We start from the raw sequence: 109,026 nt of genomic DNA, 5'->3' as shown, positions 1-109,026 counted from the left end.
CAAAATCCTGATCGAAGGTCACCTGATAGCGTTGCTGGCGCAGCAGCTTGTTCAGGCTGCGCGAGACATGCAGTTCGTCGGGAAACAGCACGGTACGCGGATCCGGCGACCACCAGAGAATCGGCTGGCCTTCCGAGAACCAGGGAAAACAACCGTGGCGATAAGCCTGAATCAGACGATCGGCGGACAGATCGCCGCCCGCAGCCAGCAATCCGTTGGGATCGCGCATGGCTTTTTCCAGCGGCGGGAACGTCAGGGTGTTGCGTTGTAACCAAGTCAGCATGGCATCCGGGCTTACAGAAGGGGAGGGCAGTGGTGGGCAGGTGCGCCCACCGTGAAGTTTGCCGTCAAACGGTCGGAATGTCGTCGAGGTATTTTTCTGCGTCCAGCGCGGCCATGCAACCGGCCCCGGCCGAAGTGACGGCCTGGCGATAAACGTGATCCGCCACATCACCGGCGGCGAACACGCCGGGGATCTCGGTGGCCGTGGCATCGCCCTCGCTGCCGCCCCTGACCCGCAGATAGCCGTCGCGTATGTTCAGTTGACCGATGAACAGGTCGGTGTTGGGCTTGTGACCGATGGCGATGAACACGCCGGCCAGCGGCAGCTCAGTAGTTTCACCGGTATGGCTGTCGCGAAGGCGGGCGCCGGTCACGCCGCTGGCATCGCCCAGGACTTCGTCGAGATTTTGATTCCAGTGCAGGCGAATATTGCCGTTGGCGGCTTTTTCGAAGAGTTTGTCCTGAAGGATTTTCTCCGAGCGCAACTTGTCGCGTCGGTGAATCAGGTGAACTTCCTTGGCGATGTTGGACAAGTACAGCGCTTCTTCAACGGCGGTATTGCCGCCACCGACGACAGCGACCACCTGATTGCGATAGAAGAAACCGTCGCACGTCGCGCAGGCGGACACCCCTTTACCCGCAAAAGTCTCTTCCGATGGCAGGCCCAGGTATTGCGCCGAGGCACCGGTGGCGATAATCAGTGCATCGCAGGTGTAAGTGCCGCCGTCGCCGGTAAGTTCGAACGGGCGTTGTTGCAACTTGGCCGTATGGATGTGGTCGTAAACGATCTCTGTGTCAAAGCGCTCGGCGTGTTTTTGCATGCGTTCCATCAGTACCGGGCCGGTCAGGCCTTCGACGTCGCCGGGCCAGTTATCGACTTCGACGGTGGTGGTGAGCTGGCCACCTGCCTGTATCCCGGTGATGACCACCGGTTTGAGGTTGGCGCGGGCGGCATAAACGGCCGCGCTGTAACCGGCTGGGCCGGAACCCAGAATGATCAGGCGGCAATGCTTGGATTCGCTCATAAAACACCTCATAAGCCTTTGTCACAAAAGAGAATGCGTGCTCAAATTGAATCGCAGGTACGCGCCGTTGGCTATGCTGATCCATGGCCTGCCAGCATGGCATCGTACGAACAAACCCGTACAATGCGTGCCGGTCACTTGAATATTCAGTGCGCACCGTGTTTATAAAAACCGGAGTGCAGTGTTAAAAGTAGTCCCAGTTGCGCCTGTTAACTTTTTTACCTGCCTGGATTGGGCAGTTTTTTATAGTCATTCAACAGATGGACGCGCCAAAGGCGCAGGAAAAGAAGCGTTTTGAAGAAATCCACCGCAGCACCTAAACCAGCCGTCGTTCCGCTTTGGCGCCAGCATTTGCACTACCGACTCAAGGAAGGTGCATTGATCGCCATCGGCGGCTTGTGCCTGTTCCTGATGATGGCCTTGTTGACTTACGGCAAGGACGATCCGGGCTGGAGCCATAACAGCAAGATCGACGATGTTCAGAACTTCGGCGGCCCGGTCGGCTCCTACAGCGCCGACATCCTGTTCATGGTGCTGGGTTACTTCGCTTATATCTTCCCGTTGTTGCTGGCGATCAAGGCGTGGCAGATCTTCCGTCAACGCCACGAGCCGTGGCAGTGGAGCGGCTGGCTGTTCTCCTGGCGCCTGATCGGTCTGGTGTTCCTGGTGCTGTCGGGCGCTGCGCTCGCGCACATCCATTTCCACGCCGCGACCGGTCTGCCGGCCGGTGCGGGCGGTGCGCTGGGTGAAAGCCTTGGCGACCTGGCCAGGAACGCGCTGAACATTCAGGGCAGCACGTTGCTGTTCATCGCCCTGTTCCTGTTCGGCCTGACGGTGTTCACCGACCTGTCGTGGTTCAAGGTGATGGACGTCACCGGCAAGATCACCCTCGACCTGTTCGAACTGTTCCAGGGCGCGGCCAATCGCTGGTGGGCCGCCCGTGTCGAACGCAAGCAACTGGTGGCACAGTTGCGTGAAGTCGACGATCGCGTGCATGACGTGGTCGCGCCGACCGTTACCGACAAGCGCGAGCAGGCCAAGGTCAAGGAACGCCTGATCGAGCGCGAGCAGGCCCTGAGCAAGCACATGTCGGACCGCGAGAAGCAGGTGCCGCCCGTGATTGCCCCTGCGCCGCCGAAACCCGCCGCGCCGAGCAAACGCGTGGAAAAAGAGAAACAGGCGCCGCTGTTCGTCGACAGTGCCGTCGAAGGCACCTTGCCGCCGATCTCGATTCTCGATCCCGCAGAAAAGAAACAACTCAATTACTCGCCTGAGTCCCTGGCCGCCGTCGGCCATTTGCTGGAAATCAAGCTCAAGGAATTCGGTGTCGAAGTCTCGGTGGATTCGATTCACCCGGGGCCGGTGATTACCCGTTACGAAATCCAGCCTGCGGCCGGGGTCAAGGTCAGCCGTATCGCCAACCTGGCGAAAGACCTCGCCCGTTCCCTGGCCGTGACCAGCGTGCGGGTGGTGGAAGTGATTCCGGGCAAGACCACCGTCGGTATCGAGATTCCGAACGAAGACCGGCAGATTGTGCGCTTCTCCGAAGTGCTGTCGACCCCTGAGTACGACAACTTCAAATCCCCGGTGACCCTGGCCCTGGGCCACGACATCGGCGGCAAGCCGGTCATCACCGACCTGGCGAAAATGCCGCACCTACTGGTGGCCGGTACGACCGGTTCCGGTAAATCGGTGGGTGTGAACGCGATGATCCTGTCGATCCTGTTCAAGTCCGGCCCGGAAGACGCCAAGCTGATCATGATCGACCCGAAAATGCTCGAGCTGTCGATCTACGAAGGCATTCCGCACCTGCTGTGCCCGGTCGTGACCGACATGAAGGACGCGGCCAACGCCCTGCGCTGGAGCGTGGCGGAGATGGAGCGTCGCTACAAACTGATGGCGAAGATGGGCGTGCGCAACCTGTCGGGCTTCAACGCCAAGGTCAAGGAAGCCCAGGACGCCGGAACGCCGCTGACCGATCCTTTGTACAAGCGCGAAAGCATTCACGACGAAGCGCCGCTGCTGACCAAACTGCCGACCATCGTTGTGGTCGTCGACGAGTTTGCCGACATGATGATGATCGTCGGCAAGAAGGTTGAAGAGCTCATTGCCCGTATCGCCCAGAAGGCCCGTGCGGCCGGTATCCACTTGATCCTCGCGACCCAGCGTCCGTCGGTTGACGTGATCACCGGTCTGATCAAGGCGAACATCCCGACGCGCATGGCGTTCCAGGTGTCGAGCAAAATCGACTCGCGAACCATCATCGACCAGGGCGGCGCCGAGCAACTGTTGGGCCACGGTGACATGCTCTACATGCCGCCAGGCACCAGTCTGCCGATTCGGGTTCACGGTGCGTTCGTGTCCGATGACGAGGTTCACCGGGTGGTTGAAGCCTGGAAACTGCGCGGTGCGCCGGAATACAACGACGAGATCCTGGCGGGTGTCGAAGAGGCCGGCAGCGGCTTTGAGAATGGCGGTGGCGGCGGTGATGACGATGCCGAAACCGATGCGCTGTACGACGAAGCGGTGCAGTTCGTGCTGGAAAGCCGTCGCGCGTCGATCTCCGCGGTTCAGCGCAAGCTGAAAATCGGCTACAACCGCGCCGCACGCATGATCGAAGCCATGGAAATGGCCGGGGTCGTGACATCCATGAACACCAACGGCTCGCGTGAAGTCCTGGCCCCTGGCCCGGTACGCGACTGATTTGATTTGAAAGGATGGCGCGGTAACGCGCCGCCCGAACTCCCACGAATGTTATGAGGACTCCCATGCGTCTTATCCGCATGCTGTTGCTGCCGGTTCTGGCTTTGACCACGCTCTCGGCCCACGCCGACGACAAGGACGTGACGCGTCTGACCCAACTGCTGGAAAAATCCCAGACCCTGACCGCGCGTTTCTCGCAGCTGACCCTCGATGGCAGCGGCACGCAATTGCAGGAAACGGCCGGTGAAATGTCTCTGCAGCGCCCGGGCCTGTTTTACTGGCATACCGATGCGCCCGCCGAGCAGGTCGTGGTTTCCGACGGCAAGAAGGTGACGCTGTGGGATCCGGACCTGGAGCAGGCCACCATCAAGACCCTCGACCTGCGCCTGAGCCAGACGCCGGCGTTGCTGCTGTCCGGTGATGTGTCCAAGATCAGCGAGAGCTTCGCCATCAGCGCCAAGGAAGCCGGCGGCGTGATCGACTTCACCTTGAAGCCGAAAACCAAGGACACCCTGTTCGACAGCCTGCGCCTGTCGTTCCGCAATGGCCTGGTCAATGACATGCAACTGATCGACAGCGTCGGTCAGCGCACCAACATCCTGTTTACCGGCGTGAAGGCCAACGAGCCGATCCCTGCGTCGAAATTCAAGTTCGACATTCCTAAAGGTGCGGACGTCATTCAAGAGTAAAACGCAGAGCCTGCGGGGTCAGCCTTTGTGGCGAGGGGATTTATCCCCGTTGGGCCGCGAAGCGGCCCCAGATCTGCCAGTGCGGTGTATCAGGAATACTGCATGCAATGATTTCGCGACTGCTGCGCAGCCGAACGGGGATAAATCCCCTCGCCACAGGTTTCCGGCAGGCTTGAGAGCGTTGTACTTAACCGAGGTTTTAAACGTACGTGATGGACCTGTTTCGCAGCGCCCCGATCTCCCAGCCCTTGGCCGCCCGTTTGCGCGCGGCCAATCTGGATGAGTACGTCGGTCAGGAACACGTGCTCGCTCGCGGCAAGCCATTGCGCGAAGCGCTCGAGCAGGGTGCCCTGCACTCGATGATTTTCTGGGGGCCGCCGGGCGTGGGTAAAACCACGCTGGCGCGGCTGCTCGCGGAAGTCTCGGATGCGCACTTCGAAACGGTCTCGGCAGTCCTGGCTGGTGTGAAGGAAATCCGCCAGGCGGTGGAAATCGCCAAGCAGCAAGCCGGACAGTATGGCAAGCGCACCATCCTGTTCGTCGATGAAGTGCATCGTTTCAACAAGTCGCAGCAGGATGCGTTTCTGCCGTACGTTGAAGACGGCACGCTGATTTTCATCGGCGCGACCACGGAAAACCCCTCATTCGAGCTCAACAATGCGTTGCTCTCCCGAGCCCGTGTCTATGTGCTCAAAAGCCTCGACGAAGCAGCCCTGCGCAAGCTGGTGCACCGCGCGCTGACCGAAGAGCGTGGCCTGGGCAAACGGCAACTGACCCTCAGCGATGAAGGTTTCCAGATGCTGTTGTCTGCCGCCGATGGTGATGGCCGGCGCCTGCTCAATCTGTTGGAAAACGCCTCGGATCTCGCCGAAGACAACAGTGAAATCGGCGTCGATCTGCTGCAAAGCCTGCTCGGCGACACCCGTCGGCGGTTCGACAAGGGCGGCGAAGCGTTCTACGACCAGATTTCCGCGCTGCATAAATCGGTACGCGGCTCCAATCCCGATGGCGCGTTGTACTGGTTCGCGCGGATGATCGACGGCGGTTGCGATCCGCTGTACCTCGCCCGGCGCGTGGTGCGCATGGCCAGCGAAGACATCGGCAATGCCGACCCCCGCGCCCTGAGCCTGTGCCTGGCGGCGTGGGAAGTGCAGGAGCGCCTCGGCAGTCCGGAAGGCGAACTGGCGGTGGCCCAGGCCATCACTTACCTGGCTTGTGCGCCGAAAAGCAACGCGGTGTACATGGGCTTCAAGGCGGCCATGCGCAGCGCCACCGAACATGGCTCGCTCGAAGTGCCGTTGCACCTGCGCAACGCGCCGACCAAGCTGATGAAGCAACTCGGTTACGGCGATGAATATCGATATGCCCACGATGAACCGGACGCCTACGCCGCCGGCGAAGATTACTTCCCCGAAGAGCTTGAACCACAACCGTTCTATCAGCCGGTGCCCCGTGGCCTGGAGCTGAAGATCGGCGAAAAGCTCAATCACCTTGCGCAACTGGACCGTCTCAGCCCCCGGCAAAGGAGAAAATAGTGCTTCCATTGATCGTTGCGGTTTCCGTCGGCGGTGTCGCCGGCACACTGTTGCGCTTTGCCGCCGGTAATTGGGTCAACGCTAATTGGCCGCGGCACTTCTATACCGCGACGCTGGCCGTTAATATCGTCGGCTGTTTGCTGATCGGCGTTCTATACGGTCTGTTTTTGATTCGCCCGGAAGTGCCTTTCGAAGTGCGCGCCGGGCTGATTGTCGGTTTCCTCGGGGGGCTGACGACTTTTTCATCCTTTTCACTGGATACGGTGCGCCTGCTGGAAAGCGGGCAAGTGCCACTGGCGCTGGGCTATGCTGCCATCAGCGTATTCGGCGGGCTGCTCGCCACCTGGGCTGGCCTGTCCTTGACCAAACTTTGATAACGAGAGACCGACATGCTCGATTCCAAACTGTTACGTAGCAACCTTCAGGACGTAGCGGACCGCCTGGCTTCCCGTGGCTATACGCTGGATGTTGCGCGCATCGAAGCGCTGGAAGAACAGCGCAAGACCGTCCAGACCCGCACCGAAGCACTGCAGGCTGAACGTAATGCGCGCTCCAAATCCATCGGTCAGGCCAAGCAGCGCGGCGAAGACATCGCGCCGTTGATGGCGGACGTCGAGCGCATGGCGAATGAATTGAGCGCCGGTAAAGTCGAGCTGGACGGGATCCAGACCGAACTGGATTCGATCCTGCTCGGCATTCCTAACCTGCCGCACGAGTCCGTGCCGATCGGTGATGACGAAGACGGCAACGTCGAAGTGCGCCGCTGGGGCACCCCGACCGCATTCGATTTCCCGGTCCTGGACCACGTCGCCCTGGGCGAGAAGTTCGGCTGGCTGGACTTTGAAACCGCCGCCAAGCTGTCCGGCGCGCGTTTCGCCTTGCTGCGTGGCCCGATCGCCCGTCTGCACCGCGCCCTGGCGCAGTTCATGATCAACCTGCACACCAGCGAACACGGTTACGAAGAGGCTTACACGCCTTATCTGGTCCAGGCGCCGGCGCTGCAAGGCACTGGCCAGTTGCCGAAATTCGAAGAAGACCTGTTCAAGATCACCCGCGAAGGCGAAGCCGATCTGTACCTGATCCCGACCGCTGAAGTGTCGCTGACCAACATCGTCGCCGGCGAGATCGTCGATTCGAAGCTGCTGCCGATCAAGTTTGTCGCCCACACCCCGTGCTTCCGTAGCGAAGCCGGCGCATCGGGTCGCGATACCCGCGGCATGATTCGTCAGCACCAGTTCGACAAGGTCGAGATGGTCCAGATCGTCGAGCCTTCGACATCGATGGAAGCGCTGGAAGGCCTGACTGCCAACGCCGAGAAAGTCCTGCAACTGCTGGAGCTGCCTTATCGCACCCTGGCACTGTGCACCGGCGACATGGGCTTCAGTGCGGTCAAGACCTACGACCTGGAAGTGTGGATTCCGAGCCAGGACAAATACCGCGAGATTTCGTCGTGCTCCAACTGCGGCGATTTCCAGGCCCGTCGTATGCAAGCGCGTTTCCGCAACCCGGAAACCGGCAAGCCTGAACTGGTTCACACCCTGAACGGTTCCGGTCTGGCAGTCGGTCGTACGCTGGTGGCGGTGCTGGAAAACTACCAGCAGGCCGACGGCTCGATCCGTGTGCCTGAAGTGCTGAAACCGTACATGGGTGGCCTCGAGGTCATCGGCTAAATGGACTATCTGCCGCTGTTTCACAACCTTCGCGGCAGTCGTGTGTTGGTCGTCGGCGGGGGGGAGATTGCCTTGCGCAAATCCCGCCTGCTGGCCGATGCCGGTGCGCTGCTGCGGGTGGTCGCACCTGAAATCGAACCGCAACTGCGTGAACTGGTGACCGGCAGCGGTGGCGAGTGCTTGCTGCGCGGTTACGTCGAGGCGGATCTGGACGGTTGCGGGCTGATCATTGCCGCCACCGATGACGAACCGCTGAACGCGCAAGTCTCTGCCGATGCTCACCGGCGCTGCGTGCCGGTCAACGTGGTGGATGCGCCGGCCTTGTGCAGCGTGATTTTTCCGGCGATTGTCGACCGGTCGCCGCTGATTGTTGCCATCTCCAGCGGCGGCGATGCGCCGGTACTGGCGCGGCTGATCCGGGCGAAAATCGAAACCTGGATTCCTTCCACCTACGGGCAATTGGCCGGTCTGGCCGCGCGTTTCCGCAACCAGGTCAAAGGCCTGCTTCCGGATGTGCAGCAGCGTCGGGCGTTCTGGGAAGATGTGTTTCAGGGCCCGATCGCCGATCGGCAACTGGCCGGGCAGGGCGCTGAAGCCGAGCGTTTGCTGCTGGCGAAAATCGCTGGCGAGCCGCCGACAAAAACCGGTGAGGTGTATCTGGTCGGTGCAGGGCCGGGTGATCCCGACCTGCTGACCTTCCGCGCCTTGCGCCTGATGCAGCAAGCCGATGTGGTGCTGTATGACCGTTTGGTGGCGCCGGCGATTCTCGATTTGTGCCGTCGCGATGCCGAGCGGGTGTACGTCGGCAAGCGTCGCGCCGATCACGCGGTGCCTCAGGATCAGATCAACCAGCAATTGGTGGACCTGGCCAAGCAGGGCAAGCGCGTCGTGCGGTTGAAGGGCGGGGATCCGTTTATTTTCGGGCGCGGCGGTGAAGAGATCGAAGAGCTGGCGGCCCATGGCATCCCGTTCCAGGTCGTGCCGGGAATCACGGCGGCCAGCGGTTGCGCGGCGTATGCCGGGATTCCGCTGACCCACCGCGATTACGCGCAGTCGGTGCGGTTCGTCACCGGCCACTTGAAGGACGGCTCCACCGATTTGCCATGGGCCGATCTGGTCGCACCGGCGCAAACCCTGGTGTTTTACATGGGGCTGGTGGGCTTGCCGATCATCTGCGAGCAGTTGATCAAGCATGGTCGCGGGGCGGATACCCCGGCGGCGTTGATCCAGCAGGGCACCACGGTCAATCAGCGGGTGTTTACCGGCACCCTGGCCGATCTTCCACGGCTGGTGGCGGAGCATGAAGTGCATGCACCGACGCTGGTGATTGTTGGGGAAGTGGTGCAGCTGCGCGAGAAACTGGCGTGGTTTGAAGGGGCTCAGGCGCAGGTCTGAACACCGGGTCGGTCGCATCGCCAGCAGGCTAGCTCCCACAGGGGATTTGTGAGCGACACAGATCCAGTGTGGGAGCTAGCCTGCTAGCGATTAGGGGCCTCTAAAATTGCACAAACCTCAGGCCTTGCGCCAAACCCCTTTCCCGCTCAACCGTGCCCGATCATGGGCCGCGCTGAAATCCTGCTCCGGCCCTTTCGGCACGATACCCGTCGGGTTGATGGTCTTGTGGCTGCCGTAGTAGTGGTTCTTGATGTGGGTAAAATCCACCGTCTCGGCAATCCCCGGCCACTGATAAATCTCGCGCAGCCAATTCGACAGGTTCGGGTAATCGGCAATCCGCCGCAGGTTGCACTTGAAATGTCCGTAGTACACCGCATCAAAGCGAATCAGCGTGGTGAACAGCCGAATGTCCGCTTCGGTCAGGTATTCGCCTACCAGATAACGATTAGCGCCTAACAACGCTTCCAGCCGATCCAGCTCGGCAAACACCTCAGCGAACGCTTCTTCATAAGCCTTTTGCGATGTGGCAAACCCGGCGCGGTACACACCGTTGTTCACCGCCGGATAAATCCGTTCGTTCAGTGCATCGATCTCGCCCCGTAGCGGCGCCGGGTAAAAGTCCAGGTCATTGCCGGTCAACTCATCGAACGCGCCATTGAACATGCGGATAATCTCCGCCGACTCGTTGTTGACGATGCGATTCTGCTGTTTGTCCCAGAGCACCGGCACGGTGACGCGCCCGGTATAGTCGGCGGTATCGGCGGTGTAACGTTGGTGCATGAAGTCGAGGTGATCGAGCTTGTCGCCAGTCGAGCCAAAATGCTGGTCGAAGGTCCAGCCGTTTTCCAGCATCAGCCAGCTGACCACGGACACGTCGATCAGGCTTTCGAGGCCTTTGAGTTTGCGCAGGATCAACGTGCGATGGGCCCACGGACAGGCGAGGGACACGTACAAGTGATAACGACCCGCTTCTGCCGCAAAGCCACCGACACCGGTCGGGCCGGGTTTGCCGTCGGCGGTCAGCCAGTTGCGCCGCTGCGCCTGTTCACGCTGGAATGCGCCGTCCTTGCTGCTTTCGTACCACTGGTCACGCCAGCGACCTTCAACTAACAAACCCATGTTCAAGACTCCTCAACCGATAAGCGTTGGAGAGGAGTCTATTCGGATAGGTTCGATAAAAAAGCGCAAAGGTTGGAGGGTTATGATCGGTTAAATCGATCTGTCCCGAGCGTCCCAATACTGCTGGGCGGTTTCGAAGGCTTGCTCGCGCGTCTGGCCGAGGCCGCGCAAGGCGAGGGCCATGGTCGCGATCAGCGCCATTTGCGGGTAGCTGTCGACCACGTCGCCACGCCATACGGCTTTCAAATGTCCGCGGTCGAGCGAGGCGGGTTTGACGTGGCGCTGGCTCGACAGCTGTGGCCATTCTTCATCCCAGCTCTCGCCGCCGGTGGTGCCATACAAGTGGCTGTCGGCGTCAGGGTTGATCTCGATCTCGCCGCCATCGCCCTTGACCACGATCGCCGTGTCGCCGAGCAAGCCGCTGGCATCACGGTGCACCGCCTGATAGCCGGGGTGGAAAATGCTTTGCAGGCCACATCGAGCGCGCAACGGATTGAGAATGCGCGCCAGGGAATGGATCGGCGAACGCAGGCCGAGGGTGTTGCGCAGGTCGATCATGCGTTGCAGTTGCGGTGCCCAATCCACCAGCGGCATGAATGCGAGGCCGCCGTTGTCGAGGGCCGATCCGACCTGCTGCCAGTTGCGGCACAGCGGGATGTTCAACTCGTCCAGCAATTGCTCGCTGTACAGCCGCCCGGCGGTGTGCGCGCCACCGCCGTGCATGAAAATCCGCACGCCGTTCTGCGCCAGGCACTTGGCCGCCAGCAGATACCACGGCAGATGACGCTTCTTGCCGGCGTAGGTCGGCCAGTCCAGATCGACATTCAATGCCGGTGCCTGCAAACGATCACGCAAGGCTTCGGTGAACCCGGCCATTTCCTCGGCACTTTCTTCCTTGTGCCGCAACAGCATCAGAAATGCACCGAGCTGAGTGTCTTCGACCTTGTCGTCGAGCACCATGCCCATGGCTTCGCGTGCTTCCTCTCGGGTCAGGTCGCGGGCGCCGCGCTTGCCTTTGCCGAGGATCCGCACGAACTGGGCGAAGGGGTGTTCGGCGGGCGTTTCGAGGGTCAGCGCTGGGTAGTCGGTCATAAGCAATTCGTCGGTTTGGGCAGGCCCGCCAGTTTCGCGGCGAGTTTGGCAGGGGTGCCTTTGAACAGTCGGTTCAGGTGCAGGCTGTTGCCTTTTTCCGGGCCGAGCTTCAACGCGGTGTATTTGATCAGCGGGCGCGTCGCCGGGGACAGCTGGAATTCGGCGTAGAAGCTGCGCAGCAGTTCGAGGATTTCCCAATGGTCAGGGCTCAACTCGATGTCTTCGGCGGCGGCGAGGGCACGGGCTACTTCAGCGGACCAGTCGCTCAATTCAACCAGGAATCCATCCTTGTCCAGCTCGATGGCGCGGGCGCCGACGGTCAGTGAATTCATAGCCAACTGTTGACCTTGTCGTAGTGAATCGACAGTTCGACGAAAGCTGGATAGTCGATGGCCTTGGCGGTGTCAGGAATGTCCAGCGCGCGCGCCCGGGCATCTTCGGCCAGCACGAACAGCGTCGGGTGGCGAGCGTTCAGCGCGTCGCAGGGTACGGTGCCCGGCTGCAACGCGTACACCGCGTCGCCGGTCAGCAGCAGCGCATCGTTTGCACCGATCACGCGCAGGCAACTGGTCAGGCGATCGTCGCCGAACGGGGAATGAGACAACACATGCAAAGTCGACATCAGAGGGTGATCACCTGGTCGTAACGGTCAATGAGGGCGGTGATGTCGTGGGTGCTCAGCACCTGGGCTTCTTCGAGAGCCAGACCGGTCGGGTCCAGACCGCGTTCAGCGGCGCTGTCGCCACAGACGAAGAGGTCTTCGACGCCGAACATTGGCAACGCCTGCAGGTTGGCGCTCAGGTCTTTCTGTTGCAGGGCCCTGGCGTCCTGTTTCGCGGCGAGCTGGAACACGCCGTCATCGAGAAACAGCAGGCCGATCGGCAGGTCGAACGCGCCGCCGGCCAGCACGATGTCCAGCGCTTCCCGCGCGCTCGGCCCGGACCACGGTGCCTGACGACTGATGATCAGCAGGGATTTAGGCATGTCACGCACCTCCGAAGCAGATCAGGCGGTCGGCATCCTGCACCGCGTCATGCAACTGGCCGAGCCCGGACAACTCCCACGGCGCGCCGACGGCAATGGCCTCGCGCTGATAGCGCCCGGCTTCTTCTTCGTTCAACACGCCACGGCGCAGGGCGGCGGCGATGCAGACCACGCCGTCCAGCTGGTGCTCGGTGACGAAGGCGCGCCATTGCTTGGGCAAATCCAGCTCATCCTGCGGCGTGACCACGCTGCTGGAAGCGTTGTACACACCGTCCTGATAGAAAAACAGCCGGACAATTTCATGCCCACCGGCCAGCGCAGCCTGGGCGAACAGCAAGGCGCGGCGCGAGGAGGGCGCATGGGCGGCGGAAAACAGCGCGATGGCGAACTTCATGACGGACTCGATCAGCAAAACTGCGGCCATGATAAAGCTTTATCGCGGGTGCGGCTAAATCGATGTTGTCTATGCGGGCCTCGTCGCGGGCAAGCCCGCGATGAGGCCCGAACAGTCGATACAGGGTCAACGCGGCATATACCCCAACTGCCAGCGCCGCGGAACCTTCAACGACAGCGCCCCCAGCGCACCCGCCAGCAATCCGCTGACAAACAGCGCCTGGAGCCCGAGATGCTGTTCCAGCACGGCACCGAGCACTGCGCCGGCAAACATGCCGGTCCAGGGGATCAGTTGCACCCGCCATCCGTTGCGCCGCTCGCCGAGCATCCAGCGTCCCAGGCCGCGGCCGAAGCGCGACAAGGCGCCGGTGACATAGGTCAGCCCCACCGGCAGACCGTTCACTTCTTCGACGGCCGCATTGAGCATGCCCATGGCGATGATCGCTGCCAGCAGCGCCGGCAGTTGTTCGTCATAGGGCCAGGCCGCGGCCGCACACAACAGCATGGCGATGCACAGCAATAACGGCAGCGCCCGACGCCCGCCCACACGACTGACCACAATGCCCAAGGCATTACCGAGGATGAACGTCCCCACGAGCAGCAGCAGGCGCAACGTCAGGCCCATGTCGCCGTCGCTGATCGCCACGGCCAGGCGAGTGGTGTTGCCGCTCATGAAGGAGACGAAGTCGCCGCTGGCCATGAAGCCGATGGCGTCGGTCATGCCGGCGAGTACGGAGAGTGCGGCGACCAGCGACAGGCCGATACGCCCGCGCCATTTCTGGGTGTGCAGGTGCCCCGGACTGGCGCGGGTTGTGGAGGACGAAGGCAGCATCGGTGGCGGGATCCTTGATCGGTGACGGTTACGGATTCAATCCATATAACTCGCAATAGTCCCGCCAGTCCATCCCTGCCATTTCCGCTACTTCCTTGTGCACTTCCATGCGTTGGGCCTGATAATCCTCGGCCGTCGCGGCCGTCAGTTGCAGCGTCAGCTCCCAGGCGAACAAGCCCAGGCGCTCGGCCTCGGCTTCGAACGCTTCATGCAAGCGTTCGTCGCGAAATTGCGCCGCTGTTTCACCCTTGGCCTGGGCCAGCAGCGGGTTGAGGTTGTCGAGTTCGTGGCGCAGCTCGGGGCGCTCATCGAGAAACTTCCTCAGCGCCTGCTCGTGTTGCTGTTCGGTTGCCGCCATGGTCGCTCCTTGAGAATGGGTTACGAAGACTGCTTCTTGCTGGCCTTGGCCGCAGCGGCCAGGCATTCGAGGGCCCACTGCTCCGGGTAGGTCATCTGGATCGGCGTGGTTTCGCCCTTCACGGTGCGTTCGCCATCGAGGATGTAACGGATCCGCTTGTCGGTGACGCCGATTCGCTTGGCGATCCAGGAAGGCGTCTGACCGATCTGGCTGATCAGCTTGTCGGCGTATTCAGCGGTCGGTTTGTAAAACTCGGCGTTGGGTGTCATGGACGTTCCAGAAAAAATAGGCCCGGAAATAGGGGCGATACGGCGTTTGGCGCGACAGGGTGCGCGAATCGTTGCGCGGTGTCGCGGTATAAATGAAGTAAAGCAGAACGATACGCCTGCCCACGGTGATACAGTCCGCTTTTTCTTGATGAGCACATGCAATGCGAATTCTGATGGTGGCGCTGGCCGCAACGTTGCTGGCGGGATGTGCCGGTTCGGCAATGAACGAAGCCCGCACCGGAGCCCCGTACAAAACCCTGACGTCGGACAAGCCGGAAAAGGTCGTTGCCCAGTGCGTGCAGTTTTCCTGGCAGGACGAAGCGGTGTTCGGCGTCGATGCGGGCGCGTACCTGCAGCCGGGCAAGAAGGGCGGGTCGACTGTTTACACGCGTTCGGCGGAATCCTTTGTGGACATCACCGCGGATGCCTCGGGTACGACGTTGAGTTATTACGCCCGGCATGACGATTTTGTCGCCAAGCGCCGGTTGGCGGCACTGGCGACTTGCCTCTGATTTACTGAACACCGCAATACCCTTTGTAGGAGCCAGCAAACCGGCTCCTACAGGTTAGGCGTTGTTAATCAGGCGCTTCTGAAAGAAGAACCGCTTGTGCCCCGGCGGGTAATCAGCGATCTGGCCCAACTCGCTATACCCGAGCTTCTTGTAAAACTCCGGCGCCTGAAAATCGAAGGTGTCCAGCCAGATCCCCACGCACTCCTTCTCCCGCGCCAGGTCTTCGGCCATCTGCATCAGCCTGGAGCCTATGCCTTGTCCCCGGCCCTGTTCTGGCACCGAGAGCAATTCGATAAACAACCACTGATAGAAAAACCGGCCATACAGTCCGCCCAGGGTTTCACCCTGGTCATCGCGAACCATCAAGGCCAGCGGTTGCGCCTTGCCGTCACCCGCTTGCGCGACGTTGTAGGCGCGCAACGGTGCAAGGATCGCCTCGCGATCTTCCAGTGTCGGGTTTTGCAACAGTTCGATGCTTAATGTCATTGGCTACATCCTTATGGCAGTGAGGCACGAGCGTATCCGGGTCGCGACGTTTGTTCTATCCCCCCGACGAACAGAGGAACCGTCGCCAGCGCGCAGATGTCTAGCCTTTACAGCGTCATTCCAGAACGCAACCGATGAGGGCCACCTGCCTTGAACATTTTTGAAGCCTTGCGCGAAAGCCATGACCGCCAACGCACCTACGCCGATGCACTGATCAAGACCAGCGGCGACACCCCGGAACGCGTCGAAGCGTACAAACAGCTCAAGTCCGAACTCCAGGCCCATGAAACCGCTGAAGAGCGGCATTTCTATATGCCGTTGATGGAATTCGACAACGGTGTCGACCTCAGCCGCCATGCGATTTCCGAACACCACGAGATGGACGAAATGATGGAAGAGCTCGACGAGACCGAGATGTCGAGCCCTGCCTGGCTGGCGACCGCGAAGAAACTCTCCGAGAAGGTCCATCACCACTTGAAAGAGGAAGAGCAGAAGTTCTTCCAGATGGCCGGCAAGTTGCTCGACGACAAGCAGAAGGAAACGCTCGCCGGGCAATATGAGAGGGAATACAAGGCTCAACTGTCATGAAGGTCTTTTCGTCTAAGATGGGCGTCTTCTGACGATTTAAGGACGCCTTGTCATGCCGAACACAGCCGAACGGGTCAACATCATCGAGTCCCAGGTGCTGTCCCACGACTGGTATTTGCTGAAGAAAATCACCTTTGATTACCAGCGCAACAATGGCGAATGGCAGCGCCAGACCCGCGAGGTCTACGACCGTGGCAATGGCGCGGCGATTCTGCTGTTCAACCGAGAGAAAAAAACCGTCGTACTGACCCGGCAGTTCCGCTTGCCGGTGTTCGTCAACGGTCACGACGGTTTGCTGATCGAAGTGGCGGCGGGGTTGCTTGAAGGTGCCGCGCCGGATTCGCGCATACGCGATGAAGCGGAAGAGGAAACCGGATACCGCGTGCACCATGTGCAGAAGGTCTTTGAGGCCTACATGAGCCCGGGCTCGGTGACTGAAAAACTGCACTTCTTCATCGCCGAATACGACGCTTCATCGAAAGTCGGCGAGGGTGGCGGGCTGGAGGAAGAGACCGAAGAGCTGGAAGTGCTGGAGTGGTCGTTCGAGGCGGCGCTCGAGGCGTTTTATCGTGGCGAAATCTGCGATGCGAAGACCATCATGCTGTTGCAGCATGCGGCGATGAAAAACATCTTCTCGGCGTGAGTCATCCTCCCTGTGGCGAGCTCGCTGGCGCCGGGCTGCGAAGCGGCCCCAAAATCTTCAGTCTTATCCAGGATTTTGCCAGTGCTGCGCACTGGAGCGGGAGCAAGCTCCCTCGCCACAAAGGAGCGGGCGTTAATTCGAAAATAAATCGCCCATCCTGTTGGCGCCCGACCACTCGCATCCCTCCAGCGTCAGCAACAATTCCTTCGCCTCAAGCCCACCCGCAAACCCCGTCAGTTTCCCCGAGGCGCCAATCACCCGATGACACGGCGCAACAATCGAGATCGGGTTCTTGCCATTCGCCGCACCCACCGCGCGAACCGCGCTCGGGTTGCCGATCTGCTCGGCAATCTGGCTATAGCTGCGCGTTTCGCCGAAGGGAATGGTCAACAGCGCTTGCCACACCTTCTTTTGAAAATCAGTCCCGGTGAAATCCAGTTCCAGGTCGAAGCGATTTCGTGTGCCGGCAAAGTATTCCGTCAACTGCTGCCGGGCGCGAACCAGGATCGGGTTGTCCGGAGCTTCGCTGAGCGGGCCAAGCCGCACACGGTTCGGTTTGTCGTTTTCCCAGAGGATGGCCGCGAGTCTTGCACCGTTCGCGACCAGCTTCAATTCGCCGACCGGAGAGGCCAGGGTGGTGAAGGTAAACGTCATGCCGACGAACTCCAAAACGGGTGAACAGGGGACAAGCATACTGCCTCGTTGGGGAGGCGCAATACGCAATCCCAGCCATACTGCGTACTGCTCTTGACACGTTTTCTCTGTTTTTTACCGACCCTAAAAACAAAAAGAGACCGACTCATGAAGTTCGAACCTTTTGCCAAATCGCTCATCGCGACCTCCTTGGCGCTCAGTTGCCTGATGGCCCACGCGGCCTCCGTCGCGCCTGTCGCCGCCGAAAACGGCATGGTGGTCACCGCCCAGCACCTGGCCAGCCACGTGGGTGTGGATGTGCTCAAGAACGGTGGCAACGCCGTCGATGCCGCGGTCGCGGTCGGGTATGCGCTGGCGGTGGTGTATCCCGCGGCGGGGAACCTGGGTGGCGGCGGTTTCATGACCATTCAACTGGCGGACGGGCGCAAGACCTTCCTCGACTTCCGCGAAAAAGCCCCGCTGGCCGCCACTGCCGATATGTACCTCGACAAAGAGGGCAATGTCGTGCCGGATCTCAGCACCCGTGGCCACCTCGCCGTAGGCGTGCCGGGCACGGTATCCGGCATGGAGCTGGCGCTGAGCAAGTACGGCACCAAACCGCGCAAGGAAGTGATCGCCCCGGCCATCAAGCTCGCTGAAGACGGTTTCACACTGGAGCAGGGCGATGTCGATTTGCTGGAGTACGCCACCGACGTGTTCAAGAAGGACATCAAGGATTCCGGCTCGATCTTCCTGAGCAACGGCGAGCCGATGCAAGTCGGGCAGAAACTCGTTCAAAAAGACCTGGGCAAGACCCTGCGGGAAATCTCCGAGAAGGGGGCCGACGGCTTCTACAAGGGGTGGGTGGCTGACGCGATCGTCACTTCCAGCCAGGCCAACAAGGGCATCATCACCCAAGCCGATCTCGACAAATACAAGACCCGCGAACTGGCGCCCATCGAGTGTGATTACCGTGGCTACCACGTGGTCTCGGCACCGCCGCCAAGCTCCGGCGGCGTAGTGATCTGCGAGATCATGAACATCCTCGACGGTTACCCGATGAAGGACCTGGGCTACCACTCGGCGCAGGGCATGCACTACCAGATCGAAGCCATGCGCCACGCGTATGTCGACCGCAACAGCTACCTCGGCGACCCGGATTTCGTGAAAAACCCGATCGCCCATTTGCTGGATAAAAACTACGCGACCAAAATCCGTGCCGCCATCAATCCGCAAAAGGCCGGTGTGTCCCGCGAGCTCAAACCCGGCGTCGCGCCCCATGAAGGCAGCAACACCACCCATTATTCGATCGTCGACAAATGGGGCAACGCGGTCTCGGTGACCTACACCTTGAACGACTGGTTCGGCGCTGGCGTCATGGCCAGCAAGACCGGGGTCATCCTCAACGATGAAATGGACGACTTCACCTCGAAAATCGGCGTGCCGAACATGTACGGCCTGGTGCAGGGCGAGGCCAACGCCATCGCGCCGGGCAAGGCGCCGCTGTCGTCCATGAGCCCGACCATTGTCACCAAGGATGGCAAAGTCGTAATGGTGGTCGGCACGCCGGGTGGCAGCCGCATTATCACCGCGACCTTGCTGACCATCCTCAACGTGATCGACTACGGCATGAACATCCAGGAAGCGGTGGATGCGCCGCGTTTCCATCAGCAGTGGTTGCCGGAAGAGACCAACCTGGAAACCTTCACCACCAGCCCGGACACCGTGAAGCTGCTTGAAAGCTGGGGACATAAGTTCGCCGGGCCGCAGGATGCCAACCATATCGCGGCGATTCTGGTCGGAGCGCCGTCGCTGGACGGTAAACCGGTGGGCAAGAACCGCTTCTACGGGGCGAACGATCCGCGTCGCAACACCGGGTTGTCGCTGGGTTACTAAGGGTTGTGTTCGCAGGGGGGCGGATTTACTTTCTGTCCCCTGACTTACCGACAGATCAAGGAAGGAATCATGTCCACTGCACTGTTAATCATCGACGTCCAGCAGGCGCTCTGTGCTGGCGAGTACAAATGCTTCGAGATTGCGCGTGTCATCGACACCATCAACGGTCTCAGCACCCGCGCCCGACAGACCGGGATTCCGGTGGTGCTGATCCAGCATGAGGAAGCGGGCAGCCCACTGGCGCATAACGCCAAAGGCTGGCAACTGGCCGAGGGGCTGGACGTCTCGCCCAAGGATTGGCGTGTACGCAAGACCACGCCGGATTCGTTCTACCAGACCAACCTGCAAAAATTGCTGCCGAAGGAGGATTTCGAACGTCTGATCATCTGCGGTTTGCAAACCGATTATTGCGTCAACGCCACCGTGCGTCAGGCGCTGAAACTGGGGTACGACGTGGTGCTGGCGGCTGACGCTCACTCCACGGTAGACAATGGAAACCTCGCCGCCGAAGACATCATCGCCGAGCACAACAAGGACCTGGCGCATTTGACCGGCTCGGTGACGCGGATCGACGCGACGCCCGCGGCGGCCATCACGTTCTAGCGCCAGTGCCAGAACCGTTTTTTCACAGGAACCTGGCTTGCCGGCGATGGCGCATCCAAGGGCACCATCGCCGGCAACTCACCCACTTGCAACCGCTGCACCAACGCCTGAAAGCGTTCCGATGCCACCCAGTCGGGATCGGCGTCATCCACCAGCAGCATGATCCCCAGGTAATGTTCCAGGTGCAGCGTGATGACCTGCCCCTCGGCCTCCAGATCCCAATAACGCTGGTCCAGCCCGCTGGCCTGTACAACCCACGTTCCGTCGAGTGCTTGCCTCAATTCATCGGCGATCCGATCGAACAGCGCCCGGTCAGATGTATCGGACAGGTAGATCGTTGGCGCGGGTTTGGTCATGTCGGACTCCGGAAAGTCCCCTGACTTTACGTCAGCCACACACCTTGTGGCGAGGGCGATGCTGTTCACTTAAGCGCGGGCCCGGATCTATGTGAACGGAATTATGCGGCGTGAAGCTTGCCCTTCACTCCAAAGGGACGTGCAGCGCCCGGAAACGGAACTACACTCAAGAACCGTTCTCGGTTACGGCGTGATTGGCAATGACCTTGCCTGGATGAAGGCGAGCCCGTCGTGGATGCTCTTGCCTAAACCCGAAGCCCTCCGGTTCGGCACCGGTGAACAGGATCACGACAGATACCTGACGGTTTACAGCGTCATCGTCACGCCGTTTATCGACATTGCCCGACACACCACTGTTGTCTCATGGAGACCCTTCCCATGGATGTCCAGGTTCATCGCGCCGACGCCACTCACCTCGACAACGTTGCCAGCCTGTTCGACGCCTATCGAGGTTTCTACGGCCAACCCTCAAACCTGACGCAATCGCGTGACTTTATCGCCGAGCGCATCGCCCGGGATGAGTCGGTGATCTTCTTCGCCCAGGACGCCACCGGCGAAGCACTGGGTTTCGTCCAGTTGTTCCCGACGTTTTCCTCCATCGACGCGCATCGCACCTGGCTGCTCGGCGACCTGTTCACCGCACCCGCGGCCCGAGGCCGCGGGGTCGGGACGCAACTGATGAACACCGCGCGGACCTTCGCGTTGCTCACCGGCGCGAAAGGCATGACGCTGGAAACGGCCACGGACAATCACGGCGCACAACGCTTGTATGAATCATTGGGCTACGTGTGCGAAACGGGTTACTACACCTATTGCCTCGATTTGAAGCAAGGCTGATGCCTCACCGTTCCGGGAGATTCCAGCGTTCACGCAAGTGTTCGTATTGCGCCTCGGGCATTTGCACCAGCAGGGGCGACTGGCGAGGATCGAGCCAGTCGAACAAACGGGAAATGTCCGCCTGATCCATGGCCGTGCAGCCCGCCGTCGGTGAGGTCGGGCTGCGCCAGATGTGGAAGAAAATGCACGAGCCCGAGGCGGGGGACGCCGGTGTGTTGTGCTCGATGACAATGCCTTTGCGATAGCCTTCCTCGCTGCGCATGCGTTCGGCGCTGTTCCAGTCCTTTGCGATCTTCGAGCCGTCGACCAGTTCGTTGTAGCGTGCGGAGTGGCTGTCGTCGACGCATTCGATGGCCGGCGTCAAGGCGAGGTAAGGCAGTTTCGTTTCGGTCGTGTTGTCGTAGCCAAATGCCGTACCGAGCTTGAATACCCCGGCCGGCGCTTTGCCGTCACCTTCACGTTTGACCGGCCCGTCGCCTGGCTCATCGCTGCTCAAGCCCTTGCCCCAGGCCATGCCGTTTTTGCCGACCACGACCGCAAACGCATTACCCGATTTTCGAAAGGTTTTGCCGTCCCGTTCGTAGCGTTGGGCGGTGCCCTGGATGTCATCCCAGTTTTTGCTGGTGACCACAATCAGCTGATGGCTGGCGTCGAGCGCTTCGCTGGCGCTGAGCGGTGTAATCGGGAAATCCATGACCTCGTTCGGCGCTCCGGCGCCGGTGTAAGTGAAGTGCCACCACTCCTTCGAGTACCCGGAAAATCCTTCTTTTTCCATCGCACGGCTTAGCCGCTGACGATTGTCCTTCGCGGTCGCGTTGATGGTCGGGTTGGCGGTATGCGTCCGCTCATCGAAGCAGTCGAAGCCGGTGCCCATGTCGAGCGCGCCGTCGTGCCAGCGCTGGGCATAGGGCGCTGTGCAATCGACCTGCGTCGCCGAGGATGACCAGGTTGCGGCGGGCATCGCTGTCGGGCCGGTGAGTGTCAGGTCGACGGTGGAGCCGCGGGAGTGGTTCGACACCCGTGCCACATACCCCAGGCGCCAGAAATCCTGCTTGTCCACGCGTGGGTAGAACTCGGCCTTGCGTGGGTCGCCAGGAACGGAAGCGAAGCGGCCCATATCGGCAACTGCACGACTGGGCCGATAACAGTCGAACACCTTCAAGCCATAGCCTTGCACCTGCAATGACGCCTGCACCCGTGCCAGCGCTTTAGCCGCATCCAGCGTCAACAGACACTCGGCGGCGGCGTACCCGTCGAGTGGATGACCGGTGAAGTTGTGGGCGCTGGCGTAGCGGATGTCCTGCTCGATGGTGGGGGCGATCGTGCGCAGATAGACCATGTGTTCGGGCCGTGGCTCGGCGCTGGTCATGGCGGGAATGACGATAGTCAGGAGCAGCAGAGATTGCAGCCAGGATCGTGCGGTTTTGTAAGAGGAACCCATGCAATTTCTCCTGGGTAGGGCTGCACACTGCCGACCGACATCAGGCCGGTTGCTGCGCCTGATCGCCAAATACGGGCCTGAAGAAACTGCGCTCATAACTGAGGATGCATTTTGTCTCTTCGGCGAACTTGAACGCCGCGATGCACTCGGGATCTTTCATCGAGTCCTGGCGATAACGCTCATACGCGGCAAGGCTTGGAAAGCTGAACATCGCCATGGCGATATTGTTCGCGCCTTCGGACGGCAGGAAATAGCCGTGATGCTGGCCGCCGAATTTTTCAACGAGGGGAATCCACAACTTTCCATAGTGTTCGAACGCTGCGATCTGGTAGGGATCGAGTACATATTTCAGATAACAAGTGATCATGTCTTTGCTCTCTTGGGCTGGAAGATCAAGCGATTTTAAAGTGCGTCGTCCGACGCGATTTGCTGCACGTGCGCCACCACCAGGGGAATCTCCTCAGGGCTATCACGCTTGAGCCATTCGGCGGGGGGCGAGCCCACCACGTTCAGGAAGGTTCTGGAAAACGACGCTTGCGAACTGTACCCGACCGATGCAGCGATGACTTTGATTTGTACACCGTCGCGCAGCAAGTCCTGGGCGACTTTCATTCGCCACGCGGTGACGTAGCCCATCGGTGAGACCTCCATGATCCGGGTGAAGTACGCCGAGAATTTCGAGCGGGACATGTGAGCCAGCGCTGCCAGTTTTTCCACGGTCCAGGCGGCTTCGGGCTCTTGCTGAATGCGATTGAACACTGCGCCAAGGCGCCCGTCCTGCAAGGCATAGAGCAGGCCGCTGGAAATCTTTTGCTCGACGACGGAGCGGCGTACCAGCAGTACGAAGATGTATTCGAGCAACAGGTTGAGTGCCTTGGTTCTGCCGGGTGCCTGATCCTGGAATTCGCCGATCAGCGAGCCGATCACCGGGGCAATGTTTTCCAGGCCGCTGATGGGAAATACCAGCGTTTCCTTGAGGCCAAGGGGGAAGGGCTGGAGCGTGTTGCGTCCGAACTGGAAAGAGGCGCAGACCAGCTCGGCGCCCCGTGCTGAACTGGAACGCAACCGGTAACGGCAACTGCTCGGGCAAAACAGCACGCTGGGCTCGGCAATCGATATCTTCGGCAGGCCGGGCTGAATCATGTCGATACCGCCCTGGCTGATGACATGGATGAACGCCATGCCCGGTGGTTTGTCGAGCACGAGCGTGCCGTCGACCCGGCCGGAGAAGAACAGCCGGCCCTGGAGATGGGTGCGCTCGAAGAACTCGGAGAGGATATCCATGATAGGGACGACCGGGTAAAGACTCTGCACGTCCTGGCAAAAGCGAAGCTGTGCGCGGCAATAGGATGAAGTTCTCGCCGATGGTAGACAACGGCCCTCAGGGGCGCCATGGCGATATCGTTATTTCTGATTGTCGACTGGAGTCTACTGCCATGAGCAACCCCTCACCTCACATCGCCTCCCCGTACGCAGACCCGCTGGAACCGGCCTTGCCGGATCCCGGCATGAAACTGGACCTGAGCCGCGCCGCGCTGGTGGTGATCGATCCGCAAATCGACTTTCTCAGCCCCGAGGGGGTCAGCTGGTCCGTGTTTGGCAAAAGCATTGTCGAGCACGATACCGTCAAGCACATTGGCCAGCTGTTTGCTGCAGCAAAGAGTGCCGGCATCACGGTCGCGGTTTCCCCGCATTACTACTATCCGTGTGACCACGACTGGCATTTTGGCGGGCCGCTCGAGAAGGTCATGCACAGCATCTGCATGTTTGATCGCAAGGGGCCGTTGAGCCTCGACGGTTTCGAAAACTCCGGCGCCGACTTCATGCCCGAGTACAAACCCTACATTCTTGATGGCAAAACCCTTATCGCTTCACCGCACAAGGTGTACGGCCCGGAAACCAACGACCTGGCGCTGCAATTGCGCAAACATGGCGTTTCGCAGATCATTCTGGCCGGCATGGCGGCGAACCTCTGCGTCGAGTCGCACCTTCGTGAACTGCTGGAACTCGGTTTCGAAGTGGCGGTGGTTCGGGACGCGACGGCCGGCCCGACAACCCCTGAAGGCGATGGTTATCTGGCGGCGTTGATCAACTATCGCTACATCGCCAATGCCTTGTGGAGCACGGCGCAGACGCTTGAGTTTCTTGGTCGCGGGAACCCATGAGGTAGACCGTGCGATCGGGCATGAAATAACAGAGGCGGCTCATTCGAGCCGCCTCTGTTGCGTGACTACCCGCGTACGGGCAATTTCCAGCCTGGCCGGATGAAGTGACAGGTGTAGCCGTCGGGCAGGCGTTCGAGGTAGTCCTGGTGTTCCGGTTCGGCTTCCCAGAATGGTCCGGCCGGGGTGATTTCGGTGACCACTTTGCCAGGCCAGAGGCCAGACGCTTCGACGTCAGCCACGGTGTCTTCGGCAATCTCCCTCTGCTTGTCGCTGAGGTAGAAGAGGGCAGAGCGATAGCTGGCGCCGACATCGTTGCCTTGGCGATTCGGGGTCGTCGGGTCATGGATCTGGAAGAAAAACTCGAGGATCTGGCGGTAACTGATCTGCTGCGGGTCGAACACAATCTCGATCGCTTCCGCGTGGTTTCCGTGGTTGCGATAGGTCGCATTCGGCACATCGCCTCCTGAGTAACCCACTCGTGTGGACAGCACGCCGGGGTAGCGCCGCAGCAGATCCTGCATGCCCCAGAAGCAGCCGCCGGCCAGAATGGCGGTTTCGGTTTGCGTCGTCATAGACGGTCATTCCCCTCAAAGTGTTGACACGCTACTGATTGCCGATCGGGCTGTTGAACTGGCCGGAGTAGCTGCCGTCCATCAGCGAGGATGCCACCCGATCCGATCCTATACCACTGCGGGAGTATGCCAGACGAACAGCACCGACGTGATCAGCGCCATCCGACGCCAGGGCTCGTGTCGCTGCAGCCCAGGCACCGGGGGGCAGCACCCTTGTTGCAAGACCCATACAACCCCGAAAAAGTTTTCATGACATTCTCCACAATCCCTCAGCCATGGAGCCATTGAACACGCCCCGTCATCTGATGCTGGACGGCACAACGCCTGGGGTCTTGGCTGGTTACGTTTGCGATTGGCACGGGCGCGCTTTGGCGCGCACGGGTGTCGAGGGATTTCCTGACACAGAGAAGACGAACTGAAGAAGTATAAGGCTGTGGTGGCGATTGTTCAGAACCGGTGACCACCGGTGCGGATACCGCACTTGGCAGACCTTAAAACCGAGCGCAAACAGCGCAGGCGCAATGAAAATCCGCCTGACCCAATTTCAAAAACCACGACCCTCCATACCTCTACGCGACAACCCTTATCCCTCTACGAAAATTACTTTCGCCTCGTTTGAAAATCGCTCTTCGAAATGTTTTATGAGTTTCACAACCCATTCGACGTGACCCTTTCGAGGAGTACCGCATGACCCTGTCCTTCGGCTATTGGCTGCTGGTGTATGCCGCCATCGCCATCATTGCCCTGATCGTTCTGATCGCCCGTTACCGGCTTAATCCCTTCATCGTCATCACCCTGGTGTCCATCGGCCTCGCGCTGCTGGCCGGCATGCCGCCGTCCGGGGTGGTCGGTGCCTACGAGGCCGGCGTCGGCAAGACCCTGGGGCATATCGCGCTGGTGGTGGCGCTGGGCACGATGCTCGGCAAGATGATGGCCGAGTCCGGCGGTGCCGAGCAGGTGGCGCGCACCTTGATCGACCGTTTCGGCGAGAAGAACGCGCACTGGGCGATGGTCTGCATCGCGTTCCTGGTCGGGCTGCCGTTGTTCTTCGAGGTCGGTTTTGTGTTGCTGGTGCCGATCGCCTTTACCGTGGCGCGCCGCGTCGGGGTGTCGATCCTGATGGTCGGGTTGCCGATGGTCGCGGGTCTCTCGGTGGTGCATGCCCTGGTGCCGCCGCACCCGGCGGCGATGCTGGCGGTGCAGGTGTATGGGGCGTCGGTCGGGCAGACTTTGATGTATGCGATTCTGATCGGCATTCCGACCGCGATCATCGCCGGTCCGCTGTACGCGAGGTTCATCGTGCCGCGCATTCAATTGCCGGCGGAAAACCCGCTGGAGCGGCAGTTCCTCGAACGCGAACCACGCGACAGCCTGCCGGGTTTCGGCATCACCATGGCGACCATTCTGCTGCCGGTGGTGCTGATGCTGATCGGCGGCTGGGCCAACCTGATTTCCACGCCGGGCAGCGGCTTCAACCAGTTTCTGCTGTTCATCGGCAACTCGGTGATCGCCTTGTTGCTGGCAACCTTGCTGAGCTTCTGGACCCTCGGCATCGCCCAGGGCTTCAACCGCGAATCGATCCTCAAGTTCACCAACGAATGCCTGGCGCCGACCGCCAGCATCACCCTGCTGGTCGGCGCTGGCGGCGGGTTGAACCGGATTCTGGTGGACGCCGGGGTGACCGATCAGATCGTCAGCCTGGCCCATGAATTTCACTTGTCGCCGCTGCTGATGGGCTGGCTGTTCGCCGCGCTGATGCGCATTGCCACTGGCTCTGCCACCGTGGCCATGACCACCGCGTCGGGCATCGTCGCGCCGGTGGCCATTGGGCTGGGCTATCCGCATCCGGAGTTGCTGGTGCTGGCGACGGGCGCGGGGTCGGTGATCTTTTCCCACGTCAACGACGGCGGCTTCTGGTTGATCAAGGAATACTTCAACATGAGCGTCGCCCAGACCTTCAAGACCTGGACCGTGCTGGAGACCATCATTTCCGTGGTCGCCTTTGCGTTGACCGTAGGTCTTTCCTATCTGATCTAGCTCGAACCCTCCGATCGCTCTCCAGTTTCAACGCTCATGGTCACCCATTGGGCGCGTCATCGTGCGCGCCGGTGTTGGGTATCAGCGGCGGATTGCGGTCGGGCAAAACTTAAAAACCATAAAAAAATCACCCTGGAGCATCGTATGTTCAAGCGAGCAATCCCCACCGCACTCTTGTTGGCCACCGGTTCGATCTGCGCACAGGCAGCGGACTCTGGCGCGCACGGTTTTCTGGAAGACAGCAAAGCCAGCCTCTCGATGCGCACGCTGTATTTCAACAGTGATAACCGCGATGGTGCGGCGGATCCCTCGAAAACCGAGGAGGCTGCGCAGGGTTTTGTGCTGCGCTACGAGTCCGGGTTTACCCAAGGCACGGTCGGTTTCGGGCTCGATGCTCAGGCGCTGCTGGGGGTGACATTGGACAGTGGTGCCGGGCGCCACGTCGGTAGCGGCATGATCCCGACGGAGGGCGACGGTGCAGCCGAAAGCTGGAGCAGCTTCGGTCCCACGGCGAAGATGCGTATTGCGAAGACGGAGTTCCGCTACGGCACGTTGTTGCCGAAACTGCCGATCCTGCTGTCGAACGATGCCCGCGTCTTGCCGCAATCGTTCACCGGCGCCCAGATCACGTCGAATGATATCGATGGGCTGATGCTGACCAGTGGTGTGCTTGAACATGCGGTCGGTCGTGCTTCGACGGACCGGACCGGTTTGTCCGTACCGGGCGCCACACAGGACAGCAACAAGTTTTACTTCGCCGGGGGTGATTACTTCATCACCAAGGATCTGAAAGCACAGTATTACTTCGCGCAGATGGAAGACTTCTATAACCAGAATTTCTTCGGTCTGACCCATGTACTGCCGATCGACAGCAAGAGTTCGTTCACCACTGACCTGCGTTACTTTCGCACCACGTCGACCGGGGCCAACAGTTCCGCCGCTGGCCGCGCACAAGGCTACCGCGCTTCCGGTTACACCGAGGACAACAATGGTGAAATCGACAACAACACCTGGGTTGCGATGATCACTTATATGAACGGTGGGCACTCGGTGTCGCTGGGCCATCAGCAGGTGGGTGATGGCAGTAACTTCGTCCAGCCCAACCAGGGCAGCCTGGTTGATAAAGGGGCGGGTGGCGGCAGTGTTTATCTGCCGACGGACCGCATGATCCAGAGTTTTACCCGTGCGGGTGAGCAAACGAACTTTGGTCAGTACACCTATGACTTCGCGCCTTTGGGCGTGCCGGGCCTGAAAGCGTCGATCGTGTATTTGAAGGGGACTGATATCAAGGTTCGCAACGCCGGTGATCAGTCAGAGTGGGAACGCGATATGACCCTGGATTATGTGTTGCAGTCGGGGTCGCTCAAGGGGCTTGGGTTCAGTGTGCGCAATGGCAAGTCGAACACTGATGCGGGGCGTAATGTTGACCAGAATCGCTTTATCATCAACTACACCTTGTCGCTGTTGTAAGCGCCGGGCGAATAAGAAACCCGATCTTGTTTGCGATGCCTTTTAACCGGGGTTTAGCGTTCGAGTATTGGGTGAATATCCGTTTCTGCGGTAACGGCCGCCTTACAGCGAGTCATTTGGAAAAGCCCCACGTAATGGCCTCTCGAGGGGCCAGCACCTGGCTCTTCATGTGTGCGCATTCCCCCCTGTGGGAGCTAGCAGGCTAGCTCCCACAGGGGATTGATGTCCGGCATTGCATCGGGTTACGCCGCCGGTGATTCGGCCGGACCCAACCAGGTCGGCGCGGCTAATTGCCGTCGGCAACCTTGCGTTCTATCTCGTCGATTTTGCGCTGCAGTTCCTCGGCGTCCTGCTCTTTGGTTCGGGTGGAAGAGGGCGTGATGGCTTGATCGACACCTCCGGCTTCACCGTTTCTGTCCTGCACATCCCGCTCGACCACATTCACCGGTTTGCCCGACGAATCGATGGGCGGAGCGTTTGACGTCGTTTGCGATTCGAGTGCGTTATCACGGTCATCACTGTTCATGTCGCGTACCTCCGTTTGCCTTCACATTGGATGCGACGGTTACCCACGAGTTCGAGATTTTTTGCCCACGATAGTCGCCCCCTCACCTCTGGTCGGGCGTGATGAACCTGTGTCGCACCCGATCGCTCCATTCAGAAACGACCGTGGAAACAGCCGCCATGAATTCATTCAGAAACCTGCTGACGAGAACCCAGGAGCAAAAACTTCGGGCCCTGGATGCCTGGCACCGTACGCTCGAAAACTGCTCGCTGCGCATGGACTGCCCGGATGCCTACCATGAGGAACTGCTGCGGCAGGCGGATGAAATGGATCGCCAGGGCATCATCGATTGGGAGGAGTGGCGAGACTTGCGCACGAAGGGCGACGAGGCTTATCTGCGTGCGGTCGCGGGGGAGGATTACCACGGTCGATGAAGCGTAGACCGGCTGAAAAAAAAACGGGATTGGAGCGTGTGCCCCAATCCCGTTTCTTCCATTATTTACCGGTCGACAACGGTGGGGTTCGAGGCGGGATTTTGCGCTTCGATCCGCTCGATTCAAACGCCGAGGCAACACGCAGCAGCGCCGAATCGTCATAGGCACGACCGGCAAAGGTCAGCCCGACCGGCATGCCGATATCCGGCATGATGCCCATCGGCACAGTGACCGTTGGAACACCGAGGTGACGGATGGCGAGGTTGCCGTTGGCGACCCAGACACCATTGCTCCACGCGATGTCGGCGGAGGCCGGATCGACATCGGCATTCGCTGGCGCAACGTCAGCCACCGTCGGGAACAGCACCGCATCGAGGCCCAGCCGGTCCATCCAGTCTTCAAGGTCGATGCGACGGGTCTGTTCAAGTCCGCGCAGCCCATCGGGAACGGTAGTGATCTGGTCCCACGGCGTGATGCCGCGCTCGGCCATCCGCACGTACTCGTCCATGCCCGCGACGAGGTCGCCTTCGCGGTTGGGCAGGGTGCCCGGGTCGTGGGGGAAAATCAGCGGCCCGTCGACGTCGACCAGGCGGTTCAGTTTCGGATCGCCGTTGGCCTGCAGGAAATCATCGAACGCCCAGGCCGTCAGGTCCCACAACTCATGATGCAGGAACTCTTTCGACACCAGGCCCCGGGTGAACACTGTCGGCGCGCCCGGACGATCACCCTCGCAATTGGAGACCAGCGGAAAATCGACTTCGATCACTTCGGCGCCCGCGGCTTCGAGTGCCTTGCGTGCCTCTTCCCAGAGAGCAATCACTGAAGGCCGGGTGTTGATGCGTTGCCCCGTCGGCCCACCGATCCCCGGCGCCTCGCTGGTGCCGGCGTCGGGATCGGCGTTGATGAACATGCGCGGAACACCCAGGCGCTTGCCGGCGAGGGCATCGGGCTTCGCCGCCAGTTCGGCATAGGAAGCAGGGCGCACCGAGGTGACACTCGGAATCGGCACCCAGGGCTGCATCCGCCACAGGTCGCCGCGGGTATCGGGGTCTTCCGCCACCACCACGTCGAGCACTTCGAGCAGGTCAGCCATGGTTCTGGCGAACGGCACGACCACGTCCATCGTCGGCGTCAGCGGCCAGTTGCCGCGCACCGAAATCACCCCGCGGGACGGCGTATAGGCGCACAGCCCATTGTTCGAGGCCGGGCCGCGACCGCTCGACCAGGTTTCTTCTGCCAGGCCAAATGCCGCGAAACTGGCGGCGGTGGCAGTGCCTGCGCCGTTGGACGAACCGGAGGCAAAAGGCGCGGTGAGGTAGTCGGCGTTGTACGGACTTTCCGCACGGCCATAAACGCCGCGCTGCATGCCGCCGTTCGCCATCGGTGGCATGTTGGTCTTGCCCAGGCAGATCGCCCCGGCGGCGCGAAGCCGTTCGATGGTGAACGCATCGCGATAGGCAATCAGGTTGGCGAAGGCGGGACTGCCAGAGGCGGCGGTCAGCCCTTTGACCAGGTAACTGTCCTTGGCCGTATAGGGAATGCCATCGAGTGGCCCCAGCGTTTTGCCCTGCGCTCGCCGGCTATCGGAAGCCTGCGCTTCCTTGAGCGCCTCGGGATTGCGCACCACCACCGCGTTGAGGGCGGTGGGCGTGTCGGCGCTGTCGTAGGCGTCGATTCTGGCGAGATAGGCCTGGACCAGTTCCACTGCAGTGGTCTGGCCGGATTCGAGCGCCGCGCGCAGTTCGGCAATGGAAACCTCGGTGACCTCGATCATGCTGTTACCGCCGTTTTGATAGGGAAGAAGTGAATGCGCGGCATGGTATGTCCAATGAAGGGGTTGTTGCCAGTGCCGGGGCGTTTTATGGCCGCGGGATCCCACCCTGCACTGAGGGCTTTTTCGGCCCTTGAGTTTTCATCGGCTTTCAGACTCAAATGATCATTTTGCGGACGGTGATGATATGGAACATCGGTGTGAAGTAGCCGTGGTCGGGCTGGGTGCGATGGGCGCTGCGACGGCCTATCAATTGGCCAAGTCCGGCGTCAGGGTGATCGGTGTCGACCGATACCATCCGCCCCACACCCAGGGCTCCAGCCACGGTGATACGCGTATCACCCGACTGTCGGTCGGGGAAGGCGCGGCTTATCTGCCTGTCGTCCGTAACTCCCACCGGATCTGGCGCGAACTCGAAGCACTGTCCGGCGAGTCGCTGTTCGAGCAGTGTGGCGTGCTGGTCATGACCTCCAGCCCCGACTATGACGCCAATGATGCGAGCGACTTCACCCACCGCACCTTTCAACTGGCGAAAACCTACGGCATCGAGCATGAGGTGTTGTCCGCCGAACAGATTCGCCAACGATTCCCGCAGTTCTCCCCGGTGCTGGACAGCGCCGTCGGCTACTTCGAACCGAGTGGCGGTTTTGTCCGGCCGGAACGCTGCATCGCCGTGCAACTGCGGCTCGCCGAGGAACACGGCGCGACGCTGCTGAAGGGTGAAACCGTCACAGGCATCACTTCGCACGAGCAGGGCGTCACCCTCACCACCGACCAGCGAACGATCCATGCCGACAAAGTCGTGGTCAGTGCTGGCATGTGGTCCCGGGACTTGTTGGGTCAACCGTTCGACCGGTTGTTGCGGGTGTGTCGGCAGAAACTGTTCTGGTTCGAGCTGGAAGAGAACGCCCGGTTTGCGCAGGTCTCGCCGACGTTCATCTTCACCCACGGGCGAGGGCAGTCCTACTACGGCTTTCCGCCGTTACCCGGCGAGAGCAGCCTGAAAGTCGCGACGGAACAGTACAGCGAGGAATCTTCCCCGGACTCCCTGGACCGCACCGTCAGCGCCGCCGAAGCGTGCGACATGTTCGAGACGCAGGTGCGCGGCAGGATCGCCGGTGTGACCTCGCGGGTGGTCAAGTCAGCGGTGTGCGCCTATACCGTCACGCCGGATTCGCACTTCATCATCGACGAGCATCCGACCTTGAAAAACACCCTGGTGGTCTCGGCCTGTTCAGGGCATGGCTTCAAACATTCTGCGGCGTTGGGCGAGGCGGTGGCGCAGTGGTGTGTGCGTGGCTCCAGCGACCTGGATCTGTCGGCGTTTTCGTTGAAGCGGTTTGAGGGGCAATCCTGATTCAGTATTAAGCCAAACCGATGAGCCCGTTGTTTTCCCCCCTTCCTTTGCAATGCCGCGTGTCGGGGTCATGCTGTTCATGTTGCTCGCGTTGGGCTGCGTAGCGGCCCCAAAATCTGACAACCAACGCCGGTTTTTGTGAGTGCTGCGCACTCAAGCGGGAGCAAGCTCCCTCGCTACAGGTTTCTTCTGACCCCGGACGGTGAACGACAGCTTCATACGGAAAATCAAAGCCCCCGGCCGTTACGCCGGGCGATAATGCGGCTACATCTGATACCAATTGGCCACTACCTCCGGTAAAGTGTGCGCCGCTCGAGAGATGGATCCCGGGCGTTTTTCCATGGAGTTACTCAGTGAATTACCTCAGCAAAGTGGTTGCCGTTTCCCTGCTCGGTCTGGTTCTGGCAGGTTGCACCGGCGCGCCGATGAAAACCCAGCAATACGATGCCAGCCAATACACCGTCGTTGGCCACAGCGAAGCGAGCGCCACCGGCCTTATGCTGTTCGGTGTCATCCCGATCCGCCAGAACAACCGTTTCGTTCGCGCACAAGACGCGGCGATCAAGGCCAAGGGCGGCGACGCACTGATCAACACCCAGGTGCAGGAAAACTGGTTCTGGGCCTGGGTCCTGACCGGTTACACCACCAAGGTGTCCGGTGATGTGGTCAAGCTGAAAAACGTTCAGTAAGCTTTCACCAGCACAGCCTGCCGCAATGGCAGGCCGCGCTTGTCGCTACGGTTAAACCAGGTTGATCACGACGTCGATGTTGCCACGGGTCGCCTTCGAATACGGGCAGGTCTGGTGCGCGGCATCCACCAGCGAACGTGCGACAACAGGATCGAGGCCCGGAAGGCTCACGTTGAGACGCGCTTGAAGGAAAAAGGCATTTTCGGTCTTGCCCAGGTCCACTTCGGTATCGACCGCGACGTCAGTCGGCAACGTCACTTTCAATGCAACCGCCGCTTTACCCATGGCGCCGATGAAGCAGGCGGACCAGCCTGCGGCCAGCAGTTGTTCAGGATTGGTGCCACTGCCTGAAGAGCCAGGGGCGGAAAGCTTGATATCCAGACGTCCATCGTCACTTCGCGACTCGCCGTTACGGCCTCCGGTCGTGTGGGTCTTGCCGGTGTAAAGCACGGTGTCGATTTGATTGATCATGGCGGGTTCCTGCTGAGGTTTTTGGGCTCTTCTACATTGCTGTTCACCGGAAAACGTCTGAGTTTCCGATGTGGCCCACTTTTTCATCCTCATGTAGTGCGGATGTGTCCTGATCCGGCACTTGTGTAACGCTGTGTAGGATCGCCGCGAAAAAATACAGATCGATACAAATGCGGGAGCGAGCAAGCTCGTCCCCCACAGGTAAAAGCCTTCACACCTGCTTGTTCAACGCCGCCTCCGTCGCCGCAATTTCCGCCTGACGCTTGACGATCAGATCGCCCGTCGGCGGGCCCTGAAAGCGCCGAGCCTCAAAACCGAACCAGACAATGGCCGTCAGCACCAGGAATCCGATGGTGATGTACAGCGCCCAGTCGTTCGGTGGCTGGATGCCGATGACGAAGATCACCACCATCGACAGGATCGAGAGGATGGCGAACAGTGAATACAACCCGCGTCCCATGTTCCACGGCCCCATGGTCGGCCACTTCGCGGTCCCGTAAGTGAACAGGCCCAGCACGATGGGGATGATGAAAGAGAAGAACAGGAAGATCACCGTGCACGAGACCACGATGGTGTAGACCGGCGTTGCCCCGATCGAGATCACCGACGAGCCCCAGTCGAACAACACCGCCAGGGTAGCGCCGGTCCAGATGGCGGCCACCGGGCTGCGATATTTCGGCGAGACCGAGGCCAGTGCTTTCGAGCAGGGCAGGCCGCCGTCCCGGGAGAAGGCGAAGATCATGCGTGACACCGAGGTCACGGTGGCCAGACCGCAGAGAAACTGCGAGATGAAAATCGCCACGTAAAGCGCCAGTTTGATGGTCGGGCTCACCTGGGCATTCATGGCCCAGAAGAACACGTTCCAGCCCTGTTTCGCCGCTTCGTCCATGCTTGGCAGCATCAGGACGAATGAGCTGAGCATCACCCAACCGAACAGCAACGACCAGACCACCGACATGACCATGCCGCGCGGCACCGACATGGCCGCGTTGTGGGTCTCTTCGGAGGTATGCGCCGACGCGTCATAACCGGTGATGGTGTAGATCGGCAACAGCAGGCCGAGCATGAACACCCAACCGTTCGAAACCTGTGGCCAGACGCTGCCGCCGGCTTCGCCGGAATAGTTGCCGAAGGTCCACAAACGGGCGAATTCATAGCTCGGTGCGGAGATCAGGCAGACGAGGGTCAAGGCAAGCGCCGTGGCAAAAATCAGGTAGCCCGAGAAGTCGGTGAGCTTCGCGGTCAGGCCGATTCCCAAGTGGTTACACAGGGCCTGGATACCGGTCAGGATCGCCAGGAAAATCACCCTGACCGTGGTGGTGTCTTCCATGCCGAGGGCCGGTCCGAAGGCACCGAAAAAGAAGTAGTAGGTGCCGACGTTGATGGCGCCCAGCACGGTGATCAGTCCCAACAGATTGAACCAGGCCGTCAGCCAGCCGGTAAAGCGGTTACCCAGGATCGAGCCCCAGTGATAGAGCCCGCCAGCGGTGGGGTAGGCCGAGGAAATCTGCGCCATGGCCAGGGCAAAAACCCCTGAGATCAGGCACCCGATGGGCCAGCCGATGCCAATCGACGCCCCCCCTGCACCCGACGTGCCCTGGGCCAGTGAGTTGATGCCGCCGGAGAGGATGCAGATGATCGAAAAGGAAATGGCGAAGTTGGAGAAAACACCCATTCGTCGCGAGAGTTGCTGGGCGTAGCCCATGCTGTGCAGCACCTTGATGTCATCGTCGTGCGCGTCGGTGCCAGGCTGGCTTGCTGGGTTCATGCTGTGTACCCCATCAGGTTTTGATTCAATCCACTGGCGTGTGCGCAATGGACTGGCCTTCAACACCTTGTCGTACTGCTCCTTTTCCAACCGATACCACTGACTGCTCCGGATCTAGAGACGGCCGTGAAAAGCCGCATCGAAAATGTGGGCCACGCCGTCCTTGGTCAATGGCAGCGGGTTGCCGCCGGCCGAGGGGTCGACAATTGCCATGTCCGCGATCAGGTCGGCCTGCCGGTCGTCCACGCCCAGTTCAAACAGCGTATGCGGCACGCCGATGTCCTTGCGCAGCTTGAGGACGAAGGCCAGAAAGCTGTCGAAGCCGGGGGAGGGCAGGCGCAGATACGCTGCGAGGCGGGTGATGCGCTCTTCGATGGCCGGGCGATTGAATTGCAGGACATAGGGCATGAACGTGGCGTTGGTCATGCCGTGATGGGTGTCGTACAACGCACCCACCGGATGCGAAAGTGCGTGCATGCCGCCCAGGCCTTTCTGGAATGCGGTGGCGCCCATTGCTGCGGCAGCGAGCATTTGCGCCCGCGCCTCAAGGTCCGAGGGGGTGTGCACGGCGCGCACCAGGGCATTGGCCACCAGGCGCATGCCTTCCACCGCGATGCCGTCGGCCATCGGATGAAAACCGGGGGCACAGTACGATTCCAGGCAATGGGCAAACGCATCCATGCCGGTGCCGGCGGTGACTTTTGCCGGCATGCCGACGGTGAGCGCCGGGTCGCTGATGACCACCCGCGGCATCATTTTGGGGTGGAAGATGATGCGTTTGGTGTGCGTGCTTTCGTCGATGATCACCGCCGCGCGGCCGACCTCGGAACCGGTGCCCGCCGTGGTCGGCACCGCAATGACCGGGGCGATACTGCTTTCGTCGGCGCGGGTCCAGTAGTCGCCGATGTCTTCGAAATCCCACACCGGTCGGGTCTGCCCGCTCATGAAGGCAATGAGTTTGCCCATGTCCAGGCCGCTGCCACCGCCGAAGGCGACCACGCCGTCGTGCTTGCCGGCGCGCCAGGCATCGAGCCCGCCGGCGAGGTTGGCCTCGATGGGGTTGGGCTTGAGGTCACAAAACAGCGCGACGCCCAGGCCGGCAGCGCGCATGGATTCCAACGCTGCCGTGGTGATCGGCGCGCGCGCCAGGCCACTGTCGGTGACCAGCAGCGGTCGCTCGATACCCTGGCTGCGACAGACCTCGGCCAGCTCGGCGATGCGGCCGACACCGAAGCGAATGCTGGTGGGGTAGTTCCAGTTTCCAGTCAGGTTCATGGCCTACACCTCGTGGCGCAGATGAAAGGATTTGGCGCGGGTCAGGTGCTCGTAGCCCAGGCGCGAGAGGGTGACGCCGCGTCCACTGTTCTTGACCCCGGTCCAGGCCAGCGCGGGGTCGAGGTAATCGCAACGGTTCATGAACACGGTGCCGGTGGCGATCTCGTTGCCGAGGCGTTCGGCGGCGGCGAGGTCCCGGGTCCACAGGGATGCGCTGAGGCCGAACGCGCTGTCGTTCATCAGGGCGATGGCTTGGTCGTCACCAGCTACCGGCATGATGCCGACCACCGGGCCAAAGCTTTCGTCGCGCATGACTGACATTTGATGAGTGACATCGACCAATACCTGCGGCGCCAGGTAGGCGCTGCCCGGCGCATCGGCGGGGAAAGTCTTTGGATCGATCAGCGCTCTGGCGCCTTGCGTGAGCGCGTCGGCGATTTGTCCGCGAACAAAGTCGGCGGCGCCCGGTGTCACCATAGGGCCCAGCGTCGTGGCCTCGTCCAGTGGATTGCCCAATACATAGTGGCCAGTCAGTTCGATGAAGCGTTCGACAAATGCCGGATAGATTGTTTGATCGACGTAGATGCGCTCGATGGCGCAGCAGCTTTGCCCGGAATTGAAGAAGCTGCCATCCACCAGATTCTCCACCGCGTGCTCAAGGTTGGCATCGGCGCGAACGTAGGCCGGGTCTTTGCCGCCGAGCTCCAGGCCCACGCCGATGAAACGCCCAGCGGCAGCGGCTTCCATGGCTTTGCCGGCCTCGACCGAACCGGTGAAGTTAACCTGGTGCACGCGGCCGGAAGCGATGATCGCGGACGTCTGCTGATGGTCGAGCAACACGTTGTGGAATAGCCCGTCGGGTAGCTTGGCGCGACGCATGGCTTCGGCGAAACGTTCGCCGACCAGCAGCGTTTGCGTGGCGTGTTTGAGGATCACACTGTTGCCGGCCATCAGCGCCGGGATGATCGTATTCACCGCCGTCAGGTACGGATAATTCCAAGGCGCAACGACCAGCACCGTGCCCAACGGTTCGCGTTTGATAAAGCGCCGAAAACCCGCGACAGGATCGGGTTCCACAGGTGCCAACGCTTCAGGCGCTATCGCGATCATGTGGCGGGCGCGTTCGGCGAAACCGCGCAGTTCTCCCGCGCCAAAGCGCACCGGGCGACCCATCTGCCAGGCCAGTTCCGGCACGATGTCCGCCTGCATCGACAGCATCGCGTCCACGGCGGCGCTGCACAAGGCAGCACGTTCGCTCAGCGATCGGTGCTGCCATAGAACCTGGGCGGTGGCGGCCGCCGACAGGACCTGCTCGATCTGCGCCGTAGAGGCACAATCGCGCTCGACAAAAACCCGGCCATCGACCGGTGAGACAAGCTGAACCTTGGCCGTCATGATGTGCTCAATAGCGCTCGAAGCCGCGCTGCAGTTCCCAGTCGGTGATACGCCGGTCGTACTCTTTTTGCTCCCACTCGGCGGTGTGCACGTAGTGTTCGATCACTTCATCGCCGAACGCCTCGCGCAACATGTTCGAGCCCTTGAGTGCGGAGCACGCGTCGCGCAGGGTTTTCGAGACTTCCGGCAGATCCTCGTCGAGGTAGGCATCGCCCTCGAACGGCGCCGCGAGTTCGAGCTTCTCATCGACACCGGCCAGGCCCGCCGCGATCAGCGCAGCGAAGGCCAGGTAAGGGTTGAGGTCCGCGCCGCCGATGCGGCATTCGATGCGGATGGATTTGCTGGCTTCGGCGCACAAACGAAAGCCGGCGGTGCGATTGTCCCGGCTCCACACTGCCCGCGTCGGTGCGAAGGTGCCGGCCTGGAAGCGCTTGTATGAATTGATGTACGGCGCGAGAAAACAGGTGATGTCGTTGGCGTACTTGAGCTGCCCGGCGACCCAGGCGCGCATCAGTTTCGACATGCCGAACTCGGCTTTCGCGTCGAAAAACAGCGGCTTTTTGGCGTTCTTGTCCCACAGCGAATTATGGATATGGCTGCTGGAGCCGGCGGCGTCATAGCGCCACTTGGCCATGAACGTGATCGCCTTGCCTTGCAACTGCGCGATCTCTTTGCAGGCGTGCTTGATGATGACGTGATGATCGGCCATGGTCATGGCATCGGCGTAACGGATGTTGATTTCTTCCTGGCCGGGTCCCCATTCGCCCTTGGAGTTTTCCACGGGAATGCCCGACGCCTGCAAATGTTTGCGAATCGCCCGCAGCACCGGCTCCTCGCGGGTGGTCTGCAGGATGTTGTAGTCCTCGATGTAATGGCCGGCGGTTTTCGGTTTGTGATAATTGCGCTTGTGGATCGCCTCGTAGCTCTCATCGAACAGATAGAACTCGAGTTCCGACGCGAACATGCCGGTGTAGCCGCGTTCGCGCAGGCGCTCGACCTGTTTTTTCAGAATCGCCCGCGGGCTGTGGGGCAAGTCTTTTCGATGGTGATGATCGAGCACATCGCACAGCACCAGCGCCGTGCATTCCAGCCAGGGCACGCGGCGCAGCGTGGACATGTCGGGCTTGAGGACGAAGTCGCCATAGCCTTTGCTCCAGCTGGCCGCGGCGTAACCGGGGACCGGTTCCATGTCGATGTCATCGGCCAGCAGGTAGTTGCAACAGTGGGTTTCTTCGTGACCACTGTCGATGAAAAACTCGACCTGGAAGCGCTTGCCGACCAGGCGTCCCTGCATGTCAACCATGCAGACCAGTACGGTATCGATTTCACCAGCGGCAGCAGCGCGCTTGAGCGCATCAAAACTGAGAAGGGGCTCGGTCATCACGTCAATCCTGCGTGAAAGGGTTGGGCCTGTCTGAGATAGCTGTTGCAGACGCTCTCCAGAAAAACCAAAACCCTGCAGAATCGAGCATCGTGAGCAATGAGCTGATCCAAGCTTAGCCTACTGTTGAAAACTGCAAGTCCACATGACCCCAAGCCCGCTGAATCAAAGGCGTGTAGCCAATCCGGCGCAAACGATCCGGCACGCCCCTGGCACCGTCTTGACCGATTGCGGGATCAGTGCCGGACCCGCGCACCCCGTCGACGCTTGAGTGACCAGTGCCCGTCAGGCTGCTGCAATCGGGTAAGGTAGGCGCGAAAATGCACCGGCTGCGCCGATTGACCTCACTGGAACCGAACATGATGAAAGCCGTAAGCCTCACCTTCGTCCTTGCACTGACGGCAGGGGCATTTTGCACACCGGTGGCAGCGGCGGGGGATGTTGAAGCCGGGGCGAAACTGTTCACGCGGATCTGCGGTGGCTGCCATCAAGTGGGCGAGTCGGCCCGGGGCGGTTTCGGCCCGCCACTCAACGGCATCTTCGGCCGCCCTTCGGGAAGCTCGGCGGACTACCAGTACTCCGACGCGATGAAATCCGCCGGCATTGTCTGGACCCGCGAGACACTGACGGCTTACCTCGAAGCGCCGAAGAAAGTGGTGCCGGGCACCCGGATGATTTTCTGGGGGCTCAGCGATCCAGAGAAGATCGAGGATGTGCTGGCGTACTTGCAGACGTTTCAGCCGCAGTAGCCCATCAATCCGTCACGCACAAATCCCCGGTGGCGCGGATCAGTGCCTGGCCATGCAGGCCATCCTTGATCAGCGCGGATCGCTCCTTGGCCAGCCAATGGGCACAGTTCGGGTCTTTGCGATAAGGCGCGAAATCGGCGTAGTGCTGCAACAGGCGGTTTTGCAGCTCATCCAGCCGTGGGCGGATTTGATGGGCAAGGTCCGGCCGTGGCGTGTCCGGCGCCTTGCCCGACGCTTGCCATTGCGCGAGCAGTCCGTATTGCACCAGCTTGTTGGCTTCGATCTGTGCGGCGATCAACTCCGCGACCTCGTCCGGGTCGAGATTACGGGTAACGGCCTGCTTCCTGGCGTTGGCGATGACCTGCGCTTCCCGGACGCTGTCCTGGATCGGTTTGTGGCTGTCCCATTTGGTCAATGCCACCAGGTCAGCGATGTTCAGGCGTTCGTTCATCGTCACCAGCAGCGGCTGCAGACTGTCGGGCGCCGGGGATGGCGTGGCGGCGTGTGCACCGCAAGCGAGTAAACCGGACAGGGCGCAGGTCAGCAGCAGCGGCAGGCGTGGGAAACACAACATGGGCAAACCTCATTGGGTACGGGACTCGCAATCAGGTGCTATTTATCACAAGTGAGACAGCGACATTAAGCAGGGGCTGATTTTTGTGCATGAAAAAGCCCGGCGGGTCAGGCCGGGCTTTTTGTCGGGTACTGCGGCAAGGCTATTCATTCATGCAGCGCGGCTTTCGATCAGACGGTCGGAACCACCTTCGGCCACGCGGTTTTCGATCAGACGATCGGAGCCACCTTCGGCCACGCGGTTTTCGATCAGACGGTCGGAGCCACCTTCGGCGACGCGGTTTTCGATCAGGCGGTCGGAGCCACCTTCGGCGACGCGGTTTTCGATAAGGCGGTCGGAGCCACCTTCGGCGACGCGGTTTTCGATCAGACGATCCGAACCACCCTCAGCCACACGGCTTTCAATCAGACGATCCGAACCGCCTTCAGCGACAACCGGGTGAGCAGAAGAAGCGGCGAAAGCGTTAACTGCAAAAACCGAGAAAGCGATGCTGAGGAAGAGTTGGCGTTTCATGATGGTGTGCTCCGGGGTGTAGTTGTTGGGTATGGAGCTGATGTTACGCCGCGGATTTTTTATGAGAACTTCATTGAGTTGATGGTGACTATCGACGTCGGCAATGGTCCTCGGACTTCCATTGCGCCAGCCTGTCGTCGGTTGCAGCGCTGGGGCAGAACCTGCGGGGTATGCTGGATCTCTTGAACGATCGACGGTCTCCAGGAAATCAGACCGTGGCAAGGCGTTTCCTGAGAGGTTCCAGGCTCTGATCGAGAGGGTAAACCGATGCACGACTATTACGATTTGGGCACTTACAGCCGCCCCGTAACGACCCGTTCACCACAGGCTCAGCTCTGGTTCGACCGGGGATTGTTATGGTGCTACGGCTACAACCACGACGAATCCATCCGCTGTTTCCGCAAGGCGATCGAACATGACCACGATTGCGCGATGGCCTACTGGGGCATCGCCTATGCTTCCGGCCCCAATTACAACAAACGCTGGGATGCGTTTATCGAACAGGAATTGAAAGACGCCGTCACCCAGGCCCGGCTGGCGACGCGTGCCGCGCTTGCGCATGGCGAGGGTGCAAAACCGGTGGAACAGGCGCTGATCCGGGCGCTGGAGCAACGCTATCAGGCTGACGAGGCCGCCAGCGTTGAACAACTTTTCGACTGGAACGATGCCTACGCGGCGTCGATGCGCGATGTCTATAAAGCCTTTCCCGACGATCCGGATGTGGCGGCGCTGTTTGCCGAAGCCTTGATCGACCGCACACCCTGGCTGCTGTGGGATCTGAAAACCGGCGAGCCTGCGCCGGGTGCCGACACCCTGGAAGCGCTGGCCGTGCTGGAGCAGGCGATGCGGCGGGTAGCGGACAAAGCCGGATGGCGAGTGGATATCTGCGCGAAGGTGATTATGCTTCAGGAAACCTTGCAGCGATGTGAGGCGGTCAGCCTGTTGCCAGGCTTCATGAAATCGGTAATCCGATGACTTCAGCCCAGGGCCTGGGTACGACGATGGTAGTGAGGTGCTCCGGCCTACAACAAGAGCAAGACGGAGAAGACTCATGGCCGCAATCGACACCACCACGGGCAACTTGCCCAACCACGGGATCACCAGGGAGGAGCGCAAAGTCATCTTCGCCTCGTCCCTGGGCACTGTGTTCGAATGGTACGACTTCTACCTTTACGGTTCCCTCGCGGCGATCATCGCCAAGCACTTTTTCGCCGGCGTCAACGAGACCACGTCCTTCATCTTCGCGCTGCTCGCGTTCGCGGCGGGGTTTGCCGTGCGGCCATTCGGCGCGATTGTGTTCGGCCGACTGGGCGACATGATCGGGCGCAAGCACACCTTCCTGATCACCATTGTCATCATGGGTGTCTCCACTGCCATCGTCGGTTTTCTGCCGGGCTACGCGACCATCGGCGTGGCGGCACCGATCATCCTGATTACCCTGCGCCTGCTGCAAGGCCTGGCCCTGGGCGGTGAATACGGCGGGGCGGCGACCTACGTGGCCGAGCATGCGCCGAAGGGGCGGCGCGGTTATTTCACCTCGTGGATACAAACCACCGCGACCCTCGGTCTGTTCCTGTCGCTGCTGGTGATCCTCGCCTGCCGCACGATTCTCGGCACTGAAGCCTTCGAGGCCTGGGGCTGGCGGATTCCGTTCCTGCTGTCGATCCTGTTGCTGATCGTCTCGGTGTACATCCGCCTGCAACTCAGTGAGTCCCCGGTGTTCTTGAAGATGAAGGCTGAGGGCAAGGCGTCCAAGGCGCCGCTGACTGAATCCTTCGCTCGCTGGGAAAACCTGAAGATTGTGATCATGGCTTTGCTCGGCGGTACGGCTGGCCAGGCCGTCGTCTGGTACACCGGGCAGTTCTACGCGCTGTTCTTCCTGCTGCAGACCCTGAAGATCGACGCGCAGACCGCCAACTTGCTGATTGCCGGCTCCCTGCTGATCGGCACGCCGTTTTTCGTGATATTCGGCAGCCTGTCCGACCGCATCGGTCGCAAGGGCATCATCATGGCGGGCTGCATCCTGGCGGCGGTGACCTACTTCCCGATCTTCCACGCGTTGACCCAGTACGGTAACCCTGACGTGTTCATCGCCCAGGATAAGAATCCGGTCACGGTGGTCGCTGATCCGGACCAGTGCTCGTTCCAGTTCGACCCGGTGGGTAAAGCCAGATTCACCAGTTCCTGCGACCTCGCCAAAACGGTGCTGGCGAAGCGGGCCATTCCCTATAAAAACGTGAAGGCTGAGCCGGGCGCAGTCGCGCAGGTTCGTATCGGCGACAAAGTGATCCCGAGCTTCGAAGGCACCGGCATGCCGGCCGCCGACTTCAAGACCCGCAACGACGCCTTCACCGCCACCCTCGGCACTGCCCTCAAGGACGCCGGTTACCCCGAGAAGGCTGACCCGGCCAAGACCAATTACCCGATGGTGTTGTTACTGCTGACTATCCTGGTGATCTACGTGACCATGGTCTACGGTCCGATCGCTGCGTGGCTGGTGGAACTGTTCCCGGCGCGCATCCGTTACACCTCGATGTCGCTGCCGTACCACATCGGCAACGGTTGGTTCGGCGGCTTCCTGCCGACGGTGGCATTTGCCATGGTCGCGGCCACGGGGGATATCTACTACGGGTTGTGGTACCCGATTGTCATTGCGGTGTTGACTGCAATACTCGGTACGTTCTTCCTGCCGGAAACCAAGGATCGGGAAATTCATCACACCTAGGGCTGGCGTTCGCCCTCTCTCGCGGGGGAGAGGGCGAGGTTGTCATGGCTGATGCTGGCTGACCCAATGCTGGCCGACCGCACCATCCTCGCCCTGCACCGGATCGCGCTCGGGAAACGGCAGCGTGTTGATGCTTGCCTGTTGCTCGGCACTCGGTGCCTCGCGGCAAATATCGGCGTGCTGCCCGGGCGGGTAGGCACCGACTACCAGAAAATCGTCGCTTGAACCCAGGTTGCAGTGGCCCGTGCCCGCTGGCAGCAGCACCACATCACCCGCACTGACTTCCAGTACATGACCGTCCGGACCGCCCAGCATCAAACGCGCATGACCGCTGGCGATGCCAAGCACTTCATGGCCTTCGGTGTGATAGTGGTGAAAGTCGTAGACCCCGTAACGCCATTGCGGTGGCCAGCCATTGGCCTTGAACGTTTTCTCGAACAGCGCCGCCGGATCGTTGCCCTGGACGGCAATGGCCTTGGGGTAAATGAGTACCGGCAGGCGCGGATTGTTGGGCACCCAGTCGTTGGCTTCGAGCAACAGGGGTTGCGCGGGGGCGGGAAGGGAATGCGAACGGGCCATTGGAATCTCCGGAGCGGTTGACGCTGATTCCGGTGTGACCAGTGCCCCGGTGGCGAATTCGGCTCGGCAGACGAACAGTATCTGAAGGTTCGCACTTCTCCGAGAAAGAATGTGTGGGCACCAGCCCGAATCAACCGGACGACAGTAGGTCATCGGCGGTGAACACCCATGTCATGCTCGCTAAAAATCCGCTGTGGGAGCTGGCTTGCCAGCGATGGAGGTTCACAGCGCGTTCATTCAGCACGCGTTATCGTTAACGTCGCAGCGCGCCGGGCCCATCCTGGTCGGCATCAAGATCGGGCTGGCGCGATACGCGAGAGGCGTGTTGCGGCTTCACCTCAATGAAGGACATTCATTTATTTTGAGCAAGAAAAAGCCCGGCTGATCAGGCCGGGCTTTTTGTCGAGTTCTGCGTTAAGGCTATTCATTCATACAGCGCGGCTTTCGATCAGGCGGTCGGAACCACCTTCGGCAACGCGGTTTTCGATCAGGCGGTCGGAACCACCTTCGGCAACGCGGTTTTCGATCAGACGGTCGGAACCACCTTCGGCGACGCGGTTTTCGATCAGACGGTCGGAACCACCTTCGGCGACGCGGTTTTCGATCAGGCGGTCGGAGCCACCTTCGGCGACGCGGTTTTCGATCAGGCGGTCGGAACCACCTTCGGCGACGCGGTTTTCGATCAGACGGTCGGAACCACCTTCGGCGACGCGGTTTTCGATCAGACGATCCGAACCACCCTCAGCCACACGGCTTTCAATCAGACGATCCGAGCCGCCTTCAGCGACAACCGAATGAGCAGAAGAAGCGGCGAAAGCGTTAACTGCAAAAACCGAGAAAGCGATGCTGAGAAGGATTTGGCGTTTCATGAGTGTGTGCTCCGGGGTGTAGTTGTTTGGTATGGAGGCGATGTTACGCCGCAGAATTTTTAAGAGAACTTCATTGAATTAATGGTGACCATTGACGAAACCAATAGATGGACGAGGCCCATGTCGTACGAGTGATGGCACCTGGCTACGCGTTGCTTGATTGGATCCACAGTGGCACCCTCAGCGCCCGTTGCACCAAGGAGCCAGGTGATCAAGGAATGAGTGGATACGTACCCAACCCCCCGAAAAACTTCCGCTACGACGAAGCCAAACCCGTCGACATCCACGCCAAGCGCTGGGCCGAGTATGAGAAATACGGCAAGGCACCGGCGGCGGCGAAGGAAAAAGTCAGAGTTGCGTTGCGCATTGGCGTGTTCTTTGACGGAACGCTGAACAATGCGGGTAACTCCGCGTCAGGATTATTGTGCGGCGCCCATCACCCGATTCGCCCGGAAGACGTCGATGCGAGCTGCAAGCCGTATATGGCGGATCCGGAGGGGAGTTATGGGAATGATGTGAGTAATGTTTTCAGACTGTATGAACTGTACCCAGCCAACAAAGATGTGAAGGGGGAAGGCACGCCTACACTGGCGTTGCGAAGTCTGTACATCGACGGCATCGGTACGGAAAGCGGGAGCAAAGACAGCTTTGGTAATGCCGCCACCGGACGGGGTGAAACGGGTGTCGCGAGTAAGGTCCAAAACGCATTTTCTCGGCTGAAAGTCCTGATCAAACAAGTCGTCGATCAAAACCCCTGCGGTGAAATCACTTCGCTAACCTTCGATACGTTTGGTTTCAGTCGAGGAGCTGCGGCGGCCAGGCATTTTGCAAATGAGGTCGTGCGCTGCCAGCAGGGGCCACTGGAGGAGGTGTTGCGTAGCAGTCCCAATGGTTTTAGCGCCAGCTTTACAGGTCAGTACAACAGCGAAATTCTGATGGGCTTCATCGGTCTGTTTGATACTGTTCCTTCTGTCGCGGGATTCACCAATCTTGGGAATATCCAGAGTCCAGTCGCTCCTGGAATCAAGCTTTACCTGGACCGCAAATACTTTACCGATGTCGTTCAAATTACCGCCCGTGACGAACGCCGTGCCAATTTTGCGTTGAGCACAGTGATTCCTGCGCATACTGAAATCCCGGTACCAGGGGTGCACTCCGATATTGGCGGTGGTTACCGTGAGGAAGTGGAGGAGTGCGTGCTGGTCAGCCCTATGCAGGCACTCACGGTCCCCAATGGTACCGATGTCAAAACTACATCCATCTACCGGGATGCAATACAGAAAAAAGCAAAAATGGTCGCCGACGGTTGGCCTGAGACGATGCTGGATGTGATCACTCCAAAGCCAACATTGGCACATGACAATGAGCAGCGGAGGTTAGGACCAAAGGAACTACGGGTGTATGCAGGAGTGCAACTCAAGCGCGCAGTCAGCGGCAAACTATCGTTGGTGTATTTACGCTTGATGTACAAATTGGCTAAAGAGAACGGCGTTCAGTTTGAAGCGCTTGATGAGAACGATCCCGCGTACAGTTTACCTTCTGAGCTTCAACCAATTTGCGCCAAGATCCTCGCCGGGAATTACCAACTTGATCCCGGTGAAGAAAAGCTATTGAAACTCAAATACATTCATACTTCTGCCAATTGGAATAATCCTATTGGCGCTAGCCGCGAACGCGGCGTGACTGTTCGTTACACCAATGCACCCACTGACGATGGCATTCGGGTGCGACATCCTCATGTATCTGACTCTAACTGGAGAACGTTTTAATGCGCTCGATCCTAATATTACTGGGCGCGTTTTTTGTAGCCGGATGTCAGGCAGCCGACCCACTTTCCAGCGAAAACGACCCTAAAGATCAATGGTGGAGCCTCAGCTTCGTTGAGCCCGCCTACATGAAGGTATGGGTGGAAGACTCTGCCGTAGAAGACATCAACGGCAAGCGGTTTAATCGAACGGGTGGAGGCACAGCAGGTAGCCATGACTCCGAGGACGGTACCGAAGCAGCTCGTGGCTGGAGTAAATATATAAGCAGCGGCATCCGTGGCGTAGTTGGAGCAGATCTACCGAAACGCATCTTTGTCCGATGGCAGTCGGTTGTCGAGTCGAAGACCTATCGTGGGTGGGTCGATATACCCGAAGAAGCACGGCAGATCATGCACGCCTCGGTCAATGAGCGATGCCCGGCGACGCCCGACGAGCCAGCCAACTACATAACCATGGTTTACCTCGGACTTGCCCCCGGCGGCATCGTACAGGTGTGGGTGACTGATAAATGCTTGAAGTCAGTCAAGGTTGCTCGTGCCCAAGCAGAAATAGAACCCTTGGGACCCCACCTCGGAAAATCCGGTGGCAACTATTACCCGTTGTCCGACGAGTCCAAACGCTACGTCGAACAATTCGGCATCCCCTACGGCAGCTGGTAATCATCACCGCACAAAAAAAAACGGGCGCCTATCAAGGCGCCCGTTTTCATTCCCGCATTACGCCGTCATGCTTCACTGATCTGACTGACACTCGTCACCTGCCCATTCCAGATCATCTCGTAATGCGCCGCCTGAACAACCGATAAAACCGGCTTCGGCGTCATCAATGCCCAGCAATGACTGCCGTGCATTCGCACTGAGTTGTAACGAAGCCCGGGACAACCCGCCACTTTGACCAACTTCCCCAAATGCCGGGAATGCGTGTAATCGTCCGGATCATAAACAGGGTCGGTCATCGCAATGGACGTCGCATCCTTCATCCCTGCATCCACAAAAGAGCAGGACAACCCCCGGAAAACGAACCGCTCATAGTTCAGGCCCGGCACGTTCGACCAGTACAGACTCTGGTGATGCTTCACTTCGGCCAATGCCGTTTCCAGTGTGTCCGCCAGGTACAGCACCCCGAAACGGCCATCGCTGAACCGCGAACCCGCGGGGTTGACGTGGGTGAATGGTGCTGTGGCGTAAGAGCAGCCTGGAATACCGAACGGGATTTCACTGCGGCGAATCAGCTCAAGGCGACCCACTTCATTTTTCAACCTGGGGTTGGTGAGTTCCTGTATCTGATACAGCACCTCGAACTCGTCGGCGTCGGCGACATCATCAAACAACGCCACCGGCGGGAACTTGGAATTGACCAGTCGATAGGCCTGCAATGGCTCACCGGCAAGTTCTGCCAGTTCGCTCAGCCTCACCATTGCGCACCACGCAGCACGTCGATGCGCCGAAAGGTTTCATACAGCGAAATCATATCGCCCTGAGCCATGATCTCGAGCGGCGAGCGACCGTTGAAGAATTCGTTATCGTTGGCCATCGACGGGAAGCCGTAGACGTTCTCCGGGTTATCGAACACCAGGCGCAAGGCGGCGTGGATGTTGAGCACAAAACTGATGCGTTGCATCTGGTCCGCGTCCAGCGCCACGGCCCAGTCGGGATCGAGCTGCCGTGCGCGGGTGTAGGTGCTGCGGGAAATGCGCAGGATACGGCAGGCCTGATCGCTGGACGCTCCCCACTTTTCGAGGATGCCGACAGCGGCCCGCAGGCCCGTTACACACTGGCGCTTGCTGAAGGCTTGTTGCTGGAGGGCAACGGCCATATCCAATACCTCTTTTTGAATCCATGGATTCAAAGTTAGGTAAAAAGCGTCTATAGAGCAAGTTCATCGCGACCAGTGGAGGCTGCTATCGTTATAAACCTAGCGACCGTACGAATGAGAGGAGGCGCAACATGGACCGTTTTACCGGCGGTTGCCTGTGCGGCAACGTTCGAATTGAAGCGTCGGGACGCCCTTACCGGGTTGGCCTGTGCCACTGTCTCGACTGCCGCAAGCACCATGGCGCGCTGTTTCACGCTTGCGCGATATTCCCGCAGGACGCGGTGACGATCACCGGTGAAACTCGCGACTACGCCGGGCGGTGTTTCTGTCCGCGCTGCGGCTCTTCGGTTTTCGCCCGCAGCGACGACGAAATCGAAGTGAGCCTGGGATCCCTGGATGCTCCCGACCAACTGACGCCCACTTACGAAAGCTGGATCACCCGTCGCGAGTCCTGGTTGCCGTCGTTTCCGCTCACGAGAAAATACGCGCGCGACCGTGAGGGCACGGGGCGTTTTGAGGAGTAGGGCGCGACGAAAGGCGCGAGGGCGTCATGCCTTTCGTCCGGAACGCTCAGCCAGCAAGCCCGCGTTCCACCAGTGTCACGACGTCAACGATTGCAGCTTCTTCAGAATCTCGACGCTTGGATCTGCATGCTTGGCTGCACTGGATTTTTCGCTGTCAGATCCGTCCGTCACGATGCCCGCAAGAATTTCAGCCAGGTTGTGAAAGTGCCCGGTCTTTTTCTCGGCAGGGTCCGTGCCACCGCTCTGATTCAATGCCGCTTCCAGCGACAAATGCTGGGAGAGCCACTCAGGGGTGGCTTTTTCTTCAGGACTCATGTTGTCCATAAATGCCAGCGCCGCTGTGGCTCGACCGAAAGGATCATTGATGAACGGATCTTTCCAGTTTTTTTGCTGATCCGCCGGGCCGCTGTAATAACCGGTGGCGAGCCGGGCTTGCTGGCGCATCAAGGCTTGCGCCGAGGCTTGTTCCTGTGCGGTGAATTTCCCGCCCTGATTGGTGGCGACGGCGTTCAGCGAACGTCGGTCCAGATCGCCCATCAACGCATTACGGTCTTCATCGCTGCCGGTGTAGGGTTTGCCGCTGGCGGTCATCAGTGCGTATTTTTCGTCCATGCGCTTGCGGGCATCAGCGGCCACTTCGGCAAAGGTCTTGTCCTTGGAACTGGAGATCGCACCAGGCTTGGAGGCGCCCAGGACAAGTGCATCGGCGTTCATCCCCGAACGCACCGGGAAGAACGGCGCGTTGCCCGCGATCGAGTTGCTGTACTCGGTAGAGGTGCTGGACAGACTCACTGAATCATCGTTCTGCGGCTTGGCCTGATCATCTTGCGTGACGCGTTTTTGCGCATCGGCCGCAGCCTTTGCATCGACGGCAGAGGTGTAGGCAGACATCGCCGCATTCGTTGAAGTTGAAGCAATGATCATTGTTCTTCCTTGACGAGGAGGCCCAGGCGGCCGCGTTGAGATGCTCAATGGGGGACAAGGTACGCTGAAAGTGTGAATCTGGCATTTCCATGTATCAGCAATGCAACAAATGGCCAATCAACGGGCCTGCTGCGGCTCGCTGCTCGCGAGGGTCCGATCCACCAGGCGGATGCGGTCGCGTCCGCCACGCTTGGATTCATACAGCGCGGTATCGCCTTGCTCGATCAATGCCGCCAGACTCGTTGGCGACTGGTCAAACAGGTTGGCACCGATGCTCAAGGTGACCCGTTCAGGCGTGGCGAATGTCTGTGAGGCCGTGTGGTGAAACTGCTCACGCAGTGCGTTGCCCAGCCCCACGATCTGTTCGCTTGATGTGTTATTCAACAGAATGACGAACTCGTCACCCCCCAACCGCGCGGCCAGCGCGCCTTCTGGCAGCACCGAACGAATCATCTCGCTCAGCGCGATGAGCAACTGGTCGCCGGCGGTATGGCCGTAGAGGTCGTTGACCAGTTTGAAGTTATCGATATCGATCAGCAGCAGGGCGCCCGGTCGAGTGCTCGAGACGTCGTCCAGCAGACGCGACGCCCGTGCCTCGAGGGCACGGCGGTTGTACAGGGCGGTCAACGGATCACGCGCGGCCAGTCGGGCGATCCGTTTCTCCCGGCGATAGCGCTCGGTGCCGGTCATCGAGAGCGCGATCAACATGATCGCCATCGCACCCTCGACCAAAGAAATCTGGATGATCTCGCCACGAAAGGCCGCCAGGTCGATCAGCGTGCCCGGAACGACAACCGATATCGCCTTGATGAAGTAGAACAGCCCGTGAGTCAGCAGCACATAACGCAGCTGCACCGCCCCCACGCTCAACGACTTGCCGTGGGGGCGCAGGAGGAAGCTGGCCCTGAGCGTGGGCAGGGCGACCAGCAGCGAGTTGGCCACCAGCATGATCTTCGACCACGACGGTTCGTCGGGCAGCAACAGCATGGCAAGCCAGGCGACAAAGATCAGGTACCAGGCGCGAGAAAGACGCACCTGCGTGAAGCGCGCCACGCCGAGCAGGAAAAGCCAGTGGGCCGTCACCAACAGGCCGTTGGCGAACCAGATGCCGATCAGCAAAAGCCCGCTGCCGCGCAGCAACGCAAGTGTCGAGCCCACGGTGATCGTCGCAAACCCCGCACTCCAGAACAGCAGCGAGGGCTCACGAATGCTGCGCCACTCCACCGCCAGATACAGCGCGGCCGCCGCTGCCAGGGCGATCGAGAGGGTCAACATCGTTGGAGGGTCGAGCGCCATAGCCTGACGGGTTTGCCTGATTTGCGGTTAAGGGCTGTGATTGTAGCGTTCGAGACTCTTTTTCGCAGTGGCTCGTTATCTGGATATCGCACTGTCGATCCCGCAGTTCCCCGTTCGACTATGGGGCAGGGAATGCATTGCACGGTCACTGCGCCTGTCGGCGTTCCCTGTACACAAACGTTCACGAAGACGAACCGGGAGAAGACCCATGCGCACACTCACCGTTGCCGCGCTCATCAGTCTCGCAGCCGTTCGAGTTGCTGCTGGGGCGTCGCACCTATGACATCTTCGCGGCGGCTGGCAGCCGGGTTGGTGGACGAACTTCGGCTGATGATTTTTCCCGTCGTGCCGGGGCGTGGCAAGCGCCTGTTTGACGACACTGCAGTGGCATCGGCCTTCACATTGGTGCATTCGAGCACCACGCCGACGGGGGTACTGATCACCCGATACCTGCGCAGCGGCGAGGTGTGCACCGGAACGTTCGAAGACGTTGAGTAGCAACAGGCGCCAGTATTGGCCGCCTTCATTTGCCTGGCTGACTGCTTGGCTAGAATGAAATGTCAGCCCATTGTTGGAGAAGCAAAATGACCAGTAAAAACACCATTTGTCTCTGGTACGACGGCGACGCACTGGACGCCGCGACCTTCTACGCCAAGACGTTCCCGGACAGCGCGGTGGGCACAGTCCTTCGCGCACCCGGCGACTACCCGGCGGGCAAGCAGGGCGATGTCCTGACCGTCGAATTCACGGTGATGGGCATCCCGTGCCTGGGGCTGAACGGCGGGTCGGGGGTCAAGCACAACGAGGCGTTCTCGTTCCAGGTGGCGACCGATGACCAGGCCGAAACGGACCGCTTGTGGAACGCGATTGTCGGAAACGGCGGCCAGGAAAACGTCTGCGGCTGGTGCCAGGACAAGTGGGGACTGTCATGGCAGATCACCCCGCGTGTGCTGACAGCGGCGATCAAACATCCCGATCGAGCGACAGCCAAGCGCGCGTTCGACGCGATGATGACGATGGGGAAGATTGATGTTGCGGCGATTGAAGCGGCGGTTGGGCGTGCTGCAGGTCTTTAAGGGACGGATATGGAAGGGTGAGTGCCGACTCGTGGCTCACCCCTTGCCCCGGTGACGCAAGCGCGAGTAAGTAGTCAGCATGCTGGTCACGGCCGGCTCATCCGGTTCATCCCGGTCAACCGGCCGTCGGCTGCTACAGGCCTGGAACGCCCGCGCGGAACCCGTCGATGGTTGACGCACTTCCGATACCATCGCATACGATGTAGAGTTTCAGCCTTGCAAGATTGGCCAAAGAGAACGCCCCATGAAAACCACCGACAAGCCAGCCGCCCTCGACCTGAAGCTCTCCGAATTCCTGTGTTTTGCGGTCTATTCATCCAATCTCGCCTTCGGCAAGGCTTATAAGCCAATGCTCGAACGGCTCGGGCTGACCTATACGCAATACATCACCCTCGTTGCACTGTGGGAGGAAGACAACCAGACCGTTGGCAGCCTCGGCGAAAAGCTGTTCCTGGAGTCCAACACCCTCACGCCGATCCTGAAGAAGCTGGAAGCGATGGGTTATGTGCTGCGCCAGCGCGACCCGGAAGACGAACGCCAGGTGCGGATCAGCCTCACGAAAGAGGGGCGAAAGCTGCGTGAAGGGCTCTCGGAAGAGGGCTTCCCGCAAACCGGTCTTGACCCCGACGACTTCGTGAAAATGCAGAAGGCGATTGTGAAATTGCGGGGCAATCTCATCCGTTCGACGAAAGACAGGGAGTAAGAGGGCGGAGCTTCGATAGTGTTTCAGAGGGGCGACCCAGCGATAACGGCATCGGTATTTCCGCCAACGCGCTGCCCTTTATCTTCGAACCTTTTGTGCAAGATGTCGGCGAAGTGAGAAGGGCAGCAGCCCAATTCGAGGTCAATCTCCCTCGCACCGATACGCTGCCCAAAAACGCCTGCTGGTCCTTCGTTATGACAGGCGCGATTCCCGTGACGCGCTGTTCAAGTGCTCCGCCGTGACACCGATGCGCGAAAACACCAGCCACACAAACAGCAGCACACTGCAGCCAATCAGGACGGATGCGCCAGCAATCAATGGCTCGACCGACGCAAAGCCCTTGAGGCGCAGCGTCAGCGCGCCGAGCATCACCGGGACGGCCACGTTGTACGTCCAGAACTGGGCAGCCGCCACGCGCCCTTCGGTGATTGACGGGTGCGCGGTGCCGATGATGCCGAACAGGGCCATCGACACCCATCCCAACAGATTGACATGGGCATGTACCGCGAACAGCGAGTGGTCGCCGGAAGCGCCCATCGCCACGCCCAGCATCACGCCAAGCGCAAAGTAGATCGCAGCGAGCCGAAACCAGGTCCGCGAACGGAGGTTGTGATTCATGGCATACACCTCATGCGCCCTGAGGCGCGTTCAGTTGCTGAAACATAATGGGCAACCTTGCAGGTTGGTTGCTGTACGTCTATTGTGAGACTGTATCTCACGAAAAGACAGAGTCTCATATATTCCATGTCCATACCGAAGTCAAGCCCGTCGAACCCCAACGGCGGTACGCAAGGTCGCACCAACCAGAAGCTGCGAACTCGCCAGGCGCTGATCGATGCCGCCGTCGCCTTGCGCGACGAGGGCCTTCACCCGACGGTTGCGCAAGTGGCCGAGCGCGCAATGGTTTCGCGCGCCACGGCCTATCGCTACTTTCCCTCGACCGAGGCGTTGATCAGCGAGCTGGCCGCCGATCGCGAAATGAAGCCGCTGGAAAGCTTCTGGCGGCCGGGAGACGATCCGGTAAAGGGCATTGGCCTGGCCGCGAACGCGTTGAACACACTCTTGATCGACGACGAGATCGGCCTGCACGTGATGGAACGTTCGTTCATGTCGGTGTGGCTGGAAAGCGAGACCCACGAACCCCTGCGGCCGGGCCGACGGATGAGCTACATCGAGCCGATCGTCGACTCGCTGAAGGACGTGCTCACACCCCGTGCGCGCAAACGCCTGAAGCAGGCGCTGTCGATCGTCATCGGCACTGAAGCGTTGATCGCCGTGCGCGATATCAGTGGCGCGAGCGTTGAAGAATCACTCGATGCCGCTGCCTGGGCGGCGAGAGCGCTGGTTCGTCAGGCGCTGGCGGAGGAGGAACAGGCGCGGCAAAAGCGAAAGTGATGCCGGGCGCCATCGCTCATCCTCGGCGTATAGGCTCGGCGATCAATAGCAACGACTGCGGCACGGGACTTTGTGGGTGCTGCGGCTCTTGCAGGCCGGCCAACCGAAAACCGGCCATGTCCAAGGCATTGAGCCAGCTGGACAAGGTGCGGAAATACCAGGGCATGGGTTGCCACTGCCCCTTGAACCCGGCAAAGGTCTCTGTGCGCCAGCCATCCTGATAATTCCCCGCCGCTGCGGCCCACGGATGCAGTGTCTGGATCACCAGCGCACCGTCTGGGGCGAGCAGGGGAGGCATGGCGGCGAGCAGAGGGATGATGTCCTGGTGCAGCAAGGCGAAGTTGGCGCAGATCAGGTTGTAGTCACGACCGATATCGACTTTTGCCTCCGCCAACGCTTCATAACTCGCCAAATGCACCACAGAAGTTCCCGCCGCACGGGCCGCTTCGACCAGCGTTGCATCGCCATCCACACCGACTGCCTCGATGGAACGTTCCGTCAACGCACGCAACAGCCAGCCCTCACCGCAGCCCAGGTCGAGCACGCGCTCGGGCTGACGGCCCAGCACCGCCAGCAGGATGGCCTGGTCTGTGACCGTGTGGCGGCTTTCTATGGTGCCGGCGCGGATGGCTTCGATCCAGGACCGGGCATTAAGGTGCCAACTTTGGAGGAGGGTGGATTCGGGGGCGGACATGGCGGAGACCGACGTTCTGGGTTGGATAAAGGATAGGTCAAATGTTGATGGGCGAATGGGGTTGGGCAAGCAGTCGCGATGGGGGCCTTGATGCTGAAGCGTCAGCGACAGATCTCATCTGCCAGTTTCCTGGCCTGCCGAGTCGCAGCCTCGCGCGCGCCACGATCAACGTCTTCCCCCAGGATGGTTTTTTCCACAATCACCGAATGCACATCGGTCACGCCGATGAATTGCAGCCAGGCTTCCACATAAGGCTTCTGAAAGTCGAAACGCTCCGCCGGCGTGATCGACTGCGCCGAAAAATCCAGGCCGCGGGCGTACGCCACCACGGCGGTTTTGTTGTGCAGCATGCCTTCCAGGCCGCGTTCCGGGTCGAAGCTGAACAGGATGTCTTTCTGCGAAACCAGGTCGATGAAGTGCTTGAGTTTGTACGGGATACTGAAATTCCAAAGCGGTATGGACATCACCAGCACATCCGCACGGTGCAAGTGCGCAGCCAGCTCTTTCAAGGTGTTCCAGGCCTGCTGTTGCGCCGGGGTCAAGGCGGTGCCATTGAGTCCTGCGTATTTGGCCTCCATGGCCAGGTCATCGAATTCCGGCAACGCCATGTTCCAGAGGTCGAGCGTGAGGATTTCGGTGTTCGGGATGTGTTCTTGATAACGTGAGATGAAGCGGCGGGCGACTTCAAGGGACGCCGAACGCTGCTTGCGTGGAGAACATTCAATATGCAGAAGAGTAGTCATGGCGCGCCTCGAGTGGTGGGGTAGGGAGGCATTGCAACATAGTCGTAATTGAAATATAAATCGTAAATTAGTACTCGATTGATCACGTATAAAACTATGTTCGATACCCTGCTGCTCAAAACATTTGTCGCTGTCGTCGATGAAGAAGGCTTCAGTCGCGCAGCTGAAAAGCTGCACCTTACTCAATCTGCAGTCAGTGGCCATGTGCGGCGACTGGAAGAGCAGATTGGTAAACCGCTGTTGACGCGGACCACCCGCTCCCAGCAACTGACGCCCGATGGCGAGCGCCTGCTGTCTTATGCGCGCACGATCCTTGTGTTGAATCGTGATGCCTGGGCAGAACTGACGCGTACGCCATTTCACGGGCGACTGCGGATCGGGGTGTCCGAGGATTTTGTCGAATCTCGCCTGCTGCGCACTTTTCAGGATTTCGCCGCGCAGTACCCAGGGATGGAGATCGACGTGCAAGTGAGCATTCCTGGCACGTTACTGGCGCTGATGAAGCAAGGGCATCTGGAGTTGGTCATCGGTTCGCTGTGCGAAACCAGCGAAGCGGGTCTTTTGCTATGGCAAGAACCGCTGGTGTGGGCCTGGTCGGCGCAACCCGTCACGCAGCTACCGACGCCGTTGCCGCTGGCCCTGTTCCCCGAGCCGTGCCCTTATCGCGAAGCAGCGCTGAAGCGACTGGCTCAGGCGGGCATCGCCCAACGCACGGCCATGTTATGCAGCAGCACGGCCGGGTTGCAGGCAGCGGCGCTTGCAGGCTTCGCGGTAGCGCCCATGCCACTCAGTCAGTTGAGGCAAGGACTGGTGGTTCTTGGGGCGGAACAAGGGTTGCCGGAGTTGCCTGATGCGGAGTTTCGGTTGTTTACCTCACCTGAAGCGGACCAGGCGATAGTGGCAGCGTTCACTCAGCTTATTGTGGCGTATTGCTCTGCGCGCAGGGCCTGACAGTCATTTCAAAGGCTTGGTATCGAATGCTGCGATATCGATGCGACCCCTCTCGTCAGTCGGTTTTAGCGCTCGCTAAAAAGTACGCAACCAATGCGTTGGCATGGCCATGGCCCATGCCGTGTTCAGTCTTGAGCAAGGCCACCATTTCCATATGCTTCTTGCCGCTGACTGTTGTGAGCAGGGTTAGCCAGTGGGTGATCGGCTGCCCATACTTTTTTTCAATAGAGGGGAAGTACGACGCTGGTCCTTTTAGTTTTGAATCGTCGGTCATGACGCAAACTCCTTTTTGGTTTTGTGTGCTGCTTCTGTCATTGGTCGATCGTTAAAAGCCACGTATTCACCACCCGCCGATCCAGCTCCTCCCAATCCGCCATACCCAGCACCCGCGTGGTATTCAGCCCGCGCAAATACCCGCGCAACTGATTGGCGGTGGCCTGCTCCAGCTTCAGGTCGGGCGCCGGTTTGCCCAGTAGTACGGTTTCGTACTGCACCAGGTACTCGGCCACCCGATCACGGAAATCGGGCAAAACAGCGTCACGAATCAAGTCAAACGTTCTCAAGGAGAGTTCCTCATCCATCGTTTCCAGTGGCGATTGAGTATTCATCCGCCGGCACGGCGCGCAACTATTGTTAGAGGTAATAGTGACCATCAAGAAACGCAAGTTCTACTTTGTTCGCAATACCCGGAAAATCACCTCCAACGACACACCACTCACGAAAATTTGCGTGATTTGATGAACGAACCTTTCAGGATGAGACCGATGCGTCTTTTAAGTGTGCCTGCCATGGCCTTCGGCGCCTTGTTGCTCGCCGGTTGTGCCTCCGCGCCGAACGACCCGACCCTGACCTTGCAGACCAGCAAGACCCCGGCCCAATACGCTGAATGCGTTGTACCGAAATTGCAGGGCAACCCGACCGTCTCGCAGACCCAGCGCAGCTACCGGATCGTGGTGCCGAGCAAAGTCTCGGCGGACAACGTGCTGGAAGCCTACAAGGCCGGCAACGGCGGCAAGGTGTTCATCTACGAGCGGCACCTGTTGGCCTCGAACTTGTTGCCTTCCAGTTTTGAACGCGCCGCACAGGACTGCATCTAACCCCGGTACGTAAACGTTTTCTACAGAGCTCCTTTGGTTGGCCGCAACCAACCAATTTTTTGCCCCGCACCGCATTCGGTGGCGGGGCTTTTTTTGTCTGCGAATAAACGATAGCTGTTTTTCCACTCGTCTAAATCGACAGGCCAAATCGATATTCCTGGGCTGTCCCTTCTTGCCCGGATGGATGCTCGATCAAGAAGCCACAGCGCGCAAGTACCTTTGCCGAGCCGATATTTGCGGCGTAGACATTGGCAACCAGTTGTTTAAGGTTCCAACGCAACCGCGCCTCCTGGATCAGATGCTTCACCGCCTGTGTGGCCAGTCCTTGTCCGCACGCATTTTGAGCAATTCGATAGCCGACTTCTGCCGACCGTTCTGACGTGTTGATGTCTTTCAGGTTCGCCCGACCCACTATTTTCCCGCTAGCGTCTTCGATGACAAAAGGGTGCCAGGTTCCGGCGGCATAATCGGACAAATAAGCCGTGATGTGCTCGGTGACACCCCGCGTCGAGTAGAAAGTAGCGTCACGCGCGTCAATGTGGCGCTCGAACCACTCGCGATTGTCCAATTCAAATGTCAGCAACGCTTCAGCATCCGTGCTTTCCAGAGTCCTGATTCTGACGGGCTTCATAAGTACGCTCCCTCCTTGGTAAACAACCTGGATCATTGTGCAGCGGGACACCGGTCCGCTCCTGGCCGCCAGCATCCTCTCACACATGCCAGGCACCGCTAACGCAGAGACTTGAACGCTGTGCGAAGTTCTTCAGTAAAGAGTCGGGGCTGTTCCCAGGCTGCAAAGTGACCGCCTTTGTCGGCTTGATGGAAGTAGATCAGACCGCTGTAGGCGCGTCGGGCCCAGGTTTCCGGAGGGAAATAAACGTCATCTGGAAACACTGTGACCGCCACTGGCAGGGAAATCTCGGTGGTCTTCTGTGCCGCAGAGGAAAGCGGGCTGCGCCCTTTGTTTTCCCAATACAGCCGTCCTGCCGAAGCGGCGCTGTTCGTGAGCCAGTACAACGTGAAGTTATCCAGCACTTGATCCTTTGTCGGCAGCTGTTGAGGGTCGGCGCCGTACATCCATTTTGAAAATCCCGGGTGAACGAGCAGGAGCGCCGCGAGAAAGCTCGGTGAATCCGCTACGCCGTAGCCCATCATCTGCGGTCTTGCGGCCATCATTGCGCTGTACGCCAGGTTGCCCTGCTTGATCAGTGTGGCAACGGCGTCGAAGGTGGCGCGTTCCTGCGCGGAGAAGTTCTCCGGTGCCGGCCCGCCCGCAGCGAGTGCCGCAGTCGCTTCCGGCGGAATTGTGGCCGGCAGGTTGAGGTGAATGCCGAGCAATCCGGCCGGTGCCTGGCGCGCCATCGCGCTGGTGATCGGGCCACCCCAGTCGCCACCCTGGGCGACGTACCGCGTGTACTCGAGGCGTTTCATCAACTGCGCCCAGGCCCGTGCAATATGATCCGGGTCCCAGCCAATCCCCGTCGGTTTTCCGGAGAAGCCATAGCCAGGGATCGACGGAATCACCACATCAAATGCATCCGCCGCGTTGCCCCCGTGAGCGACGGGGTCGGAGAGCGGGCCGACGACATCAATAAACTCGAGAATGGAGCCTGGCCAACCGTGGGTCATGATCAACGGCAAAGCGTTCGGACGGGGGGAGCGCACCCAGATGAAATGGATGTCCACGCCATCGATCGTCGTGACGTACTGCGGCAAGGCGTTGAGCCGGGCCTCCACTTTGCGCCAGTCGTAACTCGTGCCCCAGTAGTGAACCAGCGCCTTCAATTGTTCCAGTTGAGCGCCCTGGGACCGATCGGAAACCGTCTCTTTATCCGGCCAGCGGGTCGCTGCAATGCGCTCACGCAGCTCCGCCAGATCGCGGTCAGGAACGTGGATCTGAAAAGGGCGGATGGCTTCGGTCTCTTCAGTGGCGACCGCACTGGCGGGAAGCGATGAGGTGAGCATGACGGCGACTGCGGCAGCGACGAATGCGAATTTCATATTCACTTCCTCGAATGAGGGCATGCTGGACATCATTGGAAATTGAAGGTTAGTTCAACCGTGCGCACTTCTCCCATTACGAGGATCCCGGCATGCGCCACTACACTGTGCAATACCTGTTCAACGGCGAGCCCCGCACTCACGTGTTCGAGTTCAATCAGCCTCGGCTGCCTGTCCATGAGGCGGCGATGCATCTGTTGCAACTGCATTTTGGGGATGGAGAGAACAGCCTGATCATGCCCAATGCGGATGCGACGCCAGCGGAGATTTCAGAGCAGGCCGAGCGGGTAGGGCTGACGCAGATACAGGTCCTGGACTAACGTGTGTAGCAAACCGAAAAAATCTATTGAATAAAAGCTCTATAAGCTTTAAACGGGATGCTCACTGGCGCAATGCTAGCAATCACTCAGTAAGTATCGCCAGTTACTGGCTCAGGGAGCGCTGATGAGTGTTCGTCCATGCAACGACTCTGCGCGGCAATCGAACGATTGCCACGTGGTTGCATCTCAACGAAAAGGAAATTCGGAGACTGTCGGCATGGCGTACGCTGGCAACGAAAATACGATCGAACAATTGCTGGATTCAGCGCGCAACTGGGGGCACACCACCGCGTGGGTGGTTTACCGCGCCGGCGAACAAATGCATTTGGTCGGGCAGGGCGATCCACGTGCGCGGTGGCCTTCAAGTGTTGCGAATGACGAGTTCGAAGCCTTTTGCCTGACCTGGCGATTGCACCGCTGGCCGACCGGCAAGGGCGAGAGTGAACTGGGTTGGCTGCTTGCGCCAGTCGACGATGCCGCTGAACCGGCGCTCGCCGAATTTGCCCAGCGCCTGGGCATTGAGGTACAGACCAATACGCTTGCCCGTGCGCAGATTACTCAGCGTGTGCTGTATGAAATTACCTACCTGGCCAGTTCGACCCGCGACCGGTCAGTGTTTCTGGTGGGGGTTCACCAACTATTGGCGAGCCTGATCGATGCCGAGAACTTTTATCTCGCGTTGTATGACCCGCACAGTGGCAAGATCGACTATCCGTATTACGTCGACATCATCGACGTTGATGCCGTCGAGTCCCAGCACTACGAATACCTTGACCCGTCACACCTGTCCTTGACCGGGCAAGTGTTGACCACGGGCCAGCCGTTGCTGATCGACGCCGCAGGCATTCTCGCGGCTCAGGCCGAGGAGCGTTTTTACTGCGTGGGTGATCGTCCCGAGTTCTGGATGGGGGCACCGTTGAAAAATGCCTCGGATGACGTGTTCGGCATGCTCGCGATGCAGGTCTACGAGGTTTCCCGAACCTACAGCGCCGAGGACCGCGCGCTGTTTCTGGTGGTGGCACGCCACGTGGCCATGGCGCTGGACCGGATCCTGCACCGAGAGGACCTGGAAGCGACGGTGATACGTCGTACCCTGGAGCTGTCGGCACTCAACGACGCATTGCGGCAGGAAGTGGCAGAACGAGAGCGCGCCGAGCATCTGCAGAGCGCGCTGTTCCAGATCGCTGAACTGTCCAGCCAGCCTGGCGACATGGCTGAGTTGTTTCAAACCCTGCATGGCATCGTCGGTGATCTGTTGTTCGCGCGGAACTTCTACATTGCGCTGTTCGACGACGCGACCAGTGAAGTGACCTTTCCCTATTACGTTGATGAGCGGCAGACGACCTGCCCGGTGGCACGGCGTGGGAGCCGGGGCTTGACCGAGTACGTGATCCGTCAGCGCCGACCTTGCCTGATTGACGCCGACGAAGCCGAGCGATTGACTGCGCACGGTGAAATCGAAGTGGCCGATGCGTATTTCCAATCCTATTCCTGGCTGGGCATTCCCTTGTTCGATGGCGATGTGGTGCGTGGCGTGCTGGCAGTGCAAAGCTATACCTCGCAGGTGCGCTATACCCTGCGTGACCAGGAATTGCTGACGTTCGTGTCGCGGCACATCGACACCGCGTTATCGCGCCGCACGGCCGCCGAAGCGATCCATGCCGCCAACCTCAAGCTGGAAGCCCGGGTGCAGAACCGTACCCGCGAGCTCGATCACGCCAATGCCAAGTTGCAGCACGAGAACTCCCACGATGCGCTGACCGGGCTGCCGAATCGTACCTACCTGCAACAGCGCCTCAATCTGGCCTGGTCGCAGTTCGGCAGCGAAGGCGGGCACCTGGCGGTGATGTTCATCGACCTCGACCGTTTCAAACTGGTCAACGACAGCCTCGGCCACCATTTTGGCGACCTGCTGTTGAGGCAGGCCGCCCACCGTTTACGCGGTTGCCTGCGCGACACCGACATGCTCGCACGCCTGGGCGGCGATGAGTTTTCCGTGCTGGCACCCGACGCGCCGCTGGACGTGGTGATCGAAATCGCCGAACGGATTCTGGTGGCGTTTGACCTGCCGTTTTTGATCAATGGCTATGAGGTGTTTTCGTCCTGCAGCATCGGTATCGTCAGCGCCGACAGCCAGTTTCATATGGAGCCCGCCGACTTGCTGCGCGATGCCGATGCGGCGATGTACCGGGTCAAGAGTGCCGGACGCGACAGCTACGCGGTGTTCAATCAGGAAGTGCGCCGTGAAGTCTCGGACCAGGTCGAGCGGGAAGGTGCCTTGCGCAACGCGCTCAAGCGTACCGACGAATTGCTGCCGTATTTCCAGCCGATCGTCAGCGTCGAAAGCGGCGAACTGGTTGCCCTCGAAGCGCTGATTCGCTGGCACCAGCCGGGCGGCCGGGTGATCGCGCCGGGCGAGTTTTTGCCGGACGTCGAGGGTTTGCGCCTGATCGGTCGCCTGGACCTGTACATGCTGACCAGCATCGCAATGATCCTCGCGCAACCCGAGCACGCCAACTGGCCGCCGGTGCACGTCAATTGCTCCAGCTACAGCATGACGCGTCCGGACTTCGCCAGTGATGTGCTTGCCTTGCTGGCGCGGCACCGGGTCGAGCCGTCGCGGATCTGCCTGGAGTTGACCGAAGGGGCGTTGGTCGCCGAACCGGCGATTGCCCGACTGACCATGCAGCAATTGGCCGACAACGGCATGTCGGTGGTGCTTGATGACTTCGGTGCCGGGTTTTCATCCCTGAGCTATGTGCATCAATACCGTTTCAGCGGCCTGAAGATCGACAAGTCGTTCATCCTCGAATTGACCGCCAGCCCTCGCAGTCGCGCGATTGTCCGGGCGATTGTGCGGATGGCCGAATCGCTGGACCTGAGTGTGGTGGCCGAAGGCGTCGAGGATCAAGCGACGCTGGACCTGCTGCGCGAAATGGGCGCAGGGCAGGCCCAGGGTTATTACTTTGCCAAGCCGATGGGGTTGGAGGCGTTGTTGGCGAGTTCGTTGATTGGGCGTTAGGGGTTGTTGAGGTATTGCGCCCTTATCGCGGCTTCCTGACCTTCATGAGCGAGTAAAGCCTGGACCTCATCGGCCCCATTGATGAAATCGGCCAGAACCTGCCCTCGACTAGCGGGGTCAATATCTCCAGAAAACTGGAGTTACGAGCACCAACACAGTCAGGATTTCCAACCTTCCCAGAAGCATTCCAACGGTGAGTAGCCATTTGGCGGCATCCGGTAATGACGAGAAATTACCTGCCGGCCCAATGATCGTGCCCAGGCCTGGCCCGACGTTACACACCGCCGTAGCGGCACCGCTCAACGCGGTTATCCAATCAAGCCCAATGAAAGCCAGGCCCAAAGCGATGGCGGCAATCGTGATGGTGAAGAAAAACGAGAAGGTCAAAAGCGAGCGCACGATCTCCTCGTCGATGGGGTGACCGTTGTATTTTTTCTGAATCACGGCTCGAGGATGGATCAACTGCTTCAAGCTGCTGACCAGCAGAGCGGCAGCCACCTGAAAACGGAAGATTTTAAGACCGCCTGCCGTTGAGCCGGAACAGCCACCGACGAAGGTCAAATAGAAAAACAGCAAAACAGCGAAACTGCCCCACAAGGTGTAGTCGCCAACCGCAATTCCGGTGGTCGTGACGACCGAGGTCACATTGACAGCCACGATACGAAACGCATCCCACCATCCGTAATCGCTGTGAAAATACAGCCAGGTACCAACAGCCAGCGATGTGACGAGCAAGAATCCAATAAATCCGCGTACCTGGTGATCCTTGATCAGCGCACGCCGATTACCCCGCAATGTCGCGACATACAAGGTGAATGGCAGGCTGCCCAGAATCATGATGACTACCGCCACCCAGTGAATCGCTGGTTGAGTCCAATGCCCGAGAGAGGAATCCGAAGTTGAGAACCCTCCGGTAGAGATTAGCGACATCGCGTGGTTGACCGCTTCAAATGGCGTCATTCCCGCGAGCCAGAGCGCTAGAGCTCCGATGCCCGTCAGCCACAGATAGAGCAAAAGAATGTACTTGGCTGCCACATGGGAGCGCGGTGTCACTTTCTCCGACCAATCTGAGGACTCTGTCTGGAACAGACGCATGCCGCCGACTCGCAACAGTGGAAGAATCGCCACAGCCATGCCGATAAAGCCGATGCCACCCAACCAGTGGAGCATGGAGCGCCAGATCAGCAAGCCGGGAGATGAGCTATCCAGACCGGTGAGTACAGTCGAGCCAGTGGTCGTGATGCCAGACATCGTTTCAAAGAATGCGTCGGTGTAGCTGATATCGCTGATGAACACCATGGGTAAAGCTGCGAAGGTGCACACAACTACCCAGCTTGCGGTAGTCAGCAAGTACATGTCCCTCGGCCGAAGATCGCCAGTATTCGGGCGCCCCCGCACGATCAACAGGAGACCACAGATGAAGGTAATCAAACTCGACCAGAGGAAGGCCGAGAGATCGTCGCTACGCTCATAGATCACCAGTGTGATCATGGGAATAGCCATGCTCACGGCCAGCGTGATCAAAAAAATACCTAAGATGAAGCCGATAAGCCGAATTGCTGCGAGTGACATCACAGTAGCGTTCCAAATTAGCACCGCGCAGTATCGGATGCCCACCCTAAAGGCTCCGTAAATTCTCCGTAAAATTTCTATGAGCAATCAGTCAGGCTGCATGGGTCAAAGAGCAGCTTTGGGTCCTGTTGAAAAAAATCGGCCTTGGTTTCGACGGTAGAGAAGTACGCGCTTGAGATTGACACCTTCACTTTGAGCAGAGCATTCCGGGCTCGGATTTCGCGTAGCTGCGCGCAAAAAAGGTGTTTTCAGCAGTCGGTTTATTGAGTGGTGTTGCTGTTTGTTTTTACAGGCGCTAGCCTCTCCGGACTTCAGCACAAATCAAAGTTATGCCGATATAGCGCAGCACTGGAGGGCATGCGTTATCAGGGATTGATAAGCGATATGACGGTACGCCCCGCAACTGACAGTGATCGAACAGCCCTGTTTGACTTGCATCGAGCAGTTTTCCACGGGCACATCGAGAAAATTTGGGGCTGGGGTGAAAGTTGGCAGCGCTCTAATTTTGCAACCTAATTCGCATATGCAATCACGTCGGTTATTGAAGTCGACGGCCAGACTGTTGGCTACTTTCAAGTTCTGGACAAAGACGATCTGAATCCATATTCAGAACATCGCGGTTTCACACGAATTTCAAGCCAAGGGTATCGGCACCCAGATTCTGAAGGGACGCCAGCTGAAAGCCGCAGCCCGCCATGTAAGCCTTTTGAAATGGAAGTCATCTCATGTTCGAACGTAACAAACTGGTGCCGGAGCTGATGGTCACCGATCTGGGTAGCAGTATGGCTTTTTGGGTTTCTTGCCTGGGGTTCAAAATAGCTTATCAACGTCCGGAAGATGGATTCGCATACCTTGATTTAAATGGCGCTCAAGTAATGCTTGAGCAGATTGATTCGAATGCCGGGCAATGGCTGACTGCGCCGTTGACTAAACCGTTTGGAAGAGGCATCAACCTGCAGATTGATGTCGAGGCCGTTGCACCCATCATCCAAAAACTTGATCAGGCTGGATTTCCACTCTATCGAGAATGCAAAGACACCTGGTATCGGGCTGAAAATGTAGAAGTAGGGCAGCGCGAGTTCATCGTTCAGGATGTCGACGGTTATCTCGTAAGGTTAGTAGAGCGGTTAGGCGAGCGACCAGCCTGCTCAAGTTGAATCCGAACCAAGTCGACCGTCAGCTTTGGTCACAAGCGAGCATTCATGGTCGTCCGCTTTCGGCCCAGAGTGTGTAAAAAAGCTTCGCCAAAATTGAAGTGTGCGCGTCTACGTTAAATCTGAAATTTATCGGCACGTCAGCAGATGTAGATTTCGCGTAGAAGCGCGATTTTCAATCCGGTTTTGAGTACCTGTCGCACTGAAAAACGTTTTTACACAGCCTCGGCCAAAAGCGGTCGTTACTCAAACGTCATAAACAGGGGAATTGATCTGTTAGCTTTCATTACGTAATTCCTCTGCAAGCCACTCAATCAGCGCGCGCACCTCAATCCGGTCTTCCCCACCCTGCAGTCTGAAAACCGATATCGCATTAGGTAAAGGGACACTTTCTGCGCAAGGTCTCACCAGCGTACCGTTTTCAATAAGCCTCCCGGCGGTTCGACGCCACCCCATTGCAATTCCATGCCCTTCAACGGCGGCCTGAAGCATCAAGGGGTAACTGTCAAACAAAGTGCCCTGAGAACAACCCTCCAATGTCTGCCCAAATGCCTGCAGCCAGCTATCCCATTCCATCAAGTGCGGTGGCGTGGCGCGATGGTGTAAAAGCGTGTGGAGGCGAAGTTCACTGATCCCGAGTGACTGTCGGGCAGTCAGGTAATGAGGACTGCACACCGGAAACACTTCATCAGCGGCGGTAAACGCCAGAACATGCAAGCCGCTGGGGCGTCCGGTGCTTTGTAAGGCCACGTCAAAATGGTCATTGAATTCAGTCAACGGTCTGGTGGATGTCGCGACCTGGATCTCGATTTCCGGGTGTTGCTGGTGGAACGTCGAAAGGCGCGGCATCAACCAATAGAACGCTTCGCACAACTGACACAGTAAAACGACGCGGTTTTTACGGGGTGATTCACGAAGGGTGACGGCACTGTCGCTGATACTTTGCAATGCGGTGCTCACCACGCGCCCTAGCTCACGCCCCTCCTGCGTCAGGAAGACTGCACGGTTGCGGCGGCAAAAAAGCTTCAACCCAAGATTTTCTTCAAACCCACGGATCTGGCGGCTGATCGCCGCTTGAGTGATGTGCAATTCATCGGCAGCCTTCGAAAAGCTTTCCAGTCGAGCAGCCGCTTCAAAGGGCAGCAAACTGGCAAGCGGCGGCAATGACTTCCCAAGCGTATTCATAATCAGACGTTATGCATCCAAGACCGAGAACTCGTTTGTAGCATACCCCAGGCGCTGTGCAACATGAGCTGAATACCTCGCGGATATGCCTGATGACCATTGCTCACTCAAACATCATCGCCGGAGTGATCCTTGCCGTGGTCGCGACCCTGAGCTGGGCTCTGAATTTCATAGCCCCTTACGTCACTGGCGCCTACAGCATCTATGACTTGATGGTTATCCGGTTTCTGATCTCCGGTGCGCTGGGCGTGGTTGTCATGGTGCTCTGTCGCGCCCAGCTACGGTGCCTGCGTCGCAATCAGCAATTTCTCGCCGCCGGTCTGGGCATGATCGGATATCTCGGGTACAGCACCTGCATTGCCGCCGGTGTTATTTTTGGCGGCCCCGTGCTGACTCCAGCGTTCATTGGCATGGTGCCAGTCTTGTTGGCACTGCTCAGCAACGCCACGAAAAAAACGCTTCCATGGCGCAGACTGATGATACCGCTGACATTCTTGACTGGCGGGCTTGTGCTGACGAACATCAGCAGTATCAATCAACCCGTTGCGGGCCATGGGTCGTGGTTGATGGGGTTGATTTTTTCTGTCTGCGCCGTGGTCTTGTGGCTCGCATTCAGCTTGCTGAACCAGAGTGCACTGGAGAAACTCCCGGCCAATTCGTCAGGTGTCTGGACAGGCCTCATGATGGCCGGTGCCGGAATGGGCACCGTGTGCTTGTTACCGGTTGTGCAGGCGCTCGACCTTCTCAAGCTGCCAATCCTTGGTTTCAGTGTTTCCCCGGCAGGACATTTGTACGTCTGGGGCCTCGTTATTGCGATGATGTCCTCACTCGTCGGGGCCTGGGCTTGGAACGCAGCGTCCCGTCGCCTTCCCATGGTGCTTTCTGGACAACTGATCTCCCTTGAATCGCTGTTCGCTACATTACTCGGCCTGTTGTTTCATAGCCGGCTGCCAACACCTTTAGAAGCGTCAGGTCTTGCTGCCATTCTAGTAGGTGTGATTATGGCTGTTCGTATCATCCTGACTTCAATCGGTAACCCATCCTGCGCGATAAGAAAAATCAACTCCGTTAACTCCTAACAGTCGCTAAGCGGTCTGAAGAGGATCACCCTACGCTTGGAAGAATCGGTCGGGCCGGCATGGCCAAAGGGCACTGGAGGTCTTGCCATCGATGATCTCCTCGCTGGCTAGACGTCCCACTGCCGCCGCCAAAGTAATTCCAGGGTGCATTGCACAAACGTAGACGCCACCCACTTTGGGTAGATAACCGATGATGGGGATGCCATCGGTAGGCATCGGCCTAAGTCCGATACAGGCCCTTTCCGGATCTATGGAAGCAACACCATGGAGTTCGTTCTGTATTGTCTTGGCAGTTCGAAGCGCTATCGCTGCCGGCTGATTGTCCATGGCGTCGTCCAGGTAATCTTCTGCCGCCAGCAATGCACCATCCGAACTTTGCCTCACTTCTATTTCAGGGCTGGAGATGAGGGTGTGCACGAGGTTGGGTTGTGACTTGTAACGGATGAAAATGGCAGGCGAGGCTTCTATAGGCAGGGACACTCCAAGCATGTCTGTCAGCTTCGTGATGCCTGTCCCGGCTGCCAATACGACAATATCGGCATCGATAATGCCTATTGTTGTTTCGACTCCGGTCACCGTTGCACTCTGGGTTACAAAACCGAGCACTCGCGTCTGAGTGAGAATATACGCCCCATACGCCTGGGCACCTGCGATCAACGCATGCGTAGCTGGTACTGCGTCCAGCGCTCCTTCTTCAGCCGCATATAGAGCAGACTGGGGAGGGTTCTTGAGATTTGGTTCAAGGTCGAGAATCTGCGATCGAGACACCAGGTTTGCCGAAGCCTGGTGACCTGGGATCGGCAGCGCTCCACTCGCCATCACGCTGTAAGACAAGGCACCTGTCCATCGTATCTTCAGACCAGGCAGCTGCGTTTCGAGCCGGCGGTACTCCTTGATGGCAGAACCGCGCAGTTGCGCAATTGGGTCAGGTTCGGGGTGTGCGGTATTGATCCAGGCGAATGAGCTGCCAGTCACTCCGGAAGCTATACCTTCAGCCTCGACCAAGGTGACATTCGCGCCTTTACCTGCCAAGTGATACGCCAATGACGCGCCCACGATGCCTGCACCAATGACAACGACTCGTTTGCCCTGACCATTTCCCATATCAACCTCCGTTCTGTCGATGTGCCGATGGTACGACAGCAGGATGATTTCATGACATGAGAACCTGATCGTTCAGAACGCTTTTTAAGTGTCAGCTCCTGGCCGATTACTGCCTGTCGTGACGGGTAGTAATCGACGCTAAGCGGCCGTCACTTCAGGCAAAGATTGATCGAACTTAGCCCATCAGGTAATACAGCATTTGAGTCACGATGGGGCGCAATCCGGCGGTGTTATGATCTGGGCGTCTATTTCTGCCAAGAGATTGCCCATGGATCGCTTGTCTACCTTGTTGTCACAGTTCGGCGTGCGCGCAAACCTGTTTTACAGTGGCAAACTGTGCGGCTTGTCGTCTTACGACGGCGCTGACGGTCGTGGGTATATCCATCTGCTACAAGCTGGCAGTGTTACGTTACTGGGAGCCGATCGTAAGGAATTGCTGCTGATCCGGCCCAGCCTGATTTTTATGCCGCGCCCCAGCCGGCATCAATTGTTTGCCGGTGAGTCCGAGGGAGCTCAGTTGTTGTGTGCGTCAATGGAGTTTGAGGGTGGGGTCGATAACCCGCTGTCGGCTTCGTTACCCGATTGTCTGGTGTTGTCCCTGGATGAACTGCCAATGCTGGCCGATACGTTGAAGTGGATGTTCGGCGAGGCGGCGGGTGCACATTGTGGCCGGGAGGCAGCGCTGGGACGGTTATTCGAACTGCTGGTCATCCTGTTGTTTCGACATCTGCTTGATCACAACCAGTTGCGTACTGGAATGATGGCTGGACTGGCTGACCCGCGGTTGTCGCGCTCTTTGGTGCAGATTCACAACGCACCTCATCGTGCTTGGTCAATTGCGGAACTGGCGAGCGAATCGAACATGTCTCGCGCGGCCTACGCGGTGCATTTCCGGGCCGTTATCGGGCAGACGCCCGCCGATTATCTGCTGAGTTGGCGTATCAGCCTGGCGCAGAAGCGACTTCGTGAAGGACGGTCGATTACACTGATCGCCTCCGAAGTCGGTTATGAAAGTCCTTCGGCACTTGCACGCGCGTTTCGACGCAAGACTGGCTACAGTCCTCGGGACTGGATTAAAGACCTGGCAGGTTCAGATGATGGAGCTATGGCCTGAAACATCTAACTGCTCCGGGCCATCCCGGGTGGTCGATCATCGGCTCAACGGCGTTCCAGCTCCGTCAGAGAATGGCCGGCCACGAAAATCGAAGCGGCAAGTAACCCGATGTCTTTAAGTAGAAACTGACCAGGAGCGACCGTAATAGCGGGAAAACCGAGGCCGGGTTCGATCACGCCGGGGGTCGAGAACATGAAGCTCAAGGTGGTGAAAAAGAGTCCGGCAGAGAGCACGCCACCTACCAAAGAAAGCTTCGGTGACAGCAAGCGACCTGCAATCAGTATTCCGATCGAGACCTCCAGAACGCCAAGCAGATTGGAGAAGGTGTCGACACTGAAAATCTCATAAACCCAACCCAGGAAAGGGCTGTTGCTCACCAGCGGAACCAGCCCGACCGCTTCGTAGTGTGTGAACTTCATTCCGCCGAACCAGAAGTAAATGACGGCGAGCGCAAAATAGGCCCCGTAGATGCCAAGCGCCATGGTTTTGAACCCGAGCGTTGAAGGGTTTTGTGCGCTGTTGGTTTCGTAGTTCTCGATTCTGAAGGTTTTCATGATCAATGCTTCCAAGAGTGTGGTGAGGAACGCTAATCAGCATCCCTGCGCGGTGTGCGTTGGGAGTCGATACAGTGTTGCCTTTGTCCGCACGCTCGTGGCGTCTGAACGTATTGCGTTCGGTGCAGATCGTCTCGACTCATTCAGGTCTAAAGCGATCGCCATGCTCCCTGGCGGCACCATTTAAACCGTTTCTGAATGGCATAAAACAAGAGTCCTCGACGTCGGCTTTGGGTCGAATAGCGACCACCAGCAATTGTGACTGATCCACCCCTGTTCTCCCCTCAACGTGGAGGACGAGCCATGAACACTATTGCTAGTATGCGACCGTCGCTATCCGACCCAAAACGGACGAATTTAAGTGCCGTTGTCGATTGATCGGCGACAAGGATTGAGCCTGCTAGCATTGAGTGTCAGAGAGCCTATAAGAGCACTGATGATGCAGATGATTAAAGTTGGAGCGAGCGGTTTGAACCAGCTCCGTGCGTCTTTGAGTCAAGCTGGATTGCCCTGCGATGATGTGAGCGATCCCGGGCGGCAGTTCTACCGATTCGACGTGGATGGGAAACTGGTTGCTTATGGAGGGTTGGAGGGTACTGGCCCCGATCTCCTGCTGCGCTCTATGGTCGTTTGCGAGGAGCATCGTGGAGCGGGACTGGGTACAGCGGTGTTGTCGGAACTGGAACAACACGCGGTCTCCCGAGGCGCAGCCCGACTGCATTTGTTGACCCAAAGCGCTGTTGATTTTTTCACGGCCAACGGGTACGAACTGCTTGATAGGGGTAAAGCGCCTGTCGCAATTGCCCAGACAGCTCAGTTCCAGCATTTGTGTCCTTCGTCAGCAAGCTACCTGCGCAAAACTTTAAGCAGATCCCCTCTGCGCTGAGTGAGCCATCGAAACGCTTCTGGGTCATTGCTAGTGTTGGTAACCAACACCCGCTTTTGGCCGTTTTCTGTATGTCGCGACGGAGTGAAATCCATCACCCAAAGCGGAAAGTCCGGACACCAGAATCAGGTCTCGGATTGATGAGTCACCCAGTGTTTCATCTCTTCGGCGATGAAATGGTTTACCAGGTCGCTGTACATCTTTTCGATTGCATCCGGGTTCAGGCCCTCGACCTCGGCCCACTCGCGACGTCTCGCCAGCATGGCCTTGAAACGCTCCGGAGCACGCACCGAAGTCGCCGAGGTCTTGAACTTCGAGGCAGCCAGCACGTAGTGAAAACGCTTGCCTAACAGCTTGATAACGACCTGATCAAGGGCGTCGATTTCGCGTCGGATGTCCTCCATGCCCGCACAGTCTGCGGGTTGCAACTGATTGATGACTTCCATGTAGGTGACTCCGTTTGTTGAAAAAAATGGTGAGCCTTCGGAAGAGAATCGCCGCGGCATCGTCGTGCGTGATACAGCCAAAACACCATAACATCCATTGTCCGCAGCACGAGGAGCGGTCTCATCCCCGAGCATTCACGCTCATACCTGATCCATCGCCTCGGGCACCCCCCGATCCTCCCCCAGGAACCCGCCACTCTGATGGTGCCACAGCCGCGCATAGAGGCCGTTCCTGGCGAGCAATTCGGTGTGGGTGCCCTGTTCGATGATGCGTCCATCGTCCATGACAATGAGTCGATCCATCGCCGCAATCGTGGACAGCCGATGGGCGATGGCGATGACGGTTTTGCCCTTCATCATTTCATCGAGGCTTTCCTGAATGGCCACTTCGACTTCCGAATCCAGCGCGCTGGTCGCCTCGTCAAGTAGCAGGATCGGGGCGTTCTTGAGCATCACTCGGGCAATGGCGACGCGCTGACGCTGACCGCCCGACAGTTTGATGCCGCGCTCGCCGACCAAGGTGTCGTAGCCGGTGTGTCCCTGGCGGTCGCTCAGTTGGCTGATGAACTCATCGGCCTGGGCATTGGCCGCGGCACTGTGGATTTGCGCGTCGGTCGCATCGGGGCGACCGTAGGCAATGTTGTCGCGAATGGAGCGGTGCAGCAGGGACGTATCCTGGGTGACCATGCCGATCGCGCTGCGCAGGCTGTCTTGTGTCACGTGCGCAATGTCTTGCCCGTCAATGCGAATCTGCCCGCTGTCGACGTCATAGAAGCGCAGCAGCAAGTTGATGAGCGTGGATTTGCCTGCGCCGGAGCGGCCCACCAGGCCGATTTTTTCGCCCGGACGAATGTTCAGGCTCAGGCCATCGAGCACCTGGCGTTCGCCATTGTAGTTGAAGCTCACGTTGTCGAAGGTCACCGCTCCGCCCGAGGTCACCAGCACGCCTGCGTCCGGCGCGTCCTGCACCTTGGGGCCGCGGGTCAGGGTGGCCATGCCATCCTGCACCGTGCCGATACCCTCGAACAGCGAGGTCATCTGCCACATGATCCAGTGCGACATGCCGTTGATACGCAACGCCATGGCAGTGATTGCCGCCACGGCACCTGCGCCGACATCGCCTTGGTGCCATAGCCACAGGGCATAACCGCCAGCGGCCATGATCAACGCCACCACCAACGCCTGGTTGACGATCTCGAATTGGCTGACCAGACGCATCTGGCGAAAGCCGGTTTGCTTGAAGTCCTCCATGGCCGCGCGCGCGAAGTGCGCTTCACGATTGGAATGGGAGAACAGCTTCACGGTCGTGATGTTGGTGTAGGCATCGGAGATGCGTCCGGTCATCGAGGAGCGCGCGTTGGCCTGTTCCTGACCGACCTTCCCCAAGCGGGGGACGAAGTAGAGCATGGCCAGCCCGAACAACAGGATCCAGGCAACGAAGGGCAGCATCAGTTTCAGTGCGAAGCCGCCGGCCAGTGCGATGATCGCGATGAAGTACACCCCGATTCCGGGTGCGATCTCGATCAGGGTGAACAGCACGTCGCGCACGGCCAGGGCGGTCTGCATCACCTTGGTGGTGACCCGGCCGGAGAACTCATCGGAAAAGAACGAAAGGCTTTGCCGCAACATCAGGCGGTGGAAGTCCCACCGCAGCCGCAATGGCAGATTGATCGCCAATATCTGGTGTTGCACCATGGTACGCAACGCCACCAGCCCGATGCTGGTCAGCATCACGATGCCCATGCCCCACAACACGCGACTTTCCTGCGCAGCCGCCTCACCGCCGGCCTGCCAGGTCGAGAGCAGGTCCACGACCTGACCGAGGAAAGAAAACAGCCAGGCTTCGTAGATCGATACCGCGGCACTGAGCAGCGCAAACGCAAGAATGTAGCCGCGCGCACCCCGGGTGCATGCCCACAAGAACCGAGCCAGGCCGTCGGGTGGTGGCGGTACCTCGTCGGGCGGGAAGGGGTCGAGTCTTTGTTCAAATAAGCGAAGCATGGTGGTCACCGAAACGATCAAGTTCAGGGATTCTGACACCAGGGACCGCTCAATGGCCAATCAGCACAAGACAGGTCTTGATTCGACACCGCTTGTGATTCTGTGACATTACCTCCTTGGCAGGGTAATAATTTGTGATCCCGGCCTGGCAGCAAAGACCACTCTTTCGGGTTTCATGTCCCGCTACAACGTATCCATGCACTGGAGTCAAGCTACCCATGGAAGCCAACCGATTCGGTGACATCGCCGCGTTTGTCTGCGCTGTGAAGGCTGGAAGTTTTACCTCCGCGGCCGCTTCACTGGGGCTGACCCGATCTGCTGTCGGTAAAAGTATCGTTCGTCTTGAAGGCCGGATGGGAGCACGGCTTCTGAATCGCACGACGCGCAAACTGAGCCTGACTGACGAGGGGCAGGTCGCCTACGAACGCTGGAAGCAGATTCTCGAGGATCTTGATGAGGTGGATGCAACCATGGCCTTGCGCCGTGGACGGCCGACCGGCACTTTTAAACTCACAGCGCCCCTTTCCTTCGGTCAGCGCCATATCCTGCCGATTCTGGATGCTTATCTGAAACAGTGGCCTGAACTGCGTGCGGACGTCTGGTTTACCGATCGCTTTGTCGACCTCGTCGAAGAGGGTGTCGACATCGCCATCCGCATTGGCACGCCCAAAGACGATTCACAACTGTTGACCAGAACCGTGGGTTGGCAGCAGTTCGCAACATGTGCCTCGCCCTCGTATCTGGCCCGTTGCGGTGTACCGCAAACGCCTGCAGATCTTGTAGGGCATGACACCATCGCGTTCATCAGTGGCCAGGCCAGTGTCTGGCGTTACCAGACGCCCACCGGCCTTTATTTATATGAACAACCCGGGCGGCTGAACATTGACAGTTCTGAAGCCATGCGCGAAGCGGCGCTGACGGGCATTGGCCTGATTCACTTGCCGACCTATATCACCGGTAACGACTTGCGCGACGGAACGTTGGTGGAAGTACTCAAGCCTTATCGAGCAGCGCCCGACCCCATCCGGGTTGTCTACCCGAGCAAGCGTCAGTTGTCGCCGCGTGTCCGCGCATTTATTGATCTGTTGATCGAGCGTTGGGAATCAGGAGTGCCTTGGGAAACCTGAGCATATTGGGGACTCATTGGACCGTGTGATGGTCTGCCGGTGTTGTTTATCCGGTTTGAGGATTCAATAAATATGTCAGTCATCGACACTCACCGAGACTGCCATCATGACTATCGCCACCCAACTCTCGCCACAAGTGCAACCTGTCGCGTTACCGACCGCCGATCCTTCGCTTGAGCGTCACCCTGGTTTTCAACGCCTGTTTCAACCACAGACGCTGACGGTTGGCCTGATTTTGCCCCTCGAAACCCATGCTGGCCGAGCGGCACCCACCATGCGTGGTCACGTGGAAATGGCGCAACGCGCGGAGGCGCTTGGTTTTGGCGCGCTGTGGATGCGTGACATTCCTTTCTACGATCCGGATTACAACGATGTGGCGCACATCTTTGAGCCCCTGGTTTACATCGGCTTCCTGGCCGCAGCTACACGCAGCATAGTCCTGGGAACCACCGGCATCGTGCTGCCTACCCATGAGCCTATGTATCTGGCCAAGCAAGCGACGTCCCTCGATCAGTTGAGCGAAGGGCGCCTGGTGTTGGGGTTGTCCTCGGGCGATCGATACAGCGACTACCCGATGCTGGGTATCGATTATGAAACCCGTGGTGATCGCTACCGTGATGCCTTCTCGGTGTTTCGCACTTTGATTGAGCAGGACTTTCCGCGCTTTCGCTCTGAGCGATTCGGCGGCTCGCCTGGAAACCTCGACCTGGTGCCGAAAGCGCCGTATGGGCGCGTTCCTTCAATCGCTGTCGGCCAGGCGCAGCAGAGCATTGAGTGGCTGGCTGAACACCTTGATGGCTATCTGGCCGGCGTGCAAAGCCCCGAGCGGTTGGCATCGTTGGGCGAGAGCTGGCACGCCAGAGTGCGTGAAATCGAAGGCCGAAATGCTTTCAAGCCGTTAGGGCTAGGCGGTTATTTCGACCTCAGCGACAACCCGGACCAGCCATTCCAGCGCATCCAGGGAGGCTTCCGGGCGGGGCGTAACGGTCTGCGCAATTACCTGGAGCAAGCGCAGGCTGCCGGGATTTCGCATATCGCGCTCAACCCCAAGGTCAGCCGGCAACCCTACGGCGAGATTCTTGACGAGCTCGCTGAGCACATCTTGCCGTTCTTCCCGTCGCATGTTTGAGGTTTGGCCCACCCTCGGAGGATCGATACATGTCATCTCTTTTTGAGTCTTACGATCTGGCGGGTCAACGACTGCCCAATCGCATCGTCATGGCGCCGATGACCCGCGCCCGCGTCAAGGACACCGTGCCGTCTGCGGATATGGCGATCTACTATGCCCAGCGCGCGGGAGCAGGCCTGATCATCACCGAAAGCGCCCAGGTGTCGGCGCAGGGGCGTGGCTACCTGTACACCCCGGGGATCCACACACCCGCGCAGATTGAAGGCTGGAAACGCGTCACTGACGCGGTTCACCTTGCCGGGGGGCGCATTGTCATTCAGCTCTGGCATGTGGGGCGGGTCTCGCACTCGTCCTTGCTGGAGGGGAGGGCACCGGTTGCACCTGTGGCGGTATCTGCCGCGCAAACGTTGGTACACGCTTATGACAGTGAAGGTCAGCCTGCGCAGGTGCCGGTGAGCGCGCCCGTTGCTTTGGATGCCGAGGGTATTCGACAGGTCATCGCAGACTTTCGACTGGCCGCAAAAAATGCCATGACCGCGGGTTTTGACGGCGTCGAAATTCATGCGGGTAACGGCTACCTGTTTGAACAGTTCATCAACGGCGGCTTCAACACCCGTGAAGACCGTTACGGTGGCGCCACAATTGCCAATCGCTTGCGTTTGTTACTTGAAACGGTCGACGCGGTGAGTGCGCAGATCGGCCGATCGAAGGTGGGCGTGCGCATATCGCCTTTTGCGCGGCTGGCCGATCTGCACGCGTTCGATGAAGAAGAGGCAACGTGGCTTGCACTGGCTGGAGCCCTGTCCCAACGCGAGATCGCTTATCTGCACGCCAGCCACTTGGGCACGCCAGACTTTCAGAAAGCCATCCGCGCGGCTTACTGCGGCACCTTGATCCTGTCGGGCGGGTTCACCCACGTAACCGCGCAACAAGCCATCGATGACGGGTTGGCAGACCTGGCGGTTTTCGGTCGACCGTTCATTGCCAACCCGGATCTGGTCGATCGCTTGCGGCATGGCTGGCCATTGGCCGAAGCAGGTCGTGAAGCCTTTTATGGCGGCGGCGCTCAAGGCTACATCGATTATCCTGCTTACGCGTCGCAAGATGCGCAGAAGGCATTCTAGGGATACCGCGATAGCGGCGTGTCATCCCCTGTCTTTCTTGTAGGACAACGAAACAACCGCCGTCGGCAGTGCACGTCAGAAGAAATTGATTTCGTAGCCGAATCGTGAGGCTGCATTGACGATGTGCTGCCCCATGATCTGACGTGCCGCCGTCGCGTTCCGGTCGGTCAAAGCCTGCACGAGGTCTTCATGCTCACCGCGTGCCGCATGCGGAATGTTGCTGAACACCGGGCCTCGTCGCGCAAAGTTCATGGTGATCAGTGCCCGCATCGGCTCGAGCACCGTGCGAATCATCGTCTCGAGATAGTCGTTGCCAGACGCTGCGGCCACAGCCCGATGGAAGTCGAGGTCGGCATTGACAGTGTCCAGCGTCGGTTCGCCTACGTATTGCATTCGCAGGACCGCAGCCTGGATCATTTTCAGCTTTTGGGGCGTCATGTGCGACGCCGCCAGCGCGGCAGCCTGGCTTTCCAGTACGGCCCGCACTTCGAACATGTTGCGCATCGTATTGTCACCGTCCAGCAACGGCACGTTCTCGCGCTGGGGGGAAGGCTCCGGCGATTGGGTCGCGGCCGAGACGAATACGCCAACGCCCTGGCGAGACTGGATCAGCCCCTGCGCTCGAAGCGTCGCGATCCCTTCCCGTACGACGTTCCTGCTGACGCCGAAGTTTTGCGACAGAAACTGCTCGGTGGGCAAACGGTCGCCCGGCCGCAGACGTCCCGATGCAATCTCGTCGCTCAACGAGCGGGCGATGTGCTCGGCAAGATGAGGTCGCCGCGCTACGGGTTGTACATTCATTTCACTCATGCGTGTTCATCCGTTTCACTTGTCTTCTTAATCTACATCAGCCGACTTGTTCCCGTCAGTTAAAACTGAATTTCATTAACTGCATAAAATAAAAAACACTTTAATAACAATAAGTTAAGTTTGATCTAGACCAAAGTCTGACGCAAAGCAGCAGTTGTTCAGTTGAAGGACAACAGAACGTCATGTACGTTGTCCTCAGTCTGATGTGGGCGAACCCCCCAAAACGCCGCATCACCTTCGCAACCTGCTTGAGGCGCAGCCTTATGAAAATTGCCAGCATTGAAACCATTCCGCTTCGGATTCCCTTCACCACGGGCGGGCGGTCGGCCGGCGGAGTCTGGGGGCCGAAAGACCTTCAGATGGTCGATTCTCTCGTGGTTAAAGTCACCACGGATGACGGTATCGTCGGTTGGGGCGAGACCTTCGGTTTCACCGCGATCCCTGCAGTGAAAGTCGTGATCGACACGATCCTTGCGCCCGAGCTGATCGGCAGTGATGTCACGCGTCGCGAGAAATTGCAGGGCGATCTGCAGAAGAAGTTCCACGTCTTCGGTCGCAGCGGTGCGTTCATTTATGGTCTGTCGGCGATTGATATCGCGCTCTGGGATATCGCTGGCAAAGCGGCCGGTAAACCGGTCTACCAACTGCTGGGCGGCAGCGAGGCTACTTCACTCGCGGCGTATGCAAGCTTGATCCGCTATGCCGACCCCGAGCTCATTCGCATCAATGTGCAGCGCGCGGTCAACAGCGGTTTTCGACACTTGAAGCTGCATGAGGTTGATGTCGATGTCATCCGTGCCGCGTGCGAAGCCGCGGGTCCTGGCGTGGAAATCACGCTCGACGTCAACGCCCCGTGGACGGTGCGCGAAGCGCTCGATATGACCGAGAAACTTCGCCCGTTGAACCTGCGCTGGATCGAAGAACCGGTGTGGCCGCCGGAAGACTATTCGGGTCTGGCGAGGGTACGTCAGCAAGGCGGCATTCCGGTTGCGGCCGGTGAGAATGCGTCGACGCTGATGGACTTCCAGCATCTGCTTGAAGCCGGTGCAGTCGACTTCATTCAACCCAGCCCGGCAAAAATGGGCGGCATCACCGAACTGCAAAAAGTCTACGCGCTGGCCAATGCCCACGGCGTCACCGTGATGGTCCACGCCTTTTATGACGGTCCAGGCCTGCTGGCCGCCGTGCATGGAAGTGCCGCCCTCGGCGGTGCGAAGTCACTGGTCGAATGGCGTTACTTCGATCTCGAAGCGCAGCTCTATGGCGACGCCATCATTCCGCGCAATGGCCGTATCGACGTACCGCAAGGGCCGGGGCTTGGCATCGAGCCGGACCAGGACGTCATTCAGGACTACCGCTTCAAACCCTGATCGCAAAGACCGCCAGGTCATTGCCTCGTTTGATCGACGCCAATGCGGCCGCCGCCGTGTCGGCCTCGATCAGCCACGACGACATTCTTGATAAAAATAAATACGAGGATTGAGCACATGTTAGACAGGATCGTAGGGCCAATCTTGCCCGTCGCCTTTGTGATTGCGCTTGGCTATATCGCCGGCAAGCGCGGACGGCTTACCCATTCGGACAGCCTGCTGATCAGCCGGTTGGTACTCGGCTGGATATTCCCGGCGCTGCTGTTTGTCGGGATGGCGAGTACGCCCCGTGAGCAGTTGTTCGACTTCAAGTTCGTCGTGGCCACGTTCATCGGCATCATGGGCATGTACACGATAGCGCTGGCGATCGGCTGGTTCACCACGCGCAATCTCAAGGTTGCAACGCTCAAGGGCTTCGTCAACGGTTACCCGGACGCGGCCTTCATGGGCATCCCTATTCTCGCGACGATGTACGGGGCCGGCAGCATCTATTCAGTGCTTGTGCTGAATCTGGTTGCGAGCCTGGTCATGATCCCGCTGACGACCATGTTGCTGACCATCGCCGATGGAAAGGGCAGTGGCACCCAGGCGTTCGTGTCGAGCCTGTCGGGAGCGGTACGCCGTCCGCTGATGTGGGCGCCGGCCCTTGGCATACTGATCTCACTGCTGCAGGTCAAAATGCCGCCCATTGCTGTGGAGTCACTCAACCTTCTCGGCAAGGCGACGCCTGGCGTCTCCCTGTTGTGCCTCGGACTGATCATGTCGTCCGAGAAACTGAAAATGTCGGGTGAAGTGTGGGGCAACCTCGGGCTCAAGCTGTTTATTCACCCGGTGTTGATGTTCGCCGCCACTGTATTGCTGGGCACACATGGACTTTACGCCCAACAGATGATCCTGCTTTGCGCGCTGCCGTCGGCGACGATCCCGGCGATGTTTGCGAACCAGACGGGCGCCTATCAGAGTGAAGCCGCGACCTCCATTCTGGTCAGTACGGTGCTGTCGATCGTGACTTTTTCTTTCGCGATCTACCTGATTGATGGAGGACTGGCCGCAGCCTGATTGTCGATTCCGGATGGCGGGGTATGAGGCACTCGTGTCGAAATACCACGCCTGGTTTTGTTCCGCCTGTCACAGGCCGGGACTAACTTCTGAAAGCTCGGGTCTCCCTGAGGATTCTGCCGGCATCTTGTGCGGGAGGAAGCCCGAACACCCGAACGTAATCTCGGCTGAATTGCGTCGCGCTTTCATAGCCGACCTCGAAGGCCGCAGCCATGACGCTCTTCGCGCTGGCCACCATCAGGGTTCTGGCCTGGAGCAGGCGAACCCTTTTCTGGTACTGCAAAGGGCTCAAGTTGGTGACCGCCTTGAAGTGGCGATGAAACGCCGAGACACTCATCGACGCGCGTTCCGCCAGGCGCTCGATCCCGATGGGCTCAGCAAAGTCACGGCGGATCCATTGGATAGCCATATTCACTCGGGCCATGGCGGTATCCGGCGCTGCTATATCCCGCAGCATCCAGCCATGGGGCCCCTTGAGGACACGGAACAGAATTTCACGTTCGTATACCGGGGCGAGGGCGGCTATGGCATCCGGGTCGCCCATCAGCCGCAGCATGCGCACCCACGCATCCATCAGCTCGGTCGTGACCGACGCCACTGAAAACCCGGCATTGTTTTCGTAGCGTGCGGCAGGTTTGGGCAGGTCGGCGAACAGCGTGGACAACACTGCAGGATCAAGCGTCAGGCTGACCGCCAGATACGGCTCTCCTGACACCGCTGGGTGCACCGACCCCACCGCTGGCAAGCCAATGGACATGACGAAATAGGTCGCCGGGTCATACCGCAGCGTCCGGTCGCCCACCGTCATGCTTTTGCTGCCTTGCAGGATCAGGTTGATCATCGGGTCATAGACCGCCGCCAGCATGTGCTCGGGGATTTTGCCCTGGACCATGGCCACTCGCGGGATGCCCGTTTCAGTGCGGCGATTTTCAGCCTTGGCCGCTAGCGACCTGAGTTCATTCAATTGATTGTCCATGCGCAGCATGTTGCGGGCGGAGCACGAAGCCGTGCAAGCAAAAAGCAGAAACAGGCAGGTTTCGAGCAGGAACGGGTACGTCCCTGGCGAGAACGATGAGTACTGTGGAGGCACGTTTGAACCACAGGGGACATTTGATATGGGCGTAATCGTCATTACTGGCGGCAGCCGTGGCATCGGTGCGAGTACAGCCGAACACGCGGCTCAACGAGGTATGGGGGTCATCCTGACCTACAACTCTGACCCGCAGGCGGCCGCTACGGTCGTGGGGCGCATCGAGCGACACGGTGGCAAGGCTGTTGCGCTCAAGCTCGATGTGTCTGATGTCGGCAGCTTCGAGGCGTTTCGGGAGTCAGTGCGCCTGGCCCTGGGGGAAACCTGGGGCTCCACCACGCTGAGCGGCCTGGTCAATAACGCGGGCTACGGCTTGTTCAACCCCTTGGCAACCGTCAGCGAAGCGCAGTTCGATGGCCTGTTCAATGTCCACCTCAAAGGCCCGTTTTTTCTCACCCAGGCTTTGCTGCCCTTGCTGGCGGAGCACGCCAGTATCGTCAATCTGAGCAGTGCCACCACCCGCGTAGCCACTGCCGGAGTGGCACCCTATGCGGCGTTCAAGGGCGGGCTCGAAGTACTGACCCGTTACATGGCCAAAGAGTTTGGCGAACGACGCATCCGTGCCAATGCCGTGTCCCCCGGCGCTATCCGCACCGAATTGGGTGGCGGTCTGAATGATGAATTCGAGGCAATGTTGGCGGCGCAAACGGCGCTCGGCAGGGTCGGCGAGCCGGAAGACGTCGCGCGAGTGATCGCCATGTTGCTGTCCGAGGAGGGCGCCTGGATCAATGCCCAGACCATCGAAGTCGCAGGCGGCTACAACATCTGAACAAGCGAGGGTTTGACATGCTGGATCATATTTTCCTGTCGGTGAGCGACATCGCACGTTCCATGAATTTCTACGAGGCTGCCCTGGTGCCATTGGGTATCACCGCACGCTTGCAGTATGACCCCGATTACTACGCCGCCAATGTGCTGGACCCGGATGGGAATAGCCTGGAATTCGTCTACAAAAAAGGGCAGCACGTCCAATGAGCACACTTCTGATCTACGGAGCGACAGGTTATACCGGTCGCATGGCAGCAGAACACGCGAAAGCGCTGGGTCTGAACTTCGAAATCGGCGGGCGCAGTCACTCGCCACTCGCGACACTCGCCGCGCATCTGGACGTGCCTTTTCGCGTATTTGATGCGGGCCCGGATGCCGAGAATGCCTTGTCTGGCATCACGGTATTGCTGAACTTCGCGGGGCCATTTGCGCAAACGGCAGAGGCGTTGATGCGCGCCTGCATCAAGGCCGGGATCGACTATCTGGACATTACCGCCGAGATCAACGTTTACCGGCTGGCCGAAACGCTGCACGTTGAAGCGGCCAGGGCACAGACCCTGTTGTTGCCAGGCGTCGGCTGGGACGTTGTCCCTACGGACTCGCTGGCGGTGCACGTCGCTCAGCGGGTCCAACAGCCTCGCGCTCTGAACATCGGGCTTCAGGTCCCAGGGTCGATGTCCCGTGGCTCGGCCAGGAGCGTCAGCGAAATCATCGGTGCCGGCGTGCTCGCGAGGGTCGATGGCGAACTCGTTGCAACGCCTGATGCCCAGCCACGTCACTTTGATTTTGGTGAGGGACCGGTCCTCTGCGCGCCGCTGTCTTTCGGTGACCTTGTGACGGGCTGGCATTCGACTGGTATCCCTGATATTGCGATGTTCGTGCATCTCTCTGGCGATGCGTTCCCCGAAGGCGACCTGTCGCTACTTCCTGATGGCCCCACCGCAGAGGAAAGGGATGGCCATCGGGCACGTGCGGCGGTGGAGGTTACAGGAGCAGACGGCGTCATCGCACGTTCGGTCATTGAAACGATGAATGGGTATTCCTTCACGCCACTGGCCGCCGTCGAAGCAGCGCGCCGGGTTTTGAATGGCGAACGGCGGCCGGGTTTTGCAACCCCGGCGCAGGTCTTCGGTGGTGGATTTGCCCAGAGTATTGCCGGGACGGTGATTACCGATCTCCAGGACCGATAACTGTTGCTCAAGAGGCCGTCGTCAGCTCACTGGCAGGGCTCTTTACGGGCTGGGGAGACCTGAATCTCGCCGCGTCCCGCACAGGCGGCAGCCCGAACAGTCGCGCGTATTCGCGATTGAATTGCGAGGCGCTTTCATAACCCACCTGGTAGGCGATGGACGTGGCATCCAGCGTATCGAACAGCAGCAACCAGCGCGCCCTCAGCAAGCGCAAGCGCTTCTGGTATTGAATCGGGGTCATGGCCGTCACGGATTTGAAATGCCTGTAGAAGGCTGCAACGCTCATGTCGGTCATGACCGCGAGGGGTTCGACGCGAAAAGGCTCGGTGTAGTGCTCACGTATCCACTGGGTGGCACGGCGGATCTGCGTCATCCGGCCATCTGGTCGTGCAACGTCACGGAGAATACCCCCCAGGGGGCCCTGCAAGGCGCGGAACAAGATCTCACGTTCAATCATCGGGGCGAGTAGTGCAGCCTCGTGCGGGCGATCCATCAGCCGCATCATGCGTAGCCACGCGTCAATCATTTCAGCAGGCGCGAGCACGGCTTCAAAACACGAATTTTGCGCTGCCCTTGGCGCTTTGCCTTCGTCCATCAGCAGTGTAGCGATCACGTCGGGGTTCAGGGTCAGGCTGATCGCGAGATAGGGTTGATCCACGGCGCTGGAGTGAATCTGGCCCGTAGCGGGTATATCGACAGGCACCAGAAAATAGCTGCCGGCCGTGTACCGGGAAACCTCTTCCCCTATGGACAGGGTCTTGGTGCCCTGGAGCACCAGATGCAACATCGGCTGATAAACCTGAGATGCACAAGCCTCGGCCCGGACCATCGCCACCCGGGGCAATCCGGTTTCCGTCCACTTGTCTTGCGCGCGCATCACGATACTGCGCAGTTCTGCCATCGACTTTTCCATGTGGCCCACCGTGGGCTAAATGCCGGGGCATAGCAAGCCAGCTGAGAAGAATAGGCAAGGATGCGCGAGTAACCGGCAAACGTCGGCCCCTTCGTTGCCGGAATACTGATGACACGAGGTTCGTTGCATTCCCGTTGTTGGCGCGATAGCAGCGAACGCTCGATGCGATATCACTTAACTCAAAGAAGGTCACTTTATGAAGCTCGTAGGAAAAATAGCGGTTGTCACTGGTGCGTCCAAAGGCATAGGTGCCGGAATTGCCAAGGCACTGGGTGCGCAGGGCGCAACAGTCATCGTCAACTATGCCTCGAGTAAGGGCGACGCCGATGCGGTGGTTGCTCACATTGCGGAGCGTGGCGGCTCAGCCTTCGCCCTACAGGCTGATATGAGCCAGGCGGCCGATGTTGTGCGCCTGTTTGACACGGTCCGGACGAAGTTCGGGACCTTGGATATCCTGGTCAACAACGCAGGTGTCGCGGTGTTCCAGATGATCGATGACCTGACAGAGGAAGCCTTCCATAAGCAATTCAATCTGAATGTGCTGGGTTACCTTCTCTCGGTGCGAGAGGCTGTCAAACTGCTGGGTCCCAAGGGGAGCATTATCAATATCAGCTCAATTCTCAGCACCGACCCCTACCTGGCTTCGAGTGTGTACTCGGCGACCAAGGGCGCCGTCGATACCTTGACCCTCGCATTGGCCAGGGAGCTGGGAACGCGTGGCATCCGGGTCAACGCCATCCGGCCCGGGCACACGAACACACCCGCGACAGACGGAAATTTTGCCGGTGAGTTGGGCGAAAAACTTCTCGCGGGAACTCCGTTGGGCCGCTTCGGCGAGCCCGAAGATATCGCACCGTTGGCCGTGTTTTTGGCGTCCGACGACTCGCACTGGGTGACAGGCGAATCCATCAGGGCTTCCGGTGGTGTTCGCGGTGTTGGTTATTGACACGGCTGATTGAACCTACACAGAGACATCAACGCTCCCGCAGCATCGAGCTTCGCCTGGCGTTCCGGTGTCGCATTGGCGACCTCGATCCTGCCGGCGGCACACGCTTGCAGAGAGCGGTAAAGCATTGCCATAGCGTTGGTGGTGTTCAAGCCAGGCAGATCAGTTCTCAGGGGAAGTGTCTGAGTCTTGACTGGATTCAGCATCCAGTTTCAACCGGTCAGCCTTGCTGATGTATTTCGACTTGCTTTTCGGTGCCAGTTTGGCGCTGGCCTTTTTGGCGTGAGCCTTTAATAACTGCTTTATTTTTTTTTGACGATTCATGTTTGTACCCGGCTTGTCAGTTCTTCAATGATGACAGAGGTTTGCGTGCGAGGCCCAGGGAGTGACAGGGCTTCGTCGCGTTTTCGAGCATGTTAAAGCTAGCGCCAGCGTTGCCGATATCCCCAGCCATAGACTTGCGTACCACCGGTACGACTGTAATGACTGACCTTGCGACCCATGCGCTCTGCTGCCCGGCCGCGTCATTTAAGGAAAAGTGACTGTGATCATTGGTATCGACCTGGGCACCACCAACAGCCTCGTGGCTGCCTGGGATGGCGAACGTGCCCGAATACTCCCCAATGCCGTGGGCAACCTTCTCACGCCGAGCGTCGTTGGCCTCGACGACCATGGCCAACTGGTGGTCGGGGATATCGCCCGCGAGCGGTTGCACACCCACCCGCACCTCACCGCGTCTTTGTTCAAGCGCTACATGGGCAGCGCCCGTGAAACCCTACTCGGCGGGCGCGCCTACCGCGCGGAAGAACTCTCGGCGATGCTGCTGCGCAGTCTCAAGGCCGACGCCGAGCGTGCCTTGGGCGAGCCTGTTCACGAAGCGGTGATCAGCGTGCCTGCGTATTTCAGCGATGCTCAGCGCAAGGCTACGCGTATCGCCGGCGAACTGGCGGGGCTGAAAGTCGAAAAACTGGTCAACGAACCCACCGCCGCAGCCCTGGCTTATGGGCTTCAACAGCGAAACGAGGCGACCTTCCTGGTGTTCGACCTCGGCGGTGGCACCTTTGACGTGTCCGTCATGGAGCTGTTCGAAGGCGTCATGGAAGTTCGCGCCAGCGCGGGGGACAACTTCCTTGGCGGTGAAGACTTCGATGACCTGCTCGTGGAGTTTTTCATCGCTAAAATCGGCGCCGCTGACCTGCCAGACACGGCCCTCCCTGCCACCGCACAGCGGTTGCGGCGAGAAGCGCAGCGGGTTCGCCACGCTATGGGGCAGGCGCAGACCGCACGCTTTACCCTTCGCGAGCAAGCGCGTGAGTGGAGCATTGAACTGACCCAGGCCGACCTTGCGGACATCTTCCGTCCCTTGCTGGACCGCTTGCGCGCCCCGATCGAACGCGCGCTCCGCGACGCCCGGATCAAGGTCGCGGAGTTGAACGAAATATTGCTGGTCGGTGGCACAACGCGCATGCCGCTGGTGCGCAAGCTGGTCGCGGCGCTGTTCGGGCGAATCCCGGCGATGCAGCTCAACCCGGACGAAGTGGTCGCGCAGGGTGCGGCCATTCAGGCGGCGCTACTGGCGCGCCATGCCTCCCTTGAAGAAGTGGTGCTCACCGATGTGTGCCCTTATACCTTGGGAATCGAGACGTCGGTGCAGGCAGGTGCCGGTTTCCAAAGCGGCCACTACTTGCCGATCATCGAGCGCAACACCGTGGTGCCGGTGAGCCGCTCCCGTACGGTATCGACCCTCAGTGACAACCAGAAGGTGGTCAACCTCGGTATCTATCAGGGCGAAAACCGCTTGGTGAGTCACAATATTTTCCTCGGTGAGCTGGAAATCTCCGTGCCGCCGCGCAAGGCCGGTGAAGTCACCCTGGATGTCCGCTTCACCTACGACAACAACGGTTTGCTCGAAGCCCAGGTGCACCTGCCGATCAACGGCGAAACCCGCCGGCTGGTCATCGAGAACAACCCGGGTGTACTGGCTCCAGAAGAAGTCGCCCAGCGTCTGGCTGCCCTCGAAGCGCTGAAAGTGCACCCCCGCGATCAGCAGATCAACACCCTGCTGCTGGCCCGACTGGACCGCTTGTATCAGGAAAGCCTCGGCGATGGCCGGCAGTTTATTGCCGGGTTGGCGAACCATTTCCAGCAAATGCTCGACACTCAGGACGAACGCCAGATACGCGAAGCCCGCAGCGACATTACTCAACGCCTTGCTCATTTCGAGCGAGAGGGTTAAGCGACCATGAACCACTGGCAATTGCTCAGCCTTACCCCGGATGCGGACGAACGCAGCATCAAGCGCGCCTATGCGCGGCTGCTCAAAACCCACCGCCCGGACGAAAACCCCGATGAGTTCCAGCGCCTGCGTGAAGCCTATGAAGCCTCGCTGGCCGAGGCTCGCTGGCGCGCGCAGGCGGATGAGGAAGTCGTTGAGGCCCCGATCGCCGTCAGCGCGCCAACCCCTGAATGCCCCCAGCCAGCGGAAGTCTCCCCGCTAGCCATCCCCCTGGAACGCCTCGATATCACACCGGCCATCAGCCCACCGGAACCGTCCATGGGGCAAATGCAGCAGTGGTTGGCCGAGGGTAAAGACCGTCAGCTCGTGGACGCGCTGCGCGTTTGGATGGCCAGCGACTGGCTAATACCTTTCGAGCGCCGCCAGCAATTCGAGCAGAGCGTACTGGATTGGCTCGAATCCGCCCCGCAATGGTCGCCAGCCTTCTTCGATGGCGTGTGCAAGGTCATGGGGTGGGACGAGGCCCAGGGCACCCTTCCTTGCGAGTATTGGCGTTGGGACAGACTGATCCGACGGTGCGAGGTGCAAGCCATGGAGGAGACCGTACGCGGCGATCTGGCCAGATTCGACGCCGATAAAATCCATGGGCAGGCGGCCGCCTTGCTGCTCAAACCCATGAGTGACCACCGCCGTCGTGGAATGGCCGACTACTTTACCGGCCTCGACTGGCAACGCTTTACGCAGCTCGCTCAAACCATCGAATACCAATACCCCGAGGTGCCCCAACGTCTTGGGCTGCAACCACTCGACAACTGGCGGGACTGGTTGCCGGCCTCAAGCTATCGAGGGGTCTATCTTTTCCTGTGGCTGACGCTGTCCGCTTTGGTTGTTTCTTCCTTGCTTGCTGTGCCGGCGAAAAGGAATGGGCTGGCCTCCGTGGTTATACTGCCGCTGATGATGCCGGTATTGATGTGGTTCGGCATGAAGGCCTACCAGTTTTGGGCGATGGTGGCCGTGGCGGCGGGGCGGCTGGATGTGCTGCTTAGCCGATGGTTGCTCCCGCGCCGTTGGTACCGGCAAGGCGCCGGGCTCCTGGTGCTTCGACACATACTGCCCAGTGCAGTGCCCGCAGCCTTGGCGTGCGCCTGGTCCGGTAATGTGCCGTGGCTGCGATGGGTCAGCCCGGTGGTGGTGTTCCTCGGCACGATTTATTTCACGAATTCAGCGCTGAGTGGCGGAAAGGTCTCGCTGGGCGCTCGGGCATTGCGAGCAATCAAGCTGAAGGTCGGGCGGTTGCCCTGGCACATGCTCAAGCGTGAAGGCATCCTGGTTCTGATGGCCGTGGCGGCGATGGCGGTCTGGATACATTTGCATCTGCAGGCTGTTGTTTAGGAGGGGGCGCCAATGGGTGCGTGGCGTCGATCACTTGTGATCCACTGATCGCGCTGCTTCCGTCCCTGGAGGTCTGAATGCCGTCTATCACCACGCGCCTGGCGGCGCTGTTGGTTCTTTGCCTGGCGCTTGAAGTGCCAGCCCAGAACAACGCCTGTCCGGCTGGCGAAAAACAAGTGTGCCTGGACGGCTGCATCTGCCTGCCAGACCTCGGGCAGGTGCTCGGCCCCGTGCCTGATGGCATCTATCAGATCGCGGCACCTGCCCTGGCGCTGTGGCTGACCCAGGCCCGCGCTGAGGCAGCCAACGCCGGCCTTCAACCCATGCCGCCGCACATCCGCGAGCAACTGCTGCGCTGGTACGCCCCTGGCATTCTCGATACCGCGCACTACAAAGTCAGCGACATCGGCCAGTTCAGCGCCGCCACTGCCATGCTGCAAAACCCCGATGTGGGTGCCGTGACGCTGATCGACATCATCCTTTTTCGGGACGCCCAGACCGCAGAACAGAACGTCGTGCTCTGGGCTCATGAACTCAAGCATGTGCAGCAGTTTCAGGAATGGGGAGTAGAAGGTTTTGCCCAGCGCTATACACAGGATTTCAATGCGGTGGAGGCGCCGGCTTATGCCATACAGGCTGAAGTCAGACGTTTTGTGCGCGAAGGGAATGATCACGAAAACCCGGCACATCCTCGATGACTTCCCCGGCAGACAAACGTACTCTTGCTGATCCGCTTCTCAAGACAAGAATAAAACCAGGAGTCATTGATGCAACCAATCCGTCTCGGTCTGGTGGGCTACGGCAAGATTGCCCAGGATCAACACGTTCCCGCTATCAACGCCAACCCGGCCTTCCAGTTGGTCGCTGTCGCAACGCAAGGGCAGCCCTGCGCCGGGGTAGAGAACTTTCAGTCTCTGGGTGAGCTGCTCGAAAACGGTCCGCCGGTGGATGCAATTGCGTTTTGCACACCGCCGCAAGGACGATTCGCGCTGGTGCGACAAGCGCTGGCCGCCGGCAAACACGTGCTGGTCGAAAAACCGCCGTGCGCCACCTTGGGCGAAGCGATGGCGTTGGTGAATCTGGTCGGTGAGCAAGGCGTCAGCGGTCTGTTTGCCTGGCATTCACGCTACGCGCCCGGCATCGAAGCCGCCCGTGACTGGCTGGCCACCCGCACCCTGCAAAGCGTACAGATCGACTGGAAGGAAGACGTGCGCAAGTGGCACCCCGGCCAGGCATGGATCTGGCAACCCGGCGGCCTGGGCGTCTTCGATCCCGGCATCAACGCCTTGTCGATTGCCACCCATTTGCTGGCGCTGCCGCTGTTTGTCGAGTCTGCCGAACTGCGCGTCCCGAGCAACTGCCAGTCGCCAATCGCCGCGTCCATCAAAATGTCCGACGCGCGCCACCTCGATGTCCGCGCGGAGTTCGATTTCGACCACGGTCATGACGAACTCTGGAGCATCGAGATTCGCTGCACCGAAGGCCTCCTGCGACTGGACAACGGCGGCGCACTGTTGAGTATCGACGGCGTGCGCCAGGCTGTATCGGAGGAGGGTGAGTACGCGGCGGTGTATCGACATTTTCAGCAGTTGATTGGCGACAAGGCCAGCGACCTGGATCTCCAGCCGCTGCGCTTGGTTGCAGACAGCTTTTTTGTCGGGAGCCGGATGTCGGTTGAGCCGTTTTATGATTAGTGGCGGCATGGGTGAGTGAGTGTTTTTGGGCGATTGTTGTCTGACACCAAGGACGGCCATCGACCCATAGTTGACGTTCAGCAACTGCAAAATTCAGCCAAGAGATGCCTCGGGAGAAAGAAGTCTGGCTTGGCTGTGCCGGACCTTGCAGCAAGCTCCGGGCTGTCGGTCCTCGGCTCTCTCCCACAAGGGATGCCGGGATTTACCATCCCTTGGATTACCAACGCCAATATCGTTCCCATGCTGATTGTCGGTTGCGCCGTGGCGCTGGTTTCGTTCGCCGACACCAACCTACTGTCTCGCGTCTACGCGGCGCGGACCAGAACCTACGTGGATGTGAGCTTGGCCGACATTCTGGCCGAAGTGGACGAAACCCAGCGCGCAGCGGGCATCACATTGTGCGTGACCGAGATGAAAGACCCCAGTCAAGGTGAGTTCAAGCGATTCGGGGTTTACACGTCACTGGGGAGGCACGGATTTTCCCACGCTAGACGATGCCGTTGGCAGGTATGTGCAGAGTCATCCGGTTGATCTGGCGGATTGGGAGAACGAGGGGGCAGTGAGTGGTGCCGCCGTTGCAACCGGATGACGCGGCTATCAAAAAAATGCGCAATCTCGGGCCCCTTGCCCCCCGGCTCAATAAGCATCGTGTAAATTTGAAACTGTAGCCATTGAGCATAGGACGCGAGGCACAGGCTCGATAGTCGGTAAAGCCGCCATTCGAATAATAAAAAGAACACTGATGCGCCCAGGAGATATGCCATGAGATCGCAACCGGTCCAGCAAAAATCTCAGCAAGCAGGATTACAGAGCGTTTCTGTCACCGACGCCAATGTGCTGGCGAACTCTTTGTCGGAGTGGCAGCAAGAGTACCTGCAGATAAGCCCGGGGCAATTCGCAGGTTCGGTCACTGAAATTTCCGTGGGTGTGGTGCAGATTTTCCGTGAGGTGATGAATCAAGCGGTGGATCAACATGGGCAAACCCTGCCTGGCAAGTTTGCCTTGGGCATTCCCATCGCGTTGCGCGGCCACGGTTACTGGTGCGGTAAAGAGCTCGATTGCATTGATTCCGTGTTCTTTCTCCGGCCGGATTCCGAACTCAAATTCAAGACCCCCGGCTATTCGGATATTTATGGTGCATCCGTCGATGTTGAAGCCTTCAGGAAATACTCGCTGGATGATGAGTTTGATGACAAGAGTGTCATCGCGCTGACCAAGGAAGTCAGTGCACTGGCGCCCGAAAAATGTGCAGCCTTCCGGCAAGGCTTTGATAACTTTTTCCGTGCCGTCGAGGACAATCCTTCAATTCTCGAATCGGCGTCAGCCAAAAAACAACTCACCTTCGACATCATGCAATTGCTCCTTGGCATGACAGCAGACTTGCCCGTATCGAAGAAATCCCACGCAGAGCAGTTCATTCATCGCCATGTTGTAGACAGTGCACGCAATTATATTCTTTCAAGAAAAAGTGAAGCGTTAACGGTGACCGATTTGTGTGAGGGGCTGCGCACCAGTCATCGTTCGCTGCATTATGCCTTCAACAAAGTATTGGGTATCAGCCCCGTGACTTATCTGCGCTACATACGTTTGAACGGCGTCAGGGCAGAACTTGTCTCCAGCGATAAGCCAACATTGATTAGTGAAGTGGCCGCCAATTGGGGCTTCTGGCATATGGGCATGTTCAGCGTCTATTACAAACATCTGTTTGGCGAACGGCCGTCCGAAACACTTAAGAACCATCGTTCGACGGTAATTACTTAATACCTGATTGTGAAACAGCATGCCCGGGGACACGACCCGGGCATGACGGGATTTTTTTGTTCAAAAAAACCGGAGGACATCATGAGTAAGTTGAACGGGAAAGTGGCCTTGATTACCGGGGCTTCAAAAGGAATGGGGAAATCTCATGCCAGCATCTACGCAAAATATGGGGCCAGCTTGATCCTGGTTGATCTTGATGAGTCGATCCATGAAGTGGCAGCAGAGATTCAAAATACCTACGGCGTGGAAGTACTTGCGCACGTCGGTGATGTGACCGATCCGCAGGCCATGCGCCTGATTGCCGAAAAAGGCATGCAGCGTTTTGGCCGCTTGAATGCGCTGGTCTGCAATGCCGGCGTTTGCCGACTGGCGAAGTTTCTGGATTCCAGCGATGCCGATCTCGACTTGCACATCAACGTTAACGTCAAAGGTGCATGGCATACCGCCCGGGCGGTTCTGCCGCACATGATCAACTCCGGCGGCGGTGCGGTGGTCGTCATGTCGTCCGTCACCGGTGACCTGACGGCCGATCCGGGTGAGGTGGCCTATGCCTTGTCCAAGTCCGCGCTGATTGGCTTCACCAAGGCGCTGGCGGTGGAAATGGCTCCCCATCACATTCGGGTCAATGCCATTTGCCCGGGCTTCATATGGACACCGATGGCGGAGCAGGTCGCCAGGCAAGTCAATCCGGACGATCCGAAGTCGGTTCTTGATGAACTGGCCACAGCCATTCCCATGAAACGCCTGGGCAGGCCCGATGAAGTCGGTGAGTTGTCGGCATTCCTCGCATCCGACGAGTCCAGTTACATCAACGGTGCGCAAATCGTGATCGATGGTGCCAGCACGCTGCCTGAGACAGTCAGCATCGGGATGTAACCCACGTGAGTTTTTCAGCAAGGACGCTACTGCATCGACCCATTGGCGTGATCCATAACAATAAAAGAGTGGAGCTTTTGTGATGACAGAGCTAACCGAATCCCTGCATGAAGAGGCGCCTATAGTCAGTGAAAAGCTGAAGGGCAACCTGGGTACTTATCAGATCGCATTGTTGGTGATTGCCGCCGCCGCACCTTTGGGCGCTGTTCTCACAGCCGCGCCCATCGGCTTTCAACTTGGCAACGGTCCGGGGCTGGCCGGAACATTTTTGGTGGCCGGATTCTTGATGGTTTGTTTCTCGGTCGGCTATGGCGAGTTAATTCGCGCGATCCCGGGTGCAGGCGCGTTTTACAAGTATCTATCGGTGGTGTTTGGCCTGCGAGTTGGCGCGGGCGCGGCATGGGTAGCATTGGCGTCCTACCTGGCAATTACCATTGCCCTGGCCATTGTGTCGGGCTACTACACCAATTTGACCTTGCAAACATTTGGCGTGGATATTGGCTGGACGTCATGGACATTGTTGCTCATGGCGCTGACGTCTTATCTAGGCCGGGCGAACATCGATTTTGCCGCGAAGATCCTGGTGCCATTGGTGCTTGCTGAGTTCTTCATGCTGTTTCTGCTCGGTATCTCCATTTTCATGGATAAAGGCCTCGCTGCGTTTCCAGTTGAAGCGGTATCGATTGATGCAATAACGTCGCCCGGCCTCGGGGTCGGAATGATGGTCGCGCTGGCAGCGTTCCTCGGTGTCGAGTCCGCAGCGCTGTATGCGATGGAAGCCAAGCGGCCGGAAAAATCCATTCCGGGTGCCACGCGTCTCGCAGTAGCCTTGGTGGCTGTCGCTTACTTTGTGATTATCTGGCTGATTGTAGGTGGCATCGGGGTAGAAGCGATCAAGGGCGAAGCGGCATCGGCGCAAGGCGAACTGATCATCAACCTGTTCTCGACACGCCTGGGAGGCACAACGGCCACCCTTGTTTCGATCATGCTGTGCACCAGCAATTTTGCCTGTTTGTTGTCGCTGCACAACGCGGCCACTCGCTACGTGCATGTGCTGGCCAAAGATAAACATTTGCCGCGTGTGCTATCGAACATTCATCCGCAAAAAAACTCCCCGGCCAATGCGAGTCTTCTAGTAACGGTGGTGGTTGCAGTCTGCATCGCCGTCCCATCGTCGCTGGGTTACGACGCGTTTGTCTTCCTTTTCCCGGTGACGCTGGCTTTGGGAACGATTGGGCTCATCGGGCTTCAGGCATTCATTTCGCTGGCAGTGGTTGCCCATTTCAAGAAAGTCAGCTCTCGCAAGTATCTCAAAGTCTTGGTCAGCCCACTGGTTGCACTGGCGGGGCTTAGCGTGGCGGTTTACTTGATCTATGAGAACTACGGGCTGCTGACCGGCAGTGAATCCGCTTGGGTGAACGGAACGCCATTACTTCTGGTGGTGCTGTTCTTTTACGGCGTGATTAAAGGCCGTTCAAAGAACAATTAATTCAACAGTCCGTCGGACGCTGTAAGCACCGCATTAGTGCAGGTTGCTCTTTGATAGTGCGAAGTGATGACTAAAGTCTGGATAACTGGAACGCGCAGGAGGGTTGCCGACCTGACCGCAGCGTTGCCGGATCATTTATCCGCTGTGCCTTGAGCGATTAAAAAGCCAGAAACATGCCAGCTCTTTTAGTTTGGCGAGTGCCCGCTATGTTTCTGCCAATTTGTGTTAATGCGCCTGCGGTAGTTGGTCGTAGTCTTTATAGGCCGACTTACCGCAGTGCTGCAGTTTCTTCATCGTCTGAATGCCTTTAAACCCAAAAGTACATTTGACTGGAAGAGTACGAAGCATGAACGTTAATCTTAAAATAACCACCGCGACCCACCCGCTTGACCCGCTTTCGCTAGAGGAGCTTGCTTTGGCGAGCAGCATCCTGAAACGGGAAAAAAACCTTCACGACAAATGCCGCTTCCCGTACCTGCATCTCGCCGAGCCGGATAAGCGTGAGGTATTGGCCCATGTGCCAGGCCAGGCATTTTCCAGGCGTGCATTTGCCTTGGTGCTGGACAAATTGACGGGCAACACCTTCGAAGCGCTGGTTGATTTGAACAGCCAAACCCTTGTCGATTGGCAAGCGGTCGACATTGAAACCCAGGGTCATGCACCGATCATGATTGAGGAGTTCGACCTGTGCGTGGAAGCTGTGCAAAACGACCCCGCGTGGCGTGCGGCTGTCAAGCGCCGGGGCCTCACCGATGCCGATATTGAAAACGTACAGATCGATCCCTGGTCATTCGGGCATTTCGGCGATGATGAACGTTATCAGGGCAAGCGGTTGATGCGCGGTGTCGCGTTCTACCGAGACAAGCTGACCGACAACGGCTACGCCCACCCGATCGAAGGACTGGTTGCTATCATCGACCTGAACAAAGGCGAGGTCATCGAGCTGTTGGACGACGGTCGTCTGACGCCGATTCCCAAAGCCACGATCAACTACGATTCCGCGTCCCTGGGCCAGCCGCGTGACGGACTCAAACCGTTGCACATCACGCAGCCTGAGGGCGTGAGCTTCACCGTCGATGACTGGAAAGTGAGTTGGCAGAACTGGGAGTTCCGCGTCGGCTTCACGCCGCGCGAAGGTCTGGTTCTGCACCAACTGGGCTACAAGGACGGTGACGTCGTGCGCCCGATCCTCTATCGCGCCAGTGTCACCGACATGGGCGTTCCCTATTCGGACAACGAGCTCAATCATTACTGGAAATGCGCGTTCGATGGCGGCGAATACGGGCTCGGTCGTCTGGCCAACCAACTGGAGCTGGGCTGTGATTGCCTGGGGGCGATTCGTTATTTCGATGTGCCTTCGGTCAATGATCAGGGCGAACCTTTTGTCATGAAGAACGCTATCTGCATGCACGAGGAAGATTACGGCACGCTGTGGAAACACTATGAGTTTCGTACCGGTGTGTTCGAAATGCGTCGCTCCCGGCGCCTGGTGATCAGCTTCTTCTGCACCGTGGCCAACTACGACTATGGGTTTTTCTGGTACCTCTATCAGGACGGTACGATTCAACTCGAAGCCAAGCTGACCGGGATCATCCAGACCGCCGCGTTGGCTCCCGGTCAACGCCCCGCCAGCGGGGGCGGAATGGTCACGCCCGAGTTCTATGGCCCGACCCACCAGCATTTTTTCAGTGCGCGTTTGCACATGATGGTGGATGGCGAGCACAACTCTGTGACCGAAACCAATTTCCAGTCGCGCCCGCAAGGCGAGGGAAATACCTGGGGCAACGTCTTCGACAGTGTGACCACCACGTTTACCCATGAGCTGGACGCCGCCCGTGAGGCCAACGGCCAGACCGGGCGCTTCTGGAAAATCATCAATCCGAACGTCAAGAACGCCGTCGGCAATCACCCCGGCTACAAGCTGATGGCCGAGCACAATCCGGTCATGCTCGCCCAACCCGACAGCTCGTTTGGTCGACGTGCAGGGTTTGCCAGCAAGCACCTGTGGGTGACGCCTTACGCGCCCGGCGAGCGTTACGGCTCCGGCGATTACCCCAACCAGCATCGGGGTGACGGCCTCCCGCTGTACACGCAGAACAACCGCGAGATCCAGAACCAGGATCTGGTGGTATGGCACACCTTTGGCCATACCCACATCTGCAAACCGGAGGATTTCCCGGTGATGCCGGTGGAATACGTCGGGTTCAAACTCAAGCCCAATAACTTCTTCAACGGCAACCCGGCCATGGACTTGCCGGCGAGCAGGGACCACGCCAGTGTCCAGGACGGTCAGCCGGCCAGTTGCTGCAAACACAACGCCTGATCAGGTCTCTATCGATGAATGCCCAAGCGCTCTGCGCTTGGGTCGAGGGTGGTTGTCATGTCTGGATTTTCGAGTTGGGCCTGGCTGGAGTTATTGCCGATAGCCGTGTTTGTTTGCTGGGTGAGCGGAGGGCCTAAGGGTTGGAAGCGTCAACCGTTGTTGCTGGGCGGTGCTGCGCTGGTGTTTTTGCTGGGCATGCAGCCGGCGCTGGACGCCGCTGCGCGCCACAGCGTCTGGCTGCACTGCCTGCAAAGCGCTTTGATTCATCACCTGGCGCCGATCCTTTTACTGTTTGCCGTCGCCCGGGAGCCGGCCAGTGAAGCGGGTTTCACAAAGGAAGGGAGGGCGGTGCGAATTTGGGTGGTGATCGTGTTTGGTGCAATGAGCGGCGTATGGATGCTGCCGCAATTGCATCAACGATTGATGGACGATGCCACGCTGTATGCGCTGATGAAATGGGCCATGGCCGTGAGTGGGTTGTGGTTGTGCCGGGTAATGGGGCGTTATTGCCAGCGCGCGGATGTTCCCTTGCGCAAGCAGTGGAGCTTCAGCCTGGGGGTGGCGCTACCGCAAGTGCTGGTCGGTTTGATGCTGCTGCTCAGTCCACCTCTGTATCCCATGCACGGTCACTCGATGATGCACATGCACGGTGTCGGGAACATGAGTGCTCAACTGGATCAGTTTTTGGGGGGCGCGCTGATGTGCCTGTCGGCGTTGCTTCTGCTGTGGGTCGATCGTGTTATGCATCGCAAACCTGTGCCGACTATCAACGCCGTTGGGCCGAGGGTGAATGGGCAAACAGGCGTTTGTACTCCTGGCTGAAATAGCTTTGATGGGTGAACCCCCAGCGGTACGCCACATCGGCGACGCTGGGGGCCGGGTGCTCGGTAAGGCTGCGCTGGGCGGCGTTCAAACGGACGGCGCGCAGATACGTCAGAGGCGAGCTGCCGGCGATTTTTTCGAAGCTGTAATGCAGCGTGCGGCGGGGGATCTTCAACTCCCTGCACAAGTCCAGGATCGACAGCGACTCCCCTGCAGGGCTTTGCAGCACGCGCTCATGGCAGTATTTGACAATGTGCTGGTGGCTGCCGCCCAGTCCCTGTAAGCGCACCGGGTTTTGCGGCTCCAGCAAGTCGAGCAGCGTATCGAGTACGCAGTTCTGAAGGGCTTGATCATTGAGGTCGTCAAGGGTTTGGAGCTGATCAAGCAGGCCGGTCATGGCAACCTGGGCACCTTGTAGACCCCCGGCGCACAGCTTCATCCCGTAACCCCTGGGTCGACGGTAGAACAGTTCAACGTCCTCAGCGACCAACAGTTGTTCAAGCACCTGGCAATTTAACGAAACCACAATGTAGTCAGTGTCCGGCGGTGTGACGAAGAAAAAATCGTCGTCGTAGGGCAGGAAGTTCAGCCCGTCGGCAAGAAGGCTTCGATTCGGCGCCACGTCGGGCTGACTCGGCAGGTTCACCGGCAGCAGCAGGTTTATGCACTGGGCAGGCGTGTGCGTGTGCTGGGCAACAGCGCTGCTCAGGGTTTCACGGAACAATCGGACGCCGTTCAGTTGCACGTCCTGCAGGGCACCGTGAAAAGCACCAGGCGTCAGCTTGTCGTAGTGTTGCGACCAGTGCGCCAGTGATGCGGCGTGTTCGATGATTTCGTCGAAGTGTTGAGTCTGCCTGTGCATCGTGCGGCACCGTTACGCCTGTCGCTTGTCCTTACAGCAGCAATCCGGACGCCAATGCCCGGAAACTTTCGACGGCTTTTTCAGAGGCGGTCTGGGGATCCTCAGCATGTGCAATCCACAAGGAAGCGCCGAGCAGGGCACCCATGATCAGGCGCGCCGTCGCTTCGGTGTCGACCACGCGGATCGTTCCTTCGTCAATCAGCTTTTGAATGCTGCGTTGGGTGCTTCGGATGCACGCGTTCTGGCTCGGCCATTGCGACGGGTCGCCCAGTACCGCTGGCCCGTCGAGGAAGAGAATGCGCTGGATTTCAGGTTCCAGGGACATCTTGATGTAGGCGATGGACTCATCGATGAAGCCGTCCCAGGTTGTGCTGGCCTCTTCGATAATGACCGACAACCGTTCCATCATTTCTCCATCTATCTGGGCGATGACGGCCTGTAGCAAGCCCTTTTTGTCGCCAAAGTGATGGTACAGCGCACCCCGGGTCAGACCCGCTTGAGCGGTGAAATCGTCCATCGAACTTTCCGCATATCCCTTCGCAGCAAATGCGTCTCGCGCCGCCTTTATCAGTTTGCCGCAAGTCTCCGCGATCATGTCCGCACGCTTCTGCGCCATCGGTCGTGTTCCCTATAAAGAATTTAACATTCGTTGCGTATGTAAGTTGACATACTTCGCGTATGTCGTATTGTGTATCACATACGAGGCGTATGCAATGAGTCTGAGCTGTGTGCTCTCAGCCTCGGGAGCCCCGCCATTTCGCACAGGATACCGAGCAATGCGTGAACAGCGCGATTCCGATATTTCACTGCACCCCGCAGGTCAGGGGAAAACCCTGGGATTTATCCTCAACCCGGTCGCCGGAATGGGCGGACGCGTGGGGCTAAAGGGCACCGATGGGGTCGAGGTTTTGCAGGAAGCAAGGCGCCGCGGTGCGCAACCCGTTTCAAGCGATCGGGCCTTGATCGCGCTCAAGCGTCTGGCGGCTTCGACGACGTCATTCCGGCTGATCACCGGCTCGGGTGAGCTGGGCGAAGATGTCGCGCGCGCCGCCGGTCTCGACCCGATTGTCGTCTATACGTCGTCGCCGGGAGCGAGCCGGCCCGATGACACCCGAAATGCCGCGCTCGTCATGGCGCATGCCTCGGTCGATCTGCTTTTGTTCGCCGGCGGAGATGGCACCGCGCGCGATGTGCTGGAAAAGGTCAGTGATCGCGTACCGATCCTCGGTATTCCTACGGGTGTGAAGATGTATTCCGCCGTGTTCGGCACTAATCCGCAGAACGCTGGACATCTTGCGGCACGCTTCGTTGCCGGCGACTCGTCGGTGCGCTTTCGCGAAGCCGAGGTCATGGACATCGACGAGGCTGCCATGCGCAACGATCAGGTGTCGGCGCGGCTGTATGGCTACGCCCGCAGCCCGCACCAACGTCACCTGACGCAAAACGCCAAGGCCGGTTCCTTGGCCAACGAAAACATGGCGCTCGACGCCGTGTCCCGACAGGTTGTCAGGGACATGAAACCCGGCTGCCTATACCTGCTGGGACCAGGCACCACCACGCGACGCATTATGACTGAGCTCGGCCTGCCGTCGACGCTGTTGGGCGTAGACGCGGTCATGGACGGTGCGCTGGTGGGTGCCGACCTCAATGAACACGCGTTGATCCGTCTGATGGAAGGGTACGAGACACGCATCATCGTTGGCGTTCTGGGCGGTCACGGCAGCTTGTTCGGCCGTGGCAACCAGCAGATCAGCGCCGAGGTCATCCGCCGGGCAGGGCGCGAACACATCATCGTGATCACCTCGATGGACAAGCTCCTTTCCCTCGATACCGGCTGCTTGCGCGTCGACACGGGTGACGCCGAAGTCGATGCCATGCTCAGCGGCCACATACGCGTGCACACAGGGCCTGACCGGTCCGTCTTCTTCAGGGTTCGATCCTGATCAATTGTTTCATCCGATAAAAACGAGGATAACCCCATGAGTAATCATGTCGCCCACCCCTACATGGCGAACTCTGTTCCTGCACTCAAACAGGAGATGCTCGACTCGATCGGTGTAGACAGCATTGAGGAGTTGTTCCAGCAAATCCCCAATGAACACCGCCTGCAACGTCCGATTGATTTGCCGCCGGCGCTCAACGAGAGCGAGCTGCGTCGGCATCTGCTCAGCACGTTGTCGAAAAACAAGACCTGCGAGCAAAACCTTAACTTCCTGGGTGCCGGCTGTTGGCAGCATCACGTTCCGGCAGCGTGCGACGAAGTCGTGCGCCGTAATGAATGGCTGACCTCGGTGTTTGGTGAGCCGAGCTCCGACCACGGTCGCAATCAAGCCTGGTTCGAGTTCTGCAGCCAGCTCGGCGAGCTGCTGAACATGGATCTGGTCGGCCTGCCGGTGCGCAGCTGGGGTTGCGCTGCGGGTCACGCCATTCGCATGGCAACCCGAATTACCGGGCGCAGCGAAGTGGCGGTGGTCCGTGCCATCGATCCTGAGCGGCTTTCCATCATCCGCAATTACTGCGAACCCGTGGAAATGCCGGGCCACATCGTCGTGCGACTCGTCGACTTTGACCCGAAAACCGGCTTGCTCGATATTGATCACCTCCGTGCCTCGATCGGCGCGCAAACGGCTGCCGTCTATTTCGAAACACCGTCTTATTTCGGTGTGATCGAACAGCAAGGGGCCGAAATTTCCGCCATTGCCCATGCAGCGGGTGCCGAAGTCATCGTTGGGGTCGATCCGATCTCCCTCGGCGTGCTGGCCGCACCGATTGATTTCGGCGCCGACATCGTGGTGGGTACCACTCAGCCGCTCGGCGTGCATATGAACTGTGGTGGCGGGGTCAGCGGCTTCATTGCAACCCGCGACGAAGAACTGTACGCCCACCAATACCCGACGCTGTTCATCAGCATCGCCGAAACCACCAAGCCCGGCGAATATGGTTTTGGCCTGAGCTTGTTCGAACAATCGTCCTACGGCTTGCGTGACAAGGGCAATGACTGGACCGGTCATTCGGTCTACATGTGGGCCATCGCCAATGCCGTCTACATGGCGATGATGGGACCAAAGGGCTTCGAGGATGTAGGCAATCTCATCCTGCAGCGTGCTCACTACGCGGCGAAGTTGCTGAGTGAAGTTCCCGGTCTGGCAGTGACATTCCCTTCCGGTTTCTTCAAGGAGTTCGTGGTGAATTTCGACGCCACCGGGCTGAGCGTGAAGGACATCAACAAGCAGTTGCTCGCGCTCGGAATCTTCGGCGGCAAAGATCTGACTCACGACTTTCCGGCGCTTGGGGCCAGCGCCCTGTACTGCGTCACCGAGATTCACACACAAGCCGATATTCAGCGCCTGACTGCTGCACTTAAAGAGGTAATCGCACAATGAGCACTCCACTCAAGGAATACCATGCTCCCGTCTGGAGCGAACCCGTCATTCTGGAGATGGGCTATCCCGGCCGTCGCGGTGTGATCTTTTCCGACGTTGAGGCTGACGTGCAAGCGGCTGTCGGCAGTGCCGTCGATTTGATTCCCGCGAACATGAGGCGCTCCAGCAAACCGACGTTGCCGGAACTGTCCGAGCCCGAGGTGTTGTATCACTACTTGCGCCTGTCGCAGCAGACCCTGGGCATGATGAACATCAGCCTGTTCGGCACCTGCACCATGAAGTACAACGCGCAGATCAACGAGGCGATGGCATGGCGCCCTGAAATTACTCACGTGCATCCACATCAGGACGAGGACACCCTGCAAGGCGCGCTCGAAGTCGTGCATGGCATGGACACGATCCTGCGCGAGTTGTCCGGGATGGACCAGTTCATCTTCCAGGCAGGCGGCGGTGCTGACGCGGCGTACACCAGTTGCGCGGTGACCCGTGCCTACCATGCTTCCCGTGGCGAACTGGAGCAGCGTGACGAGATCATCACCACCATCCAGACGCACCCCAGCAGCGCCGCGACGGCAGCTGCCGCCGGGTTCAAGGTCATCACCCTGATGATCGAAGAGAACGGTTACCCGTCGCTCGAATCCCTGAAGGCCGCCGTGTCCAACCGCACGGCAGCGCTGATGGTGAACAACCCCGACGACATGGGCGTGTACAACCCGGAAATTCGTGAGTGGGTGCGCGTGGTGCATGAAGCGGGCGGTCTGTGCTTCTACGACCATGCAAACTTCAACGGCGCGATGACTAAGATTCGTGCGCGAGAGCTCGGTTTCGACGCGTGCATGTTCATGCTCCACAAGACGTTCGGCGCACCGAAAAGTGGAGTGGGAGGCCCGGCGGTGGGCGCCTATGGTTGTTCGGCAGAACTTGCACCGTTCCTGCCGGCACCGGTGGTGGCCTTTGACGGTGAACGATACAGCCTGGATTACGACCGTCCGCAGAGTGCCGGCAAGATCCGCGAGTTCTGGGGCAACGTTCCGGTCATCCTCAAGGCCTACGCTTGGTCCCGCGCCATGGGCGCAAAAGGGATGGCTGAGGCGTCGGACATTTCGGTACTGGCCAACAACTACATGGAAAAAGGCTTGCTGGCGATTCGTGGCGTGACTCGTTCACACCCTGAGGCTAAAAGCCACCGGATGGAGATGACGCGCTACAGCCTTGAGCAACTCAAGGAGGAAACCGGAGTCGACGTCCATGACGTGCAAAACCGCATGAGCGATTTCGGTATTGATCCGATGTGGAGCAGTCACCACCCGTGGCTGGTACCGGAGCCGTTCACCCCCGAGGCAGGCGAGATGTACGGTAAAGAGGCGCTGGACACCTGGATTGCGGTGCTTGCGCACATATCCGACGAGGCTTACTCGAATCCGGCGATCGTCAAGACCTCGCCGCACAACCAGGCGATTCACCGGTTGAAGAGCGCACCGCTGGAAGACCCGGCTCATTGGGCCATGACCTGGCGTGCGCACCTGCGCAAAACCAAGCAACAGACTGCTTGAACCTGGCGTTTGCACGCAGCGGCCCCGTTGATCAGGCGGGGCCGTTTTGAAACCTGATCAGAGCTAACAATCAGCCATCGGAGGTTTCCAGCACAGTAAAACAGGCTGGTGATTTCCCCACAGGATAACCTCATGTCGATTTTCGAAACGGGCCTGGCGCCCTCGGCAGTCAACCATATCGCCCTTTCTCCGCTGAGCTTCATCGAGCGTACAGCCTCTGTCTACGGTGAGTATCCCGCCGTGATCCACGGCGCCATCCGCCGCAACTGGCAAGAGACCTATGAACGTTGCCGGCGCCTGGCTGGCGCACTAAGCCAGAGGGGTATCGGCAAGGGCGATACCGTGGCAGTGATGCTCCCCAACATCCCGGCCATGCTCGAAGCCCACTTTGGCGTGCCGATGATCGGCGCTGTACTCAATACCCTGAACGTGCGGCTGGATGCGCAAGCTATTGCCTTCATGCTTGAGCACGGCGAAGCCAAGGTGTTGATCACCGATCGGGAGTTCCACGCTGTTATTCGTGAAGCCTTGAGCTTGCTCTCTCATCCGCCACTGGTTGTCGATGTGGACGACCCGGAGTACGGCGAAGGCAGCGCGGTTAGCACGCTGGACTATGAAGCCTTCCTCGCTGAAGGTGATCCACAGTTCGCCTGGCAATGGCCTGAGGATGAATGGCAAGCCATCTCGCTCAACTACACATCCGGCACCACGGGGAATCCCAAGGGGGTCATTTACCACCACCGCGGGGCCTATCTCAATTCACTGGGAAATCAGATGACTTGGGCCATGGGGCACCACCCGGTGTATTTGTGGACCTTGCCGATGTTTCATTGCAACGGCTGGTGCTATCCATGGACGGTGACTGCGTTGGCTGGGACTCATGTATTCCTGCGTCGGGTCGATCCGCAGAAAATCCTCACTTTGATTCATCAACATCGGGTCAGCCATTTGTGTGGTGCGCCGATTGTCCTCAATGCGTTGGTCAATCTGCCAGACTCGTCCAAGGCTGCCTTCGATCATCCGGTCGACGCCATGCTGGCGGGCGCCGCACCGCCGGCCAAAGTCATCGGTGCGGTCGAGGAGATGGGCATCAAGGTCACACACGTTTATGGGCTGACTGAAGTTTACGGCCCGGTGACCGTTTGCGCCTGGCATGACCAGTGGGACGAGCAACCGCTGAATGAGCGCGCAAGGATCAAGTCGCGCCAGGGCGTGCGCTATCCGACCCTGGAAGGGCTGATGGTTGCCGATCCGAAAACCCTTGAACCGGTCCCCTTGGACGGCACAAGTGTCGGCGAAATCTTCATGCGCGGGAACACGATCATGAAGGGCTATTTGAAGAACACCGAAGCGACAAGTGAAGCGTTCGAAGGCGGCTGGTTCCATACCGGCGACCTGGCGGTGCGTCACCCTGACGGTTATGTCGAAATCAAGGATCGCCTAAAGGACATCATTATCTCGGGCGGCGAGAACATTTCCACCATCGAGGTCGAAGACGTTCTCTATCGTCACCCGGCAGTACTGGAGGCCGCAGTGGTCGCCCGTCCGGACGAAAAGTGGGGCGAAACTCCTTGCGCCTTCATCAAGCTCAAAGTCGATTATCAGAACACCCGGGAAGCCGATATCATCCTGTTCTGTCGTGAACATCTGGCGGGCTTCAAATTGCCGAAAACCGTGGTGTTCATCGAGTTGCCGAAAACATCGACAGGCAAGATCCAGAAGTACTTGTTGCGCGATTGGGCCAAGGCACTCTGAAAAGAGTGCCCAAGTTTAGAGCGCGTTAGCTGGAGTAGCCGGTAAAGGCTATCAGCCTCTCTCCAGTTTAAATGGAGAAGGCTGATGGTTGGCTGAAGGCTTCAGCGTTTGCAGATCCTGTTCGCAGGTTTTATTGGCGTGGGGGACGCCAAGCTCGCCGACCTCTTCCTGCATCAACGTATCGCAGGCAAAAAAATCAGCGGGTCGGCAATACTTCTCAAGCGAAGCATTGTCGAGATGAAAGGCATAGGTTCTGAAAAAAGGCATCTGGGCCTCCGGTGCAATACCGATGGTGGGCAGGGGACGGGAAATCGAGGTGGGGTAAACAGGCTGGGTTGGGGGATTACGAACCTTGGCCGTAGGCGGCAATCCACTCGTTTGTTGACCACCGTTGTCGTCCATCTGTAAAGGAATGCTAGGAGTTAACGGCCTCGGATCTGGTCGAACTTGCGGCAGTATCTGATTACAGCCGAGCTACTTTTTGCGGTTCGCTGCCACCCCAGTACAACCAGGTCCAGCCGTCGCCCTTGCGCTGGAATACCCCGGTCGTAACGTACTGGACGACCGTTGGCTCAGCGTTTTCAAACGTGTGGCCGTCGATTCGGATCTGCGCCCAGGCAATGTCACCGCGTATCCAGGACACCACCAGTCGTGGTTCCCATCGGATGTTCAGGGTGGTCACCCACGTCATGCCATTTTGTACCGCTTCGGTCCCCATGAAGAACTCGTCCAGGCCTGAGCCGGCGATCGCGACGTCCGGATCGGTGAAGTACTTGGCGACGTCCGAGCTAGGCGTGGAAAAACCCTGCAGGACTTTCGTGATAAAGGCATTGAGTGACTCCCGGGTCGCGGTGTCGGAAATCATGGAGGGCGACTGGTACCCAACGAGACTGTCGATCATGAATACTCCCTGTTGGCTTACGTGGTGTTGGAACTTTTCTGCGGGTGATAAAGGTATGGCGTCCGTGCGGCGGAATTTTTCATACGATGCGTATGTTAGTAATGCTATTTAACATACGCTACGCATGTCAAGCGGCATGCATACCGAATGCTTTTTCGTAAAACCTGGAGCGATGGAAGGCTGGGTTGTCGTAGAAATCGATTGAGCAGCAGGGGATTTTTTGTGGTGAAGGGGCACATCTGTCGATTGACATACGGGTTGTATGTTGTATGTTGTATTTTGCTCTGCATACATTGCGTATGTAGCAAGCTTCTGCCCAACCAGGCTTGGCCAGGATGATGCATGCGGCACTTCTTCACTTGGATCAATTGTCAAACATGCATGACTTCAAAGATCACCGCGGATACTCGGCCATGTACCGCGAGGGGCACCTGACTCTTGGGCTTTACTTCGCGATTGAATCCTACGCAGGGGCTATCCCGGAGATGGATTTAGCGCGACAGATCAGTACCGCGCAAATGGCGGAACGCTACGGATTTTCGGCCGTGTATTTCAGGGATGTTCCTCTGAATGTTCCTTCGTTCGGTGATGTGGGCCACATTTATGACCCATGGGTATTCATGGGATATGTGGCGGCGCAGACGACCCGTATCGCGCTAGCGACGGGCAGCATCGTTTCGACCTTGCGTCATCCCTTGCATCTCGCCAAGGCAGCAGCTTCGGTAGACAGACTGTCGGGACAGCGCCTCGTGCTTGGTCTTGCGACAGGGGACCGGCCAACCGAGTTCTCGGCCTTCAACGCCTCTCTCGAAAAACGCCATGAATTGTTTCAGGAAGCATTGGCGGTGATGCGCCGTGTATGGAGCGAAGAGTCGCCAAGGATCTCCACGTCTAGGGTAGAACTGTCCGTCGCAGACCTGCTACCCAAGCCTCTACTGGGCACCATCCCTGTTATGGTTACGGGACACTCGCGTCAATCGCTGGAGTGGATCGCCAATCATGCCGACGGTTGGCTCTACTATCCGCAGGACGTGGTGCAACAGGCAGTGACGATTAAAAAATGGCGGTCGTTGACTCAAGGTTTCAAGCCATTCTCGCAGTCACTTTATGTTGATCTCTCGCCAGATCCGGAAGAAGCAGCCACGCCTATTCATCTCGGATTCAGGTCAGGCCATCGTTTCCTGATCCATTACCTGCAAACGTTGAGAGAGATAGGGGTCAACCATGTCGGCTTGAATCTCAAATACGGTCGCCGCCCTGCGCACGAAGTCGTTCAGGAGCTGGGGGAGTACGTGGTTCCTTATTTTGCTGGCAACTATCCAGAAGCAATGGGATGGACTCCTCCTCACCTCGGCATCTTGAGTGCCAGACTGAAGGTGCGAACCACAGTT

112 protein-coding genes and 3 pseudogenes (1 of these 115 only partly in view) are annotated in these 109,026 nt (G+C 59.0%); 61 read left to right on the top strand and 54 right to left on the bottom strand.

From position 1 onward, the window contains the following. A protein-coding gene (gene aat, locus ACM6IQ_RS24450) for a leucyl/phenylalanyl-tRNA--protein transferase (protein ID WP_017339590.1) crosses the window boundary here: on the bottom strand, nt 1-283 show its 5' end (the start). The gene continues 398 nt to the left of window position 1, outside the view; only the first 283 of its 681 coding nucleotides appear in the window; its start codon is at nt 281-283; its stop codon lies beyond the left edge, outside the window. A 64-nt stretch (nt 284-347) separates the two neighbouring features. Continuing rightward, nucleotides 348-1,307, bottom strand: coding sequence for a thioredoxin-disulfide reductase (trxB, locus tag ACM6IQ_RS24445; RefSeq protein ID WP_414880071.1), 960 nt, complete (start codon nt 1,305-1,307; stop codon nt 348-350). 294 nt (nt 1,308-1,601) lie between these two features. Between trxB and ACM6IQ_RS24440 the strand changes: the two genes are divergently transcribed. The 6 genes from ACM6IQ_RS24440 to cysG all read left to right on the top strand — a co-directional run bounded on the left by ACM6IQ_RS24440 (nt 1,602) and on the right by cysG (nt 9,299). Then, nucleotides 1,602-4,010, top strand: coding sequence for a DNA translocase FtsK (locus ACM6IQ_RS24440; RefSeq protein WP_017339588.1), 2,409 nt, complete (start codon nt 1,602-1,604; stop codon nt 4,008-4,010). A gap of 65 nt (nt 4,011-4,075) precedes the next feature. Beyond that, a complete protein-coding gene (gene lolA, locus ACM6IQ_RS24435; protein WP_414880070.1) occupies nt 4,076-4,699 on the top strand; it encodes an outer membrane lipoprotein chaperone LolA in 624 nt (207 codons plus the stop codon). Nucleotides 4,700-4,911: 212 nt separating this feature from the next. Continuing rightward, nucleotides 4,912-6,234, top strand: a complete 1,323-nt coding sequence (locus ACM6IQ_RS24430; RefSeq protein WP_414880069.1) for a replication-associated recombination protein A — start codon at nt 4,912-4,914, stop codon at nt 6,232-6,234. Then, nucleotides 6,234-6,608 (top strand): fluoride efflux transporter CrcB, encoded by a 375-nt coding sequence (gene crcB / locus ACM6IQ_RS24425; RefSeq protein ID WP_017339585.1) that lies wholly within the window; start codon nt 6,234-6,236, stop codon nt 6,606-6,608. The genes ACM6IQ_RS24430 and crcB overlap by 1 nt, the downstream gene beginning before the upstream one ends. Before the next feature lie 15 nt (nt 6,609-6,623). Next, nucleotides 6,624-7,904 carry a serine--tRNA ligase gene (gene serS / locus ACM6IQ_RS24420; protein WP_414880068.1) on the top strand — a complete coding sequence of 427 codons (1,281 nt, stop codon included), beginning with the start codon at nt 6,624-6,626 and terminating at the stop codon, nt 7,902-7,904. Beyond that, nucleotides 7,905-9,299 carry a siroheme synthase CysG gene (gene cysG, locus ACM6IQ_RS24415; protein WP_017339583.1) on the top strand — a complete coding sequence of 465 codons (1,395 nt, stop codon included), beginning with the start codon at nt 7,905-7,907 and terminating at the stop codon, nt 9,297-9,299. A gap of 117 nt (nt 9,300-9,416) precedes the next feature. Here cysG and ACM6IQ_RS24410 read toward each other — a convergent pair whose 3' ends face one another. The 9 genes from ACM6IQ_RS24410 to ACM6IQ_RS24370 form a co-directional block, all read right to left on the bottom strand. Beyond that, nucleotides 9,417-10,418 carry a glutathione S-transferase family protein gene (locus ACM6IQ_RS24410; RefSeq protein WP_414880067.1) on the bottom strand — a complete coding sequence of 334 codons (1,002 nt, stop codon included), beginning with the start codon at nt 10,416-10,418 and terminating at the stop codon, nt 9,417-9,419. A gap of 90 nt (nt 10,419-10,508) precedes the next feature. After that, the gene (locus ACM6IQ_RS24405) at nt 10,509-11,510 is read right to left on the bottom strand and encodes a glycosyl transferase family protein (protein WP_414880066.1); all 1,002 of its coding nucleotides are present in this window, start codon (nt 11,508-11,510) and stop codon (nt 10,509-10,511) included. Next, nucleotides 11,507-11,842, bottom strand: coding sequence for a TusE/DsrC/DsvC family sulfur relay protein (locus ACM6IQ_RS24400; RefSeq protein ID WP_414880065.1), 336 nt, complete (start codon nt 11,840-11,842; stop codon nt 11,507-11,509). Before ACM6IQ_RS24400 ends, ACM6IQ_RS24405 begins: the two co-directional genes overlap by 4 nt. After that, nucleotides 11,839-12,132 (bottom strand): sulfurtransferase complex subunit TusB, encoded by a 294-nt coding sequence (gene tusB / locus ACM6IQ_RS24395; protein ID WP_017339579.1) that lies wholly within the window; start codon nt 12,130-12,132, stop codon nt 11,839-11,841. The genes ACM6IQ_RS24400 and tusB overlap by 4 nt, the downstream gene beginning before the upstream one ends. After that, complete coding sequence (gene tusC, locus ACM6IQ_RS24390) at nt 12,132-12,494, bottom strand: sulfurtransferase complex subunit TusC (RefSeq protein ID WP_414880064.1); 363 nt, start codon at nt 12,492-12,494, stop codon at nt 12,132-12,134. Before tusC ends, tusB begins: the two co-directional genes overlap by 1 nt. Nucleotide 12,495: 1 nt before the next feature. Beyond that, the gene (gene tusD, locus ACM6IQ_RS24385) at nt 12,496-12,888 is read right to left on the bottom strand and encodes a sulfurtransferase complex subunit TusD (RefSeq protein WP_031319020.1); all 393 of its coding nucleotides are present in this window, start codon (nt 12,886-12,888) and stop codon (nt 12,496-12,498) included. A 126-nt stretch (nt 12,889-13,014) separates the two neighbouring features. Continuing rightward, the gene (locus ACM6IQ_RS24380) at nt 13,015-13,719 is read right to left on the bottom strand and encodes a YoaK family protein (RefSeq protein WP_414880063.1); all 705 of its coding nucleotides are present in this window, start codon (nt 13,717-13,719) and stop codon (nt 13,015-13,017) included. Nucleotides 13,720-13,747: 28 nt separating this feature from the next. Next, on the bottom strand, nt 13,748-14,077 hold the full coding sequence (locus tag ACM6IQ_RS24375; protein ID WP_017339575.1) for a DUF6388 family protein: 330 nt from the start codon (nt 14,075-14,077) through the stop codon (nt 13,748-13,750). 20 nt (nt 14,078-14,097) lie between these two features. Then, on the bottom strand, nt 14,098-14,346 hold the full coding sequence (locus tag ACM6IQ_RS24370) for a hypothetical protein (protein ID WP_150582959.1): 249 nt from the start codon (nt 14,344-14,346) through the stop codon (nt 14,098-14,100). 161 nt (nt 14,347-14,507) lie between these two features. Here ACM6IQ_RS24370 and ACM6IQ_RS24365 point away from each other — a divergent pair, with 161 nt between their 5' ends. Next, on the top strand, nt 14,508-14,858 hold the full coding sequence (locus ACM6IQ_RS24365; protein WP_414880062.1) for a hypothetical protein: 351 nt from the start codon (nt 14,508-14,510) through the stop codon (nt 14,856-14,858). Nucleotides 14,859-14,912: 54 nt separating this feature from the next. Here ACM6IQ_RS24365 and ACM6IQ_RS24360 read toward each other — a convergent pair whose 3' ends face one another. After that, entirely contained in the window at nt 14,913-15,344 is a 432-nt protein-coding gene (locus ACM6IQ_RS24360) for a GNAT family N-acetyltransferase (protein ID WP_414880061.1), read from the bottom strand. A 150-nt stretch (nt 15,345-15,494) separates the two neighbouring features. Between ACM6IQ_RS24360 and ACM6IQ_RS24355 the strand changes: the two genes are divergently transcribed. Together ACM6IQ_RS24355 and ACM6IQ_RS24350 are read left to right on the top strand one after the other, a co-directional pair. Beyond that, entirely contained in the window at nt 15,495-15,932 is a 438-nt protein-coding gene (locus ACM6IQ_RS24355) for a hemerythrin domain-containing protein (RefSeq protein WP_017339571.1), read from the top strand. 52 nt (nt 15,933-15,984) lie between these two features. After that, entirely contained in the window at nt 15,985-16,575 is a 591-nt protein-coding gene (locus ACM6IQ_RS24350; RefSeq protein WP_414880060.1) for an NUDIX domain-containing protein, read from the top strand. Nucleotides 16,576-16,707: 132 nt separating this feature from the next. Here the strand turns inward: ACM6IQ_RS24350 and ACM6IQ_RS24345 are convergent, their stop codons facing one another. After that, the gene (locus ACM6IQ_RS24345; RefSeq protein WP_017339569.1) at nt 16,708-17,229 is read right to left on the bottom strand and encodes a methylated-DNA--[protein]-cysteine S-methyltransferase; all 522 of its coding nucleotides are present in this window, start codon (nt 17,227-17,229) and stop codon (nt 16,708-16,710) included. A gap of 147 nt (nt 17,230-17,376) precedes the next feature. Between ACM6IQ_RS24345 and ggt the strand changes: the two genes are divergently transcribed. Further along, nucleotides 17,377-19,104: a gamma-glutamyltransferase gene (gene ggt, locus ACM6IQ_RS24340; RefSeq protein WP_414880059.1), complete on the top strand. Its 1,728-nt coding sequence runs from the start codon at nt 17,377-17,379 to the stop codon at nt 19,102-19,104. 69 nt (nt 19,105-19,173) lie between these two features. Continuing rightward, on the top strand, nt 19,174-19,707 hold the full coding sequence (locus ACM6IQ_RS24335) for a cysteine hydrolase family protein (RefSeq protein ID WP_414880058.1): 534 nt from the start codon (nt 19,174-19,176) through the stop codon (nt 19,705-19,707). Here ACM6IQ_RS24335 and ACM6IQ_RS24330 read toward each other — a convergent pair. Beyond that, complete coding sequence (locus ACM6IQ_RS24330; RefSeq protein ID WP_017339566.1) at nt 19,704-20,063, bottom strand: DUF3630 family protein; 360 nt, start codon at nt 20,061-20,063, stop codon at nt 19,704-19,706. The two genes, ACM6IQ_RS24335 and ACM6IQ_RS24330, sit on opposite strands and share 4 nt — an antisense overlap. 247 nt (nt 20,064-20,310) lie before the next feature. Here ACM6IQ_RS24330 and ACM6IQ_RS24325 point away from each other — a divergent pair. Together ACM6IQ_RS24325 and ACM6IQ_RS24320 are read left to right on the top strand one after the other, a co-directional pair. Next, nucleotides 20,311-20,541: pseudogene (locus tag ACM6IQ_RS24325) on the top strand (hypothetical protein); the annotation flags it as partial. Next, nucleotides 20,442-20,900 carry a GNAT family N-acetyltransferase gene (locus ACM6IQ_RS24320; RefSeq protein ID WP_017339565.1) on the top strand — a complete coding sequence of 153 codons (459 nt, stop codon included), beginning with the start codon at nt 20,442-20,444 and terminating at the stop codon, nt 20,898-20,900. The pseudogene ACM6IQ_RS24325 and the gene ACM6IQ_RS24320, both read left to right, overlap by 100 nt. A 4-nt stretch (nt 20,901-20,904) precedes the next feature. Here the strand turns inward: ACM6IQ_RS24320 and ACM6IQ_RS24315 are convergent, their stop codons facing one another. Genes ACM6IQ_RS24315 through ACM6IQ_RS24305 form a run of 3 tightly spaced genes read right to left on the bottom strand, consistent with a single transcriptional unit; the run spans nt 20,905 to nt 23,625 of the window. Beyond that, nucleotides 20,905-22,341 carry a M15 family metallopeptidase gene (locus ACM6IQ_RS24315; protein WP_414880057.1) on the bottom strand — a complete coding sequence of 479 codons (1,437 nt, stop codon included), beginning with the start codon at nt 22,339-22,341 and terminating at the stop codon, nt 20,905-20,907. Nucleotides 22,342-22,381: 40 nt separating this feature from the next. Next, nucleotides 22,382-22,708: an NIPSNAP family protein gene (locus tag ACM6IQ_RS24310; protein ID WP_017339563.1), complete on the bottom strand. Its 327-nt coding sequence runs from the start codon at nt 22,706-22,708 to the stop codon at nt 22,382-22,384. 35 nt (nt 22,709-22,743) lie between these two features. Beyond that, nucleotides 22,744-23,625 carry an AraC family transcriptional regulator gene (locus ACM6IQ_RS24305; RefSeq protein WP_414880056.1) on the bottom strand — a complete coding sequence of 294 codons (882 nt, stop codon included), beginning with the start codon at nt 23,623-23,625 and terminating at the stop codon, nt 22,744-22,746. 152 nt (nt 23,626-23,777) lie between these two features. Here ACM6IQ_RS24305 and ACM6IQ_RS24300 point away from each other — a divergent pair, with 152 nt between their 5' ends. Then, the gene (locus ACM6IQ_RS24300; RefSeq protein WP_017339561.1) at nt 23,778-24,506 is read left to right on the top strand and encodes a cysteine hydrolase; all 729 of its coding nucleotides are present in this window, start codon (nt 23,778-23,780) and stop codon (nt 24,504-24,506) included. 65 nt (nt 24,507-24,571) lie between these two features. Here ACM6IQ_RS24300 and msrA read toward each other — a convergent pair whose 3' ends face one another. Next, a complete protein-coding gene (gene msrA / locus ACM6IQ_RS24295) occupies nt 24,572-25,078 on the bottom strand; it encodes a peptide-methionine (S)-S-oxide reductase MsrA (RefSeq protein ID WP_017339560.1) in 507 nt (168 codons plus the stop codon). 687 nt (nt 25,079-25,765) lie between these two features. Between msrA and ACM6IQ_RS24290 the strand changes: the two genes are divergently transcribed. Next, complete coding sequence (locus tag ACM6IQ_RS24290; RefSeq protein WP_052909684.1) at nt 25,766-27,115, top strand: gluconate:H+ symporter; 1,350 nt, start codon at nt 25,766-25,768, stop codon at nt 27,113-27,115. Nucleotides 27,116-27,259: 144 nt separating this feature from the next. Then, nucleotides 27,260-28,585, top strand: coding sequence for an OprD family porin (locus ACM6IQ_RS24285; protein WP_414880055.1), 1,326 nt, complete (start codon nt 27,260-27,262; stop codon nt 28,583-28,585). Between the two features lie 286 nt (nt 28,586-28,871). Here ACM6IQ_RS24285 and ACM6IQ_RS24280 read toward each other — a convergent pair whose 3' ends face one another. After that, complete coding sequence (locus tag ACM6IQ_RS24280; RefSeq protein ID WP_414880054.1) at nt 28,872-29,111, bottom strand: hypothetical protein; 240 nt, start codon at nt 29,109-29,111, stop codon at nt 28,872-28,874. Between the two features lie 158 nt (nt 29,112-29,269). Between ACM6IQ_RS24280 and ACM6IQ_RS24275 the strand changes: the two genes are divergently transcribed. Further along, nucleotides 29,270-29,524, top strand: coding sequence for a hypothetical protein (locus ACM6IQ_RS24275; RefSeq protein WP_017339313.1), 255 nt, complete (start codon nt 29,270-29,272; stop codon nt 29,522-29,524). A 61-nt stretch (nt 29,525-29,585) separates the two neighbouring features. Here the strand turns inward: ACM6IQ_RS24275 and ACM6IQ_RS24270 are convergent, their stop codons facing one another. Next, the gene (locus ACM6IQ_RS24270; protein ID WP_414880053.1) at nt 29,586-31,298 is read right to left on the bottom strand and encodes an amidase; all 1,713 of its coding nucleotides are present in this window, start codon (nt 31,296-31,298) and stop codon (nt 29,586-29,588) included. 184 nt (nt 31,299-31,482) lie between these two features. Here ACM6IQ_RS24270 and solA point away from each other — a divergent pair, with 184 nt between their 5' ends. Further along, nucleotides 31,483-32,652 (top strand): N-methyl-L-tryptophan oxidase, encoded by a 1,170-nt coding sequence (gene solA / locus ACM6IQ_RS24265; RefSeq protein ID WP_414880052.1) that lies wholly within the window; start codon nt 31,483-31,485, stop codon nt 32,650-32,652. 353 nt (nt 32,653-33,005) lie between these two features. After that, nucleotides 33,006-33,341 (top strand): hypothetical protein, encoded by a 336-nt coding sequence (locus ACM6IQ_RS24260; protein WP_017339310.1) that lies wholly within the window; start codon nt 33,006-33,008, stop codon nt 33,339-33,341. A 51-nt stretch (nt 33,342-33,392) separates the two neighbouring features. On the opposite strand, the gene ACM6IQ_RS24255 is transcribed toward ACM6IQ_RS24260, so the two are convergent. The 5 genes from ACM6IQ_RS24255 to ACM6IQ_RS24235 form a co-directional block, all read right to left on the bottom strand. After that, the gene (locus ACM6IQ_RS24255) at nt 33,393-33,812 is read right to left on the bottom strand and encodes an organic hydroperoxide resistance protein (protein WP_017339309.1); all 420 of its coding nucleotides are present in this window, start codon (nt 33,810-33,812) and stop codon (nt 33,393-33,395) included. 211 nt (nt 33,813-34,023) lie between these two features. After that, nucleotides 34,024-35,580, bottom strand: a complete 1,557-nt coding sequence (locus ACM6IQ_RS24250; protein ID WP_414880051.1) for an amino acid permease — start codon at nt 35,578-35,580, stop codon at nt 34,024-34,026. A 114-nt stretch (nt 35,581-35,694) separates the two neighbouring features. Beyond that, on the bottom strand, nt 35,695-36,855 hold the full coding sequence (locus tag ACM6IQ_RS24245) for an iron-containing alcohol dehydrogenase (protein WP_414880050.1): 1,161 nt from the start codon (nt 36,853-36,855) through the stop codon (nt 35,695-35,697). Between the two features lie 3 nt (nt 36,856-36,858). Continuing rightward, entirely contained in the window at nt 36,859-38,250 is a 1,392-nt protein-coding gene (locus ACM6IQ_RS24240; RefSeq protein WP_414880049.1) for an aldehyde dehydrogenase family protein, read from the bottom strand. Between the two features lie 7 nt (nt 38,251-38,257). Then, nucleotides 38,258-39,631: a glutamine synthetase family protein gene (locus ACM6IQ_RS24235; protein WP_414880048.1), complete on the bottom strand. Its 1,374-nt coding sequence runs from the start codon at nt 39,629-39,631 to the stop codon at nt 38,258-38,260. 359 nt (nt 39,632-39,990) lie between these two features. Between ACM6IQ_RS24235 and ACM6IQ_RS24230 the strand changes: the two genes are divergently transcribed. After that, nucleotides 39,991-40,380: a c-type cytochrome gene (locus ACM6IQ_RS24230; RefSeq protein WP_031318991.1), complete on the top strand. Its 390-nt coding sequence runs from the start codon at nt 39,991-39,993 to the stop codon at nt 40,378-40,380. Nucleotides 40,381-40,384: 4 nt separating this feature from the next. On the opposite strand, the gene ACM6IQ_RS24225 is transcribed toward ACM6IQ_RS24230, so the two are convergent. Then, nucleotides 40,385-40,954, bottom strand: coding sequence for a chorismate mutase (locus tag ACM6IQ_RS24225; protein ID WP_017339303.1), 570 nt, complete (start codon nt 40,952-40,954; stop codon nt 40,385-40,387). 150 nt (nt 40,955-41,104) lie between these two features. Then, the gene (locus tag ACM6IQ_RS24220; RefSeq protein ID WP_414880047.1) at nt 41,105-41,467 is read right to left on the bottom strand and encodes a hypothetical protein; all 363 of its coding nucleotides are present in this window, start codon (nt 41,465-41,467) and stop codon (nt 41,105-41,107) included. 267 nt (nt 41,468-41,734) lie between these two features. On the opposite strand from ACM6IQ_RS24220, the gene ACM6IQ_RS24215 reads away from it, so the two are divergent. Together ACM6IQ_RS24215 and ACM6IQ_RS24210 are read left to right on the top strand one after the other, a co-directional pair. After that, nucleotides 41,735-42,442: a hypothetical protein gene (locus ACM6IQ_RS24215; protein WP_414880046.1), complete on the top strand. Its 708-nt coding sequence runs from the start codon at nt 41,735-41,737 to the stop codon at nt 42,440-42,442. Between the two features lie 76 nt (nt 42,443-42,518). Then, nucleotides 42,519-44,192: an MFS transporter gene (locus ACM6IQ_RS24210; protein WP_414880045.1), complete on the top strand. Its 1,674-nt coding sequence runs from the start codon at nt 42,519-42,521 to the stop codon at nt 44,190-44,192. A gap of 42 nt (nt 44,193-44,234) precedes the next feature. Here the strand turns inward: ACM6IQ_RS24210 and ACM6IQ_RS24205 are convergent, their stop codons facing one another. Both ACM6IQ_RS24205 and ACM6IQ_RS24200 read right to left on the bottom strand, forming a co-directional pair. Beyond that, nucleotides 44,235-44,771: a cupin gene (locus ACM6IQ_RS24205; RefSeq protein ID WP_414880044.1), complete on the bottom strand. Its 537-nt coding sequence runs from the start codon at nt 44,769-44,771 to the stop codon at nt 44,235-44,237. 428 nt (nt 44,772-45,199) lie between these two features. Next, nucleotides 45,200-45,640, bottom strand: coding sequence for a phage infection protein (locus tag ACM6IQ_RS24200; protein ID WP_414880043.1), 441 nt, complete (start codon nt 45,638-45,640; stop codon nt 45,200-45,202). A 218-nt stretch (nt 45,641-45,858) separates the two neighbouring features. Here ACM6IQ_RS24200 and ACM6IQ_RS24195 point away from each other — a divergent pair, with 218 nt between their 5' ends. Then, nucleotides 45,859-47,409 carry a T6SS phospholipase effector Tle1-like catalytic domain-containing protein gene (locus tag ACM6IQ_RS24195; RefSeq protein WP_414880042.1) on the top strand — a complete coding sequence of 517 codons (1,551 nt, stop codon included), beginning with the start codon at nt 45,859-45,861 and terminating at the stop codon, nt 47,407-47,409. Then, complete coding sequence (locus ACM6IQ_RS24190; RefSeq protein WP_052909711.1) at nt 47,409-48,065, top strand: DUF2931 family protein; 657 nt, start codon at nt 47,409-47,411, stop codon at nt 48,063-48,065. The genes ACM6IQ_RS24195 and ACM6IQ_RS24190 overlap by 1 nt, the downstream gene beginning before the upstream one ends. Before the next feature lie 65 nt (nt 48,066-48,130). On the opposite strand, the gene ACM6IQ_RS24185 is transcribed toward ACM6IQ_RS24190, so the two are convergent. Both ACM6IQ_RS24185 and ACM6IQ_RS24180 read right to left on the bottom strand, forming a co-directional pair. Next, entirely contained in the window at nt 48,131-48,823 is a 693-nt protein-coding gene (locus ACM6IQ_RS24185) for an RES family NAD+ phosphorylase (RefSeq protein ID WP_414880041.1), read from the bottom strand. Next, the gene (locus ACM6IQ_RS24180; RefSeq protein ID WP_017338284.1) at nt 48,817-49,221 is read right to left on the bottom strand and encodes an antitoxin Xre-like helix-turn-helix domain-containing protein; all 405 of its coding nucleotides are present in this window, start codon (nt 49,219-49,221) and stop codon (nt 48,817-48,819) included. The genes ACM6IQ_RS24185 and ACM6IQ_RS24180 overlap by 7 nt, the downstream gene beginning before the upstream one ends. Nucleotides 49,222-49,352: 131 nt before the next feature. On the opposite strand from ACM6IQ_RS24180, the gene ACM6IQ_RS24175 reads away from it, so the two are divergent. Further along, a complete protein-coding gene (locus ACM6IQ_RS24175; protein WP_414880040.1) occupies nt 49,353-49,745 on the top strand; it encodes a GFA family protein in 393 nt (130 codons plus the stop codon). Nucleotides 49,746-49,820: 75 nt separating this feature from the next. Here the strand turns inward: ACM6IQ_RS24175 and ACM6IQ_RS24170 are convergent, their stop codons facing one another. Next, nucleotides 49,821-50,669 carry a hypothetical protein gene (locus tag ACM6IQ_RS24170; RefSeq protein ID WP_017338286.1) on the bottom strand — a complete coding sequence of 283 codons (849 nt, stop codon included), beginning with the start codon at nt 50,667-50,669 and terminating at the stop codon, nt 49,821-49,823. Between the two features lie 117 nt (nt 50,670-50,786). Further along, the gene (locus ACM6IQ_RS24165; protein ID WP_414880039.1) at nt 50,787-51,965 is read right to left on the bottom strand and encodes a GGDEF domain-containing protein; all 1,179 of its coding nucleotides are present in this window, start codon (nt 51,963-51,965) and stop codon (nt 50,787-50,789) included. 297 nt (nt 51,966-52,262) lie between these two features. Here ACM6IQ_RS24165 and ACM6IQ_RS24160 point away from each other — a divergent pair. The 3 genes and pseudogenes from ACM6IQ_RS24160 to ACM6IQ_RS24150 all read left to right on the top strand — a co-directional run. Continuing rightward, nucleotides 52,263-52,463: pseudogene (locus ACM6IQ_RS24160) on the top strand (dihydrofolate reductase family protein); the annotation flags it as partial. 86 nt (nt 52,464-52,549) lie between these two features. After that, entirely contained in the window at nt 52,550-53,041 is a 492-nt protein-coding gene (locus ACM6IQ_RS24155; protein WP_017338289.1) for a VOC family protein, read from the top strand. Between the two features lie 244 nt (nt 53,042-53,285). Continuing rightward, on the top strand, nt 53,286-53,744 hold the full coding sequence (locus tag ACM6IQ_RS24150) for a MarR family winged helix-turn-helix transcriptional regulator (protein WP_017338290.1): 459 nt from the start codon (nt 53,286-53,288) through the stop codon (nt 53,742-53,744). Nucleotides 53,745-53,936: 192 nt separating this feature from the next. Here ACM6IQ_RS24150 and ACM6IQ_RS24145 read toward each other — a convergent pair whose 3' ends face one another. Further along, a complete protein-coding gene (locus ACM6IQ_RS24145; RefSeq protein WP_414880038.1) occupies nt 53,937-54,362 on the bottom strand; it encodes a hypothetical protein in 426 nt (141 codons plus the stop codon). A gap of 126 nt (nt 54,363-54,488) precedes the next feature. On the opposite strand from ACM6IQ_RS24145, the gene ACM6IQ_RS24140 reads away from it, so the two are divergent. Beyond that, nucleotides 54,489-55,139, top strand: a complete 651-nt coding sequence (locus tag ACM6IQ_RS24140) for a TetR/AcrR family transcriptional regulator (protein WP_017338292.1) — start codon at nt 54,489-54,491, stop codon at nt 55,137-55,139. 16 nt (nt 55,140-55,155) lie between these two features. Here the strand turns inward: ACM6IQ_RS24140 and ACM6IQ_RS24135 are convergent, their stop codons facing one another. Together ACM6IQ_RS24135 and ACM6IQ_RS24130 are read right to left on the bottom strand one after the other, a co-directional pair. Then, complete coding sequence (locus tag ACM6IQ_RS24135; RefSeq protein ID WP_414880037.1) at nt 55,156-55,833, bottom strand: class I SAM-dependent methyltransferase; 678 nt, start codon at nt 55,831-55,833, stop codon at nt 55,156-55,158. Nucleotides 55,834-55,934: 101 nt separating this feature from the next. Next, a complete protein-coding gene (locus ACM6IQ_RS24130) occupies nt 55,935-56,576 on the bottom strand; it encodes an FMN-dependent NADH-azoreductase (protein WP_414880036.1) in 642 nt (213 codons plus the stop codon). Between the two features lie 96 nt (nt 56,577-56,672). Here ACM6IQ_RS24130 and ACM6IQ_RS24125 point away from each other — a divergent pair, with 96 nt between their 5' ends. Then, the gene (locus ACM6IQ_RS24125) at nt 56,673-57,527 is read left to right on the top strand and encodes a LysR substrate-binding domain-containing protein (protein ID WP_017338295.1); all 855 of its coding nucleotides are present in this window, start codon (nt 56,673-56,675) and stop codon (nt 57,525-57,527) included. A gap of 55 nt (nt 57,528-57,582) precedes the next feature. Here the strand turns inward: ACM6IQ_RS24125 and ACM6IQ_RS24120 are convergent, their stop codons facing one another. Both ACM6IQ_RS24120 and ACM6IQ_RS24115 read right to left on the bottom strand, forming a co-directional pair. Further along, nucleotides 57,583-57,801: a DUF4287 domain-containing protein gene (locus tag ACM6IQ_RS24120; protein ID WP_017338296.1), complete on the bottom strand. Its 219-nt coding sequence runs from the start codon at nt 57,799-57,801 to the stop codon at nt 57,583-57,585. Between the two features lie 37 nt (nt 57,802-57,838). After that, on the bottom strand, nt 57,839-58,090 hold the full coding sequence (locus ACM6IQ_RS24115; RefSeq protein ID WP_033037563.1) for a hypothetical protein: 252 nt from the start codon (nt 58,088-58,090) through the stop codon (nt 57,839-57,841). A gap of 201 nt (nt 58,091-58,291) precedes the next feature. Between ACM6IQ_RS24115 and ACM6IQ_RS24110 the strand changes: the two genes are divergently transcribed. Then, nucleotides 58,292-58,624: a hypothetical protein gene (locus tag ACM6IQ_RS24110; protein WP_017338298.1), complete on the top strand. Its 333-nt coding sequence runs from the start codon at nt 58,292-58,294 to the stop codon at nt 58,622-58,624. 130 nt (nt 58,625-58,754) lie between these two features. Here the strand turns inward: ACM6IQ_RS24110 and ACM6IQ_RS24105 are convergent, their stop codons facing one another. Together ACM6IQ_RS24105 and ACM6IQ_RS24100 are read right to left on the bottom strand one after the other, a co-directional pair. Then, on the bottom strand, nt 58,755-59,255 hold the full coding sequence (locus ACM6IQ_RS24105) for a GNAT family N-acetyltransferase (protein ID WP_414880035.1): 501 nt from the start codon (nt 59,253-59,255) through the stop codon (nt 58,755-58,757). Between the two features lie 98 nt (nt 59,256-59,353). Continuing rightward, nucleotides 59,354-60,625 (bottom strand): epoxide hydrolase family protein, encoded by a 1,272-nt coding sequence (locus ACM6IQ_RS24100; RefSeq protein WP_414880034.1) that lies wholly within the window; start codon nt 60,623-60,625, stop codon nt 59,354-59,356. A gap of 92 nt (nt 60,626-60,717) precedes the next feature. Here ACM6IQ_RS24100 and ACM6IQ_RS24095 point away from each other — a divergent pair, with 92 nt between their 5' ends. Both ACM6IQ_RS24095 and ACM6IQ_RS24090 read left to right on the top strand, forming a co-directional pair. Next, nucleotides 60,718-60,945, top strand: a complete 228-nt coding sequence (locus ACM6IQ_RS24095) for a hypothetical protein (protein WP_414880033.1) — start codon at nt 60,718-60,720, stop codon at nt 60,943-60,945. Between the two features lie 124 nt (nt 60,946-61,069). Further along, nucleotides 61,070-63,967, top strand: coding sequence for an EAL domain-containing protein (locus ACM6IQ_RS24090; protein ID WP_414880032.1), 2,898 nt, complete (start codon nt 61,070-61,072; stop codon nt 63,965-63,967). A 117-nt stretch (nt 63,968-64,084) separates the two neighbouring features. Here the strand turns inward: ACM6IQ_RS24090 and ACM6IQ_RS24085 are convergent, their stop codons facing one another. Next, nucleotides 64,085-65,539: a TrkH family potassium uptake protein gene (locus tag ACM6IQ_RS24085; protein ID WP_031318797.1), complete on the bottom strand. Its 1,455-nt coding sequence runs from the start codon at nt 65,537-65,539 to the stop codon at nt 64,085-64,087. A gap of 725 nt (nt 65,540-66,264) precedes the next feature. Here ACM6IQ_RS24085 and ACM6IQ_RS24080 point away from each other — a divergent pair. Then, nucleotides 66,265-66,696, top strand: a complete 432-nt coding sequence (locus ACM6IQ_RS24080) for a bleomycin resistance protein (RefSeq protein WP_017338304.1) — start codon at nt 66,265-66,267, stop codon at nt 66,694-66,696. Between the two features lie 273 nt (nt 66,697-66,969). On the opposite strand, the gene ACM6IQ_RS24075 is transcribed toward ACM6IQ_RS24080, so the two are convergent. Beyond that, entirely contained in the window at nt 66,970-67,878 is a 909-nt protein-coding gene (locus ACM6IQ_RS24075; protein WP_414880031.1) for a LysR substrate-binding domain-containing protein, read from the bottom strand. Nucleotides 67,879-67,970: 92 nt separating this feature from the next. Here ACM6IQ_RS24075 and ACM6IQ_RS24070 point away from each other — a divergent pair, with 92 nt between their 5' ends. Next, complete coding sequence (locus ACM6IQ_RS24070) at nt 67,971-68,957, top strand: DMT family transporter (protein ID WP_414880030.1); 987 nt, start codon at nt 67,971-67,973, stop codon at nt 68,955-68,957. 30 nt (nt 68,958-68,987) lie between these two features. On the opposite strand, the gene ACM6IQ_RS24065 is transcribed toward ACM6IQ_RS24070, so the two are convergent. After that, entirely contained in the window at nt 68,988-70,061 is a 1,074-nt protein-coding gene (locus ACM6IQ_RS24065) for an NAD(P)/FAD-dependent oxidoreductase (protein ID WP_414880029.1), read from the bottom strand. A gap of 268 nt (nt 70,062-70,329) precedes the next feature. Here ACM6IQ_RS24065 and ACM6IQ_RS24060 point away from each other — a divergent pair, with 268 nt between their 5' ends. After that, complete coding sequence (locus ACM6IQ_RS24060; protein WP_017338310.1) at nt 70,330-71,175, top strand: AraC family transcriptional regulator; 846 nt, start codon at nt 70,330-70,332, stop codon at nt 71,173-71,175. A gap of 44 nt (nt 71,176-71,219) precedes the next feature. Here the strand turns inward: ACM6IQ_RS24060 and ACM6IQ_RS24055 are convergent, their stop codons facing one another. Next, a complete protein-coding gene (locus ACM6IQ_RS24055; protein ID WP_017338311.1) occupies nt 71,220-71,729 on the bottom strand; it encodes a YkgB family protein in 510 nt (169 codons plus the stop codon). A gap of 436 nt (nt 71,730-72,165) precedes the next feature. On the opposite strand from ACM6IQ_RS24055, the gene arsN2 reads away from it, so the two are divergent. Next, complete coding sequence (gene arsN2, locus ACM6IQ_RS24050; protein WP_414880028.1) at nt 72,166-72,615, top strand: arsenic resistance N-acetyltransferase ArsN2; 450 nt, start codon at nt 72,166-72,168, stop codon at nt 72,613-72,615. 125 nt (nt 72,616-72,740) lie between these two features. Here arsN2 and ACM6IQ_RS24045 read toward each other — a convergent pair whose 3' ends face one another. Together ACM6IQ_RS24045 and ACM6IQ_RS24040 are read right to left on the bottom strand one after the other, a co-directional pair. Further along, nucleotides 72,741-73,061 carry an isochorismate lyase gene (locus tag ACM6IQ_RS24045; protein ID WP_414880027.1) on the bottom strand — a complete coding sequence of 107 codons (321 nt, stop codon included), beginning with the start codon at nt 73,059-73,061 and terminating at the stop codon, nt 72,741-72,743. Between the two features lie 141 nt (nt 73,062-73,202). Beyond that, nucleotides 73,203-75,062: an ABC transporter ATP-binding protein gene (locus ACM6IQ_RS24040; RefSeq protein WP_414880026.1), complete on the bottom strand. Its 1,860-nt coding sequence runs from the start codon at nt 75,060-75,062 to the stop codon at nt 73,203-73,205. Between the two features lie 218 nt (nt 75,063-75,280). Between ACM6IQ_RS24040 and ACM6IQ_RS24035 the strand changes: the two genes are divergently transcribed. The 3 genes from ACM6IQ_RS24035 (at nt 75,281) to ACM6IQ_RS24025 (ending at nt 78,442) form a co-directional block, all read left to right on the top strand. After that, the gene (locus tag ACM6IQ_RS24035) at nt 75,281-76,189 is read left to right on the top strand and encodes a LysR family transcriptional regulator (RefSeq protein WP_017338316.1); all 909 of its coding nucleotides are present in this window, start codon (nt 75,281-75,283) and stop codon (nt 76,187-76,189) included. Nucleotides 76,190-76,295: 106 nt separating this feature from the next. After that, nucleotides 76,296-77,318, top strand: a complete 1,023-nt coding sequence (locus ACM6IQ_RS24030; protein ID WP_414880025.1) for an LLM class oxidoreductase — start codon at nt 76,296-76,298, stop codon at nt 77,316-77,318. A gap of 29 nt (nt 77,319-77,347) precedes the next feature. Beyond that, nucleotides 77,348-78,442 carry an alkene reductase gene (locus ACM6IQ_RS24025; RefSeq protein WP_414880024.1) on the top strand — a complete coding sequence of 365 codons (1,095 nt, stop codon included), beginning with the start codon at nt 77,348-77,350 and terminating at the stop codon, nt 78,440-78,442. A gap of 75 nt (nt 78,443-78,517) precedes the next feature. Here ACM6IQ_RS24025 and ACM6IQ_RS24020 read toward each other — a convergent pair whose 3' ends face one another. Further along, nucleotides 78,518-79,252 (bottom strand): FadR/GntR family transcriptional regulator, encoded by a 735-nt coding sequence (locus ACM6IQ_RS24020; RefSeq protein ID WP_017338319.1) that lies wholly within the window; start codon nt 79,250-79,252, stop codon nt 78,518-78,520. A gap of 263 nt (nt 79,253-79,515) precedes the next feature. On the opposite strand from ACM6IQ_RS24020, the gene ACM6IQ_RS24015 reads away from it, so the two are divergent. Together ACM6IQ_RS24015 and ACM6IQ_RS24010 are read left to right on the top strand one after the other, a co-directional pair. Further along, on the top strand, nt 79,516-80,622 hold the full coding sequence (locus tag ACM6IQ_RS24015; RefSeq protein ID WP_414880023.1) for a mandelate racemase/muconate lactonizing enzyme family protein: 1,107 nt from the start codon (nt 79,516-79,518) through the stop codon (nt 80,620-80,622). A 117-nt stretch (nt 80,623-80,739) separates the two neighbouring features. Further along, on the top strand, nt 80,740-81,681 hold the full coding sequence (locus ACM6IQ_RS24010) for an AEC family transporter (protein ID WP_017338322.1): 942 nt from the start codon (nt 80,740-80,742) through the stop codon (nt 81,679-81,681). 82 nt (nt 81,682-81,763) lie between these two features. Here the strand turns inward: ACM6IQ_RS24010 and ACM6IQ_RS24005 are convergent, their stop codons facing one another. Beyond that, the gene (locus ACM6IQ_RS24005) at nt 81,764-82,657 is read right to left on the bottom strand and encodes an AraC family transcriptional regulator N-terminal domain-containing protein (protein ID WP_414880131.1); all 894 of its coding nucleotides are present in this window, start codon (nt 82,655-82,657) and stop codon (nt 81,764-81,766) included. Nucleotides 82,658-82,796: 139 nt separating this feature from the next. Here ACM6IQ_RS24005 and ACM6IQ_RS24000 point away from each other — a divergent pair, with 139 nt between their 5' ends. The 3 genes from ACM6IQ_RS24000 to ACM6IQ_RS23990 are packed head-to-tail and all read left to right on the top strand — an operon-like array spanning nt 82,797 to nt 84,729. Further along, nucleotides 82,797-83,540, top strand: a complete 744-nt coding sequence (locus tag ACM6IQ_RS24000) for an SDR family NAD(P)-dependent oxidoreductase (protein ID WP_017338324.1) — start codon at nt 82,797-82,799, stop codon at nt 83,538-83,540. A 17-nt stretch (nt 83,541-83,557) separates the two neighbouring features. Beyond that, entirely contained in the window at nt 83,558-83,746 is a 189-nt protein-coding gene (locus tag ACM6IQ_RS23995) for a hypothetical protein (RefSeq protein ID WP_414880022.1), read from the top strand. Then, a complete protein-coding gene (locus ACM6IQ_RS23990) occupies nt 83,743-84,729 on the top strand; it encodes a saccharopine dehydrogenase family protein (RefSeq protein WP_414880021.1) in 987 nt (328 codons plus the stop codon). Before ACM6IQ_RS23995 ends, ACM6IQ_RS23990 begins: the two co-directional genes overlap by 4 nt. Nucleotides 84,730-84,736: 7 nt before the next feature. Here ACM6IQ_RS23990 and ACM6IQ_RS23985 read toward each other — a convergent pair whose 3' ends face one another. Continuing rightward, nucleotides 84,737-85,630 (bottom strand): AraC family transcriptional regulator N-terminal domain-containing protein, encoded by an 894-nt coding sequence (locus tag ACM6IQ_RS23985; RefSeq protein ID WP_414880130.1) that lies wholly within the window; start codon nt 85,628-85,630, stop codon nt 84,737-84,739. A 208-nt stretch (nt 85,631-85,838) separates the two neighbouring features. Here ACM6IQ_RS23985 and ACM6IQ_RS23980 point away from each other — a divergent pair, with 208 nt between their 5' ends. Further along, nucleotides 85,839-86,588, top strand: coding sequence for a glucose 1-dehydrogenase (locus ACM6IQ_RS23980; protein ID WP_414880020.1), 750 nt, complete (start codon nt 85,839-85,841; stop codon nt 86,586-86,588). Between the two features lie 162 nt (nt 86,589-86,750). Here the strand turns inward: ACM6IQ_RS23980 and ACM6IQ_RS23975 are convergent, their stop codons facing one another. After that, nucleotides 86,751-86,912 (bottom strand): DUF2986 domain-containing protein, encoded by a 162-nt coding sequence (locus ACM6IQ_RS23975; protein ID WP_414880019.1) that lies wholly within the window; start codon nt 86,910-86,912, stop codon nt 86,751-86,753. A 220-nt stretch (nt 86,913-87,132) separates the two neighbouring features. On the opposite strand from ACM6IQ_RS23975, the gene ACM6IQ_RS23970 reads away from it, so the two are divergent. From ACM6IQ_RS23970 to ACM6IQ_RS23925, 10 genes and pseudogenes are all read left to right on the top strand, one after another. Beyond that, the gene (locus ACM6IQ_RS23970; RefSeq protein ID WP_414880018.1) at nt 87,133-88,824 is read left to right on the top strand and encodes an Hsp70 family protein; all 1,692 of its coding nucleotides are present in this window, start codon (nt 87,133-87,135) and stop codon (nt 88,822-88,824) included. Nucleotides 88,825-88,830: 6 nt separating this feature from the next. Continuing rightward, a complete protein-coding gene (locus tag ACM6IQ_RS23965) occupies nt 88,831-90,216 on the top strand; it encodes a J domain-containing protein (RefSeq protein WP_414880017.1) in 1,386 nt (461 codons plus the stop codon). A gap of 77 nt (nt 90,217-90,293) precedes the next feature. Beyond that, nucleotides 90,294-90,914 carry a DUF4157 domain-containing protein gene (locus tag ACM6IQ_RS23960; protein WP_414880016.1) on the top strand — a complete coding sequence of 207 codons (621 nt, stop codon included), beginning with the start codon at nt 90,294-90,296 and terminating at the stop codon, nt 90,912-90,914. A 69-nt stretch (nt 90,915-90,983) separates the two neighbouring features. Beyond that, nucleotides 90,984-91,910 (top strand): Gfo/Idh/MocA family protein, encoded by a 927-nt coding sequence (locus ACM6IQ_RS23955; protein ID WP_414880015.1) that lies wholly within the window; start codon nt 90,984-90,986, stop codon nt 91,908-91,910. Between the two features lie 129 nt (nt 91,911-92,039). Further along, a pseudogene (locus tag ACM6IQ_RS23950) lies at nt 92,040-92,246 on the top strand (SulP family inorganic anion transporter); the annotation flags it as partial. A 426-nt stretch (nt 92,247-92,672) separates the two neighbouring features. Further along, nucleotides 92,673-93,671: a helix-turn-helix domain-containing protein gene (locus ACM6IQ_RS23945; RefSeq protein WP_017338335.1), complete on the top strand. Its 999-nt coding sequence runs from the start codon at nt 92,673-92,675 to the stop codon at nt 93,669-93,671. A 42-nt stretch (nt 93,672-93,713) separates the two neighbouring features. Further along, nucleotides 93,714-94,547, top strand: coding sequence for an SDR family oxidoreductase UcpA (ucpA, locus tag ACM6IQ_RS23940; RefSeq protein WP_238588298.1), 834 nt, complete (start codon nt 93,714-93,716; stop codon nt 94,545-94,547). Nucleotides 94,548-94,629: 82 nt separating this feature from the next. Further along, a complete protein-coding gene (locus ACM6IQ_RS23935) occupies nt 94,630-96,036 on the top strand; it encodes an APC family permease (protein ID WP_414880014.1) in 1,407 nt (468 codons plus the stop codon). Between the two features lie 346 nt (nt 96,037-96,382). Then, a complete protein-coding gene (locus ACM6IQ_RS23930; RefSeq protein WP_414880013.1) occupies nt 96,383-98,359 on the top strand; it encodes a primary-amine oxidase in 1,977 nt (658 codons plus the stop codon). A 57-nt stretch (nt 98,360-98,416) separates the two neighbouring features. Further along, nucleotides 98,417-99,181 carry a cytochrome c oxidase assembly protein gene (locus ACM6IQ_RS23925; RefSeq protein ID WP_414880012.1) on the top strand — a complete coding sequence of 255 codons (765 nt, stop codon included), beginning with the start codon at nt 98,417-98,419 and terminating at the stop codon, nt 99,179-99,181. On the opposite strand, the gene ACM6IQ_RS23920 is transcribed toward ACM6IQ_RS23925, so the two are convergent. Both ACM6IQ_RS23920 and ACM6IQ_RS23915 read right to left on the bottom strand, forming a co-directional pair. After that, nucleotides 99,126-100,043 carry a helix-turn-helix domain-containing protein gene (locus tag ACM6IQ_RS23920; RefSeq protein ID WP_414880011.1) on the bottom strand — a complete coding sequence of 306 codons (918 nt, stop codon included), beginning with the start codon at nt 100,041-100,043 and terminating at the stop codon, nt 99,126-99,128. The two genes, ACM6IQ_RS23925 and ACM6IQ_RS23920, sit on opposite strands and share 56 nt — an antisense overlap. Before the next feature lie 31 nt (nt 100,044-100,074). Next, a complete protein-coding gene (locus tag ACM6IQ_RS23915) occupies nt 100,075-100,659 on the bottom strand; it encodes a TetR/AcrR family transcriptional regulator (protein WP_414880010.1) in 585 nt (194 codons plus the stop codon). 160 nt (nt 100,660-100,819) lie between these two features. Between ACM6IQ_RS23915 and ACM6IQ_RS23910 the strand changes: the two genes are divergently transcribed. From ACM6IQ_RS23910 to ACM6IQ_RS23895, 4 genes are all read left to right on the top strand, one after another. Beyond that, complete coding sequence (locus ACM6IQ_RS23910; protein ID WP_414880009.1) at nt 100,820-101,986, top strand: ATP-NAD kinase family protein; 1,167 nt, start codon at nt 100,820-100,822, stop codon at nt 101,984-101,986. A 36-nt stretch (nt 101,987-102,022) separates the two neighbouring features. Beyond that, nucleotides 102,023-103,426 carry an aminomethyl-transferring glycine dehydrogenase subunit GcvPA gene (gene gcvPA / locus ACM6IQ_RS23905; protein ID WP_414880008.1) on the top strand — a complete coding sequence of 468 codons (1,404 nt, stop codon included), beginning with the start codon at nt 102,023-102,025 and terminating at the stop codon, nt 103,424-103,426. After that, entirely contained in the window at nt 103,423-104,979 is a 1,557-nt protein-coding gene (gene gcvPB / locus ACM6IQ_RS23900; RefSeq protein WP_414880007.1) for an aminomethyl-transferring glycine dehydrogenase subunit GcvPB, read from the top strand. Before gcvPA ends, gcvPB begins: the two co-directional genes overlap by 4 nt. A 132-nt stretch (nt 104,980-105,111) precedes the next feature. Further along, nucleotides 105,112-106,734 carry an acyl-CoA synthetase gene (locus tag ACM6IQ_RS23895; RefSeq protein ID WP_017338345.1) on the top strand — a complete coding sequence of 541 codons (1,623 nt, stop codon included), beginning with the start codon at nt 105,112-105,114 and terminating at the stop codon, nt 106,732-106,734. Nucleotides 106,735-106,785: 51 nt separating this feature from the next. On the opposite strand, the gene ACM6IQ_RS23890 is transcribed toward ACM6IQ_RS23895, so the two are convergent. Together ACM6IQ_RS23890 and ACM6IQ_RS23885 are read right to left on the bottom strand one after the other, a co-directional pair. Then, on the bottom strand, nt 106,786-107,136 hold the full coding sequence (locus ACM6IQ_RS23890) for a hypothetical protein (protein ID WP_144425272.1): 351 nt from the start codon (nt 107,134-107,136) through the stop codon (nt 106,786-106,788). A 61-nt stretch (nt 107,137-107,197) separates the two neighbouring features. After that, entirely contained in the window at nt 107,198-107,635 is a 438-nt protein-coding gene (locus ACM6IQ_RS23885; RefSeq protein WP_414880006.1) for a nuclear transport factor 2 family protein, read from the bottom strand. 377 nt (nt 107,636-108,012) lie between these two features. Between ACM6IQ_RS23885 and ACM6IQ_RS23880 the strand changes: the two genes are divergently transcribed. Continuing rightward, nucleotides 108,013-109,026 (top strand): LLM class oxidoreductase (locus ACM6IQ_RS23880; RefSeq protein WP_414880005.1); only part of this gene is annotated, 1,014 nt, incomplete at its 3' end.

The organism is Pseudomonas sp. IT-P100 (assembly GCF_949767185.1).
In the GTDB taxonomy this organism is placed as follows: Bacteria; Pseudomonadota; Gammaproteobacteria; order Pseudomonadales; family Pseudomonadaceae; genus Aquipseudomonas; species Aquipseudomonas fluorescens_B.
Note: the sequence above shows the minus strand (reverse complement) of the source record. Positions and strands in the feature narration are given on the sequence as shown.

What these genes read in the sequence shown, in the direction of transcription:
- ACM6IQ_RS24075 (WP_414880031.1), bottom strand. Translation starts at nt 67,878, where the DNA reads ATGAATACGCTTGGGAAGTCATTGCCGCCGCTTGCCAGTTTGCTGCCC.
- ACM6IQ_RS24200 (WP_414880043.1), bottom strand. Translation starts at nt 45,640, where the DNA reads ATGAAACGCCAAATCCTTCTCAGCATCGCTTTCTCGGTTTTTGCAGTT.
- ACM6IQ_RS23985 (WP_414880130.1), bottom strand. Translation starts at nt 85,630, where the DNA reads ATGGCAGAACTGCGCAGTATCGTGATGCGCGCGCAAGACAAGTGGACG.
- ACM6IQ_RS24195 (WP_414880042.1), top strand. Translation starts at nt 45,859, where the DNA reads ATGAGTGGATACGTACCCAACCCCCCGAAAAACTTCCGCTACGACGAA.
- ACM6IQ_RS24230 (WP_031318991.1), top strand. Translation starts at nt 39,991, where the DNA reads ATGATGAAAGCCGTAAGCCTCACCTTCGTCCTTGCACTGACGGCAGGG.
- tusC (WP_414880064.1), bottom strand. Translation starts at nt 12,494, where the DNA reads ATGCCTAAATCCCTGCTGATCATCAGTCGTCAGGCACCGTGGTCCGGG.
- ACM6IQ_RS24020 (WP_017338319.1), bottom strand. Translation starts at nt 79,252, where the DNA reads ATGAGTGAAATGAATGTACAACCCGTAGCGCGGCGACCTCATCTTGCC.
- ACM6IQ_RS24300 (WP_017339561.1), top strand. Translation starts at nt 23,778, where the DNA reads ATGAGCAACCCCTCACCTCACATCGCCTCCCCGTACGCAGACCCGCTG.
- ACM6IQ_RS24000 (WP_017338324.1), top strand. Translation starts at nt 82,797, where the DNA reads ATGGGCGTAATCGTCATTACTGGCGGCAGCCGTGGCATCGGTGCGAGT.
- ACM6IQ_RS24370 (WP_150582959.1), bottom strand. Translation starts at nt 14,346, where the DNA reads ATGACACCCAACGCCGAGTTTTACAAACCGACCGCTGAATACGCCGAC.
- ACM6IQ_RS24210 (WP_414880045.1), top strand. Translation starts at nt 42,519, where the DNA reads ATGGCCGCAATCGACACCACCACGGGCAACTTGCCCAACCACGGGATC.
- ACM6IQ_RS24105 (WP_414880035.1), bottom strand. Translation starts at nt 59,255, where the DNA reads ATGAAGCCCGTCAGAATCAGGACTCTGGAAAGCACGGATGCTGAAGCG.
- ACM6IQ_RS24430 (WP_414880069.1), top strand. Translation starts at nt 4,912, where the DNA reads ATGGACCTGTTTCGCAGCGCCCCGATCTCCCAGCCCTTGGCCGCCCGT.
- ACM6IQ_RS23890 (WP_144425272.1), bottom strand. Translation starts at nt 107,136, where the DNA reads ATGGACGACAACGGTGGTCAACAAACGAGTGGATTGCCGCCTACGGCC.
- ACM6IQ_RS24275 (WP_017339313.1), top strand. Translation starts at nt 29,270, where the DNA reads ATGAATTCATTCAGAAACCTGCTGACGAGAACCCAGGAGCAAAAACTT.
- ACM6IQ_RS23960 (WP_414880016.1), top strand. Translation starts at nt 90,294, where the DNA reads ATGCCGTCTATCACCACGCGCCTGGCGGCGCTGTTGGTTCTTTGCCTG.
- ACM6IQ_RS23910 (WP_414880009.1), top strand. Translation starts at nt 100,820, where the DNA reads ATGCGTGAACAGCGCGATTCCGATATTTCACTGCACCCCGCAGGTCAG.
- ACM6IQ_RS23990 (WP_414880021.1), top strand. Translation starts at nt 83,743, where the DNA reads ATGAGCACACTTCTGATCTACGGAGCGACAGGTTATACCGGTCGCATG.
- ACM6IQ_RS24080 (WP_017338304.1), top strand. Translation starts at nt 66,265, where the DNA reads ATGTTCGAACGTAACAAACTGGTGCCGGAGCTGATGGTCACCGATCTG.
- ACM6IQ_RS24110 (WP_017338298.1), top strand. Translation starts at nt 58,292, where the DNA reads ATGCGTCTTTTAAGTGTGCCTGCCATGGCCTTCGGCGCCTTGTTGCTC.
- ACM6IQ_RS24095 (WP_414880033.1), top strand. Translation starts at nt 60,718, where the DNA reads ATGCGCCACTACACTGTGCAATACCTGTTCAACGGCGAGCCCCGCACT.
- ACM6IQ_RS24305 (WP_414880056.1), bottom strand. Translation starts at nt 23,625, where the DNA reads ATGGATATCCTCTCCGAGTTCTTCGAGCGCACCCATCTCCAGGGCCGG.
- solA (WP_414880052.1), top strand. Translation starts at nt 31,483, where the DNA reads ATGGAACATCGGTGTGAAGTAGCCGTGGTCGGGCTGGGTGCGATGGGC.
- ACM6IQ_RS24085 (WP_031318797.1), bottom strand. Translation starts at nt 65,539, where the DNA reads ATGTCACTCGCAGCAATTCGGCTTATCGGCTTCATCTTAGGTATTTTT.
- ACM6IQ_RS24255 (WP_017339309.1), bottom strand. Translation starts at nt 33,812, where the DNA reads ATGATCAATCAAATCGACACCGTGCTTTACACCGGCAAGACCCACACG.
- gcvPA (WP_414880008.1), top strand. Translation starts at nt 102,023, where the DNA reads ATGAGTAATCATGTCGCCCACCCCTACATGGCGAACTCTGTTCCTGCA.
- ACM6IQ_RS24290 (WP_052909684.1), top strand. Translation starts at nt 25,766, where the DNA reads ATGACCCTGTCCTTCGGCTATTGGCTGCTGGTGTATGCCGCCATCGCC.
- ACM6IQ_RS24045 (WP_414880027.1), bottom strand. Translation starts at nt 73,061, where the DNA reads ATGGAAGTCATCAATCAGTTGCAACCCGCAGACTGTGCGGGCATGGAG.
- ACM6IQ_RS24025 (WP_414880024.1), top strand. Translation starts at nt 77,348, where the DNA reads ATGTCATCTCTTTTTGAGTCTTACGATCTGGCGGGTCAACGACTGCCC.
- ACM6IQ_RS24405 (WP_414880066.1), bottom strand. Translation starts at nt 11,510, where the DNA reads ATGACCGACTACCCAGCGCTGACCCTCGAAACGCCCGCCGAACACCCC.
- ACM6IQ_RS24090 (WP_414880032.1), top strand. Translation starts at nt 61,070, where the DNA reads ATGAGTGTTCGTCCATGCAACGACTCTGCGCGGCAATCGAACGATTGC.
- ACM6IQ_RS23975 (WP_414880019.1), bottom strand. Translation starts at nt 86,912, where the DNA reads ATGAATCGTCAAAAAAAAATAAAGCAGTTATTAAAGGCTCACGCCAAA.
- ACM6IQ_RS24165 (WP_414880039.1), bottom strand. Translation starts at nt 51,965, where the DNA reads ATGGCGCTCGACCCTCCAACGATGTTGACCCTCTCGATCGCCCTGGCA.
- ACM6IQ_RS24410 (WP_414880067.1), bottom strand. Translation starts at nt 10,418, where the DNA reads ATGGGTTTGTTAGTTGAAGGTCGCTGGCGTGACCAGTGGTACGAAAGC.
- ACM6IQ_RS24125 (WP_017338295.1), top strand. Translation starts at nt 56,673, where the DNA reads ATGTTCGATACCCTGCTGCTCAAAACATTTGTCGCTGTCGTCGATGAA.
- lolA (WP_414880070.1), top strand. Translation starts at nt 4,076, where the DNA reads ATGCGTCTTATCCGCATGCTGTTGCTGCCGGTTCTGGCTTTGACCACG.
- ACM6IQ_RS24060 (WP_017338310.1), top strand. Translation starts at nt 70,330, where the DNA reads ATGGATCGCTTGTCTACCTTGTTGTCACAGTTCGGCGTGCGCGCAAAC.
- ACM6IQ_RS24360 (WP_414880061.1), bottom strand. Translation starts at nt 15,344, where the DNA reads ATGACATTAAGCATCGAACTGTTGCAAAACCCGACACTGGAAGATCGC.
- ACM6IQ_RS24250 (WP_414880051.1), bottom strand. Translation starts at nt 35,580, where the DNA reads ATGAACCCAGCAAGCCAGCCTGGCACCGACGCGCACGACGATGACATC.
- ACM6IQ_RS24285 (WP_414880055.1), top strand. Translation starts at nt 27,260, where the DNA reads ATGTTCAAGCGAGCAATCCCCACCGCACTCTTGTTGGCCACCGGTTCG.
- ACM6IQ_RS24135 (WP_414880037.1), bottom strand. Translation starts at nt 55,833, where the DNA reads ATGTCCGCCCCCGAATCCACCCTCCTCCAAAGTTGGCACCTTAATGCC.
- ACM6IQ_RS24380 (WP_414880063.1), bottom strand. Translation starts at nt 13,719, where the DNA reads ATGCTGCCTTCGTCCTCCACAACCCGCGCCAGTCCGGGGCACCTGCAC.
- cysG (WP_017339583.1), top strand. Translation starts at nt 7,905, where the DNA reads ATGGACTATCTGCCGCTGTTTCACAACCTTCGCGGCAGTCGTGTGTTG.
- ACM6IQ_RS24175 (WP_414880040.1), top strand. Translation starts at nt 49,353, where the DNA reads ATGGACCGTTTTACCGGCGGTTGCCTGTGCGGCAACGTTCGAATTGAA.
- ggt (WP_414880059.1), top strand. Translation starts at nt 17,377, where the DNA reads ATGAAGTTCGAACCTTTTGCCAAATCGCTCATCGCGACCTCCTTGGCG.
- tusD (WP_031319020.1), bottom strand. Translation starts at nt 12,888, where the DNA reads ATGAAGTTCGCCATCGCGCTGTTTTCCGCCGCCCATGCGCCCTCCTCG.
- ACM6IQ_RS24375 (WP_017339575.1), bottom strand. Translation starts at nt 14,077, where the DNA reads ATGGCGGCAACCGAACAGCAACACGAGCAGGCGCTGAGGAAGTTTCTC.
- ACM6IQ_RS24280 (WP_414880054.1), bottom strand. Translation starts at nt 29,111, where the DNA reads ATGAACAGTGATGACCGTGATAACGCACTCGAATCGCAAACGACGTCA.
- ACM6IQ_RS23915 (WP_414880010.1), bottom strand. Translation starts at nt 100,659, where the DNA reads ATGGCGCAGAAGCGTGCGGACATGATCGCGGAGACTTGCGGCAAACTG.
- ACM6IQ_RS24070 (WP_414880030.1), top strand. Translation starts at nt 67,971, where the DNA reads ATGACCATTGCTCACTCAAACATCATCGCCGGAGTGATCCTTGCCGTG.
- ACM6IQ_RS24270 (WP_414880053.1), bottom strand. Translation starts at nt 31,298, where the DNA reads ATGATCGAGGTCACCGAGGTTTCCATTGCCGAACTGCGCGCGGCGCTC.
- ACM6IQ_RS24190 (WP_052909711.1), top strand. Translation starts at nt 47,409, where the DNA reads ATGCGCTCGATCCTAATATTACTGGGCGCGTTTTTTGTAGCCGGATGT.
- ACM6IQ_RS24140 (WP_017338292.1), top strand. Translation starts at nt 54,489, where the DNA reads ATGTCCATACCGAAGTCAAGCCCGTCGAACCCCAACGGCGGTACGCAA.
- ACM6IQ_RS24205 (WP_414880044.1), bottom strand. Translation starts at nt 44,771, where the DNA reads ATGGCCCGTTCGCATTCCCTTCCCGCCCCCGCGCAACCCCTGTTGCTC.
- ACM6IQ_RS23965 (WP_414880017.1), top strand. Translation starts at nt 88,831, where the DNA reads ATGAACCACTGGCAATTGCTCAGCCTTACCCCGGATGCGGACGAACGC.
- ACM6IQ_RS24320 (WP_017339565.1), top strand. Translation starts at nt 20,442, where the DNA reads ATGGATGTCCAGGTTCATCGCGCCGACGCCACTCACCTCGACAACGTT.
- ACM6IQ_RS24400 (WP_414880065.1), bottom strand. Translation starts at nt 11,842, where the DNA reads ATGAATTCACTGACCGTCGGCGCCCGCGCCATCGAGCTGGACAAGGAT.
- ACM6IQ_RS23930 (WP_414880013.1), top strand. Translation starts at nt 96,383, where the DNA reads ATGAACGTTAATCTTAAAATAACCACCGCGACCCACCCGCTTGACCCG.
- ACM6IQ_RS24010 (WP_017338322.1), top strand. Translation starts at nt 80,740, where the DNA reads ATGTTAGACAGGATCGTAGGGCCAATCTTGCCCGTCGCCTTTGTGATT.
- ACM6IQ_RS23980 (WP_414880020.1), top strand. Translation starts at nt 85,839, where the DNA reads ATGAAGCTCGTAGGAAAAATAGCGGTTGTCACTGGTGCGTCCAAAGGC.
- serS (WP_414880068.1), top strand. Translation starts at nt 6,624, where the DNA reads ATGCTCGATTCCAAACTGTTACGTAGCAACCTTCAGGACGTAGCGGAC.
- ACM6IQ_RS24170 (WP_017338286.1), bottom strand. Translation starts at nt 50,669, where the DNA reads ATGATCATTGCTTCAACTTCAACGAATGCGGCGATGTCTGCCTACACC.
- ACM6IQ_RS24185 (WP_414880041.1), bottom strand. Translation starts at nt 48,823, where the DNA reads ATGGTGAGGCTGAGCGAACTGGCAGAACTTGCCGGTGAGCCATTGCAG.
- ACM6IQ_RS24120 (WP_017338296.1), bottom strand. Translation starts at nt 57,801, where the DNA reads ATGACCGACGATTCAAAACTAAAAGGACCAGCGTCGTACTTCCCCTCT.
- ucpA (WP_238588298.1), top strand. Translation starts at nt 93,714, where the DNA reads ATGACGGGATTTTTTTGTTCAAAAAAACCGGAGGACATCATGAGTAAG.
- ACM6IQ_RS23925 (WP_414880012.1), top strand. Translation starts at nt 98,417, where the DNA reads ATGTCTGGATTTTCGAGTTGGGCCTGGCTGGAGTTATTGCCGATAGCC.
- ACM6IQ_RS24040 (WP_414880026.1), bottom strand. Translation starts at nt 75,062, where the DNA reads ATGCTTCGCTTATTTGAACAAAGACTCGACCCCTTCCCGCCCGACGAG.
- ACM6IQ_RS24015 (WP_414880023.1), top strand. Translation starts at nt 79,516, where the DNA reads ATGAAAATTGCCAGCATTGAAACCATTCCGCTTCGGATTCCCTTCACC.
- ACM6IQ_RS24100 (WP_414880034.1), bottom strand. Translation starts at nt 60,625, where the DNA reads ATGAAATTCGCATTCGTCGCTGCCGCAGTCGCCGTCATGCTCACCTCA.
- ACM6IQ_RS24315 (WP_414880057.1), bottom strand. Translation starts at nt 22,341, where the DNA reads ATGGGTTCCTCTTACAAAACCGCACGATCCTGGCTGCAATCTCTGCTG.
- ACM6IQ_RS24130 (WP_414880036.1), bottom strand. Translation starts at nt 56,576, where the DNA reads ATGACTACTCTTCTGCATATTGAATGTTCTCCACGCAAGCAGCGTTCG.
- ACM6IQ_RS24330 (WP_017339566.1), bottom strand. Translation starts at nt 20,063, where the DNA reads ATGACCAAACCCGCGCCAACGATCTACCTGTCCGATACATCTGACCGG.
- ACM6IQ_RS23935 (WP_414880014.1), top strand. Translation starts at nt 94,630, where the DNA reads ATGACAGAGCTAACCGAATCCCTGCATGAAGAGGCGCCTATAGTCAGT.
- ACM6IQ_RS24005 (WP_414880131.1), bottom strand. Translation starts at nt 82,657, where the DNA reads ATGGACAATCAATTGAATGAACTCAGGTCGCTAGCGGCCAAGGCTGAA.
- ACM6IQ_RS23885 (WP_414880006.1), bottom strand. Translation starts at nt 107,635, where the DNA reads ATGATCGACAGTCTCGTTGGGTACCAGTCGCCCTCCATGATTTCCGAC.
- ACM6IQ_RS24310 (WP_017339563.1), bottom strand. Translation starts at nt 22,708, where the DNA reads ATGATCACTTGTTATCTGAAATATGTACTCGATCCCTACCAGATCGCA.
- gcvPB (WP_414880007.1), top strand. Translation starts at nt 103,423, where the DNA reads ATGAGCACTCCACTCAAGGAATACCATGCTCCCGTCTGGAGCGAACCC.
- ACM6IQ_RS24145 (WP_414880038.1), bottom strand. Translation starts at nt 54,362, where the DNA reads ATGAATCACAACCTCCGTTCGCGGACCTGGTTTCGGCTCGCTGCGATC.
- trxB (WP_414880071.1), bottom strand. Translation starts at nt 1,307, where the DNA reads ATGAGCGAATCCAAGCATTGCCGCCTGATCATTCTGGGTTCCGGCCCA.
- ACM6IQ_RS24065 (WP_414880029.1), bottom strand. Translation starts at nt 70,061, where the DNA reads ATGGGAAATGGTCAGGGCAAACGAGTCGTTGTCATTGGTGCAGGCATC.
- ACM6IQ_RS24150 (WP_017338290.1), top strand. Translation starts at nt 53,286, where the DNA reads ATGAAAACCACCGACAAGCCAGCCGCCCTCGACCTGAAGCTCTCCGAA.
- ACM6IQ_RS23955 (WP_414880015.1), top strand. Translation starts at nt 90,984, where the DNA reads ATGCAACCAATCCGTCTCGGTCTGGTGGGCTACGGCAAGATTGCCCAG.
- ACM6IQ_RS23995 (WP_414880022.1), top strand. Translation starts at nt 83,558, where the DNA reads ATGCTGGATCATATTTTCCTGTCGGTGAGCGACATCGCACGTTCCATG.
- ACM6IQ_RS24180 (WP_017338284.1), bottom strand. Translation starts at nt 49,221, where the DNA reads ATGGCCGTTGCCCTCCAGCAACAAGCCTTCAGCAAGCGCCAGTGTGTA.
- tusB (WP_017339579.1), bottom strand. Translation starts at nt 12,132, where the DNA reads ATGTCGACTTTGCATGTGTTGTCTCATTCCCCGTTCGGCGACGATCGC.
- ACM6IQ_RS24345 (WP_017339569.1), bottom strand. Translation starts at nt 17,229, where the DNA reads ATGACGTTTACCTTCACCACCCTGGCCTCTCCGGTCGGCGAATTGAAG.
- ACM6IQ_RS24215 (WP_414880046.1), top strand. Translation starts at nt 41,735, where the DNA reads ATGCACGACTATTACGATTTGGGCACTTACAGCCGCCCCGTAACGACC.
- ACM6IQ_RS24030 (WP_414880025.1), top strand. Translation starts at nt 76,296, where the DNA reads ATGACTATCGCCACCCAACTCTCGCCACAAGTGCAACCTGTCGCGTTA.
- ACM6IQ_RS24235 (WP_414880048.1), bottom strand. Translation starts at nt 39,631, where the DNA reads ATGACCGAGCCCCTTCTCAGTTTTGATGCGCTCAAGCGCGCTGCTGCC.
- msrA (WP_017339560.1), bottom strand. Translation starts at nt 25,078, where the DNA reads ATGACGACGCAAACCGAAACCGCCATTCTGGCCGGCGGCTGCTTCTGG.
- ACM6IQ_RS24055 (WP_017338311.1), bottom strand. Translation starts at nt 71,729, where the DNA reads ATGAAAACCTTCAGAATCGAGAACTACGAAACCAACAGCGCACAAAAC.
- ACM6IQ_RS24245 (WP_414880050.1), bottom strand. Translation starts at nt 36,855, where the DNA reads ATGAACCTGACTGGAAACTGGAACTACCCCACCAGCATTCGCTTCGGT.
- ACM6IQ_RS23945 (WP_017338335.1), top strand. Translation starts at nt 92,673, where the DNA reads ATGAGATCGCAACCGGTCCAGCAAAAATCTCAGCAAGCAGGATTACAG.
- arsN2 (WP_414880028.1), top strand. Translation starts at nt 72,166, where the DNA reads ATGATGCAGATGATTAAAGTTGGAGCGAGCGGTTTGAACCAGCTCCGT.
- ACM6IQ_RS23920 (WP_414880011.1), bottom strand. Translation starts at nt 100,043, where the DNA reads ATGCACAGGCAGACTCAACACTTCGACGAAATCATCGAACACGCCGCA.
- ACM6IQ_RS24155 (WP_017338289.1), top strand. Translation starts at nt 52,550, where the DNA reads ATGACCAGTAAAAACACCATTTGTCTCTGGTACGACGGCGACGCACTG.
- ACM6IQ_RS24220 (WP_414880047.1), bottom strand. Translation starts at nt 41,467, where the DNA reads ATGAAACGCCAACTCTTCCTCAGCATCGCTTTCTCGGTTTTTGCAGTT.
- ACM6IQ_RS24335 (WP_414880058.1), top strand. Translation starts at nt 19,174, where the DNA reads ATGTCCACTGCACTGTTAATCATCGACGTCCAGCAGGCGCTCTGTGCT.
- ACM6IQ_RS23895 (WP_017338345.1), top strand. Translation starts at nt 105,112, where the DNA reads ATGTCGATTTTCGAAACGGGCCTGGCGCCCTCGGCAGTCAACCATATC.
- ACM6IQ_RS24035 (WP_017338316.1), top strand. Translation starts at nt 75,281, where the DNA reads ATGGAAGCCAACCGATTCGGTGACATCGCCGCGTTTGTCTGCGCTGTG.
- ACM6IQ_RS24365 (WP_414880062.1), top strand. Translation starts at nt 14,508, where the DNA reads ATGCGAATTCTGATGGTGGCGCTGGCCGCAACGTTGCTGGCGGGATGT.
- ACM6IQ_RS24240 (WP_414880049.1), bottom strand. Translation starts at nt 38,250, where the DNA reads ATGACGGCCAAGGTTCAGCTTGTCTCACCGGTCGATGGCCGGGTTTTT.
- ACM6IQ_RS24350 (WP_414880060.1), top strand. Translation starts at nt 15,985, where the DNA reads ATGCCGAACACAGCCGAACGGGTCAACATCATCGAGTCCCAGGTGCTG.
- ACM6IQ_RS24225 (WP_017339303.1), bottom strand. Translation starts at nt 40,954, where the DNA reads ATGTTGTGTTTCCCACGCCTGCCGCTGCTGCTGACCTGCGCCCTGTCC.